Annotated in this window: 103 protein-coding genes and 1 pseudogene (1 of these 104 running past the window's edge); 63 read left to right on the forward strand and 41 right to left on the reverse strand. The window is 66.5% G+C overall.

Features of this window, described 5'->3' with window-relative positions; translation table 11 throughout:
• Positions 1–535 precede the first annotated feature (535 nt).
• From HUW43_RS14195 to HUW43_RS14225, 7 genes are all read left to right on the forward strand, one after another.
• Positions 536–2,899, forward strand: a complete 2,364-nt coding sequence (locus tag HUW43_RS14195; RefSeq protein WP_188238013.1) for a TonB-dependent receptor — start codon at positions 536–538, stop codon at positions 2,897–2,899.
• Between the two features lie 86 nt (positions 2,900–2,985).
• Complete coding sequence (locus HUW43_RS14200) at positions 2,986–4,716, forward strand: alkaline phosphatase D family protein (RefSeq protein WP_188238014.1); 1,731 nt, start codon at positions 2,986–2,988, stop codon at positions 4,714–4,716.
• 91 nt (positions 4,717–4,807) lie between these two features.
• On the forward strand, positions 4,808–5,440 hold the full coding sequence (locus tag HUW43_RS14205; protein ID WP_120218506.1) for a TetR/AcrR family transcriptional regulator: 633 nt from the start codon (positions 4,808–4,810) through the stop codon (positions 5,438–5,440).
• A 248-nt stretch (positions 5,441–5,688) separates the two neighbouring features.
• A complete protein-coding gene (locus HUW43_RS14210) occupies positions 5,689–5,964 on the forward strand; it encodes a hypothetical protein (protein ID WP_317450872.1) in 276 nt (91 codons plus the stop codon).
• A gap of 133 nt (positions 5,965–6,097) precedes the next feature.
• Positions 6,098–7,423 carry a hypothetical protein gene (locus HUW43_RS14215; protein ID WP_188238015.1) on the forward strand — a complete coding sequence of 442 codons (1,326 nt, stop codon included), beginning with the start codon at positions 6,098–6,100 and terminating at the stop codon, positions 7,421–7,423.
• Between the two features lie 166 nt (positions 7,424–7,589).
• The gene (locus HUW43_RS14220) at positions 7,590–12,305 is read left to right on the forward strand and encodes an NAD-glutamate dehydrogenase (RefSeq protein WP_188238016.1); all 4,716 of its coding nucleotides are present in this window, start codon (positions 7,590–7,592) and stop codon (positions 12,303–12,305) included.
• 49 nt (positions 12,306–12,354) lie between these two features.
• The gene (locus HUW43_RS14225) at positions 12,355–13,212 is read left to right on the forward strand and encodes a RimK family alpha-L-glutamate ligase (protein ID WP_188238017.1); all 858 of its coding nucleotides are present in this window, start codon (positions 12,355–12,357) and stop codon (positions 13,210–13,212) included.
• On the opposite strand, the gene HUW43_RS14230 is transcribed toward HUW43_RS14225, so the two are convergent.
• From HUW43_RS14230 to HUW43_RS14265, 8 genes are all read right to left on the reverse strand, one after another.
• Positions 13,197–13,451, reverse strand: a complete 255-nt coding sequence (locus HUW43_RS14230) for a ribbon-helix-helix domain-containing protein (RefSeq protein ID WP_188238018.1) — start codon at positions 13,449–13,451, stop codon at positions 13,197–13,199. The genes HUW43_RS14225 and HUW43_RS14230 overlap by 16 nt on opposite strands.
• A 157-nt stretch (positions 13,452–13,608) precedes the next feature.
• The gene (gene phbB / locus HUW43_RS14235; protein ID WP_188238019.1) at positions 13,609–14,331 is read right to left on the reverse strand and encodes an acetoacetyl-CoA reductase; all 723 of its coding nucleotides are present in this window, start codon (positions 14,329–14,331) and stop codon (positions 13,609–13,611) included.
• Positions 14,332–14,418: 87 nt separating this feature from the next.
• Positions 14,419–15,969: a DUF1963 domain-containing protein gene (locus tag HUW43_RS14240; protein ID WP_188238020.1), complete on the reverse strand. Its 1,551-nt coding sequence runs from the start codon at positions 15,967–15,969 to the stop codon at positions 14,419–14,421.
• A 50-nt stretch (positions 15,970–16,019) separates the two neighbouring features.
• A complete protein-coding gene (gene hemH, locus HUW43_RS14245; RefSeq protein ID WP_188238021.1) occupies positions 16,020–17,015 on the reverse strand; it encodes a ferrochelatase in 996 nt (331 codons plus the stop codon).
• Positions 17,012–19,300 (reverse strand): xanthine dehydrogenase family protein molybdopterin-binding subunit, encoded by a 2,289-nt coding sequence (locus tag HUW43_RS14250; RefSeq protein ID WP_188238022.1) that lies wholly within the window; start codon positions 19,298–19,300, stop codon positions 17,012–17,014. The genes hemH and HUW43_RS14250 overlap by 4 nt, the downstream gene beginning before the upstream one ends.
• Before the next feature lie 173 nt (positions 19,301–19,473).
• Positions 19,474–20,070 (reverse strand): hypothetical protein, encoded by a 597-nt coding sequence (locus tag HUW43_RS14255; protein ID WP_188238023.1) that lies wholly within the window; start codon positions 20,068–20,070, stop codon positions 19,474–19,476.
• Entirely contained in the window at positions 20,067–20,489 is a 423-nt protein-coding gene (locus tag HUW43_RS14260) for a CoA-binding protein (RefSeq protein WP_188238024.1), read from the reverse strand. Before HUW43_RS14260 ends, HUW43_RS14255 begins: the two co-directional genes overlap by 4 nt.
• Positions 20,489–21,466, reverse strand: coding sequence for an Mrp/NBP35 family ATP-binding protein (locus HUW43_RS14265; RefSeq protein ID WP_188238025.1), 978 nt, complete (start codon positions 21,464–21,466; stop codon positions 20,489–20,491). Before HUW43_RS14265 ends, HUW43_RS14260 begins: the two co-directional genes overlap by 1 nt.
• A 93-nt stretch (positions 21,467–21,559) precedes the next feature.
• Here HUW43_RS14265 and hflK point away from each other — a divergent pair, with 93 nt between their 5' ends.
• From hflK to HUW43_RS14280, 3 genes are all read left to right on the forward strand, one after another.
• The gene (gene hflK, locus HUW43_RS14270) at positions 21,560–22,720 is read left to right on the forward strand and encodes a protease modulator HflK (protein WP_188238026.1); all 1,161 of its coding nucleotides are present in this window, start codon (positions 21,560–21,562) and stop codon (positions 22,718–22,720) included.
• Positions 22,720–23,571 (forward strand): protease modulator HflC, encoded by an 852-nt coding sequence (hflC, locus tag HUW43_RS14275; protein ID WP_188238027.1) that lies wholly within the window; start codon positions 22,720–22,722, stop codon positions 23,569–23,571. Before hflK ends, hflC begins: the two co-directional genes overlap by 1 nt.
• 127 nt (positions 23,572–23,698) lie before the next feature.
• Positions 23,699–25,192, forward strand: a complete 1,494-nt coding sequence (locus HUW43_RS14280; protein ID WP_188238028.1) for a trypsin-like peptidase domain-containing protein — start codon at positions 23,699–23,701, stop codon at positions 25,190–25,192.
• 205 nt (positions 25,193–25,397) lie between these two features.
• Here the strand turns inward: HUW43_RS14280 and HUW43_RS14285 are convergent, their stop codons facing one another.
• The 4 genes from HUW43_RS14285 to HUW43_RS14300 are packed head-to-tail and all read right to left on the reverse strand — an operon-like array spanning position 25,398 to position 29,251.
• Entirely contained in the window at positions 25,398–26,438 is a 1,041-nt protein-coding gene (locus HUW43_RS14285; RefSeq protein ID WP_188238029.1) for a phosphotransferase family protein, read from the reverse strand.
• Positions 26,435–27,526, reverse strand: coding sequence for a hypothetical protein (locus HUW43_RS14290; protein WP_188238030.1), 1,092 nt, complete (start codon positions 27,524–27,526; stop codon positions 26,435–26,437). The genes HUW43_RS14285 and HUW43_RS14290 overlap by 4 nt, the downstream gene beginning before the upstream one ends.
• Positions 27,527–27,575: 49 nt before the next feature.
• Positions 27,576–28,424, reverse strand: a complete 849-nt coding sequence (locus HUW43_RS14295) for a metallophosphoesterase family protein (protein ID WP_188238031.1) — start codon at positions 28,422–28,424, stop codon at positions 27,576–27,578.
• Entirely contained in the window at positions 28,421–29,251 is an 831-nt protein-coding gene (locus HUW43_RS14300) for a diacylglycerol/lipid kinase family protein (protein ID WP_188238032.1), read from the reverse strand. The genes HUW43_RS14295 and HUW43_RS14300 overlap by 4 nt, the downstream gene beginning before the upstream one ends.
• A gap of 124 nt (positions 29,252–29,375) precedes the next feature.
• On the opposite strand from HUW43_RS14300, the gene HUW43_RS14305 reads away from it, so the two are divergent.
• Genes HUW43_RS14305 through HUW43_RS14315 form a run of 3 tightly spaced genes read left to right on the forward strand, consistent with a single transcriptional unit; the run spans position 29,376 to position 31,851 of the window.
• Positions 29,376–30,299, forward strand: a complete 924-nt coding sequence (locus HUW43_RS14305) for an alpha/beta hydrolase (RefSeq protein WP_223181554.1) — start codon at positions 29,376–29,378, stop codon at positions 30,297–30,299.
• Complete coding sequence (locus HUW43_RS14310) at positions 30,296–31,090, forward strand: nucleotidyltransferase family protein (RefSeq protein WP_188238034.1); 795 nt, start codon at positions 30,296–30,298, stop codon at positions 31,088–31,090. Before HUW43_RS14305 ends, HUW43_RS14310 begins: the two co-directional genes overlap by 4 nt.
• Complete coding sequence (locus HUW43_RS14315) at positions 31,087–31,851, forward strand: sugar phosphate nucleotidyltransferase (protein ID WP_188238035.1); 765 nt, start codon at positions 31,087–31,089, stop codon at positions 31,849–31,851. Before HUW43_RS14310 ends, HUW43_RS14315 begins: the two co-directional genes overlap by 4 nt.
• Here HUW43_RS14315 and HUW43_RS14320 read toward each other — a convergent pair.
• Genes HUW43_RS14320 through HUW43_RS14340 form a run of 5 tightly spaced genes read right to left on the reverse strand, consistent with a single transcriptional unit; the run spans position 31,839 to position 36,754 of the window.
• Positions 31,839–32,267: an HIT family protein gene (locus tag HUW43_RS14320; RefSeq protein WP_188238036.1), complete on the reverse strand. Its 429-nt coding sequence runs from the start codon at positions 32,265–32,267 to the stop codon at positions 31,839–31,841. The genes HUW43_RS14315 and HUW43_RS14320 overlap by 13 nt on opposite strands.
• Entirely contained in the window at positions 32,264–33,367 is a 1,104-nt protein-coding gene (locus HUW43_RS14325; RefSeq protein WP_188238037.1) for a CDP-alcohol phosphatidyltransferase family protein, read from the reverse strand. The genes HUW43_RS14320 and HUW43_RS14325 overlap by 4 nt, the downstream gene beginning before the upstream one ends.
• Positions 33,364–34,503 (reverse strand): hypothetical protein, encoded by a 1,140-nt coding sequence (locus tag HUW43_RS14330; RefSeq protein WP_188238038.1) that lies wholly within the window; start codon positions 34,501–34,503, stop codon positions 33,364–33,366. Before HUW43_RS14330 ends, HUW43_RS14325 begins: the two co-directional genes overlap by 4 nt.
• On the reverse strand, positions 34,503–35,213 hold the full coding sequence (locus HUW43_RS14335) for an HAD family hydrolase (RefSeq protein WP_188238039.1): 711 nt from the start codon (positions 35,211–35,213) through the stop codon (positions 34,503–34,505). The genes HUW43_RS14330 and HUW43_RS14335 overlap by 1 nt, the downstream gene beginning before the upstream one ends.
• Positions 35,210–36,754, reverse strand: coding sequence for a lipopolysaccharide biosynthesis protein (locus HUW43_RS14340; RefSeq protein WP_223181555.1), 1,545 nt, complete (start codon positions 36,752–36,754; stop codon positions 35,210–35,212). The genes HUW43_RS14335 and HUW43_RS14340 overlap by 4 nt, the downstream gene beginning before the upstream one ends.
• A gap of 294 nt (positions 36,755–37,048) precedes the next feature.
• Between HUW43_RS14340 and HUW43_RS14345 the strand changes: the two genes are divergently transcribed.
• The 3 genes from HUW43_RS14345 to zapE are packed head-to-tail and all read left to right on the forward strand — an operon-like array spanning position 37,049 to position 39,508.
• Positions 37,049–37,831 carry a succinate dehydrogenase iron-sulfur subunit gene (locus HUW43_RS14345; protein WP_188238040.1) on the forward strand — a complete coding sequence of 261 codons (783 nt, stop codon included), beginning with the start codon at positions 37,049–37,051 and terminating at the stop codon, positions 37,829–37,831.
• 52 nt (positions 37,832–37,883) lie between these two features.
• Positions 37,884–38,372, forward strand: coding sequence for a PaaI family thioesterase (locus HUW43_RS14350; RefSeq protein ID WP_188238041.1), 489 nt, complete (start codon positions 37,884–37,886; stop codon positions 38,370–38,372).
• On the forward strand, positions 38,369–39,508 hold the full coding sequence (zapE, locus tag HUW43_RS14355; protein WP_188238042.1) for a cell division protein ZapE: 1,140 nt from the start codon (positions 38,369–38,371) through the stop codon (positions 39,506–39,508). The genes HUW43_RS14350 and zapE overlap by 4 nt, the downstream gene beginning before the upstream one ends.
• Here the strand turns inward: zapE and HUW43_RS14360 are convergent.
• Positions 39,461–40,504, reverse strand: a complete 1,044-nt coding sequence (locus tag HUW43_RS14360; RefSeq protein WP_188238043.1) for a polysaccharide deacetylase family protein — start codon at positions 40,502–40,504, stop codon at positions 39,461–39,463. The genes zapE and HUW43_RS14360 overlap by 48 nt on opposite strands.
• Before the next feature lie 284 nt (positions 40,505–40,788).
• Here HUW43_RS14360 and mdh point away from each other — a divergent pair, with 284 nt between their 5' ends.
• The 8 genes from mdh (at position 40,789) to HUW43_RS14400 (ending at position 51,772) form a co-directional block, all read left to right on the forward strand.
• Positions 40,789–41,751: a malate dehydrogenase gene (gene mdh / locus HUW43_RS14365; protein WP_188238044.1), complete on the forward strand. Its 963-nt coding sequence runs from the start codon at positions 40,789–40,791 to the stop codon at positions 41,749–41,751.
• A 123-nt stretch (positions 41,752–41,874) separates the two neighbouring features.
• Positions 41,875–42,765, forward strand: coding sequence for a succinate--CoA ligase subunit alpha (gene sucD / locus HUW43_RS14370; RefSeq protein WP_188238045.1), 891 nt, complete (start codon positions 41,875–41,877; stop codon positions 42,763–42,765).
• Between the two features lie 408 nt (positions 42,766–43,173).
• Positions 43,174–45,996: a 2-oxoglutarate dehydrogenase E1 component gene (locus HUW43_RS14375; RefSeq protein WP_188238046.1), complete on the forward strand. Its 2,823-nt coding sequence runs from the start codon at positions 43,174–43,176 to the stop codon at positions 45,994–45,996.
• A gap of 20 nt (positions 45,997–46,016) precedes the next feature.
• Positions 46,017–47,234, forward strand: a complete 1,218-nt coding sequence (odhB, locus tag HUW43_RS14380) for a 2-oxoglutarate dehydrogenase complex dihydrolipoyllysine-residue succinyltransferase (protein ID WP_188238047.1) — start codon at positions 46,017–46,019, stop codon at positions 47,232–47,234.
• Positions 47,235–47,376: 142 nt separating this feature from the next.
• Complete coding sequence (lpdA, locus tag HUW43_RS14385) at positions 47,377–48,774, forward strand: dihydrolipoyl dehydrogenase (RefSeq protein ID WP_188238048.1); 1,398 nt, start codon at positions 47,377–47,379, stop codon at positions 48,772–48,774.
• A 25-nt stretch (positions 48,775–48,799) separates the two neighbouring features.
• Positions 48,800–50,137, forward strand: a complete 1,338-nt coding sequence (locus HUW43_RS14390) for an amidohydrolase (RefSeq protein ID WP_188238049.1) — start codon at positions 48,800–48,802, stop codon at positions 50,135–50,137.
• Positions 50,138–50,146: 9 nt separating this feature from the next.
• Entirely contained in the window at positions 50,147–50,776 is a 630-nt protein-coding gene (locus HUW43_RS14395; protein ID WP_223181556.1) for a trimeric intracellular cation channel family protein, read from the forward strand.
• Positions 50,777–50,866: 90 nt separating this feature from the next.
• Positions 50,867–51,772 (forward strand): alpha/beta fold hydrolase, encoded by a 906-nt coding sequence (locus HUW43_RS14400; protein WP_188238050.1) that lies wholly within the window; start codon positions 50,867–50,869, stop codon positions 51,770–51,772.
• A 60-nt stretch (positions 51,773–51,832) separates the two neighbouring features.
• On the opposite strand, the gene sppA is transcribed toward HUW43_RS14400, so the two are convergent.
• The 3 genes from sppA to proB all read right to left on the reverse strand — a co-directional run bounded on the left by sppA (position 51,833) and on the right by proB (position 55,938).
• Positions 51,833–53,812 carry a signal peptide peptidase SppA gene (gene sppA / locus HUW43_RS14405; RefSeq protein ID WP_188238051.1) on the reverse strand — a complete coding sequence of 660 codons (1,980 nt, stop codon included), beginning with the start codon at positions 53,810–53,812 and terminating at the stop codon, positions 51,833–51,835.
• 105 nt (positions 53,813–53,917) lie between these two features.
• A complete protein-coding gene (locus HUW43_RS14410; RefSeq protein ID WP_188238237.1) occupies positions 53,918–54,817 on the reverse strand; it encodes an SDR family oxidoreductase in 900 nt (299 codons plus the stop codon).
• 14 nt (positions 54,818–54,831) lie between these two features.
• Complete coding sequence (gene proB, locus HUW43_RS14415) at positions 54,832–55,938, reverse strand: glutamate 5-kinase (protein ID WP_188238052.1); 1,107 nt, start codon at positions 55,936–55,938, stop codon at positions 54,832–54,834.
• A 113-nt stretch (positions 55,939–56,051) separates the two neighbouring features.
• Here proB and HUW43_RS14420 point away from each other — a divergent pair, with 113 nt between their 5' ends.
• Entirely contained in the window at positions 56,052–56,612 is a 561-nt protein-coding gene (locus HUW43_RS14420; protein ID WP_223181557.1) for a hypothetical protein, read from the forward strand.
• Between the two features lie 31 nt (positions 56,613–56,643).
• The gene (locus HUW43_RS14425; RefSeq protein ID WP_188238054.1) at positions 56,644–57,174 is read left to right on the forward strand and encodes a GNAT family N-acetyltransferase; all 531 of its coding nucleotides are present in this window, start codon (positions 56,644–56,646) and stop codon (positions 57,172–57,174) included.
• 124 nt (positions 57,175–57,298) lie between these two features.
• Here the strand turns inward: HUW43_RS14425 and HUW43_RS14430 are convergent, their stop codons facing one another.
• Complete coding sequence (locus HUW43_RS14430; RefSeq protein ID WP_188238055.1) at positions 57,299–57,745, reverse strand: NfeD family protein; 447 nt, start codon at positions 57,743–57,745, stop codon at positions 57,299–57,301.
• 1 nt (position 57,746) lies between these two features.
• The gene (locus HUW43_RS14435; protein ID WP_188238056.1) at positions 57,747–58,661 is read right to left on the reverse strand and encodes an SPFH domain-containing protein; all 915 of its coding nucleotides are present in this window, start codon (positions 58,659–58,661) and stop codon (positions 57,747–57,749) included.
• 85 nt (positions 58,662–58,746) lie between these two features.
• On the opposite strand from HUW43_RS14435, the gene HUW43_RS14440 reads away from it, so the two are divergent.
• Both HUW43_RS14440 and HUW43_RS14445 read left to right on the forward strand, forming a co-directional pair.
• Positions 58,747–59,550, forward strand: coding sequence for an HpcH/HpaI aldolase/citrate lyase family protein (locus HUW43_RS14440; protein WP_188238057.1), 804 nt, complete (start codon positions 58,747–58,749; stop codon positions 59,548–59,550).
• Positions 59,551–59,752: 202 nt separating this feature from the next.
• Complete coding sequence (locus HUW43_RS14445; RefSeq protein ID WP_223181558.1) at positions 59,753–61,261, forward strand: M28 family peptidase; 1,509 nt, start codon at positions 59,753–59,755, stop codon at positions 61,259–61,261.
• Positions 61,262–61,374: 113 nt separating this feature from the next.
• Here HUW43_RS14445 and HUW43_RS14450 read toward each other — a convergent pair whose 3' ends face one another.
• Positions 61,375–62,748 (reverse strand): class II 3-deoxy-7-phosphoheptulonate synthase, encoded by a 1,374-nt coding sequence (locus tag HUW43_RS14450; protein ID WP_188238059.1) that lies wholly within the window; start codon positions 62,746–62,748, stop codon positions 61,375–61,377.
• Between the two features lie 251 nt (positions 62,749–62,999).
• On the opposite strand from HUW43_RS14450, the gene HUW43_RS14455 reads away from it, so the two are divergent.
• Genes HUW43_RS14455 through HUW43_RS14465 form a run of 3 tightly spaced genes read left to right on the forward strand, consistent with a single transcriptional unit; the run spans position 63,000 to position 65,143 of the window.
• On the forward strand, positions 63,000–63,692 hold the full coding sequence (locus HUW43_RS14455; RefSeq protein WP_223181559.1) for a Crp/Fnr family transcriptional regulator: 693 nt from the start codon (positions 63,000–63,002) through the stop codon (positions 63,690–63,692).
• Between the two features lie 39 nt (positions 63,693–63,731).
• Positions 63,732–64,079 (forward strand): ArsC family reductase, encoded by a 348-nt coding sequence (locus HUW43_RS14460; protein WP_223181560.1) that lies wholly within the window; start codon positions 63,732–63,734, stop codon positions 64,077–64,079.
• Positions 64,079–65,143, forward strand: a complete 1,065-nt coding sequence (locus HUW43_RS14465; protein ID WP_188238061.1) for a glycerophosphodiester phosphodiesterase — start codon at positions 64,079–64,081, stop codon at positions 65,141–65,143. Before HUW43_RS14460 ends, HUW43_RS14465 begins: the two co-directional genes overlap by 1 nt.
• 214 nt (positions 65,144–65,357) lie before the next feature.
• Here HUW43_RS14465 and HUW43_RS14470 read toward each other — a convergent pair whose 3' ends face one another.
• Genes HUW43_RS14470 through HUW43_RS14480 form a run of 3 tightly spaced genes read right to left on the reverse strand, consistent with a single transcriptional unit; the run spans position 65,358 to position 66,279 of the window.
• Positions 65,358–65,579, reverse strand: a complete 222-nt coding sequence (locus HUW43_RS14470) for a helix-turn-helix transcriptional regulator (RefSeq protein ID WP_188238062.1) — start codon at positions 65,577–65,579, stop codon at positions 65,358–65,360.
• The gene (locus HUW43_RS14475; RefSeq protein ID WP_223181561.1) at positions 65,572–66,060 is read right to left on the reverse strand and encodes a hypothetical protein; all 489 of its coding nucleotides are present in this window, start codon (positions 66,058–66,060) and stop codon (positions 65,572–65,574) included. Before HUW43_RS14475 ends, HUW43_RS14470 begins: the two co-directional genes overlap by 8 nt.
• A 3-nt stretch (positions 66,061–66,063) precedes the next feature.
• Positions 66,064–66,279, reverse strand: a complete 216-nt coding sequence (locus HUW43_RS14480) for a hypothetical protein (protein ID WP_188238063.1) — start codon at positions 66,277–66,279, stop codon at positions 66,064–66,066.
• Between the two features lie 125 nt (positions 66,280–66,404).
• Between HUW43_RS14480 and panB the strand changes: the two genes are divergently transcribed.
• The 6 genes from panB to HUW43_RS14510 all read left to right on the forward strand — a co-directional run bounded on the left by panB (position 66,405) and on the right by HUW43_RS14510 (position 71,628).
• On the forward strand, positions 66,405–67,268 hold the full coding sequence (gene panB / locus HUW43_RS14485; protein WP_188238064.1) for a 3-methyl-2-oxobutanoate hydroxymethyltransferase: 864 nt from the start codon (positions 66,405–66,407) through the stop codon (positions 67,266–67,268).
• A 101-nt stretch (positions 67,269–67,369) separates the two neighbouring features.
• Positions 67,370–68,131 carry a tetratricopeptide repeat protein gene (locus tag HUW43_RS14490; RefSeq protein ID WP_188238065.1) on the forward strand — a complete coding sequence of 254 codons (762 nt, stop codon included), beginning with the start codon at positions 67,370–67,372 and terminating at the stop codon, positions 68,129–68,131.
• A 1-nt stretch (position 68,132) separates the two neighbouring features.
• Positions 68,133–69,467: a PQQ-binding-like beta-propeller repeat protein gene (locus HUW43_RS14495; RefSeq protein ID WP_188238066.1), complete on the forward strand. Its 1,335-nt coding sequence runs from the start codon at positions 68,133–68,135 to the stop codon at positions 69,465–69,467.
• 55 nt (positions 69,468–69,522) lie between these two features.
• Entirely contained in the window at positions 69,523–70,893 is a 1,371-nt protein-coding gene (gene der, locus HUW43_RS14500) for a ribosome biogenesis GTPase Der (RefSeq protein ID WP_188238067.1), read from the forward strand.
• A complete protein-coding gene (locus tag HUW43_RS14505; RefSeq protein WP_188238068.1) occupies positions 70,883–71,107 on the forward strand; it encodes a sulfurtransferase TusA family protein in 225 nt (74 codons plus the stop codon). The genes der and HUW43_RS14505 overlap by 11 nt, the downstream gene beginning before the upstream one ends.
• 116 nt (positions 71,108–71,223) lie before the next feature.
• Positions 71,224–71,628, forward strand: a complete 405-nt coding sequence (locus HUW43_RS14510) for an Hpt domain-containing protein (RefSeq protein WP_120218562.1) — start codon at positions 71,224–71,226, stop codon at positions 71,626–71,628.
• Between the two features lie 13 nt (positions 71,629–71,641).
• Here the strand turns inward: HUW43_RS14510 and HUW43_RS14515 are convergent, their stop codons facing one another.
• Positions 71,642–72,892, reverse strand: coding sequence for a DUF418 domain-containing protein (locus HUW43_RS14515; RefSeq protein ID WP_188238069.1), 1,251 nt, complete (start codon positions 72,890–72,892; stop codon positions 71,642–71,644).
• A gap of 32 nt (positions 72,893–72,924) precedes the next feature.
• Positions 72,925–73,599, reverse strand: coding sequence for a nitroreductase family protein (locus HUW43_RS14520; RefSeq protein WP_188238070.1), 675 nt, complete (start codon positions 73,597–73,599; stop codon positions 72,925–72,927).
• Positions 73,600–73,809: 210 nt separating this feature from the next.
• On the opposite strand from HUW43_RS14520, the gene HUW43_RS14525 reads away from it, so the two are divergent.
• The gene (locus HUW43_RS14525; protein WP_188238071.1) at positions 73,810–75,246 is read left to right on the forward strand and encodes a hypothetical protein; all 1,437 of its coding nucleotides are present in this window, start codon (positions 73,810–73,812) and stop codon (positions 75,244–75,246) included.
• Between the two features lie 72 nt (positions 75,247–75,318).
• Positions 75,319–76,137, forward strand: a complete 819-nt coding sequence (locus tag HUW43_RS14530) for a Coq4 family protein (protein WP_188238072.1) — start codon at positions 75,319–75,321, stop codon at positions 76,135–76,137.
• Positions 76,138–76,141: 4 nt separating this feature from the next.
• Here HUW43_RS14530 and HUW43_RS14535 read toward each other — a convergent pair whose 3' ends face one another.
• The 3 genes from HUW43_RS14535 to HUW43_RS14545 all read right to left on the reverse strand — a co-directional run bounded on the left by HUW43_RS14535 (position 76,142) and on the right by HUW43_RS14545 (position 79,670).
• Positions 76,142–76,888: a DUF72 domain-containing protein gene (locus HUW43_RS14535; protein ID WP_188238073.1), complete on the reverse strand. Its 747-nt coding sequence runs from the start codon at positions 76,886–76,888 to the stop codon at positions 76,142–76,144.
• A gap of 155 nt (positions 76,889–77,043) precedes the next feature.
• Positions 77,044–79,287 carry a phosphoribosylformylglycinamidine synthase subunit PurL gene (gene purL, locus HUW43_RS14540; RefSeq protein WP_188238074.1) on the reverse strand — a complete coding sequence of 748 codons (2,244 nt, stop codon included), beginning with the start codon at positions 79,285–79,287 and terminating at the stop codon, positions 77,044–77,046.
• 86 nt (positions 79,288–79,373) lie between these two features.
• Entirely contained in the window at positions 79,374–79,670 is a 297-nt protein-coding gene (locus tag HUW43_RS14545) for a hypothetical protein (RefSeq protein WP_188238075.1), read from the reverse strand.
• 247 nt (positions 79,671–79,917) lie between these two features.
• Between HUW43_RS14545 and HUW43_RS14550 the strand changes: the two genes are divergently transcribed.
• The 5 genes from HUW43_RS14550 to queA all read left to right on the forward strand — a co-directional run bounded on the left by HUW43_RS14550 (position 79,918) and on the right by queA (position 83,488).
• Positions 79,918–80,181, forward strand: a complete 264-nt coding sequence (locus HUW43_RS14550) for an exodeoxyribonuclease VII small subunit (RefSeq protein WP_188238076.1) — start codon at positions 79,918–79,920, stop codon at positions 80,179–80,181.
• A 6-nt stretch (positions 80,182–80,187) separates the two neighbouring features.
• Positions 80,188–81,108 carry a polyprenyl synthetase family protein gene (locus HUW43_RS14555; protein WP_188238077.1) on the forward strand — a complete coding sequence of 307 codons (921 nt, stop codon included), beginning with the start codon at positions 80,188–80,190 and terminating at the stop codon, positions 81,106–81,108.
• Positions 81,108–81,614 (forward strand): pantetheine-phosphate adenylyltransferase, encoded by a 507-nt coding sequence (coaD, locus tag HUW43_RS14560; protein WP_188238078.1) that lies wholly within the window; start codon positions 81,108–81,110, stop codon positions 81,612–81,614. The genes HUW43_RS14555 and coaD overlap by 1 nt, the downstream gene beginning before the upstream one ends.
• A gap of 86 nt (positions 81,615–81,700) precedes the next feature.
• Positions 81,701–82,417 (forward strand): peptidylprolyl isomerase, encoded by a 717-nt coding sequence (locus HUW43_RS14565; protein WP_188238079.1) that lies wholly within the window; start codon positions 81,701–81,703, stop codon positions 82,415–82,417.
• Between the two features lie 24 nt (positions 82,418–82,441).
• On the forward strand, positions 82,442–83,488 hold the full coding sequence (gene queA, locus HUW43_RS14570) for a tRNA preQ1(34) S-adenosylmethionine ribosyltransferase-isomerase QueA (RefSeq protein WP_188238080.1): 1,047 nt from the start codon (positions 82,442–82,444) through the stop codon (positions 83,486–83,488).
• Between the two features lie 147 nt (positions 83,489–83,635).
• Here the strand turns inward: queA and HUW43_RS16040 are convergent.
• Positions 83,636–83,797 (reverse strand): annotated as a pseudogene (locus tag HUW43_RS16040) (MerR family DNA-binding transcriptional regulator); the annotation flags it as partial.
• 192 nt (positions 83,798–83,989) lie between these two features.
• Between HUW43_RS16040 and HUW43_RS14580 the strand changes: the two are divergent.
• The 3 genes from HUW43_RS14580 to tgt all read left to right on the forward strand — a co-directional run bounded on the left by HUW43_RS14580 (position 83,990) and on the right by tgt (position 87,938).
• Complete coding sequence (locus tag HUW43_RS14580; RefSeq protein ID WP_188238081.1) at positions 83,990–86,179, forward strand: EAL domain-containing protein; 2,190 nt, start codon at positions 83,990–83,992, stop codon at positions 86,177–86,179.
• A gap of 63 nt (positions 86,180–86,242) precedes the next feature.
• Positions 86,243–86,731, forward strand: coding sequence for a hemerythrin domain-containing protein (locus HUW43_RS14585; RefSeq protein ID WP_188238082.1), 489 nt, complete (start codon positions 86,243–86,245; stop codon positions 86,729–86,731).
• A 79-nt stretch (positions 86,732–86,810) separates the two neighbouring features.
• Positions 86,811–87,938 carry a tRNA guanosine(34) transglycosylase Tgt gene (tgt, locus tag HUW43_RS14590; protein ID WP_188238083.1) on the forward strand — a complete coding sequence of 376 codons (1,128 nt, stop codon included), beginning with the start codon at positions 86,811–86,813 and terminating at the stop codon, positions 87,936–87,938.
• On the opposite strand, the gene HUW43_RS14595 is transcribed toward tgt, so the two are convergent.
• The gene (locus tag HUW43_RS14595; protein WP_188238084.1) at positions 87,939–88,043 is read right to left on the reverse strand and encodes a NepR family anti-sigma factor; all 105 of its coding nucleotides are present in this window, start codon (positions 88,041–88,043) and stop codon (positions 87,939–87,941) included.
• Between the two features lie 278 nt (positions 88,044–88,321).
• Between HUW43_RS14595 and HUW43_RS14600 the strand changes: the two genes are divergently transcribed.
• The 7 genes from HUW43_RS14600 to xth all read left to right on the forward strand — a co-directional run bounded on the left by HUW43_RS14600 (position 88,322) and on the right by xth (position 95,377).
• Complete coding sequence (locus HUW43_RS14600) at positions 88,322–89,116, forward strand: response regulator (RefSeq protein WP_188238085.1); 795 nt, start codon at positions 88,322–88,324, stop codon at positions 89,114–89,116.
• A 98-nt stretch (positions 89,117–89,214) separates the two neighbouring features.
• Positions 89,215–91,932 carry a bifunctional [glutamine synthetase] adenylyltransferase/[glutamine synthetase]-adenylyl-L-tyrosine phosphorylase gene (locus HUW43_RS14605; RefSeq protein ID WP_188238086.1) on the forward strand — a complete coding sequence of 906 codons (2,718 nt, stop codon included), beginning with the start codon at positions 89,215–89,217 and terminating at the stop codon, positions 91,930–91,932.
• Positions 91,929–92,390, forward strand: coding sequence for a peroxiredoxin (locus HUW43_RS14610; RefSeq protein WP_188238087.1), 462 nt, complete (start codon positions 91,929–91,931; stop codon positions 92,388–92,390). Before HUW43_RS14605 ends, HUW43_RS14610 begins: the two co-directional genes overlap by 4 nt.
• The gene (locus tag HUW43_RS14615; RefSeq protein WP_188238088.1) at positions 92,390–93,181 is read left to right on the forward strand and encodes a ferritin-like domain-containing protein; all 792 of its coding nucleotides are present in this window, start codon (positions 92,390–92,392) and stop codon (positions 93,179–93,181) included. The genes HUW43_RS14610 and HUW43_RS14615 overlap by 1 nt, the downstream gene beginning before the upstream one ends.
• Positions 93,182–93,323: 142 nt before the next feature.
• Complete coding sequence (locus HUW43_RS14620; protein WP_223181562.1) at positions 93,324–93,998, forward strand: M23 family metallopeptidase; 675 nt, start codon at positions 93,324–93,326, stop codon at positions 93,996–93,998.
• 99 nt (positions 93,999–94,097) lie between these two features.
• Positions 94,098–94,439: an iron-sulfur cluster insertion protein ErpA gene (erpA, locus tag HUW43_RS14625; protein WP_188238240.1), complete on the forward strand. Its 342-nt coding sequence runs from the start codon at positions 94,098–94,100 to the stop codon at positions 94,437–94,439.
• A 167-nt stretch (positions 94,440–94,606) separates the two neighbouring features.
• The gene (gene xth, locus HUW43_RS14630; protein WP_188238090.1) at positions 94,607–95,377 is read left to right on the forward strand and encodes an exodeoxyribonuclease III; all 771 of its coding nucleotides are present in this window, start codon (positions 94,607–94,609) and stop codon (positions 95,375–95,377) included.
• Between the two features lie 3 nt (positions 95,378–95,380).
• Here the strand turns inward: xth and HUW43_RS14635 are convergent, their stop codons facing one another.
• Positions 95,381–96,550 carry an N-acetyltransferase gene (locus HUW43_RS14635; RefSeq protein WP_188238091.1) on the reverse strand — a complete coding sequence of 390 codons (1,170 nt, stop codon included), beginning with the start codon at positions 96,548–96,550 and terminating at the stop codon, positions 95,381–95,383.
• Between the two features lie 117 nt (positions 96,551–96,667).
• On the opposite strand from HUW43_RS14635, the gene HUW43_RS14640 reads away from it, so the two are divergent.
• Positions 96,668–97,774 (forward strand): fatty acid desaturase family protein, encoded by a 1,107-nt coding sequence (locus HUW43_RS14640; protein WP_188238092.1) that lies wholly within the window; start codon positions 96,668–96,670, stop codon positions 97,772–97,774.
• 135 nt (positions 97,775–97,909) lie between these two features.
• On the opposite strand, the gene lptG is transcribed toward HUW43_RS14640, so the two are convergent.
• Both lptG and lptF read right to left on the reverse strand, forming a co-directional pair.
• Positions 97,910–99,010, reverse strand: a complete 1,101-nt coding sequence (lptG, locus tag HUW43_RS14645; protein ID WP_188238093.1) for an LPS export ABC transporter permease LptG — start codon at positions 99,008–99,010, stop codon at positions 97,910–97,912.
• Positions 99,010–100,218 (reverse strand): LPS export ABC transporter permease LptF, encoded by a 1,209-nt coding sequence (gene lptF / locus HUW43_RS14650; protein WP_188238094.1) that lies wholly within the window; start codon positions 100,216–100,218, stop codon positions 99,010–99,012. The genes lptG and lptF overlap by 1 nt, the downstream gene beginning before the upstream one ends.
• A 132-nt stretch (positions 100,219–100,350) precedes the next feature.
• Here lptF and HUW43_RS14655 point away from each other — a divergent pair, with 132 nt between their 5' ends.
• The 5 genes from HUW43_RS14655 (at position 100,351) to HUW43_RS14675 (ending at position 105,195) form a co-directional block, all read left to right on the forward strand.
• A complete protein-coding gene (locus HUW43_RS14655) occupies positions 100,351–100,824 on the forward strand; it encodes a DUF2141 domain-containing protein (RefSeq protein WP_188238095.1) in 474 nt (157 codons plus the stop codon).
• Between the two features lie 7 nt (positions 100,825–100,831).
• A complete protein-coding gene (locus HUW43_RS14660) occupies positions 100,832–101,806 on the forward strand; it encodes a diacylglycerol/lipid kinase family protein (RefSeq protein WP_188238096.1) in 975 nt (324 codons plus the stop codon).
• A 20-nt stretch (positions 101,807–101,826) separates the two neighbouring features.
• The gene (locus HUW43_RS14665) at positions 101,827–102,813 is read left to right on the forward strand and encodes a hypothetical protein (protein ID WP_223181563.1); all 987 of its coding nucleotides are present in this window, start codon (positions 101,827–101,829) and stop codon (positions 102,811–102,813) included.
• A gap of 33 nt (positions 102,814–102,846) precedes the next feature.
• A complete protein-coding gene (locus HUW43_RS14670; RefSeq protein ID WP_188238097.1) occupies positions 102,847–102,984 on the forward strand; it encodes a hypothetical protein in 138 nt (45 codons plus the stop codon).
• A 141-nt stretch (positions 102,985–103,125) separates the two neighbouring features.
• Entirely contained in the window at positions 103,126–105,195 is a 2,070-nt protein-coding gene (locus HUW43_RS14675; RefSeq protein WP_223181564.1) for a transglycosylase domain-containing protein, read from the forward strand.
• Between the two features lie 62 nt (positions 105,196–105,257).
• On the opposite strand, the gene HUW43_RS14680 is transcribed toward HUW43_RS14675, so the two are convergent.
• Genes HUW43_RS14680 through HUW43_RS14695 form a run of 4 tightly spaced genes read right to left on the reverse strand, consistent with a single transcriptional unit; the run spans position 105,258 to position 112,094 of the window.
• Positions 105,258–106,364, reverse strand: a complete 1,107-nt coding sequence (locus HUW43_RS14680) for a DNA alkylation repair protein (protein ID WP_188238098.1) — start codon at positions 106,362–106,364, stop codon at positions 105,258–105,260.
• The gene (locus HUW43_RS14685; protein ID WP_188238099.1) at positions 106,361–107,776 is read right to left on the reverse strand and encodes an efflux transporter outer membrane subunit; all 1,416 of its coding nucleotides are present in this window, start codon (positions 107,774–107,776) and stop codon (positions 106,361–106,363) included. Before HUW43_RS14685 ends, HUW43_RS14680 begins: the two co-directional genes overlap by 4 nt.
• A complete protein-coding gene (locus HUW43_RS14690) occupies positions 107,769–110,933 on the reverse strand; it encodes an efflux RND transporter permease subunit (RefSeq protein WP_188238100.1) in 3,165 nt (1,054 codons plus the stop codon). The genes HUW43_RS14685 and HUW43_RS14690 overlap by 8 nt, the downstream gene beginning before the upstream one ends.
• A 6-nt stretch (positions 110,934–110,939) precedes the next feature.
• Positions 110,940–112,094 (reverse strand): efflux RND transporter periplasmic adaptor subunit, encoded by a 1,155-nt coding sequence (locus tag HUW43_RS14695; protein WP_188238101.1) that lies wholly within the window; start codon positions 112,092–112,094, stop codon positions 110,940–110,942.
• A 113-nt stretch (positions 112,095–112,207) separates the two neighbouring features.
• Between HUW43_RS14695 and HUW43_RS14700 the strand changes: the two genes are divergently transcribed.
• The 3 genes from HUW43_RS14700 to nusG all read left to right on the forward strand — a co-directional run.
• Entirely contained in the window at positions 112,208–112,852 is a 645-nt protein-coding gene (locus HUW43_RS14700; protein ID WP_188238102.1) for a TetR/AcrR family transcriptional regulator, read from the forward strand.
• Positions 112,853–113,256: 404 nt separating this feature from the next.
• Complete coding sequence (secE, locus tag HUW43_RS14705) at positions 113,257–113,454, forward strand: preprotein translocase subunit SecE (RefSeq protein ID WP_120219750.1); 198 nt, start codon at positions 113,257–113,259, stop codon at positions 113,452–113,454.
• Between the two features lie 34 nt (positions 113,455–113,488).
• Positions 113,489–113,753: the start of a transcription termination/antitermination protein NusG gene (gene nusG / locus HUW43_RS14710; protein ID WP_011541737.1), read on the forward strand. It continues 272 nt past the right edge of the window; 265 of the gene's 537 nt are visible here — the first part of the coding sequence; the start codon lies at positions 113,489–113,491; the stop codon falls past the right edge of the window.

The raw sequence follows: 113,753 nt of genomic DNA on the forward strand, positions 1-113,753 counted from the left end.
ATACACCATCGCCTACACCGGAAATTACACCACGAGCGCGGACGCTAACTTTTCTGAAATACCATCCTGCTCTTCCTCGCGGGCTATACCATTCCAAACCCGTCCGCCTTTCCCTGTTCGGCTGAAGGGCTTTCCCTGTTATTCGCATGGTCCTTCCCTGTTATTTAGACTCAGGGAACCCTATCCTAACCAATGGGATTTCTGTGATAATTCGGGAAATCGGAGCCGAAAACAGACGCCGAAATCAGAAATTTCCCTGTAAATTCCCTCACAACAGGGAAAATTAGGTAGAGACGGGTGATCGGACGACTGACCACACCTCCAACATTTTCACCTTGATTTCCGGCTTGTCGCCCGCCTGACGGCGCGGCGATCCTGTGCGTCTTTCGGTGGTCGCCGCCGGGAGGGCGGCGGTGCCGCGCCTGTCATCGCTTTGACCATGAACTGCCGCGCGACTGTCTCTGAACTGACGGCTCGGTGTCAGAATGCTCGACTAGCTGCCGCGCACCGAAGCTTGTCAAAGGGGTCTGTCACCATGTCGTTTTCCAGCCGCCATTTCCTTGTCGTCGGGGCCAGCCTCGCTGCGATTGCCGCCACGTCGCCGGCGATCGCCGCCGATGCGGCCGATGCGGCCGAAGCCGACACCATCGTCGTCACCGGATCGCGCGCCACTTACAATAATGCCGCGGCGACCGAGACGATGATCGCCGAGCAGCCGCCGCTCGTCTCGGTGCTGGACGTCATCGACACCTTGCCCGGCGTGCAGGTGCAGGAAGGCGATGCCTTCGGATTCGACGACTGGTCGACCACCGTCGCGGTGCGGGGTTTCCAGACCAATTTGAACCAGCAACAGGTCGGCATCACCGTCGACGGGCTGCCCAACGGCGGGTCGGGCTATGGCGGCGGGTCGAAGGCCAACCGCTTTATCGACACGATGAACCTGCGCACCGTCGAAGTGTCGCAGGGGACGGCCGACATCGGATCTTTGTCGAACGAAGCGCTCGGCGGCACGCTCAACTTCGTGACGTCGGACCCGCTGGAGGAAATGCGGCTGCGCGTGTCGGGGTCGGTCGGCGATTTCGGGGCGAGCCGCATCTATGCAAGGTTCGATACGGGTTCGATTCTGGACGGGCAGGCGCGCGCCTGGTTCTCCTATTCGCGGCAGGAAGCGACCGACTGGATCGAGGGGTCGGCGCAGAACCGGCGCGATCATTTCGCGGCGAAGTTCGTGCTCGACACGCCGGTGCGGATCACCGGCTATGCGAGCTATGACGACGCGCATGAGGATAATTACGACCAGGTCTATTCGGCCGAACAGTTCCGCCTGTTTCCTGAAACCGACGGGCTGGTCGGCGTGTGGACCGGCATCCCCTATCAGGACCAGGCCTATCGCCGCGCCTGGTCGACGCTGCGCAAGAATGTCTTTGCCTATCTGAAGGCCGAAACGACGATCGCCGATGCGCTCGACCTTCGCGCGTCGGTCTATTATCACGACATGTCGGGGCGCGGCGACTGGGTGCCGCAATATGTCGCCAATGTGATTGCCGACGGCGCGGGCAATCCCGAAAGCGAATTGTCGGGCGGGCTTAAGAAGGGCGGCGCGCCGGCGGGGCTCATCTATTTCGTCAATGCCAATGGCGTTGCGCTCAGCCCGATCGCGGGCTGCGTCGGGTTGGTGCCCTATCCCTATGGCGGCACCACCAACCCCGTCTATGATCCCGCCTGCTACGCGCCGGGCGCGATCGGCGCGCAATCCTATCGCCACACCCATTATCGCAAGGACCGCATCGGCGGCACCGCCGAAGCCGCATGGACAGCAAGTTTCGGCGGCGGCGAGAACAAGCTGCGCGGCGGCATCTGGTACGAGGATACGCGCCGCAGCGAATGGCGCGACTGGCACAATGTCGTCGATACGACGGTCGGCCCCGACTTTGATCCGGCGCCCTACTGGATCCAGTACAGCCGCAAATATCCGCAGGACACGTTCAAATGGTATGTCGAGGACAGCCTGACGTTCGGGCCGGTGACGGTCAATGTCGGCGCCAAGCAGTTCATCAACAATATCGACCGTATCGACCTGTTCGGTGAAACCCCCAATGCGCGGATCGAATCGACGTCCGACGTCCTCTTTTCGGGCGGCATCCAGATCGAACCGATGGCGGGGCTCAACCTGTTCGGCGGTTATGCCGAGAATTTCAAGGCGCTGAGCGATGCGGTGCTGGAGTTCAGCAACGCGGACTTTTCCGAACTCCAGCCCGAAACGGCGGAAAATTGGGAAGCGGGCGTGCGTTACCAGAGCCGCTCGTTCAACGCGTCGGCGACCTGGTTCAAGAGCAAGTTTTCGAACCAGGTGATCTTCGTGTCCAACTCGACCGAAGCGGGCAACGACTATCTGGGCGAAGGCGACGGCAAATTCTTCAACGCCGGCGGCATCGATTCGCAGGGTTTCGAGCTGCTTGCCAACGTCCGTCCGGCGCCGGGACTGAACCTTTATGCCGCCTATACCTATATCGACGCCAAGTATCGCGGCACCGGCAACGCGGTGCTTGACGCGGAACAGGGGGTCACGCCGGGCAACCGCGTCGCGGGCATTCCCAAGGATATGTGGGTTCTGTCGGGCCATTATGAAACCGGACCCTTTCGTATCGGCCTGACCGGCAAATATACCGGCGACCGTTTCGTCAACGCCGACAACAGCTGGGAAGCGAAGCATTATTTCCTGACCGACTTCAGCATCGGGATGCGCGGCGAAGCGCTGACCGACTGGCTTCGGGCGCTCGACTTCAGCCTGACGATCAACAATCTGACCGACGAGGATTATCTGGGCGGCATTTCGGGAAATGCCGCGTGGATCGGCGCGCCGCGATCGATGATCTTCACCGTGACCGCCGATTTCTGATCGGGCGTGGCGGCGGGCGGAGCCGATTCGGCGTCGCCCGCCTGCCGCGGCGATCGGCAGGCCTGAAGGACAGGGACGATCAGCGCATGACCAGCCACTTTCACCGCGCCGAAATCGCGCGCCGCGCGCTCCTTTCCGGCATGGCGGGCGGCGCGACGCTGTTCGCGCTGCCGGACGGACTGCTGGCCCATGCCGCGCCCGCCAACCCGACCTTTCGCCACGGGGTCGCGAGCGGCGACCCCGACGCGGCCAGCGTCGTCCTGTGGACACATGTGACGACGGCGGACCGCGCCGAGGTCATGTGGGAATTGAGCGCGACGCCCGATTTCGCCGACGTCTTGCAAGCGGGCGCGGTGACGACCGATTCCGGGCGCGACCACACGGTCAAGCTGCTCGTGCGCGGTCTCGCCGCCGGCACCGTCTATTATTACCGCTTCCGGCTGGGCGAAGCGCTGTCGCCTGTGGGCCGGGCGCGGACGTTGCCCGAAGGGCGGCTCGACCGATTGGGGATCGCGCTTGCCTCCTGCTCCAATTTCGCCTTCGGCTTTTTCAACGCCTATGATGCGATCGCGCGCGACCCCGCCGTCGACTACGTGCTCCACACCGGCGACTATATCTATGAATATGGCGGCGACGGCAGCTGGGGCGATGCGGTCGCGCGCAGTATCGCTCGCGCCCATGCGCCGCCGCATGAGGTCCTCTCGCTTGCCGACTATCGGATGCGCCACGCGCAGTACAAGACCGACGCCGGGGCGCAGGCGATGCACGCGAACCATACGCTGCTGGCGTGCTGGGACGATCATGAGAGCACGAACAACCCGTGGACCGGCGGCGCGCAGAATCATCAGGCGGCGACGGAGGGCGACTGGGCAGCGCGCCGCGCGGCGTCGATGCGCGCCTATTATGAATGGATGCCGGTGCGCGAGCCCGAATGGCTCGCGCAGCCGGGGCGCACGCGCGCGGACTTCTGGCGCGCCTATCGCTTCGGCGACCTTGCGCTGCTCCACACGCTCGAAACGCGCCACAGCGCGCGGGCGCAGCAGATCGAATATGCCGATCATGCCGCCACAATCACCGACGCCGAAACGGCCGGGCGCTTTCGCCGCAAAGTGCTCGGCGCGCCGGGCCGCGCGATGCTTTCGGCCGAACTCGAAGCCGATCTGGAGGCGGCGCTGGCGCAGTCGGTGGCCGAAGCGCAGCCGTGGCGGATCATCGGGTCGCCGATGGTGATCGCGCGCGTCGAGGTGCCCGATGTCGCCAGGCTCGGCATCCTGCCCGACCCGTTCGCCAAGCTGGCCGCCGCCGCGCCCGCCGAGCGCGCCAGGCTCGCCGCCGACCCCGTGGTCGCGCTCGCGTGGAAGGGGCGCTTTAACCTGCCCGACTATACCGATGCGTGGGGCGGCTACCCCTGGGCGCGCGAACGGCTTTATGCCTTGTCGCGGCGCGCGGGGGCGGGCGATCTCCTATTCCTGTCGGGGGACAGCCACAGCTTCTGGGCCAATTGCCTGGCCGATGCGGCGGGGCGCCCGGCGGGGATCGAGTTCGGGACCGCGGGCATCTCCTCGCCCGGCGATTTTGTCGAAAGCGGTTTCGGCGACGTCACCTCGCGCGCGCTCGACGCGGCCTATGCCGCGCATATTCCGGAGGTGGCGTGGACCGACAACATGCACCAGGGCTATGTGCGCGTCGAACTTACCCGCGACGGCGGCGTCGCCACTTTCATTGCCGTCGATACGGTGCTTTCGCCCGATTATCGCACCTCGGTGCTGAAGCGCGTGCCGTTCGTGCGCGACGGCGGGCAGGTCCGGTTGGCGTAAGGCGCCCATCGGGCCGCCGATCGACCCGCGGCGCGGCTGAACCGGCGCCCCGCTGGACTTTTCGTGACGGCTATATTATATACCAGTCGTTATGAAAGTTGACACTGGCGCCAGCGCTGATTCGCAAGCCGTCCCGCACAAGGGGCGTCCGCGCGAGTTTTGCGTCGATGCGGCGCTGGCCGCGGCGCTGCGAGTCTTCTGGTCGAAAGGCTATGAAGGCGCGTCGATGGCCGACCTCACCGAAGCGATGGGGATCACCAAGCCGAGCCTCTACGCCGCCTTCGGCAATAAGGAAGCGCTCTTCAACAAGGCGCTCGACCTGTATGAGCGCGAAAAGCTCGACTATATGCAGGCTGCACTCGCCGCGCCGACTGCGCGCGGGGTCGCCGAGCGGCTGATGCGCGGGGCGCTCGACATGTATACCTGCCCCGAAAACCCCAACGGCTGCCTGGGCGTGATCGCTTCGGTCGCGTGCGGGGCAGAGGCCGAGTGCATCCGCCAGGCCGTGCTCGAACGCGGCGCGGCGGCAAAGCGCGCCATGCTCGATCGGCTGGTGCGCGCGAAGGAAGAGGGGGATTTTCCCGAAGATACCGACCCCGAGGGGCTCGCCGCTTTTCTGATGGCGGTGAACCAGGGCATGTCGGTGCAGGCGGGTGCCGGCGCGACGCGCGCCGAGCTGGAACGGCTGGTCGAAACCAGCCTCAAACTGTGGCCGGGGCGCTGAGCAGGGCATTTGTTCGCCGAAAGCGGCCGTCCGTGTTTCGGATAAGGGCGCTGAAAGAATTATTTTTACTGTCCGGTACAGAATGCGCTTGACGCGCCGCAACACGGATTATATACCAATCAGTATACAAAAATAGGGCTCTCCCCCTGGAGCGGCCGTCGCGTGACGGGTCACGCGGCGGCCGGATCCATCGACAGCAGGAATACATCCCGGGAGCGGGCTCGACCCGGACGGGCGCCGACGGCACGGTGCTGCGCGCGCTGGAGGAGACCGAGGCGGCGCTGTCCTCCTATGCGCGTTCGCTCGAACAACGCCAGTCGCTGCGCGCGGCGCGCGACCAGGCCGAACGCGCCGCGCGGATCGTCCGCGCCAAGCGGGCAGAGGGCGCGTCGGACTCGCTCGAATGGCTGGATGCCGAGCGGACCTTTGCCGAAACCGAGGCGGTGCTTGCGGTGCAGGACGCGCAGATTTCGCGGCGACAGATCGCATTGTTCCGCGCGCTTGGCGGCGGCTGGTCGAGTTAGGCCGGGACGGTGAAATCCCGGCCTTTGCCGGGATGACGAACAGAGGGCGCCGACCCTGTTCCGCCATCGTTTACGCCGCTTTTACCAGTCCCGGTGCATAGGATTCGCCGATATTTGTGGCTGGGGATAATTGATGGACAGCATGCGCGGACTGCTTTCGGGCAGCCACGGCCAGGACGACGAGGCAGTCGAGGCGCCCGCGGCTGTCGGCGTCGACGAACGGCGGATGCAGGTGCGCGCCTATAATTACTGGGCCTCGCTCCTGGCCGACCGCGCCTATCCGTCGGTCGAGGATCTCGACCTTGAAAGCGCCGATTTCGGTCCGCATGCGGTGCTGCTCGATTTCACCCAGGGCATCGAAAACCCCGGTATCGCCTTTCTGGGCGAGCGGCTGCGCGACGAGTCGCAGATCGACGAGAATGTCCATTACATCAGTCAGATACCTGGCCGATCGTTGCTGTCGCGGCTGACCGACCATTATCTGCAGATCATCGCCAACCGCGCGCCGATCGGCTTCGAGGCCGAGTTCGAGAGCGATCGCGGCGTGACGATCATGTATCGCGGCATTTTGCTGCCCCTGTCGTCCGACGACGATACCATCGATTTCATCATGGGCGTGATCAACTGGAAGGAAGTCGCTCCTGCCGAACAGGAAGCCGAGTTGCAGCTGTCGGTCGAACAGGCGCTGCGTAGCGCCGCGCCGCTGACCGCGCCGGTGCCGGTGTGGGCCGATGGCCCCGACTCGCTGCACTTCGACGAGGATTTCGGCGCCGATGCCGCGCCGGGCTTTGCCGTGCTGGGCGGCGACGCCGACCGCGCCGACGACGCCGCCCATGAGTCCGCCGATCCCGGTCCTGAAGCCGAGCTGGCCGACTGGCTGGCGCTGGCGCGCGAGACCGCCGAGCGGGCGATCGCCGCCGACAGCCGCAGCCGCAGCGCGCTGTATCGGGCGGTCGGCAAGGCGTGGGACTTCGCGCTCGCTGCCGAAGAACAGCCCGAAGCTTTTGCCGCGCTGCTCGACGATGCGGGGCTAAAAACACAGCCGCGCGCGCCGATGACGCCGGTGGTCAAGCTGGTCTTTGGCGCCGCCTATGACAAGACACGGCTGGCCGAATATGCCTGTGCATTGGCCCATGCGAAGGACGAAGGTATCGCGCGCGGCGAACTTGCCGCCTATCTCGACCGTTATCCCGGCGGGCTCAAGGGGCTGGTCAAGGATGCGCGCGGGCGGCGCAGGCCGGTCAAGGCGAAAGTATCGGCCGACGCGCGGCTTGAAAGCTTGCGCAGTGCACAGCCCGCGGTGATTCTGGAACATGACGCGGGCGATGCCGAATTCGTGCTGCTCATCGCGCGCGCGATGCCGGGCGGTCATGTCGGCATCGTCGCCAAGGCGGCCGACGACCCGGCGCTGGTGGCGAAACTTGCCGGAAAGGCGATCGCGATCACCGCTGGCGGCTGACCCGGCGTCGCGCAACAGACAACCTGAAAGTTGAAATATTTTTACGCGAGCGCGCGAACGAGGCCTTGAGCCGCGCGCGCCACAGGCGCATAGGGGGCGGCAGCGAACGGACCCCTGCCGATCGTCGGCAGGGTCCCCCCTTTTTTGGTTCGGGATGCTGCACCTTATGCCCAAGATTCTGTCCGACACGCCGGAAACGGACACGCCGACCACCCCCGTCAAAATCCCCGCAAAAATCGCTGCCGCCTATCTGGACGCGCTCGAAGGCAGCGCGCTTCCCGGCGAGGGCGACGACATGAACCGCGCGGCGCTCGCCGAGGCGAGCCAGTTCGCCGCGCGCGCGGCGCTCGATCGCGCCCCCGGGACGCCGTCCCTGCTGCTCGAACCGATCGCCGCCGACGGGCCGGACCGCCGGATGCGGCTTGCCATCATCAACGACGACATGCCTTTTCTTGTCGATTCGACGTCACAGGTCGTCGCGGCGCAGGGGCTGGTCGTCCATCGCATCCTTCACCCCGTCATCGCGGTCAAACGCGATGCGAAGGGCCATTTGCAGGAAGCCGGAGCGGGCGACATACGCGAGTCGGTCATCTATATCGAGCTGGAACGCGGCGACGCGCGCGCGCGGCGGCGTCTGCTCGACGCGATCGAGGCGGCGCTGCGCGACGTGCGCGCGGCGGTGCGCGACTGGCGCGCGATGCGCGCTGCGATGCTGGCCGACGCCGCGATGCGCCTTGAGGGCGAGGGCGCCGAACTGCTGCGTTGGTTCGAGAGCGGATTCATGACGCAGCTCGGCCATGAATGGCGCACCCGCGACGGCCGGATGCACGAACCGTTGGGGATCAGCGAGAGTGCCGACAGCGAGCTGCTGTCGCCCGCGGCGCTCGACGCCGCCTTCGCCTGGTTCGATGGCCAGCTGCATTCGGGCGGTGCGCCCGCGCCGCTGCTGATCAAGTCGAACCGCCTTTCGGCCGTGCATCGCCGCGTTCTGCTTGACCTCATCATCGTCCCCGAAATCAAGGGCCAGACGGTCGAGCGGCTGTCGATCCATGCAGGGCTGTGGACCAGCCAGGCGCTGTCGACGCCGCCCGCGAAGGTGCCGGTGCTGCGCGCGCAGCTCGACGCGCTGATGACGAAATTCGGTTTCGATCCCGCGGGCCATGCGGGCAAGGCGCTCGCGCACGCGCTGACTGCGCTGCCGCATGACCTGCTCATCGCTTTCGATTCGGCGTCGCTCGAAGAGCTTGTGCTCACGTCGATGTCGATCACCGACCGGCCACGACCGAAACTGGTGACGGTGCGCAGCGCGCTCGGCCGCCATCTCTTCGCCTTCGTCTGGTTGCCGCGCGACGAGATTTCGACCGGCCGCCGCATCGCGGTCGAGGCGATGCTGGTCCGCGAAGCGAAGGCGGGCGTGATCGGCTGGACGATGGTGCTTGAGGATGGCGGTGCGGCGCTGCTCCGCTACACGCTCGACCTGCGCAGCGGCGGCGTCGTTCCCGACACCGACGCGCTCAACGCGCAGCTCGAACAGATGGTCCGCGGCTGGCAGCCGGAGGTCGAGGCGGCGCTTGCGCGGCGCGGCGATCCGGGGCGTGCCGCGGCGCTCGCGGTGCGCTTTGCGCCTGCCTTTCCGCCCAATTATCGCAACCTCTACAATCCCGAAGAGGCGGCGCGCGACATCTCGCGGCTGCGCGATCTCGATGCCGCGAACCCGCGCAGCGTCCGCCTGGCGAAAAAGAGCCTCGACGGCGACGACCGGCTGCGGCTCAAAGTCTATAGCGCGGTCGGTCCGCTCGCGCTGTCCGACGTCGTGCCGGCGCTCGAACATTTCGGATTCGAAGTGCTGGAGGAAATCCCGACCGCGCTCGGCGCGTTGCGCGCGCCGGGCGGCGAGGACGAGGACCGGCCGATCGTGATTCACGACTTCACGCTGCGTCTGCCCGCCAATGTCGAGGAAAAGGCATTGCTTCCCTTCGCTGCGACGATCGAAGGCGCGATTGCCGCGGTGCTCGACGGTCGTGCTGAAAATGATGCGTTCAACCAGCTCGTCCTTACCAACCAGACCGATCCGGTCGCGATCGTCTGGCTGCGCGCCTGGTTTCGCTACCTGCGGCAGGGCGGGTCGGCCTATGGCATGGACACGGTGGTCAGTGCGCTGCGCCACGCCCCGCAACTGACGGCGGCGCTGATCGAGCGCTTCCGCGCGCTCCACGATCCCAAGGCGCACGACGCCGCGCGCGCCGCCGCGCTCGATGCCGAGATCCAGGCGGGCTTCGCGGGCATCAAGTCGATCGACGAGGATCGCATCCTTCGACTGTTCCACGCGGTGATCGGCGCGACGCTGCGCACCAACGCCTTTGCGCCCGCCGCCGAAGAGGCGCTGGCGTTCAAGATCGACAGCGCGCAAATCCCCGGCCTTCCCAAGCCGCTGCCGTGGCGCGAGGTCTGGGTCTATTCGCCGCGCGTCGAGGGCGTTCACCTGCGCGCCGGCCCGGTCGCGCGCGGCGGGCTGCGCTGGTCCGACCGCCGCGACGACTTCCGCACCGAAATCCTGGGGCTGATGAAGGCGCAGCGCGTCAAGAATGCCGTCATCGTGCCGACCGGCGCGAAGGGCGGTTTCTATCCCAAGGCGCTGCCCGACGTGTCGCTCGACCGCGATGCCTGGTTCGCCGAAGGCACCGAATGCTATCGCATCTTCATTCGCTCCTTGCTGTCGATCACCGACAATCTGGTCGCGGGCAAGGTCGTGCATCCCGAACATGTCGTGATCCGCGACGGCGACGACCCCTATTTCGTCGTTGCCGCCGACAAGGGCACGGCAACCTTTTCCGACGTCGCCAATGCGCTGGCGATGGAACGCGGCTTCTGGCTGGGCGATGCCTTCGCGAGCGGCGGATCGAAGGGCTATGACCACAAGGCGATGGGCATCACCGCCAAGGGGGCGTGGATTTCGGTGCAGCGGCACTTCGCCGAAATGGGCATCGATGTGCAGAGCGATACGATCCGCGTCGTCGGCTGCGGCGACATGTCGGGCGACGTGTTCGGCAATGGCATGCTGCTCAGCAAGGCGATCAAATTGTGCGCGGCCTTCGACCACCGCCACATCTTCCTCGACCCCGATCCCGATCCGGCGAAAAGCTGGAAGGAACGCGAGCGGATGTTCAACCTGCCGCGATCGAGCTGGGACGATTATGACAAGAAACTGATCTCGAAGGGCGGCGGCGTCTTTCCGCGCAGCCAGAAGAGCATCCCGCTGAGCCCCGAAGTCCAGGCATTGCTCGGCGTGTCGGCGAGCGAAATCGACCCGAATTCGCTGATCTCGGCGATCCTGAAGGCGCCGGTCGACCTCTTGTGGTTCGGCGGCATCGGCACCTATGTTAAGGCCGCGAGCCAGAATAACGCCGAAGTCGGCGATCCCGCGAACGACGCGCTGCGCGTCGACGCCGAGGATCTGCGCGTGAAGGTCGTGGGCGAAGGCGCGAACCTCGGCGTCACGCAGGCGGCTCGCATCGCCTTTTCGACGAAGGGCGGGCGGATCAACACCGACTTCATCGACAATAGCGCGGGCGTCGATTGTTCGGATAATGAGGTCAATATCAAGATCGCGCTCAATCGCGAGATGGCCGAAGGGCGATTGTCGCAGGACGACCGCGACGCGCTGTTGCTGCGCATGACCGACGATGTTTCGGCGCTCGTTCTCGAAGATAATCGCCTCCAGGCGCTCGCGCTGTCGATCGCCGAAAAGGGCGGATCGGCCGCGGTGCCGTCGCTGGTGCGGATCATGGAGACGTTCGAGGCGTCGGGGCGGCTCGACCGCAAGGTCGAAGGGCTCGCCGCGAACGACGAACTGCTGCGCCGCGCCGCCGAAGGACGCGGGCTGACGCGCCCCGAACTCGCGGTGCTGCTGTCGACGGCCAAGCTGGCCTTGCAGGATGCGATCGAAGCGAGCGACCTGCCCGACGATCCCGCACTGGCAAGCGACCTTGCCGCGGCCTTTCCCCAAGAGATGCAGCGCGATTTCGCGGGCGCGATCGCCGACCATCAGCTCCGCCGCGAAATCATCGCGACCAAGGTGGCGAACCGCATCGTCAACCGCATGGGCATCGTCCACCCCTTCGAGCTGGTCGAAGAGGAAGGCTGCGCGCTCGGCGACGTCGCGGCGGCATTCGTCGCGGTCGAACGGCTGCTGGGGATGCCCGCGATCTGGAGCGAGCTTGACGCGGCAAAGATCGACGAGGGCATCCGCCTGTCGCTCTTTTCGCAGGCGGCGGCGGCAATGGCGTCGCAAATGGCCGACCTGCTGCGCGTGACGCAGTCGCTGTCGCGCCCCGGTCCGGTCGTCGCGCGGCTTGAGCCGGGGGTCGACCGTCTGAACGCCAGCGTCGACGGGCTGCTCAGCCCGTCGGTGCGGCGCCAGTGGGAGATGCTGACGCAGCAGTTGCTCGACGCCGGCGCGCCTGAGGCGCTGACCGCGGCGGTGGTGCGGCTGTTCAAGACCGACGGCGCGATCGGCATCGTCGACCTGGCCGAACGGTGCGGCGACGATGAGGTCGCGGTGACGCACGCCTTCACCCATCTGGGCGAGGCGCTGGGGCTCGACTGGGCGCAGACGCTGGCGGCGCATATGAGCCCCGCCGACCCGTGGGAACGGTTGCTGGTCAACAGCCTGGCGCGCGATTTCCAGCAGATGCGGCTGGGCTTCCTTGGCGGGCTGCCGAAGGGCGATCTCGACGCGGCGGTGACCAAATGGCTCGCCGACCATGCGCCGCGGGTCGAACAGTTCCGCGCGACGGTCGACCGCGCGCGGATGATGCCCAACCCCAATGGCGCGATGCTGTCGCATATCGCGGGGCAGGCGCGGGGGCTTTTGGCGCGGTAAAAGGACAGGCCCTCCCCGGAAGGGGCGGGGCTTCAGGAAAGCTCCCTCGATGCCCTATCAGCCCCGCGTCGCGATTCTGGTTCCGGCGCCCGACTATGCGGAGAAATGGCAGCCCGCCTTTGCGCGCAAGGCGGCGGCGCTGACCGCCGCCGGTTTTGCCGTCGAGCATCGCGTGTGGACCGATCCGGGCGACCTGGCGGGGCATGATCTGATCATGCCGCTCTTCGCCTGGGGTTATCAGCGCGATGTCGCGGCTTGGTATGGCCTGCTCGACCGTCTTGCGGCCGGGGCAGCGCCGGTGGTCAATCCGGTGCCGGTGCTGCGCTGGAACAGCGACAAGGCCTATCTTGCCGATCTTGCGGCAAAGGGCGTTGCCGTGGTGCCGACGGTCGAGGCGGCGGCGCTCGATGCCGCCGCGCTGGCCGATGCGCGCAAGCTGCTCGGCGTCGATGAGGTCGTGATAAAGCCCGCGATTTCGGGCGGCGCCGATGGCACGCACCGGATCGCGCCGGGTGCGCCGATTCCCGTCGAAGCGCTGGGCCAGCGCCGCCTCGTCCAGCCCTTGATGCCGGGGATCCTGACCGAGGGCGAGTTTTCCCTCTTCTTCTTCGGCGGCCGCTTCAGCCACGCGATCGTCAAGCGCCCCGCGGCGGGCGACTTTCGCGTGCAGGAACAGTTCGGCGGGCGCGAGACGGCGTGGGAGGCCAATGACGCGGCGCGCACGCTCGCCGCGATGGCACTGGCCGCCGTTTCGATGCCACCCGTCTATGCGCGTGTCGATATGGTCAGCGACGCGGCGGGGCGCCTGCATGTGATGGAGCTTGAACTGATCGAGCCGTCGCTGTTCCTTCATCACGCGCCCGACAAGGGCGCGGCGTTCGCGCAGGCGGTTTACGCCGCGCTCTGATCGCCGCGGCGATGCCACAGCCACTGCCGGATCGCCGAGGTCAGGTTCGGCGGATCGCCCGCTTCCATGCGTTCGACGTCGATGCGCGCGACGAGCGCGTTGACGGGCAGCGCCTGACGCGCGGCTTCGGCTTCGAGCGCGGCCCAGAAGACGGGTTCGAGGCTGATCGAGGTGGGGTGGCCGGCGATGGTCACCGAGCGTTTGACGGGAGGGTGGTAGGCGGCGGCTTTATCGGCCATTTGAATATCCGTTCGCATCGAGCCAAGTCGCGATGCCCCCTCAGCCTGGCGGCTGCCAATGCGTATCTCGACTTCGACCAAAGGGCGAGGTTGGTCCTGAGCACCTGCCAGGGCCGTCGAAGGGCTGGACGCGAACGCGAGGAGCGACACCCCTCGCCTAATACATGTGTTGGCCGCCGTTGATGCTCATCGTCGATCCCGTGATGAACCCCGCATCCTCGCTGCACAGAAACGCCACACCGCGCGCGATCTCGTCGGCCTGGCCCAAACGCCCGACGGGAATCTTCGCGACGATTTTTTCGAGCACCTGCGGCGGAACCGCGGCGACCATATCGGTGTCGATATAACCCGGCGCGATCGCGTTTACCGTCACGCCCTTCTTGGCGCCTTCCTGCGCCAGCGCCTTGGTGAAACCGTGAATGCCCGATTTGGCGGCGGCATAATTGACCTGGCCATATTGGCCCGCCTGCCCGTTGATCGAACCGATGTTGACGATGCGTCCCCAGCCACGCTCGACCATGCCGGGGAAACAGGCTTTCGCCATGTTGAAGCACCCGCCGAGGTTGATGCGCATCACATCGTGCCAGTCGTCATAGCTCATCCGGGCGAGGGTGCCGTCGCGGGTGATGCCGGCGTTGTTGACGACGATGTCGATCGGGCCGACTTCGGCCGCGACCCGCGCGCAGCCGTCGAGGCACGCCTGATGGTCGCCGACATCCCATTTATAGGTCCTGATCCCGGTGCGTTCGGTAAAGGCGCGCGCCTTTTCGTCATTACCGGCATAGTTGGCGACCACGGTGACGCCCTGTTCCTGAAGCTTCAGCGAAATGGCTTCGCCGATCCCGCGGCTGCCGCCGGTGACGATTGCTATGCGTGCCATCGATCATCTCTCCCACAGATTTGAACCGATGATTAGGGCGCGGCGACGCGCGCTGCAAGTTGACCGGAACGTCAATCGCAAAGCTATTCAGCGAACTAGCTGCGCGCGCGCTTTCGCAAAATCGCCGATCGCCAGATCCGCCCCGGCAATCGTGACAAGCAGCGTTCGGTCGTCGCCGAAACGGCGGCTCATCAGCCCGCTTGTCGGCAGCGCGAGCAGGATGGGTTCGCCGTCGCGTTCGCCGCCCACACTTGCCATTTCGCGCATGGCGAGGCGCTGCCACAGCGGCTCGAAATAGGCGCGGGCGGGCGCCGACAGATTGGCGGGATCGGCGCACCAGGCATGTTTCGCGCGGTCGAACAGCATCGTCCGATAATCGCGGACCCAAAGATCGGCGTCGGCGCGGTGCGTGGTCAGCGGCAGCGTCTCCAGCTCGAAGGTTTCGCTGCCATCGGCGGACGTCTTGCGTGCGATCGTCGCCCACGGGATTGCGTGGAGCGCCGCCATCACCGCGGTGGCATCGCCCGGCGAAAAGGGATCGCGCACCGCGCTGTCGTGGATGATGCCGACGATCTCGGCCGCGCGCTCGCGCGCCTCGCGGTTGATCGCGACGCAGCGCTCGATCGCGTCGGCCGAAGCGGCGCCGCAGTCGGCCGCGGGTTCGGTCAAAAGCCGGCCCAGACGCGATTCGAGAATCGCCGCCATCGCGGTCAGGCTGCCCCAGTCGAAGGGATGGAAAGCGGGATCGGCGATGTCATAGCCGTGGGTGTCGAGGCCGTCCGCCATGCCGCTGGGAAGCGGGTCGGCGGCGTTCGCTTCGACCAGGTCGACCGGCCATTGCGGAAAGGCGCGCACGGCAAATGAAGCAAGGTCGCCCCCGGCAAGGTCGCCATAGGGACCGAACCACCCCTCGCCCAGGTTAAGCGCATAGGGTGGCGCGAGCGGCGCTCCGGGCTCGCCGACATGGAGGACCCGCACATCGGGCCGGTGGCGATGGATGAAGATGGCAAGCGCGCCGTGGCGCGGCCCCAGCCCGCCCCACAGGTTGCGCGGCAGGTCGGCGCAGCCGATCTGGGCCAGGAAATCGGCGGGCTGGCCGTCGATCAAAGGCCAGGCCATGCCCGTCGCCAGCCGCGGGCGTCCGCCGAGCCAGCTGTTCGTCGAAATGGCATCGCGCGGCGGAATCTGCGGAACGAGGTGCAGCGTCACCGCCGCGGCGCCTGCATCGACGAATGCCTCGGCCGCGACCTTTTCGACCTCTGCCCTTATTGTTTGCGATGCGGCTTCGGTCGCGATCGGCTCGGCGATCCCCTCGACGGGGGTTTCCGCTGCAAAGGCCCTGTCGAGCATCGGCTCGCGCGGCGGCTCTAGCGGCGCCTTGCCGCTGACCCGGGCGAGGCGCGACGGCGCGATTTCGATTTCGGCGACTTCGGGCGCCCTGCGCGGCAGTTTGAGCCGGTGCGTTTCGCGCGGCGCCCGCAGCGCGGGCGGCGATGTGACGGGGCGGCGCGCACGCCAGATCGCAAGGGCAAGCGCAATGCCCAACAGCATCGCGGCTGCGAGCATCAGGGCGGCCAGCTCGACCTCGTTCATCGCATCACTCCACAGACGGGCGCCGCCGCGCCGGATCGGCGCCACGATGGAGCATTTTAACCGGTTGCCCTAAACAGTTGGTAAGCGGCCGTGCATCAGATCCAGCCCGCCAGCTCGCGCCGCACGAGCGCTTCGAGCATCGCCATGCCGGGCGCGTCGGCGTTGAGGCAGGGGAGATAGGCGAAGTGCCGACCGCCCGCGGCCATGAACTGTTCCCTGCCGCGGATCGCCAGCTCTTCGAGCGTTTCGAGGCAATCGGCGGCAAAGCCGGGCGCGAAGATGGCGACGCCCTTTCCTGCCTTTGCCAAGGCTTCGAGCCGGACGTCGGTCGCAGGCTCGAGCCATTTGGCGCGGCCGAAGCGCGACTGGAAGGCGACCTCGACCGGGCGACCGAGCGCCTCCGAGAGCAGCCGCGCCGTCTTTTGGCACTGGCAATGATAGGGGTCGCCGAGATGGAGCGTGCGCTCTGGCATCCCGTGAAAGCTGGCAAGCAGTATGTCGGGCACGAAATCGAGCGTTGCCAGCCCCGCCTCGACCGATGCTTTGAGCGCGTCCAGATAGGAGGGATCGTCGGCATAGGGGGGCAGGAACCGCAGCGCGGGCTGCCAGCGCAGCGTCTTCAGATGGTCGGCGGCGGCATCGATCACCGTCGCGGTCGTCGCGGCGCAATATTGCGGATAGAGCGGGGCGATCAGGATGCGGCGACACCCCGCCGCGGTCAGCGCGTCGATCGCGCGGCCGATCGCCGGTTCGCCGTAACGCATCGCATAAGCGACCTCGACGCCGCTGCCGAGCGCGGTTTGCAGCGCCGCCGCCTGCGCGCGGGTGATCGCGGCGAGCGGCGAGCCGTCGTCGGTCCATATCTGCGCATAAGCATGCGCCGACTTGTTCGGCCGCGTTCTCAGGATGATGCCGCGCAGCACCGGCTGCCACAGGATCGGCGGGATTTCGACGACGCGCCGGTCGGACAGGAACTGAGCCAGATAGCGGCGCACCGACGGCGGATCGGGCGCGTCGGGGGTGCCGAGGTTGACGATCAGGACGCCGACGCGCGGGGCGACGACAGGCGGATGATCGGACGGCGGGGTCATAGCGGTTGCGCCGAAAGGGGAATGCGACGGATGCGGCGGCCGGTCGCGGCGAACATCGCATTGGCGATCGCGGGGGCGACGACGGGCACGGCGATTTCGCCGAGGCCGCCGGGTTCGCGGTCGCTGTCGACGAATTCGACGAGGATTTCGGGCGTCTGCGACAGGCGCGGCAGGCCGAGCTGGCCGAGCTTGCGGGCGGTCGCGAGCCCGTCCGCATAGTCGGTCGTCGTGCCGACCGCGGCGGCAAGGCCGAAGATCAGCCCGCCCTCGATCTGCTGGCGCGCGATCGCCGGATTGACGAGGCGCCCCGCATCGACGACCGCGACCAGCTGTTCGACCTGAAGCCCCCGGTCGCTCTGCCGCGCGGTGGCCATCAGCGCGATGTGACTGCCGCGCATGCTGTGGCAGGCAAGGCCTTGCGCGCTGCCAGGCAAACCGCCTTCCCAGCCGCCGAGGCTGGTCGCGGTGAGCAGGCAGCGCGCGAGAAGCGGTGCGTCGCCGAGCATCGCCATGCGGTAGGATAGCGGGTCCGACCCTGCGCGCGCCGCCAGTTCGTCGACGAAGCATTCGGTGAAAAAGGCGGTATAGCTGTCGGCATTGCCGCGCCAGCGCCCCGTGGGCAGGCCGATGTCGGCGGGGCAATGATCGACCGCGTGGTGCGGAATGGCGTAGCGCGTTGCGGCACCCTCGACAGCGGCGGCGTCTGCACGGCCGACGGCGGCGCGCTGTGCGACGTCGGCGGGCAGATTGTCAAACAGCCGCGCGCGCACCTCATGGTTGGTCGAAGGGACGGCGATGCGCGTGACGAGCGCGTCGATCCCGCCCGCGGCGTTGAGCGTCGCGGTCAGCCTGGCACGCGCCGGCGCGCGCGGCGGCAGGCGCATGATCTCTTCGGCGCGCGACCAGGCGAGCTGGACGGGGCGCTGGATTTCAAGCGCGATGATCGCCGCCTGCACCGCGACGCTATGATCGAGGCAGGCGTCGAACGAGCCGCCCGCCATCATCGGGAAGAGGGTGACGTCGGCGGCGGGTAATCCGGTGGCGCGCGCGACCGCGTCGCGGCACTGCGTCGGCGCCTGCGTCGCGACCCACAGCCGCAGCCCGCTTCCGTCGGGTGCGGCGGTCGCGCTGCGCGTTTCGATGGGGGCGTGGAGCGCGGGGGCGACGGAATATTCGGCGGCGATGCGCGTGCGTCCCTCCATCGCTTCGGCGACGTCGCCTTTGCCGTGGATGCGATAGCCATCGGCCTTCAGCGCGGCCTTCAGCGCCTTGTCGATGCGATCGGTCGAAATCGGCGCGCCCTGGGTCTCGAACACCGGTGCGAAACGATCGAGCGCGCGGTTTGCCGCCCACCAGTTGCGCGCCACCGCCGCGACCCAGCGGTCGTGGGTCACGACATGAAGCAGCCCGGGTGCGGCGAACCCCGCCTTACGGTCGATAGTTTTCAGCCGCGTCGCGCCGAGCGGGCCTTGCCGGATCGCGGCGAACACCATGTCGGGCAGGCGGATGTCGGCGGCATAATTTGCCGAACCGTCGACCTTTGCGGGCAGGTCGAGCCGCGTCAGTTCCTTGCCATAGAGCGGATCGGCGGCCGACGCGCGGTAGACGGGCTGGGCGGGCGGTTCGAGCATCGCGGCGGCGGCGGCGACCTCGGCAAAGCGCAACCGCTTCTGGCCATGGAGGACAAAGCCGTCCTGCGTGTCGCAGTCCTGCCAGTCGGCGTCCCAGCGATCGGCCGCGGCCATCATCAGCAGCGCGCGCGCCTGCGCCGCCGCGGCGCGGCACGGTTCCTCGAACATCCGCACCGATGACGAATTGGCGGTCAGCATCACGGCATTGCGCACCGCCCATTCGCGGCGCACCCAGCTGCGCACGTCGGCGACGAAATCGGGCACGCCGGCGCGCGGGGTAAAGACGGCGCTGTCCTCGTCGACCAGCAGCGTATTGGCGTAAAGCGGGCTGATCGGCGCGCTTTCGACCGCGATCGTGCGCCAGTCGGCGCCGAGTTCGTCGGCCATGATCTGCGGCAACAGCGTCGTGACGCCCTGGCCCATTTCGCACTGCGGGACGATCGCGCTGATATGCCCGTCGTCGCCGATTTTCAGAAAGGCGTTGAAGACATGTTCGCCGGGCGCGGCGGTCAGGTTCGGCTGGTAATCGCGCGGCCACAGGCCCCACGCGATCGCAAGGCCGCCCGCGGCGGTCGCGCCGACGAGCATCTGGCGGCGGCTGACCTGCGGCAGCCGCGATTTGCGCTTTCCAACCGTGTCGCGAATGCCCGCCATCGCCGACGCTGATAAGCGGGGCGATGCGGCGAGGCAAAGGCTTTTGGTGGGGTCACGGGCTGACTCGCTTGCCGTTCGCGCTGAGCTTGCCCAAGGGCTGATCCTTTCTTTTGCGGCGTCGAAAGGAAGAACGGTGCCTCGACAAGCTCCGCACAAACGGGGTTGGAAGTCGGCTACCAGCCCCAGGGTGCAGGCGGTGGGCTGATCGGCTGGCCGTAATCGAAGGTCACGCGAAAGTCCCGGCCTTCGCGGCTCAACCCATAGGTGAAGCCGTCGGTCGTCGTTTCGATCGACCAGATATTGCTGTTCGACACGCTACGTCCGGTGCGGGTGAAGAGCGCAATCGATTCGGCATCGACGGGAAAGGTTTGGCGCGTCGTGGTGCCGGGTTCGGCCGTGTCGCCGCCGTACATCGTCAGTTCGTCCGCGCTGCCATCGGCGTGGCGGTGATCGTGCTTGAGCCGGAGCCCGGTAGGCGTCCGCGTGACGATCCAGGTGCGCGAGCGGTTCCAGCCGCCGTCGGGGCCGAGCCCGGCAATATGGAAGGGGATTTCGATCCGGTCAGCGGTGCAGCGGCGGACGTGCATCACCATCGCCTTGCCGCGCATGTCGGCGTCGATGTCCTGATCGCTTGCCAGCCTGCCGGCATAGGCTTGCCCGCAGCGCGCGGCGAGCGCAGCGAAAAAGGCATCCTGCGGATCGGTCGCGGCGGGGGTGGTCGCGCAGCCGGTGAGTAGCGCGACGGCGGCGATGGCAAGGATCAGCTTCATTTCAACAAGCCGAGCCGCGGGATCTCGACCTTGGGACAGCGGTTCATCACCACCACGAGTCCGGCTGCGTCGGCGCGCTTTGCCGCGACCTCGTCGACGACGCCGATCTGCATCCACACCGCCTTTGCGCCGTGGACGATCGCCTCGTCGACCGCGGCGCCCGCGTCGTCGCTGTTGCGAAATATGTCGACGATTTCGGCGGGCGGCTCGACATCGGCGAGCGTCGCGACGACCGGCGCGCCGTGGATCGTCTTGCCCGCGTGGCCGGGGTTGACCGCGATCACATCGTGACCCTGCGCGATCAGGAAGGCGAGCACGCCGTTCGACGGACGCGCGGGGTCGGGCGAGGCGCCGACCACCGCGATACGGCGCGGCTGGCCCAGAAGCTCGCGGATTTCGCCTTCGTCGTTGATCGCCATCATTTGCCCTTTCGTGCGTTCAGCCAGTCGGCGACCTTTGCCGCTATCGCGTGGAATGGTTCGCCCGCGGGATCGGTTCCCGCCGCCGGCGGCACCCCGCCGTCGCTCGCGAGACGGATGCCCATCGACAAGGGCACGCGGCCGAGGAAATCGTGACCCATCGCCGTCGCCGCCGCCTCTGCACCGCCGCTGCCGAACGGGTCGCTGACCTCGCCGCAATGCGGGCAGGCGTAACCCGCCATATTCTCGACCAGCCCGATGATCGGCACCCCGGCCTGCTGAAACAGGCTGATCGCGCGCGTCGCATCCATCAGCGCCAGGTCCTGAGGGGTCGAGACGATCACCGCCCCCGCGGGCTTGTGTTTCTGGATCATTGTCAGCTGGACGTCGCCGGTCCCCGGCGGCAGGTCGACGACGAGTGTGTCGACGTCGCCCCAGCTTGCATCGACCAGCTGTTCGAGCGCGCGCCCCGCCATCGGGCCGCGCCACGCGATCGCCTGCCCCGGCTGCGCGATCTGGCCGGTCGACAGCATCGGCACGCCATAGGCGCTTTGGACGGGGGCGAGTTTCGACCCGCGCGCTTCGGGTTTCACATGCTCGCTGTCCATCAATCTGGGTTGCGAAGGCCCATAGATGTCGGCATCGACCAGCCCGATCCTGATCCCCAGCCGTCGCAGCGCGACCGCGAGGTTCGCGGCGAGCGTCGATTTGCCGACGCCGCCCTTGCCGCTGCCGACCGCGATGATCGTCATCGCCTTTTTTTCGGCGGTCATCGCGACGCGGACCTCGTTCACGCCGGGCTGTTCGAGCAGGCCTGCGCGCAGCCTGTCCTCCAGCGGTTTGCGATCGTCGGGGGCAAGCCCGGTCACGTCGAGGACGATCGCGAGCGTGCCCGTATCGTCGAGGAAGCGAAGGCCTGAGGTCCGGCCGCCGCTGAGGTCGTCGGCAATGCTGGCGAGGAGGGCGGTGTCGGTCATGTCTGCGCCGAAATAGGGAAGCGAGCGCGCTTTGCCAGCCATTTTCGCGCGCACCCCCTGTTAATCGCGCTCGCCGCCCCTATAAAAGCAAATATGAACGACCAGATTGAAGGCAGCATGGGGCGCCGCACCCTTTGGGGATTGCGGCAGTTTTTCGATTCGATCAGCCTGATGGCCAACAGCCCGTGGGGCAGCGGTCCCGGCAAGGGCGAGGATGACGAAGGCAAGGGCAGCGGCGACGGCAAGCGTCCGGGTCCGCGCAATCCCTGGATCACGCCCGACCCCGCCGACCAGCGCCGCGGCGCGAAGCCGCGCGGCCCCTCGGCGCTCGACGAGCTGCTGCGCAAGGGGCGCGGCGGCTTCGGCGGCGGCGGTTCGGGCGGCGGCTTCGATCTTGCCGATTCGGGGCGCATCTGGAAATGGGCGATCGTCGCGGTTCTTGCGCTGTGGCTCTTCTTTTCTTCCTTTCATATCGTGCCGCCGGAAAAGGAAGGCGTGGTCACCCGGCTTGGCAGCTATGCGCGCACCGTCGGTCCCGGCGTCAAACTGACCTGGCCCGCGCCGATCGAACGCATCCGCATGGAGGACGTCCGTGCAATCCGCACGATGGCGATCGGATCGCCCAACGCGACCGACGAGAATTTCGTGCTGACGCGCGACCAGAGCATCGTCGATCTGGCCTATGAGGTTCGCTGGTCGGTGCGCAGCCCGGAACTGTTTTTCTTCCAGCTCGCCAATCCCGAAGACACGATCCGCGAGGTCGCCGAAAGCGCGATGCGCGCAACGGTCGCCAATTTCGATCTGGTGCAGGCGATCGGTCCCGGCCGCGTCGAGATCGAGGCGCAGGTGCAGCGGCGGATGCAGGCGCTGCTCGACGAATATCGCGCGGGCGTGACGATCCAGGGCATCGCGATACGCCAGGCCGACCCGCCGAGTCAGGTCGACGAAGCGTTCAAGGAAGTCACCGCGGCGCGGCAGGAGCGCGAAGCGGCGATCAACCTGGCCCGCGCCTATCAGCAGCAGGTGCTTGAGCGCGCGCGGGGCGACACCGCGGCGTTCGACCAGATTTACGAACAATATCGACTGGCGCCGGACGTGACGCGCCAGCGGCTTTATTATGAAACGATGGAGGCCGTGTTGTCGAACGTCGACAAGACGATTGTCGAAGCGCGCGGGGTGACGCCCTATCTGCCGCTCAATGAGGTGCAGAAACGGCTGCGCGCGCCCGAAGCCGCGACAAAGGGAGGCGAGTGATGTTTTCCTCGCTTTTCCGAAATCCCGTGCGCCTGCTGGTCGGCGTTGTTGCGCTGCTGGTGCTGCTGTCGATGACAGTGTCGATCGTGCCTGAGGACCGGCAGGCTGTCGTGCTGCGCGTGGGCGAAGTCTATGGCACCAAGAACGCCTATAAGCCCGGCGAGCAATTCGGCCGGTCGGGTGCGGGGCTGCTTTTCACCCTGCCCTTTGCCGATACGGTGCAGCTGATCGACAAGCGCATCCTGGGCATCAACATGGAACGCCAGCAGGTGCTCTCGACCGACCAGCAGCGGTTGCAGGTCGATGCCTTTGCCCGCTTTCGCATCACCAACCCGGTGCGCATGTACACCGCGATCCGCACCGAGGAACGGCTGCAGCAACAGCTCGCGACGATCCTGGGTTCGTCGCTGCGCAACGAGCTTGGCAAGCGGACCTTTGCCACCTTGTTGTCGGCCGAGCGCGGCGCGGTGATGGACAATATCCAGGTCGCGCTCAATCGCGAGGCGCAGAAATATGGCGCCGAGATCATCGACGTCAGGATCAAGCGCGCCGACCTGCCCGAAGGCGCGACGCTCGAAGCCGCGTATAACCGGATGCGCACCGCGCGGCAGCAGGAAGCGATTTCGATCCGCGCCGAGGGGCAGAAGGAAGCGCAGATCATCCGCGGCAGCGCCGACGGCGAAGCGGCGCGCATCTATGCCGCCAGCTTTGGCAAGGATCCCGAATTTTACGATTTCTATCGCGCGATGCAGAGCTATCGACAGACCTTCCTCGGCGAGAATAACGAGGGCGGAACGTCGATCATCCTGTCGCCCGACAATGAATATCTGAAACGGTTCAGCGGCGGTTGATTGCGGCCCCGGCGCCGATGAACGGAACTTGTCGCGCTTGTTCATGTTCAATTGGCGTTCAGCCGCCCCGCCGCAGAGACCGGCGGCCGGGGTTAAGAGTTTACCTAGACGAAGAGGATTTCCGATCGTGCGTTACGTATATGGCATCACTTCGGCCTTGCTGGCGGGTGGCACCGCGCTGGCGCTGGTCACCCAGTCGCCCGTCGGCGCGCAGGTCGCGCAGAACGAACAGAGCGAGATGGCCCGTGTCGTTCCGCGCGCCGGCGCGCCCGACAGCTTTGCCGACCTCGTCGAACAATTGCAGCCCGCGGTCGTCAATATCTCGACGCGGCAGGAGGTGACGCTCGGCGTCCGGCTCAACCCCTTTGCGGGCACGCGCGAGCCGATCACGCAGGAGCAGCAGGGCGGCGGATCGGGTTTCCTCATTTCGTCGGACGGCTATATTGTCACCAACAATCATGTGATTTCGGGCGGACCGCGCGGCGAGGCGGTGAACGAGGTCACCGTTACGCTCACCAACCAGCGCGAATATAAGGCCAAGATCGTCGGCCGCGACGCGGCGTCGGACCTTGCATTGCTCAAGATCGACGCATCGGGCCTGCCCTTTGTCAAATTCGCCCAGGGCAGCCCGGCGCGCGTCGGCGACTGGGTGGTCGCGATCGGCAACCCGCTCGGCCTCGGCTCGACGGTGACCGCGGGGATCATCTCGGCGGTGCAGCGCAACATCGGCCAGGGCGGCGCCTATGACCGCTATATCCAGACCGATACCGCGATCAACCGCGGCAATTCGGGCGGTCCGCTGTTCGACCTGCAAGGCAATGTCGTCGGCATCAACAATATGCTGATTTCGCCTGTCGGCGCGAACATCGGCGTCAATTTCGCGATTCCCGCCGAAGCGGCGATCCCGGTGATCGAGGCGCTGCGCGCGGGCGAGCGGCCGCAGCGCGGCTATCTGGGCATCGGCATCGTTCCGGTGACCGAGGATATGGCGGCCGCGCTTGGCCTGCCCAAGGACCGCGGCGAGTTCGTGCAGCGCGTCGAACCCGGCGAAGCAGGCGAAAAGGCCGGGCTGAAGCGCGGCGACGTGGTGCTGAAGGTCAACGGCCGGGATGTGACGCCGCAGCAGACCTTGTCCTATATCGTCGCCAACACCAAGCCGGGCACGCGCATCCCGCTCGAGGTCATTCGCGACGGGCGAACGATGACGCTTAACGCCGTCGTCGGCACGCGCCCACCCGAAGAGCAGCTCGCCGCGGACAATTTCGACCCCGAAGAGGAACAGACGATGCCGGAGGATCCCTCCGGCGCGGCAGACGAGACGATCCAGAACAGCCTGGGCATGGCGGTGCAGCCGCTGACCCCGGCGATCGCGCGCGCCGTGGGCATCGACCCCGACAGCAAGGGACTGGTGATCGGCGCCGTCGCGGGCAGCAGCGATGCGGGCCGCAAGGGGCTGCGTCGCGGCGACGCGATCCTGAGCGCCAACCGCACGCCGGTCACTTCGGCAGAGGCGCTGGCGAAGGTCATCGGCGACGCAAAGAAGGCGGGCCGCGATGCGGTGCTGCTCGAAATCCTGCGTCGCGGCGGACCGTCGGCCTTTATCGCGATCCGCATCAAATAAGCGGCGGCGGACACGCCGCACCCGATCGGGGCGCTGCCGCGGCAGCGCCCCTTTTCTTTGGCGATCGTATCTTTTGCAAACATGGTGAGCGCCGCGACTGCGGAGGAGCGCGGTTGTGGGGCCGGGTTAAGCTGAGGCGCAGCCATTTAGCCGTCGTCATCCCGGCCGTCGCCGGGAAGGCGTTTTTATCGAAAGACATTGGCGGTTAAAGCAGGTCGAGACTGCCGAGATCGAGCGCCTGGCGCGCCGGGCGCTCGGCCATCAGCGCGAACATTTCGTCGCCGCGCGGCGTGCGTTCGACGCTCATCGAGGCAAAGACCGCCATAAAATAACCGCTGAGCGCGCCGACGCGATAGTCGGTCCACAGCGCGTCGGGATCCGGCGCAATCCCGCGTCGGCGCAGCGCCGCGATCCACCGGTCGAACGCCGGCCGGTCGGCGGCGGCGCGCTCGGCCGGATCGGCGATGCCGGTGCCGACGAGATAGGCCAGGTCAGCGGCACCGCTTCCGCGCCCCAGCGTCTGCCAGTCGACGAGCCAGCAGGCATCGCCGTGCGGCGCGAACAGGATATTGTCGATCCTCAGGTCGCCGTGAACGATAGTCCGCGCCGCGGGTTCGCGCGCCAGATAGCGGTCGAGTCGCGCCACGATCCCGGCGCCGAGGTCCAGCACCGCAGGCGCGAGCCGCGCCGCATAGCGTTCGCGAAATCCCGCATAAAGCTGCGGAAAGAGCGCGCGGACCACATCGCCATTATCGCGTGCGAGCCAGGGCAGCGTGCCCAGCCGCGGGTCGTTCCAGAGCAGCGCGTGCAGCGCCGCCGCCGCGTCGATACAGGGGGTAAGCCCGGCGGCGTCGATGCCCGCGAGCTGATCGCCCTGCCGGGCGGGCGCCAGGTCGGCGAGGATGAGGATGAAATCGACATCATTGCCCGCGATTTCGGCATGGTAGCAATGCGGCGCCGCGACACCGCTGTCCGCCGCGAATTCGCGATACCAGCTGACTTCCTTGACATAGGTGCCGGTCAGCCGCGCGATATGGCGGCTCGCTTCGTCGTGGCTCGGACATTTGGCGATGACGCTCGTCGGGCCGCGCACACCGTCCGCCCAGTCGAGCGTCAGTCGAAAGCTGTCGCACATCTGCCCCGTGCCGACCTTCGCAGCGGTAAAGCCCCGGAGCTGGCCGGGATGCCCCAGCACCGCGCCGAGCCAGTCGGGCGTCATCGCGCCGGGCGCGGTCGGAATGCTCAAGGTGCGGGGTCCATCGGCCCCGACAGGCCGGTCGGCGCGTGCGGCCCGACGAACAATTGTTCGAGCACGCCGATGCCGCGGTGGAGCGTGCCGCCGTCGGCGAGGTCGGCGGTGACGAACGCCTGGATGTGCATCGCCAGCGGGTTGGCCCAGCCGCGCTCCTCGGCCGTCAGCGCGTCGTGCGCAACGACGACGTCCGGGCCATGATCCAGCCCATGTCCCCAGACGGGGTGCGTATAGCCGAGCCCGCTCATCGCGAACACGGGGCCGGTCGGGGTCAATGTCAGTCGCCGGTCGCCGCCGAGGTCGGCCGACAGGCCGGCGATGCGCCGCGTTCCGGGCTGCCAGGTGATTGCAAAGCGCGCGGCGTCGAAATGCGTCTCGGTGCCCTTGTCGGTCACGATGACGGCACGGCGGTTCCACGGCGCGCCCGCGGCATCGTCGTTGCTATGGAAGAACAGCGCGCGGTCGGCAAAATTGCACGGCGTCCACAGCCAGAAGAATTGCGCGAAATTGCCTTCGGGCGGCGGCTGCGGCTCGCTTGCGCCGACCGGCCTGACGCCCCAGCTGCGGTCGCGTGTGCCCGTCCAGCCATCGGTGACATCGACGCGCCGGTCGCCGACCGACAGCCAGCCCGACCAGCGGCCGCTCTGCGTCATGCGCGTATAGTCCATGAACAGGCGCGTCCCGTTGCGGCGCGTGAAGCGCGGTTCCTCGATCGGGAAATGGCGTCCCGCGAAGCGCAGTTCGCCCGCGAGCAGCCCGTCGTTCGGCGCGATGCGCAGCGTCACCGTTTCGAGCGGTGCGTCGATTGCAATTGCGACCGGCCCGACCGACAGGTCGAGCCGTTCGCCGCCCGACCGGCGGCTGGTGCGCAGGATATGCTGGACGTCATCGACGATGACCGAAAAGCTGGCGTCGACGATCCCCAGCTGCGGATAAAAGCCCATCGCGGCGGCGAAAAAGACCGACCCGTCGGGCGCATAGCCGTTGAAGAAATAGCGGTCGTAGAAATTGCGGTCGGTGCCCGCGAACGCGATCGGCTCGGCGCGCTGGTGCAGCGGGAAATCGTCGCCCTTGGTCAGCATCGTTCCTCATCCCGTTTTTTGTTGCAACCTAACGGGACAGGCGCGTGCGTCAATGCACCGGCGGATCGACGGGCGGGACGGCGCGGACGGGCGCGACGGGGTCGCCGGGATCGCGCGGTGGCAGCGCGTCGGCCGGGATGTCGCTAATCTGCATGTCGCGGGTCGGCACGTCGGCCAGATTGCGCACGCGCACCGACAGCGCCTGGTCCCTGACCAGCAGGTCGTTGAAGCTCGGCGGGGTCGATCGGATGCGCTGCGACAGCGTCCCGGCGCCGATCATGCGGATCGGCCCGCTCGCGGTCGGTTTCACCAGATCGAAAGCGTCATGGACGTGGCCGGTCAGCACCGCTGTCACCTTGCGTTCCGCCAGTGCCGCCAGCGCGCGTTCGCCGCCGCGGGTCAGGGCGCGCCCTTTCGTTCCCGCCTCGACCAGCGGATGATGCGCGGTGACGAGCACCATGGTGCCGGGGGCCAGCGCGTCGATGGCCGCGAGCGTGCGGGTCAGCGCCTTGGCGGTCACCCGTCCTTTCGACCAGTCGAGCCGCCACTGCGCGCGCGCGGTCGTCTTGAGCGGCACGATCGCCAGGCCGGGCAGGTCGATTTCGCGTTCGACGAGCCGCTCGATGCGGCGGATGCGGCGATAGGGATAAAAGAAGCGCGCGACGGGATTGAAATAGGGCAGGTCGTGGTTGCCGACCTCGACCGTCACGGGCACGTCGAGCGTTTCGATCCAGTCGCACGCCGCGGCAAACTCGCGCGCGCGCGCCCGCATCGTGAGGTCGCCGGTGATGAGGACCGCGTCGGGGCGTTCGGCGCGGACGCAATCGGTAAACCAGTCGAGCGCCGCGGGGTCTTCGAGCCCGAAATGCAGGTCGCTGATATGAAAGAGCCGCGTCATGCCGTCGCGATGAAATCGACCGCGCTCGTGCCGAGCGCAAAGCGCGCGGGCGATTCCGTTTCCCTAAGTTCGCCGTCATATTCGAGGCTGATCGGCGCTTCGCTTTCGAGGATGATCGTGTCGCCGGTCGCGACGTGCTCGCTCGGCCCGTCGCGAAAATCGCCACCGAGCCAGGCGAGGCCGTGGTGGAGCACATCGGCGGGGCCTTCGGCGACGATGCCGTCGGCGCGAATGCCGCGCGCGGTCGGGGTCAGGATGATCGCGGGCCAGTCGCGATCCTGACCCGCGATGCGCACACCGGGCGCGTTCAACATGGCGTCCAGCGCGTCGGGCGCCTCGCGGCTCGCCTCGATCAGCCCGTCCCGCCGCATCGTTTCGCGCACTTCGGCCCAGCGCGTCGCGGGACCGGCAACGATCGTGATGAAGGCATCGCCGTCTTTTGAACGGACCACCGGCACCGGGCGCCGACAGCCTTTGCCCCGCAGCACGTCCGCCAATATGTCGCGCGCCTTGCGGTCGCCGTGGAGCGCCTTGGACAGGAGGTTGAGCGTGCCGCCGGGCAGCGGCAGGATCGCGCCGTCCCACCCCGCCGCGTTGCGTGCCGCCGCGTTGATCGTGCCGTCGCCAGTCCAGACGATCAAAAGGTCGATTTGCCGCCGGGCCAGTTCGGCGGCATCGGGAATCGCATCGTCGGGCAGCGCAAAGGTCGCCGCGAGCGGGGCGCCCCGTTCGCGGCAGACCGCCTCGATCGCATCAAGCATCGCGCGGTCGTGGCTGCCGCTCTGGCTGTTGCAGACGAGGGCGGGACGGGAAAAGGGGCTGGTCATCGCCTGTTCCTACGCGCGAGCGGGCAAAAGGTCGCGCGCCGCGCCAATGTTCCGCGCTTGTGACGCGCCGCGCGGCGCTGTAGGGCGCGGCGGGATGGCGACGCGGCTTTGCAAGGGACGGCGATTGATCAAGATCCTTTTCGTGCTGCTGCTGCTCGTGCTGCTGTTCGGCGGCGGCGCCAGGATGATCGTCGCGGGCGGCGCGAAATCGCTCAATCTGGCCGACCGGCTGCTGGGACAGGGCGATGGGGCGCGGCGGCTGATCGCCGACCAGCCCTATGGGCGCGGGCCGCGCCAGTCGCTCGACATCTGGGTGCCCGACAGCCTGCGCGAAGGCGACCGCTTGCCCGTCGTGGTCTTTTTTTATGGCGGCGGCTGGAACAGCGGCGAACGGGGCGATTATGGCTTCGCGGGACGCGCGCTCGCACGGCAGGGCTTTGTCGTCGTCATCCCCGACTACCGGCTGGTGCCGAAGGCGCATTGGCCCGATTTTCTGGAGGACAGCGCCGCGGCGGTCGCGTGGACGCATGAACATATTGCAAAGCTGGGCGGCGATCCCGACCGCATCGCACTGATGGGGCATTCGGCGGGCGCCTATAATGCCGCGATGCTCGCGCTCGACGCGCAATGGCTGCGCGCGGCAAAGAGCGATCCGTCGATCGTCCGCGGCGTCGCGGGGCTGGCCGGGCCTTATGACTTCCTGCCGCTCGAAAAGGGCGGCCGCGCCGAAAAGGCGATGGGCAAGGTTCGGCCGATCGAACGGACGCAGCCGATCCGCTTCGCGCGCGGCGACGCGCCGCCGCTGTGGCTTGCGAGCGGCGACGAGGACGATGTGGTGCGCCCGCGCAACAGCCAGAATCTCGCCGCCGCGATCGAGCGCGCGGGCGGGTCGGCGACGCTGCGCATCTATCCCGGCATCGGCCACACCGGGATCGTCATGGCGCTCGCCGCGCCGTTCCAGAGCCGCGGGCCGGTGCTCGACGAAGCGAGCGATTTCCTGCGCGGGGTGACCGCGCGCCGTATCGCGCCGGTGGACGCCGCGCGATGAACGGCCCGATCGCGGCGATCGTGCTTGCGGGCAGCCGTCCCGGCCCCGACCCGCTGCTGAGCGGCACGGGCGTATCGACCAAGGCGCTGCTGCCCGTCGCGGGGCGGCCGATGCTCGCCCATGTCGTGACCGCGCTGCGTGCCGCGCCCGACGTGGGGGCGATCACCATATTGGCGCAGGACAGCGCTGCGCTTGCCGCCGAACCCGGCCTCGCCGGCATCGCCGACCTGCATTTTGCCGATTCGGGACAGGGGATCAGCAGTTCGCTCGCCGCCGCCTTGCCGCCCGGCGACGATCCGCTGCTCGTCACCACCGCCGACAATGTGCTGCTCACCCCGGCGATGATCGCCGAGTTTCTGCGCGGCGCGGCGGACAGCGACGTCGCCGTCGCGATGGTCGAACGTGACGTGCTGCTGGCGCGCTATCCCGAATCGCGGCGCACCTGGCTCAAGTTCCGTGGCGGCTGGTGGTCGGGCGCAAATCTCTTTCGCCTGCGCGGACGGCGGGTATTGCCGCTGCTCGACTTGTGGGGGCGGATCGAGCGCGACCGCAAGAAGGGGCTGAAGATCGTCGCGGCGTTCGGGCCGTGGCTGCTGCTCGGCGCGCTGCTGCGTCTCTTCACGGTCCAGCAGGGCGTCGCGCGGGCGGGGCGGCGCTTTGGCCTTGCGGCAAAGGTCGTGCCGATGTCCCAGCCTGAAGCGTGCATCGACGCCGACAAGCCCGCCGACATCGAACTGATCGAAGCGATATTTGCCGCGCGGGGCGAAGCCGTTATAGGGCGGCGGCCATGACCATCGCCAAAGCCATCATCCTGTCGGCCGGACAGGGCTCGCGTCTGCTGCCGCTGACCCGCGACATCCCCAAATGCCTGATCGAACTGGGCGGCCGCAGCCTGATCAGCTGGCAGGTTGCGGCGCTCGTCGCGAACGGGATCAAGGACATTGTCGTCGTCACGGGTTTCCGCACGGAGCGCGTCGAGGACCATGCGCTCCAGCTTTATCGTGACACGGGCGCGCGCATCCGCACCCTGTTCAATCCCTTCTTTCAGGTCGCCGACAATCTGGGCACCTGCTGGATCGCGCGCGAGGAGATGGACCGCGATTTCATCATCCTCAATGGCGATACGATCGTTTCGGACGAAATCGTGGCAAAGCTGATCGAGGGTGCGAAGGAACCGATCACCGTCACCGTCGACGTCAAAACCGACTATGACGACGACGATATGAAGGTGAACCGTGATGCCGAGGGGCGGCTGCACCAGATCGGCAAAAGGTTGCTGCCGCCCGACACCAATGCCGAATCGATCGGGATGCTGGCGTTCGTCGGCGACGGCCCGTCGATCTTTCGCAACCAGGTCGATCAGATGATGCGCACGCCCGACGGGGTCGAGCGCTGGTATCTGCGCGCGATTGACATCATCGCCAGGGGCAACCGTGTCGGCACGGTGTCGATCGAAGGGCTGGAATGGCAGGAAGTCGACTTCCCGCAGGATGTCGAGGCCGCTGCGGCGCTGACCGAAAAATGGGCCAAAGAAGGCCGCTACGCGAAATAGGGTTTGAGCCAGTCGGCAAGCGCCGCGATCTGGCTGTCGTCGAGCTTTACCGCTTGCGCCAGATCGGGCTGACCCGGCCAGCCCGCGTCGGGGACGGTCAATCCCGCGCCGCTGCGTTCGCCGTCATAACGGGGCAGGACGTGGAAATGAACGTGCGGGTCGACCATCATCAGCATCAGATAATTGATCTTGGCATAGCCGACGGCTTGGCCCAGCGCCTTTTCGATGGCGGCGGTAGCGACCTTGAGTTCGGCGTGCGCTTCGCCGGGAAGGTCGCCGAATGCCGTCGCGTCCGATTTCGCCGCGAGCACCAGCGCGCCCAGCGTGGGTTGCGCGGGGCGAAGCAGCACCACCCAATGCCCATAGTCGGCGATCAAAGTCGCGGGGTGGCCGAATTTTTCGATCGTGGCGTTCATGCGTCCTCCATCCAGCTGACGATCGCTTTGCCCGCGCGCCGTGCCGCATAGGCCTGCACCAGCTGCACGGCATGGACGAGCAGCGAGATGACCGTCCACCATGCCACCGCGATCAGCCCGATGTCGGGGCGCCCGGCGAGGGTGGCGAAAAAAAGGATCGCGAAATTGGGGTTGCGCCGCGCGGTGATCAGGCGGAACTGGCTGTCGAACCGGCGCCAGACATGGATGTCCATGCCGAAATCCTTGATGAACAATCCCTCGATCACGCGCTGGAGGATATAGCCCGCAACGATGGCAATCATCACGATCAGGAAGGTCTGATCGGGCAGCGCCAGGCCCCAGGCGCCCAGGCCGACGCCCCAGAAATACCACCAGAAAGGCGGGTGAATGAGGTCGACGCCATGGTCGGCGACATTGCCCCATTTCGACGAAGTGATCGTGCAGCGCGCGAGCTTTCCGTCGACCGTGTCAAGCACCATAAAGATGAAAGCCGCGAGCATTCCCGTCCAATAATGGCCGTAAGCGAAGAGCCAGGTCGCATAGATGCACAGCGCCGCGCCGATCGCGGTCACCATGTTCGGCGTCATGCCGATGCTGGCCGCCCCGCGCGTCAGCCACAGGGCGAGTTCGGGCCACAGATATTTGGTGAGCGCGTCGGTCACGCCCTTGTAGGCGCCGAAATAGCTTTTCCGTTCGATCGCGCGCCGCGTTTCGGGGGTCAGCGGCTGGATGAAGGGACAGTCGAGCTTGCGGAGCTGCCGGTTATAGATTTGCGGATTGCCCTGATAGTCGATGATCGACAGCGCGTCACGGTTGGCGGCAATGTCGCGCGGCGTCATGCCGCCGACCAGATGCGCCATCACCAGCGCGTCGCCGTCCATCACCACCGTGCCGGGACGCGCGGCGACATGACGCAGCCACACGGGATCGAAGACATAGGCCAGATTGACGTAAAGCCGCGCGCCCGATGGCCCCGCCGTCTCCGGCAGCCCTTCGGCGCGCGCCAGCCGGCGCAGGCGTTCGGCATTGGTCATGCCCCAGATCGGGGTCGGATTGTCGCCGATCGGCGTCAGCGCGGGGAGAGAATGATCGTCGGTCATCCGCCGCTCTTATCCTGCGCCGCGTCCTTTGCAAGGAAGTGCAGGATGGCTTTGGCGCCGCGCGCTGCCGCACCCGTGGGGTCGCCGCCGATCGATTCGGCGAGGCGCGCGCGCTGGGCACCGGCATAGATCGGATGGCGGCCGGGGGCGGCGTCGAGCGCGGCGGGCAGCTCTGCGAGGTCGTCGAGAACATCGCCAAGCGTCCAGAAGAGATAGTCGGGATCGCCCGCCCATTCGACCCGGTGGGCGTTGAGGAAAACGCACGGCCGCGGCGTCGCCAGAAACTCGTACACCTGGCTGCTGACATCGCCGAGATAAAGGTCGGCGCCGCTGGTATAGCTCATGTCGAACAGGCGTTCGGAGCCGAGGTCGATGTGGATCTTGCCCGGAACGGCAAGCCGCTCGACTTCGCCGCGCTCGGCGACGCTCGCATCGGCGAACAGGCGGACGTGCGGCGCGACGACCAGGTTGTAGCGATCCTGCGCCGCGAACCAGTCGATGATCGCGCGCCCGAACCGGTCCCACGACGACAGGTCGCGCCGGAAATGCGGTGCGTAGAGGATGGTCGGCCGGCCATTTGCGAAGATCGGCCTTCGCGACCTTTGCAGGCGGCGCATCAGGTCGAGCTTTACATAGCCGGTCACCGCATAATGGCCGGGGCGGATCGTTCCTGCCTCGATCATCCGCCTCTCGCTCTTTTCGCCCGCGACGAGCGCGAAATCGAAATGGCGATCGCGCGCATCGAAGGTGATCGCGCGGTCGCCGGCGCCGTGCGGCGTGAAGATAAGGCGCGTCCGGCGCGGCAGGAAATGGCGGATGGCTGTCGTCGTCCGTTCGGGAACGACGATCGCATCGAAACGGCGGAGGAAGGAGATCGCGCCCATCAGGGTCGGCAGGCGCGGATTGCGGAACAGGCCGCGCGCGCGAAGCCAGCGCGCGATGCCCTTTTGGCCAAGCAGCGTGATTTGCGGCGCGAATCCCGGATAGGCGAGCATGACCTGCTGCACGACGGGCAGATGATCTTCGCTCGCCACCGCGACCTCGACCGGCTGACCCGTCGCGGCCATTTCGGCGGCAATGGGCAGCGCGTGGAACAGGTGGTGCGGCTCGCCGATGAAGAGGAAGAGGATGCGCATCAACGAACCTTTGTTGACGCCGCTGCGGCGGCATCCTCGAAATCGGCGACCCGCCAGCCATGTTTGGCGGCGAGATGGCCGACCTTGTCGCCGCGCCCGACGAGCCATGCCTCGCGCGCCAGCGCAAAGGTCGGTGCGTCGCTGACATGGTCCGAATAGGCGCGGATATGGGCGCCTTCGCACCCGTTGGCGGCAAGCCATTCGGCGACGCGCCGCGCCTTTTCGGCGCCATAGCAATTGCGTCCGTCGAGCGCGGGCAACCAGTTTCCGGCGGCGTCACGGCGATGGCGCGACGCAACGATGGCATCGAAGCCGAGCGCGTCGGCGATCGCGCGCGCGTAAAACTCGGGCGCCGCGGTCGCCATCAGCAGCCGGAAACCTTCGGCGCGGTCGCGCGCGATGCAGGCGGCGGCGCCCGGCGGCACGTCGCGCGGCACGCGCCACGCCGCAAACTGCGTCGCGAGCCGCTCGGCGCGTGCCTGCGCGATGGTGCGACCAATCATCAGGCGGATCGCCGCGGGCTTGAACCGGTCGCGGTTATACAGGCCGAGTGCGTGGCCGATCATCAGCGCCGCGAGCGCGGGGAGCAGCAGCAACCGCCACGGTGCGTCGCGCCGCGCCGCCCACAGCAGGAACAGCGTAAAGGTCGGGGTGCGCAGCACGGTGCGGTCGAGGTCATAGACCGCGATGCGGAGCGGGGTGTCGGTCATCGGTCGTCGGGTCCGATCAGGCGAAGGCGGCGCGCGGTCTTGCCGAGCGAGGCCCGGTCGGCGAACGGCAGGGCAAAGCGCAGCGCCAGCCAGATCGCGGCGGCGGCGATGACCAGCAGCAAGGGCAGCGCGACCGCGTCGGGCAGCAGGTCGGCGAGCATCGCGGCAACCCCGGCGACGATCGTGATGCCGATCCCGCGTAGCGCCACCGCCGGAAACTGCGCATCGAAGGGATGCAGCCGCTCGACCGCGGCGAGTTGCAGCGTCGGGATCGCGGCCATCACGGCCAGCCCGATCGCGGTCGCCAGCGTCACGCCGGTCAGCGGGTCGATATGGCCGAACATCAGCCATCCGGCGGCAACGGCGACGGCAACCCCGAGGATGCTGGCGGTGAGCTGATGGCGAAAGGCGGCCACGACCTGCAGCACCGGCGCCGAGATGCCCAGCACCGCCTCGGCCGCGCGCGCGAAGAGCAGGATGACGAGCGCCGCCTGCGCCGCCTGCGCCTGGTCGCCGAACAGGCTGAGCAGCGAGGCGCTGCCCGCGGCGAGCACGGCGGCGAGCGGCAGCGCGATCGCCGCGATCAGCCGCGTCGCATAGGCATAGATGTCGGCGACCTGGCGCCGGTCGCGGCGCTCGGCGCTCGCGGCGAGCGGCGCCATCACATAGGTGAAGGCGATGCGCACCAGCTGCACGACGCTCGACAGCTTGCGCGCGATGGTGAAGAGGCCCGCCGCCGCCGCGCCCGCCGCGCCGGGGAGCAGCATGTTGAGGATCAGCGCGGGCGCGTCGCCGAACAGCCGGGTGATGACGTTCGACGGCAGGATCGACAGCCCCGCCCAGAAAGTGTCGCGCGATGTCTGTCCGGCCCATGGACCGCGCCAGAGATCGGCAAAGCTATACTGGCTTGCGAGCAGGCGGACCGACAGCGCGGCGGTGATGCCAAGCGAGCAGAGGTGCGCGACGAACAGGCCCTTGAGACCGAGGCCGCCGGCAAAGAAGAGGCCCGCGAAGGCGAGACGCAGCAATTGTTCCCACACGATACGCAGCCGGATTTCGGCGCCGAACACCATGCGCGCGCGCAACGCCGACGTCGCAATTTCGACAAAAGCCCAGAGCGGCAGCGCCCAGACGAAAATCCTGATCGCCGGGATGACAAGATCGCGATCCTGTGCCGCGACATTCAGCAGCGGCCCCAGTTCGGCAGCGAATATCGAAATCAGCGCGGCGACGAGGATGCACGGCCCGACGCCGAAAATCATCGCGGTGCGCAGCGCCGCCGCCGCCTCGGCGTCGCTTGCCGATTGCGGCACGGTGCGCTGCATCGCGCTGGTCATGCCAAGGTCGAAGATGTTTTCAATAAGGTTCACCGCGGCCCACAGCACGGCGTAAAGGCCATAGCCCGCAAGGCCGAACATCAGGACATAGAGGGGCTGTGCGATGATTTCGACCACCGCGCCCAACCGCGCGAGCACCGTCGTGCCGAGTCCGCGCGCGACGCTGCGGCTGGTGACGGCAGGGTGATCGGCAGCTTCGCTCATCCCTGCCGCACCTAGCCTTAGTTGGCGGGTGAATAAAGCGATCTTCCCTTGCCCTTGATGGGGGCGGCAGCGCGCCCCGGATCAGGTGCCGGGCGCCGCGGAGGGGTGGGGTCTCGGCCCGCCGCGACGGTGCAGGGACCACCATCACCGCGATCCGATTTCGCCTGATCGCCTTGCGATAAGGCCGCCTATGCTTCCTCCACAAAAGGGGGAGGGCATTTCGCGTCATCACCCCCTTGTCGGCGCCGTCAATCGGGTCTAGTCGATCCCGCGACTGCATGATTGGAGCCCGACATGGCCGAATTCCGCCTTCCCAAGAACAGCCGTCCGCAAAAGGGCGGCAAGGTCCACACGGCCGAAGGCGCCGCCAACGTCAAAAGATTCAAAGTCTATCGCTATGACCCCGACAAGGGGCAGAACCCGCATTTCGATACGTTCGAGATCGACACCGACAAATGCGGCCCGATGGTGCTCGACGCGCTCATCAAGATGAAGAGCGAGCAGGATGCGACGCTGACGTTCCGCCGCTCGTGCCGCGAGGGCATTTGCGGCAGCTGTTCGATGAACATGAACGGCAAGAACGGCCTCGCCTGCACCACCGCGATCGACGATCTGAAGGGCGACATCACAATCACCCCGCTGCCGTCGATGGACGTCATCAAGGATCTGGTTCCCGACTTCACCCATTTCTATGCGCAATATGCTTCGATCGAACCCTGGCTGAAGACCAAGACGACGACGCCGAGCGGCAAGGAGCGGCTGCAATCGCCCGCCGATCGCGAAAAGCTCGACGGGCTGTACGAGTGCATCCTGTGCGCCTGCTGCTCGACGAGTTGCCCCAGCTATTGGTGGAACAGCGACAAGTTCCTTGGCCCCGCGATCCTGCTCCAGGCCTATCGCTGGCTCGCCGACAGCCGCGACGAGATGACCGGCGAGCGGCTTGACGAGCTGGAAGATCCCTTCCGCCTCTATCGCTGTCACACGATCATGAACTGCGCCAACGCCTGCCCCAAGGGGTTGAGCCCCGCGCGCGCGATCGCCGAGATCAAGAAGCTCGAGGCCGAGCGGCAGCTTTGATGTTGGCGGTTGCCAGCGGTCGGTGCCGTTTCGCCTTTGCGAAAGGCGAAATGTGAACGACGGCATCGAGGAACCGAAGCGCCGCGACCATTTCAGCGCCGAGGAACTGGACGGCGGCTGGGTCAGCTGGAATCTGAAAGACCCGACGCGCTTCAACGCCTTTATCGAACCGCTGACCGTGCGGGTCGAGGCGCCGACACCCGACGGACGCCCGCGCGCGCGGGTGCGCATGATCCCCGAACGCAAGCACAGCAATCTGGGCGACAATGTTCATGGCGCGGTGACGCTCGCGCTCGTCGATATCGCGCTGTTCGCGGCTTCGCACCAGTTCGCCTCGCTCAACGCGGGTCATTCGGTGACGCTCGATCTGTCGACGCAATTCGTTGGTGCGGGGCGCGTCGGCGAAGCTTTGGATGCGGTGGTCGAACTGGTGCGCGAGACGGGGCGGCTGATTTTCCTGCGCGGCCTCGTCGTGCAGGGCGCGGATGACAGCCATATTGTGCTGAGCTTTGCCGGGACGATCCGCAAGGCCAGCAAATGACCACCGTGCTTGCGGCCTATGACGCGCTCGTCGCGGCGGGCGAGCTTCGCCCCGATCCCGAACAGCGCGCGGCCGCCGCGCGGCTCGATCGCTTGCAGGCGGAGCTGGAGGCGGTGCCCAGGCGCGGCAGCCTGCTCTGGCGCCTCGCCGGTCGCAAGCCCGAGGCGCTGCGCGGCGTCTATTTGTGGGGCGCGGTCGGGCGCGGCAAATCGATGCTGATGGACCTGTTCTACGACCAGCTGGCGATCGAACGGAAACGGCGCGTCCATTTCCACGCCTTCATGCTCGACGTCCACGCCCGGATGCGCGAGGTCAGGAAAAGCGAGAGCGGCGATCCCATCCCGCTCGTCGCCGAGGCGCTGGCGGAGAATGTCCGCTGCCTCGCCTTCGACGAGATGGTGGTGAACAACAGCGCCGACGCGATGATCCTCTCGCGGCTGTTCACCGCGCTGATCGACCGGGGGGTGACGATGGTGGCGACGTCGAACCGGCCGCCGAAGGATCTCTACAAGGATGGGCTCAACCGCGAACATTTCCTGCCCTTCATCGCGCTCGTCGAGGATCGGCTCGACGTAATGGGGCTCAACGGCCCGACCGATTATCGGCGCGACCGGCTCGGCGACGGGGCGCGCTGGTTCGTGCCCGCCGACGATGCGGCCAGCGCGGCGCTGTCGGCGGCCTTTTTCCGCCTCACCGATTATCCGCCCGAAGACCGCGCACACGTTCCTTCGCTCGACCTTGATGTCGGCGGCGGCCGGACGCTGCATGTGCCGAAGGCGCTGAAGGGTGTTGCGGTCTTTTCGTTCAAGCGCCTGTGCGGCGAGGCGCGCGGCGCCGCCGATTACCTTGCGGTGGCGCGGCATTTTCACACCGTGATCATCGTCGGCATCCCGCGCATGGGGCCGGAAAATCGCAACGAGGCGGCGCGCTTCGTGACGGTGATCGACGCGCTCTATGAATATAAGGTCAAGCTGCTGGCCAGCGCGGAGGCGATGCCCGATGCGCTATATGTCGCGGGCGACGGCGCGTTCGAGTTCGAGCGCACCGCGAGCCGCCTCGCCGAAATGCAGTCCGACGACTATCTTGCGCTAGGCCATGGCGAGCAGGATGCCCCCGGCGATCTTTCCCCAGCGTGACGTGTTGGCGGTGACATAGGCGAGGCTGCGGACATAGCGCACCTCGTGGGCAAGATGGCCCGCCGCCTGCTGGGCGGTGCGGCGCAATGTCCGCATGGGGCGCGGTTCGGGTGGCCTGATCGATCCCGGCCGCGCGGGCGGCGGGGGCAGGTCGGCGAAACCGCCGCTGGTCACGCGGCCGTCGTCGGCGACCGCCTGGCACAGCGCCTCCATCCGCGCGATCGCCAGCCGGTTGGCAACGGCGCGGTCGCGGCTCAACAGCTCGAAACTGTGGCTGAAGGCCGAAAACTGGATCGCACCGCTGTCGGCCGCGTGGCCGAGCGCATCGCGCATTTCTTCCTCGGACATGGCGCACAGCTGTGCCGGCCGAAAGCTGTCGGCGCGGTCCATCAGCCCGCTGACCGGCACTTCGCACACGCCATGGTGCATCCGCATCCCGATATTGCCGCGGTCGAGCGCGATGTCACAGCCATGGCCGACATAGGCGCCGTTGAAACTGCTGTCATAGGCGAAGCCCAGCGCGGCGAGCGCGCGCAGCGTATCGTCATTGGCGCCGAAATTGCCCGCGCGAAAGGCGACGGGGTCGGGCGCACCGGCGCGCACCAGCATGTCCGCCGCCAGCCCGATCAGCTTTTTCTGCGCGGCAAGCGGAAAGTCGCCGATGTTGCGCCCGGTCAGCCGCCCGACCGGATTGAAGCGGGCAAAGGCGAGCCATTCGGTGTGGATGTGGAGCTGGACCTCGTGCCCGCGCGCGACGATCGGCGCGACGATGTCGCGGACGATCGACGGCCCATAGACGAGCGCAGGCATCGGATCGACGAAAAACACGCCCTTGAGGCCGTATCTGTCGAGCATGTCCATCTGGAAATGGATGCCGAAATCGCCGTCGCGACAGCGGCCGAGGATCGAGCTTTCAAAATTGGCGCGCGCGTCATCGCCCCGCTGATACAGGCCTGCCGACAATTCGGTGTCAAAGCTGATGATCGCGCGCGTCATCGCTCGCGCGTAACAAAGCGGGGATAAGGGAGGGTTAATTCGTCGCTGCGGGATAGGTGGGCCACAGTGGCCCATGCGATCGGCAAACCCTTTGGCGCATTGATAAAAGATATTGCGAACTATTAGCAAAAAAAGGCGGGAAATCGAGCTTTTCCCGGTTGTTTCGTCGGAGGAATCGGCGTAGGGGCGTCGCCAGTCTTGGGACCGGCAGCGGAGCTTTGGCCCGTGCTCCCGCCGGTCTGTGAACCAATGCCGGGCTTGCCAGGAAGGGAGTGCCGCGCGCCATGGGACGCAAGAAGATCGCTTTGATCGGAGCCGGGAATATCGGCGGAACGCTGGCGCTGCTCGCCGCGCAGAAGGAACTCGGCGACATTGTCCTGTTCGACGTTGTCGAAGGCGTGCCGCAGGGCAAGGCGCTCGACCTGTCGCAGGTCGGCCCGATCGCGGGCTTCGATGCCAGGATCACCGGCTCGAACGACTATGCGGACATTGCGGGCGCTGACGTCATCATCGTCACCGCCGGGGTCGCGCGCAAGCCGGGCATGAGCCGCGACGATCTGCTTGGCATCAACCTGAAGGTCATGAAGGCGGTCGGCGAAGGCATCAAGGCCAACGCCCCCGACGCCTTTGTCATCTGCATCACCAATCCGCTCGACGCGATGGTGTGGGCGCTGCGCGAGTTTTCGGGCCTGCCGCACAACAAGGTCGTCGGCATGGCCGGCGTGCTCGACTCGGCGCGCTTCAGCCACTTCATCGCTGACGAATTCGACGTGTCGGTAAAGGATGTGAACACCTTCGTCCTCGGCGGCCACGGCGACACGATGGTGCCGGTGGTGCGCTACTCGACCGTCAACGGCATTCCGGTCCCCGATCTTGTCAGGATGGGCCTGTCGAATCAGGACAGGATCGACGCGATCGTCAAGCGCACCCGCGGCGGCGGCGGCGAGATCGTCGCGCTGCTCGGCACCGGCTCGGCCTTCTACGCCCCGGCCGCGAGCGGCATCGCGATGGCCGAAGCCTATCTGGGCGACCAGAAGCGCATCCTGCCCTGCGCCGCCTATGTCGACGGCCAGTATGGCGTCGATGGCCTGTATGTCGGCGTGCCGGTGCTGATCGGCGCGAACGGAGTCGAGAAGATCGTCGAGATCGAACTCGACGATGCCGACAAGGCGGGTCTTCAGGTCTCGGTCGATGCGGTCAGGGAATTGCTCGAGGCGTGCAGGAAGCTTGATCCCAGCCTTGCATAAGTTGCCGCGCCACCGCGACGGCGGCGGGCCATCACCGGCGCTCAAAAAATGGGGTCGCCGGTGGGTCCATATCTGGAGATGGGCCCCCGCCTTCGCGGGGGCGCGAGAAACGGAACGAAACCAATGAGCATCCTGATCGACAAGAATACCAAGGTCATCACGCAGGGCATGACCGGCGCCACCGGCACCTTTCACACCGAACAGGCGCTTGCTTACGGCACGCAGATGGTCGGCGGCGTGACGCCCGGCAAGGGCGGCACGACGCACATCGGCCTGCCGATGTTCAACACCGTCGACGAAGCGAAACATGCGACGGGCGCGACCGCGTCGGTCATCTATGTGCCGCCGCCGTTCGCCGCCGATTCGATCCTCGAGGCGATCGACGCCGAAATCCCGCTGATCGTCTGCATCACCGAGGGCATCCCGGTGCTCGACATGGTCAAGGTGAAGCGCGCGCTGTCGGGTTCGAAGTCGCGGCTGATCGGACCGAACTGCCCCGGCGTGCTGACCCCCGACGAATGCAAGATCGGCATCATGCCCGGCAACATCTTCAAAAAGGGCAGCGTCGGCGTCGTCTCGCGATCGGGCACGCTGACCTATGAAGCGGTGTTCCAGACCTCGAACGTCGGGCTGGGTCAGACGACTGCGGTCGGCATCGGCGGCGATCCGGTCAACGGCACCAACTTCATCGACGTGCTCGAACTTTTCCTTGCCGATGACGAAACCAAGTCGATCATCATGATCGGCGAGATCGGCGGCGACGCCGAGGAGCAGGCGGCGCAGTTCCTGATCGACGAAGCCAGGCGCGGGCGCAAGAAGCCGATGGCGGGCTTTATCGCGGGCCGCACGGCGCCTCCGGGCCGCCGCATGGGCCATGCCGGGGCGATCGTGTCGGGCGGTAAGGGCGACGCCGAAAGCAAGATTGCGGCGATGGAGGCTGCGGGCATCAAGGTGTCGGCAAGCCCGTCGGAACTCGGCACGACGCTGGCCGAAGTGCTGAAAGAGCGCGTTTGATTATGGAGCGGCCTGCTGATTCATGTGTCCCCGCGACGGCGGGGGCACACGGAAAGGCAGGGCTGAAGATGGTCCGGCCCGGCGATGTTTAATCATGGCCTGCGGAAAAAGGGGGCCATCGATAACGGTGTGACGCGCGATCTGCCGCAGCGTGCATGGCAGCATCGCGAGGGCGTGATCGAAGGGTTTGCGAAGGAATAAGCTGTAAGCGGCTGGCGTGGTTTGAAGTTTTCGGGAGCATTCACGACGCCCGGCAGTTTTTGGCGCGGATGAAAAAATGGAACCGGGCGTGGAAGATCGGCCGCATCGAGGAACGCAATCCCGATTGCGCCGATTTGTTGGAAACGCTTGTTTGTAACCCCAGGAAATGCGCCCCTGCCTTTGCGGGGGCGCTGCGAGTGTGAGATTATGAACCTCGAGAAACAAAGCTTCGACATCGACGAGCCGCAGGCCGGTCCCAGCTGGGCGCCGAAAAACTGGCCGCTGATCGACAGCGACGATTTGACCGCCGCGCTCGACCCGCAGCAGATGCAGGTCGCGGTGAAGGCGGCGGCAGCGAAAGCGGGTGCGCCGCTGTCGAACGCCGAGGTCGAGCGCGCGGCGAATGATTCGATCCGCGCGATGATGCTGATCCGCACCTATCGCGTGCGCGGCCACCTTGCCGCGACGCTCGATCCGCTGGGACTCAGCCAGCGCGAGCTGCCCGCAGACCTGACCCCCGAATATCATGGTTTCGTCGGCGCCGATCTCGACCGGCCGATCTGGCTCGGCGGCGCGCTGGGGTTGGAAAAGGCGACGGTGCGCGAGATCGTCGCGATTTTGCAAGCCAATTATTGCGGCCATGTCGGCCTTGAATATATGCACATCTCCGACGTCGAGGAGCGCCGCTTCCTGCAGGAGCGGATGGAGGGCGCCGACAAGAGCGTCGAGTTCACGAGGGAAGGCAAGCAGGCGATCCTCAGGAAGGTGATCGAGGCCGAGGAGTGGGAGAAGTTCCTCGCGCGCAAATATGTCGGCACCAAGCGTTTCGGTCTCGACGGCGGCGAAGCGATGATCCCGGCGATGGAAGCGATCATCAAATATGGCGGCCAATATGGCGTCAAGGAAATCGTCTATGGCATGGCGCACCGCGGGCGGCTCAACATGCTCGCGAACGTCATGGCCAAGCCCTATCAGGTGATCTTCCACGAATTTGCCGGCGGCAGCGCCAACCCCGACGACATCGGCGGGTCGGGCGACGTCAAATATCACCTTGGCACCTCGACCGACCGCGAGTTCGACGGCATTTCGGTGCATATGTCGCTCGTCCCCAACCCCTCGCACCTTGAGGCGGTCGATCCCGTCGTGCTTGGCAAGGTGCGGGCGCAGCAGGTCGTGCGCGACGACCTCGTCAAGCATGAACAGGTGCTGCCCGTGCTCATCCACGGCGACGCGGCCTTTGCGGGGCAGGGAATCGTCTGGGAATGCCTCGGCTTTTCCGGTATTCGGGGCTATAATACCGGCGGTTGCATCCATTTTATCGTCAATAACCAGATCGGTTTTACAACCAGCCCGCAATTTGCCAGATCGTCCCCCTATCCGTCCGACGTCGCCAAGGGCGTGCAGGCGCCGATCCTGCACGTCAACGGCGACGATCCCGAAGCGGTGACCTTTGCGTGCAAGCTGGCGATCGATTTCCGCCAGCAGTTCAAGCGCGACGTCGTGATCGACATGTGGTGCTATCGCCGCTTCGGCCATAATGAGGGCGACGAGCCTTCGTTCACCCAGCCGCTGATGTACGAACGCATCCGCAAGCATCCGCCGGTGTCGCAGCTCTGCGCCGCAAAGCTCGAAGCCGAAGGCGTGATCGACGCGGGCTGGGCCGATGCGCGCCGCGCCGAATTCGTCGCGCGGCTTGAAAGCGATTTCGAGGCGGCGAAAAGCTACAAGCCGAACAAGGCCGACTGGTTCGCGGGCCGCTGGTCGGGGCTGTATGCGCCCACCGACCCCGAAAATGCGCGCCGCAACATCGCGACCGGGGTGACCGAAAAGCTGTTCGATTCGATCGGCCGCACGCTGACGACGATCCCCGCCGATGTCGAGGTCCACAAGACGCTGCGCCGCGTGATCGACGCGCGCGCCGCGATGTTCGCCGACAAGGAGGATGGCGAGGTGTTCGACTGGGCGACGGCCGAAAGCCTCGCCTTTGGCACCCTGCTCAGCGAAGGCTATCAGGTGCGCCTGTCGGGGCAGGATTCGGGGCGCGGCACCTTCAGCCAGCGCCACGCCGTCTGGGTCGACCAGAAGAGCGAAGAAAAATATGTGCCGCTGACCACCGTGCCGCACGGCCGGTTCGAGGTGCTCGACAGCCCGCTGTCCGAATATGGCGTGCTCGGCTTTGAATATGGCTATGCGATGGCCGATCCGAAGAGCCTTGTTCTGTGGGAAGCGCAGTTCGGCGACTTCGCCAACGGCGCGCAGATCATGATCGACCAGTTTGTCGCCGCGGGCGAGGCCAAATGGCTGCGCGCCAACGGGCTGGTGATGCTGCTCCCCCACGGTTATGAAGGGCAGGGACCGGAACACAGCTCGGCGCGCCTTGAACGCTTCCTGCAACTGTGCGCGGGCGACAATATCCAGGTGTGCAATATTTCGACCCCGTCGAATTATTTCCACGTCCTGCGCCGCCAGATGCTGCGCTCGTTCCGCAAGCCGCTGATCATCATGACGCCCAAGTCGCTGCTGCGGCACAGGCTGGCGGTGTCGCGGCGCAGCGACTTCATCGGCGACGCGCATTTCCGCCGCATCATGTCGGATCGCACTCCGCCCGCCGATGCCGACATCAAGCGCGTCGTGCTCTGTTCGGGCAAGGTCGGTTACGATCTGATGGAAGCGCGCGATGCCGCGGGGCTGACCGACACGACGGTGATCCGCATCGAGCAGCTCTATCCCTTCCCCGGCGAGGCGCTGGCCATTCGGTTGAAGCGGATGCCGAAGCTGGAAGATGTCGTCTGGGCGCAGGAAGAGCCGCGCAACAACGGCGCCTGGTTCTTCGTGGGCGAACTGATCGAGGAAGCGCTGGCCGAGGCGGGCAAGAAAGGCATGCGTCCGCGCTATGCCGGCCGCGCCTCCGCCGCCTCGCCCGCGACGGGGCTGATGAGCCGCCACCAGACCGAACAGTCGGCGCTCGTCGCCGACGCGCTCGGCCTGTCTGTTCGCGCCGAGATCCGCCGTACCAAGAATAAAGCCTAAGCCCCAAGGAACCGTAACTGATGAGCACCGAAGTCAAAGTCCCCACGCTGGGCGAAAGCGTTACCGAAGCGACGATCGGCGAATGGCTGAAACAGCCCGGCGAAGCGGTCGCGCTCGACGAACCGATCGCCAGCCTTGAAACCGACAAGGTCGCGGTCGAAGTGCCCTCGCCGGTCGCGGGTGTGATGGGGCAGCAGCTGGCCGCGGTTGGTGATACGGTGAACGTCGGCGCGGTGATCGCGACGGTCGAAGCGAGCGGCGCGGCCGCGGCACCGACCCCCGCGAAGCCCGAAGCCGCAGCGTCGGGCCCCGCCGCCACCGCGCCCGCGACCAGCGAAGGCGTCGATACGGTCGCGACCATGTCGCCCGCGGTGCGCCGCCTCGTGCTCGAACACGGACTCGACCCGACGAAGATCAAGGGCACGGGCAAGGACGGTCGGCTGACCAAGGAAGATGTGCTTGCCGCGGCGAATGCCGCGCCCGAAACGGCACCCGCTTCGCCCGCCCCTGCGGCGCCTGCCGCCAGCGGCGCGCCCGGCCGCCAGGAAGAGCGGGTCAAGATGACCCGCCTGCGGCAGACGATCGCCAAGCGACTGAAATCGGCGCAGGACACCGCGGCGATGCTGACGACCTTCAACGACGTCGACATGTCGGCGGTGATCGAGGCGCGCGCGCGGTACAAGGATCTCTTTGAAAAGAAGCATGGCGTCCGCCTCGGCTTCATGGGTTTCTTCACCAAGGCCGCGTGCCTGGCGCTGAAGGACATTCCCGCGGTCAACGGCCGGATCGATGGCGACGAGATCGTCTATAACAATTATATGGACATTTCGGTCGCGGTGAGCGGCCCCAGCGGGCTGGTCGTGCCGGTAATCCGCAACGCCGAAACGCTGAGCTTTGCCGAGATCGAAAAGACGATCGGCGATTTCGGCAAGCGCGCCAAGGAGGGCACGCTGACGATGGACGACATGGCCGGCGGCACCTTCACCATTTCCAACGGCGGCGTGTTCGGCAGTCTCATGTCGACCCCGATCATCAACCCGCCGCAGTCGGCGGTGCTCGGCCTTCACCGCATCGAAGATCGCGCGGTGGTGGTGAACGGCGAGGTTGTCGTGCGCCCGATGATGTATCTGGCGCTGAGCTATGACCATCGCCTGATCGACGGCCGCGAGGCGGTGACCTTCCTCAAGACGATCAAGGAGGCGATCGAAGATCCGACGCGGCTGTTGATCGATCTATAAAGGAGGCATCGAAACTGCCGTTCTTGATGTTTCCGGGAACCATCATGATCTGGATTGCCGCCGCGGCGATCGACCCTGTTTTCTCATATGTGCATCGGCTCCTCCCCTGACAAAGAGTGCGCTGCAAGCTTAGGTGACTATTATGGCTGATTACGACTATGACGTCCTTGTCATCGGTGCCGGTCCCGGCGGATATGTCGCGGCAATCCGCGCCGCGCAGCTGGGGCTCAAGACCGCGTGCGCCGAAGGGCGCGCGACGCTGGGCGGCACTTGCCTCAATGTCGGCTGCATCCCGTCGAAGGCGATGCTCCATGCGTCGGAGTATTTCGAGGCGGCGGCGGGCGGCGCGATGGCGGCGATGGGAATCAAGGTGAAGCCCGAACTCGACCTTGGTGCGATGCACGGCCAGCGCAAGGATGCGGTCAAGGGGCTGACCGGCGGGATCGAGTTTCTGTTCAAGAAGAACAAGATCGACTGGTTGAAGGGCTATGCCCGGTTCACGTCGGCCGACACGGTGGATGTCGCGGGCAAAAGCTATCGCGCGAAGAATATCATCATCGCGACCGGGTCGTCGGTGACGCCGCTTGCCGGTGTCGAGGTCGATAACGACAAGCAGATCATCGTCGATTCGACCGGCGCGCTCGAGCTTGCCAAGGTGCCGGGCCATATGGTCGTCATCGGCGGCGGGGTGATCGGGCTGGAACTGGGCAGCGTGTGGCGCCGCCTGGGCGCCAAGGTCACCTGCGTCGAGTTTCTCGACCAGATCCTGCCCGGCATGGACGCCGACGTGCGCAAGGAAGCGAACAAGATATTCAAGAAGCAGGGCATCGAGTTCAAGCTCAAGACCAAGGTGACGAAGGCCGAAGTGAAGGGCAAGAAGGCCGTCCTGACGCTCGAACCGGCAGCAGGCGGCGCGGCCGAAACGCTGGAAGCCGATGTCGTGCTCGTGTCGATCGGGCGCAAGCCCAACACCGACGGTCTTGCGCTCGACAAGGCGGGGCTAACCACCAACCAGCGCGGGCAGATCGAGATCGACCATGATTTCCGCACCGCGGTCAACGGCATCTGGGCGATCGGCGATGTCGTGCCGGGGCCAATGCTCGCGCATAAGGCCGAGGATGAAGGCATCGCCTGCGCCGAGAATATCGCGGGCCAGACGGGTATCGTGAACCACGACGTCATCCCGTCGGTCGTCTATACCTGGCCCGAAATCGCCGGCGTAGGCCTGACCGAGGAGCAGGCGAAGGAAAAGGGCGAGGTGAAGGTCGGCAAGTTCCCGATGCTCGCGAACAGCCGCGCCAAGACCAACCACGAACCCGACGGTTTTGTGAAAGTGATCGCCGACGCCAGGACCGACCGCGTGCTCGGCGTATGGTGCATCGCGAGCGTCGCGGGCACGATGATCGCGCAGGCGGCGCAGGCGATGGAGTTCGGCGCGACGTCCGAAGACATCGCCTATACCTGCCACGCGCACCCGACGCACAGCGAGGCGATCAAGGAAGCCGCGATGGCGGTGACGGGCAAGCCGATCCACATCTGATGCCAACATAGGGAGGGAGCGATTGATGGCGAAGTACGATCTCTGGGCAGCGGCTTCGCTGGCGCTCTCGTTCGCCGCGACGGGCGCGCAGGCGTCGCCCGACATGGGCGCGGCCCATGCGCGGCTGACCGCGCTGCTCGACAAAAATTATCCGGTGCTTGAGGCGCTATACAAGGATCTGCACCAGCATCCCGAACTGGGGATGCAGGAAGTGCGGACCGCCGGCCTGTTGGCGCGGCATCTGCGCGATGCGGGCTTTACCGTGACCGAGAAGGTCGGCGGCACCGGCGTCGTCGGCATCCTCAGAAATGGCGACGGTCCGACGATCCTTGTGCGCGCCGACATGGATGCGCTGCCGATGGAGGAGAAGACGGGGCTGGCCTGGGCGAGCAAGGCGCGCGCGACCTATGAGGGCAAGGATGTGCCCGTGATGCACGCTTGCGGCCACGACACGCATGTCGCCTATCTGGTCGGGGTCGCACAGGCGCTGAGCGCGATGCGCGACAGCTGGGCGGGGACGGTGATGCTGATCGGCCAGCCCGCCGAGGAACCATTGAGCGGCGCGCGCGCGATGCTTGATGATGGGCTGTTCACGCGCTTTCCCAAGCCCGACTTCGGCTTTGCGGCCCATGTCACCAACCTGCCCGCCGGTGTCGTCGCGATCAAGGCGGGGCCGTCCTCGTCGGCATCGGACAGCTATGCCATCACCTTTCACGGCCGCGGCGGCCACGGTTCCATGCCCGCGGCGACGATCGACCCGATCCCCATCGCCGCGCGCTTTGTCACCGACGCGCAGGTGATCATCAGCCGCGAAAAGGATCCAGCGGCGTTCGGCGTGCTGACCATCGGCGCGATCAACGCGGGCAGCGCGCCCAACATCATTCCCGACCAGGCGGAAGTAAAGGTCAACCTCCGCTCGCAGTCGCCCGAAGTGCGCAAGCTGCTCCGCGACGGCACCGCGCGCGTGGCGAGGTCGGCGGCGGCGATGGGCGGCGCGCCCGAACCGACGATCCGTTACCTCGGCGGCACGGGCGTAATGACGAATGACGAGGCAATGGCGAAAGCCGCGACCGGCGTGCTCGCACCGGCTTTTGGCAAGGGGCTGGTCTTTGCACCGGCCGACGCGACGCCCATGTCCGGAAGCGAGGATTATTCGGAGTTCGTCGATGCCGGCGTGCCGTCGCTCTTCTTCGGGATCGGCGGCTATGATCCCGCCCTGCTCGCCGCACTCAAGGCCAGGGGCGAACCCGCGCCGACCAATCATTCGCCCTTCTTCGCGCCCAAGGCCGAACCGGCGATCCGGGGCGCCGTAACGGCGATCACGCTGTCGATCATCGGCGGCGTGCGCCCGGCGGCCAAATAGGTTTCGGCCTTGTTCGCGCTCGACAATGCGCTGATCGTCCGACTGCTCGACCTCATCGGCATCGGCGTCTTTGCGCTGTCGGGCGCGCTGATGGCGGTGCGACTGCGGCAGACGCTGGTGACCGCAGCCTTTTTTGCGCTCGTCACCGGGGTCGGTGGGGGCAGCGTGCGCGACCTGTTGATCGGCGCGCCGGTCTTCTGGGTGCAGGATGGCGCCATCGCGGCCGTGTGCATCGCGATCGCGCTGATCGTCTGGGTGACGCCCGAACGCTGGTGGCAGGGGCAATTGCTGGAATGGGCCGACGCGGTGGGGCTCGCCGCCTATGCCGTATTCGGCACGGCAAAGGCGCTGGCGTGGGGGGTGCCGCCCGTCCCGGCGCTGCTGATGGGGGTCATCACCGGATGCGTCGGCGGGACGATCCGCGACATATTGGCGGGCGTGCCGTCGATCATCATGCGCCCGGAAGTCTATGTGACCGCCGCGGCGCTGGCATCGGGACTGTTCCTGCTGCTGATCTGGCTTGGCACAGGCACGCCGGTGGCGGCGATCGTCGGCGCGCTTGCGGGCTTTGCGCTGCGCGGCGCGGCGATCCACTGGTCGCTCGCGCTCCCCGCCTATCGCGGGCCCAGGGCGGGCTAGGCTTGCCTAATCGCCCGACTGGCGGCAGGTTGAGCATGTGAACAATCATGTCAGCACCGATCACCGGTGCGGTTTGGCCAGGGATAGTGCATGCAGACCGAACAGGCGGCCGTGAACGGCATCGACATCACCTATGAGGATCGCGGGCCGAAGGATGCGCCCGCCATATTGCTGGTGATGGGGCTGGGCGGACAATTGACGCTGTGGCCCGACGAGTTCGTCGCAGCACTGAATGACCGGGGTTTCCGTACGATCCGCTATGACAATCGCGACGTCGGCCTGTCGACGCGCTTCGACGCGGCGGGGGTGCCGAACCTGAAATGGATGTTCGTCAAGGCGGCTATCGGCCTGCCGGTGCGCCCCGCCTATACGCTCGCCGACATGGCCGCCGACGGCATCGGCCTGCTCGATCATCTCGGCATCGGTCGGGCGCATGTCGTCGGCGTGTCGATGGGCGGGATGATCGCGCAGCATATCGCCGCGCGCTATCCCGATCGCCTGCTGTCGCTGACCTCGATCATGTCCACCACGGGCAACCGCCGCCTGCCGCGCGCGCGCAAGGAAGCGATGCAGGCGCTCGCCAACCGGCCGATGAGCGGCGACAAGGAGGCGCTCATCGCCTATTCGGTGAACGCGGCGCGGGTGATCGGCAGCCCCGGCTATCCGCCCGACGAGGAACGGCTCCAGCGCCGCGTCCGCACCGATTTCGACCGCGGCTGGTATCCGCCGGGCTTTGCGCGCCAGATGGCGGCGATCGTCGCCGACGGTGACCGGCGGCCGATGCTGCGGACCATCAAGGCGCCGACGCTGGTGATCCATGGCGAGGACGACCCGCTCGTCCCGCTGGCGGGCGGGCGCGATACGGCGAACAATATCGCGGGGGCACGGCTGTTGACGATCCCCGGCATGGGGCATGACCTGCCGCTCGCACTTGTCGATACGCTCGCCGATGCGATCGCGGGGCATATCGGCGAAGTGGCGAAGGTCGCGGCATAAGCCGCAACCGGAAAGAAGCGGTGCCCCCGCCTTCGCGGGGACACATGAACTCGCCCGCCGCTATTTCAACAGCAGGGCCAGCGTCGCAAGAAACCCCTGCGCCTCGCGCTTGTCCGGCCGCGGCACGGCGGGCATATAGGCGCGGCAGTCGAGGCACGATGCCTGGATCGACCCCGCCCGTGCGAGCAGCGTCAGATCCTGCACCAGCCGTCGTTCGGCAAGCTGGCGGTTCATCGCCGCGATGCCGAACCAGCCGCGCGGCAGCGCAGCCGCTTCCTCGTCCCCGGCGCCCGTCCAGCTGGCGAGCATCTTGGAAAACTCGCTCGGTTCTTCCTCGAAATATCGGGCGTGGAAATCGCCCTCGACCTTGGCGAGCTTCGCCGCCGCGGCGAGCGCGTCGGAAAGGCCGCCGAACTGGTCGACAAGGCCCAGCTGGCGCGCGGTGCCGCCCGCCCACACGCGCCCTTCGGCGATCCGCAGGATCTTGTCGAGCGGCTGCTTGCGGCTTTTGGCCACCAGCCCGGTGAAGCGCGCATAGACATCCTCGACGCTCGCCTGCGCCAGCGCATTGAACTCTGCGTTCACCCCGCCCAGGATGTCGGGCTGGCCCGACAGCGGCGTCGTCGCGATGCCGTCGGCGTTGACGCCGATCTTGGCGAGCGCCCGATCAAAGCTCGGCACGATGCCGAACACGCCGATCGACCCGGTGACCGTTTCGGGTTCGGCAAAGATGCGGTCTGCGGGGGTCGAAATCCAGTAGCCGCCCGACGCCGCGACATTGGCCATCGACACGACGACGGGCAGCTTCCTGGCCTTGGCGGCGAGCAGTGCCTGGCGGATTTCCTCCGACGCCAGCACCGATCCGCCGGGCGAATCGACGCGCAGGACGATCGCCTTGACGCTGCTGTCAGTCGCGGCGTCGAGGATATGTTCGGCGATCGTCGCGCCGCCTGCAACCCCTGTCGGCGCTTCGCCATCGACGATTTCGCCGACGACGGGGACGACCGCGATCGCGCTGCCCTTTTCATCCGGCGGATTCGCGGCGACCCAGTTTTCGAGCGGGATGGCGTTAAACTCCCACGGTTTGCCGTCGTCGGTCGCGCCGCTGATCTCGGCCACGCGCCGGCCGAATGCCATGCGGCTGCCGAGCTTGTCGACCAGCCCCGCGTCAAGCGACGCCTTCGACAGGTCATTGCCCGCCGCGCGCACAGCGCCGGGGGTGTCGGCGATATAGGCGTCAAGCTTGGCCGCCGGGCGCGCTTTCTTCACATCGGCCAGCCAATTGTCCCACAGGACGCCGGCGTAGGCGAGGTTGGCCTCTTTCGCTTCGGGCGACTGGTCGCTGCGCAGAAAAGGTTCGACCGCGCTTTTGAAGGTGCCGACCCGATAGATGTTCGCCGTGACGCCGAGGCGATCCATCAGCCCCTTGTAATAGAGGCGCGATCCGCCCGGTCCCGCAATCGCGACGCCGCCGATGCCGTCGGCCCAGATTTCGCTCGCATGGGCGGCGATCTGATAGCTGTCGGTGGTATAGGCGGTGGCAAAGGCGAGCACCGGTTTTTTCTTTGCGCGCACCTTGTCGACCGCCGCGCCGATTTCGGCGAGCGACACCTGCCCGCCGCCGAGGAAGCGGTCGAGGTCGAGAACGACCGAGGTGATCCGCTTGTCCGCCGCCGCGGTTTCGAGCGCGTGGACGACATCGCGCGTGCGGATTTCCTTGATCTGCGGCCCACCCGACAGCGCCGCGAAGGGGTCGGTTTCGGCCGGCTGTTCGCTGACGACGCCGTCAAGCTCGATCAGCAGCGCACCCTCGCTGACCGGCAGACCCGCGTTGGGGCGCCCCGCGAGCAGTCCGAAAAGCGCGACGAAGAAAAGCAGCAGAAAGATGAGCGCCAGCGCATCCTTGATTCCGACGAGCAGATTCCAGACCTTGCGCGGAAAGCTGGTCGTGCCGCGCGGCCTGTCGTCCCCCGGCAGCGGGCGGCGGACGGGGATGGCCCAGGGGCCGGCGGGATCGTTGGGCGCGGTGTTGTCGGTCATCGGTCAAATCTAGGGATGCGCCTCGTCCTTGGCAATGCACGCTTCGACGGGCGGGCGTTGGGGGGGCATGGGCGGTCGAATGGCTCGACACGACCCGATTACGGGTCAAAGCCAGCCTTCGCGGCGATACCAGCGCACCGTTTCGGCGAGCGCGTCATCGGTGTCCCGTTCGGGGCGCCAGATCGTCGCAGGCGGGCGCGCGCCCTCGGTCACCACCCAGTCGGGATGCGCGATATAGCGCGCGCGGTCGGGGGTCAGCTTGGCGCGGTCGCGGCGCAGTAACCGATCGATGCGGGCGCCGGTCTTGATCAGCAGCGCCGGAGTGGTGAGCGTCGGCACATGGGCGCGGCCGACCGCACGGCCGATCGCGCGGGCGAAGCCGCGGTGCGACCAGCCGCCGGGGGTGCCGTCGTCGGGTTCATAGACCTGTCCGATGCTCGCCATGCGGTCGGCGGCGAGCGCGACGAGCAGGCGGGCGAGATCGCCCACACAGATCGCCGACATTCTGCCCCTGGGAGGCAGCAGCGCGATGCCGCGGCGGACCATGCGGAACAGGTCGAGCATTTCGGTATCGCCGGGGCCGAACACCGCTGGCGGGCGCACAATTGTCCAGTCGAGCCCGCTGTCCCGAACGACGGCCTCGGCGCGTTCCTTGGACCAGCCATAGTCGGAAAGGCCAGGTTCGCGCGCCGCGAGCGAGGAGACATGGACGAAGCGCGACACGCGGGCATCGCGCGCGGCGTCGACGACGTTCGCGGTTGCGGCGGCGTTGCCCGCCTCGAATGCGGCTCGGCTCGGTGCGTTGACGACGCCCGCAATGTGCAAGACGGCGTCGGCGCCCGCCGCCATTTCGGCAAGACTGTCGGCCCGGTCGAGCGCGCCGGCGATCCAGGTCACGCCCGCGCGATCGGGTTGCGGGCGGCGGGTGAGCGCGCGGACGTGCCAGCCCGCTTCGACCGCTTGGCGCAGCGTCGCGCCGCCAACGAAACCGGTGGCGCCGGTCATCGCCAGCACGCGCGTCACAGCAGCACCATATGGTCGCGGTGGACCATGGCGCTGCGCGGCGCATAGCCGAGCGCGGCCTCCTGCGCCTCGCGGCCAAGGCCGACGATCGCGGCGGCGTCGGCGGCGGGATATTCGGACAGGCCGCGCGCAACGATGCGCCCGTCGGGTCCGGCAATGTCGAGGATGTCGCCGCGCGCGAAGGCGCCCGACACCGCGGTCACGCCGGCGGCGAGCAGGCTTGCGCCGCCCGCCAGCGCCCTGACCGCGCCCGCGTCGATCGTCAGCTGTCCCGCGGCGGTCAATCCGCCCGCGAGCCATGCCTTGCGCGCGCTCGCCCCCTTTTCGGCGACGAACAGGCTGTGCCGCGCCGTGGTCGACAGCGGGCGGTCGATGCGGCCCGACGCGATGGCGAGATGCGCCCCCGCGGCGTTGGCGATGCGCGCGGCGGCGATTTTCGACACCATGCCGCCCGATCCCATGCCCGACGCCGATCCGGTGTCGGCCATCGCCTCGATCTTCGCGTCGATCCGGTCGATCCGGGCGATGTGGACGGCACCCGGCTGCGCCGGATTGCGGTCATAGAGGCCGTCGATGTCGGACAGAAGGATGACGCCGCGCGCCGCGGCGGCCTGCGCGACGCGCGCGGCGAGCCGGTCGTTGTCGCCAAAGCGGATTTCCTCGGTCGCGACGCTGTCATTTTCGTTAATGATCGGCACGACACCCAGGCTGAGCAGCCGATCGAGCGTCGCGGCGGCGTTGAGGTAGCGGCGGCGGTGTTCCAGGTCGCCGAGCGTCACCAGTATCTGCGCGGCGGTCAGCCCTTCGGCGCCAAGCACCTCGGCCCAGACCTGGCTGAGCGCGATCTGCCCCGTCGCGGCGGCGGCCTGCGCATCCTCGAGGCTGGCGCGGCCGCCTTTGGCCAGGGCCAGCCGCCGCGCGCCGAGTGCGATCGCGCCCGACGACACCACCGCGACCTGTTGCCCGGCGCGCGCGCGCTCCGCAATATCGGCGGCGATGCCCGCCAGCCAGTCGCGCCGCACTGCGCCATCGGGATCGACGAGCAGCGCCGACCCGATCTTGACGATCAGTCGCGGGCAGGAGGCGGGCGGAAACAGGCTCATGCCGCCGCCGATAGCGCGGCGGCGCCCCCGCGCCAATGCGAATGTCGATTGCCGTGCACAGAAGGCTGGACGCGGCGCGCGCCGCCCCATAGGTGTTGCGCGTGGAGGGGACCATGCAACCCCATATGACCGCCGCCGAGGAGCGGCATTTTGAATTGCAGCTGGCGGGGCTGGGCTCGCTGCTGGAGTTCGGCTGCGGCGGCAGCACGCTCGTCGCGGCGCGGCAGGTGCGGCGCATCGTCAGCGTCGACAGCGATCCCGCCTGGCTGGCGCGCGTGCAGGTCGAGGTGGCGCGCGAGGCGGTGGAGTTCACGCCCGTCCATGTCGACATCGGGCCGGTCGGCGAATGGGGCTATCCTGTCGATGAAAGCCGCCTGCGCGACTGGCCGCGCTATCACACGCAGGTCTGGCGCGGCATGGGGGGCAGCCCCGACGCGGTGCTGATCGACGGGCGTTTTCGCGTCGCCTGCCTGCTCCAGTCGATCATCCACTGCAAACCCGATTGCATCCTGCTGTTCCACGATTTTGCCGACCGGCCGCATTATCATGTCGTGCTGCGCCATGTGGACGTGCTTACGCGCGTGGACAGGCTGGCGGTCATGCGCGCGAAACAGCAGGTCGACGGCAAGGCGGTGCTGCACGACCTGTTCGATCATTTCCTCGTCCCCGATTGACCGCGCGCATCCGCCCGGGCACATCCCGCCGATGCCGACCATCGCCCCCGTCATCGAAACCGATCGCCTGCGCCTGCGTCCCGGACGCCTTGCCGACAAGGACAGGCACATCGCGATGTGGGCCGACGCGCGCGTCACGCGCTTCATCGGCGGCGAGCCGCGCGCGCCCGATGTCAGCTGGGGCAAGTTCCTGAGCGCGGCGGGGCTGTGGCCGGTGATGGGCTTCGGTTACTGGGTGTTCGCCGACCGCGCGAGCGACGCGTTGATCGGCATGGGCGGCCTCAGTTATTTCGGCCGCGGCATTGCCGAGCTCGAAGGGGTGCCCGAAGCGGGCTGGGCGTTCGATGCCGACCATTGGGGCGCGGGCTATGCGACCGAGGCGATGACCGCCGTGCTCGGCTGGGCCGACGCGCATCTCGGCGCATCCGATGTGCGCTGCATCATCGACCACGGCCATGAAGCGTCGGAGCGGGTCGCGGCGAAGCTGGGTTTCCGGCACGTCGGCGACAGCGACGCGCTGGGACATGTGGTGGCGATCTATAGCCGACCGCGGGGAGGGTAGCCGGGCAGTGGGGAAAGCTGCCTGCTCCCGCGAAAGGCGGCAGCCCATATCCAGTCGATGCGGGTTGGAATGGGCAGGGGAGGGCCCCCCGCCTTCGCGGGGACGCGCGATTTTATTTATCGGGCTAGGCCAGCTCCACCACCAGCACCCCGCCGTCGGCGCTGACAACGCGCACTTTGGCGCCCTCGGCGGCGTCGGGGCCGCGCACCGGCCATTCGCCGTCGCCGACCTTGGCGCGGCCGCGGCCGTCCTCGATCGCTTTCGTCACGGTAAGCACCTCGCCGACGAGGCGGCTGCCGCGCTGGTTCAGATTGGGATCGGCCGTGGTGATCGGGTTCGCCTTCAGCCAGCGGCGCCCGCCATAGAGCGCGACAAACGACAGCAGCGCAAAGATGCCGAGCTGGAGCGGGACGCTGAGCGGCACGATCCACGCGACGACACCGGTGACGACCGCCGCGGCGCCGATCCAGATGAGGAAGAAGCCCGGCGCGACAATCTCGGCCGCGGCGAGCAGCACGCCGAGCGACAGCCACGCCCAATGCGGTTCCATATTGGTGAGCCAGTCGGGCATGTCAGGCTCCCGGCTTGCGTTCAAGCGCGTCGCGGGCGAGTTCGCCGATGCCGCCCAGGGTGCCGATCAGCTGCGTTGCCTCGACCGGGAACAGGATCGTCTTGCTGTTCGGGCTGGTCGCGAACTGGCTCACCGCCTCGACATATTTCTGCGCGACGAAATAGTTGATCGCCTGTGCATTGCCGTTCGCGATCGCGTCGCTGACCATCTGCGTCGCCTTGGCTTCGGCCTCGGCTTCGCGTTCACGCGCCTCGGCGTCGCGAAAGGCGGCCTCGCGGCGGCCCTCGGCCTGCAAGATCTGACCCTGCTTCTCACCCTCGGCGCGCAGGATTTCAGAGGCGCGCAGTCCCTCCGCCTCGAGGATCGCGGCGCGCTTTTCGCGCTCGGCCTTCATCTGGCGCGCCATGGCGTTCGAAATGTCGGCGGGCGGGCGGATGTCCTTGATTTCGACGCGCGTGATCTTGACCCCCCACGGCGTTGTCGCATCGTCGACGACGTGCAGCAGGCGCGCGTTGATCTCGTCGCGCTTCGACAGCGTTTCGTCGAGATCCATCGACCCCATGACGGTGCGCAGGTTCGTCGTCGTCAGGTTCATGATCGACAGATACAGGTCGCTGACCTCATAGGCGGCCTTGGCGGCGTCGAGCACCTGGAAAAACACCACCCCGTCGACCGCGACCATCGCGTTGTCCTTGGTGATGATCTCCTGCCCTGGAATGTCGAGCACCTGTTCCATCATGTTGACCTTGCGCCCGACGCGATCGAAGATCGGCATGATGAAGTTGAGGCCCGGCTGCGCGGTGTGCGTGTAGCGGCCGAAGCGTTCGATCGTATAGGCAAAGCCCTGTCGCACGGGCGTCAACGCCCAGATCAGGAACACCAGTGCCAGAACCACCAGCGCGAGCGCGAACTCCATCGATCATCCCCTCTTGCAAAATTGCGCCTTTGCAAACCCGCCTTCCTTATTGCGGCAATGGCGCGGCTGCGCCACAGAAAAGCGCATGACCGACTTCGCTCCGCGCTCGCTGCTCTATGTTCCGGGATCGAACGCCCGCGCGCTTGAAAAGGCCGCGGGCCTGGCCGCCGACATGCTGATTATCGACCTTGAGGATGCGGTGCCTGTCGATCGCAAGGACGCGGCACGCGACGCGATGCGCGCGGCGGTGATCGCGGGCTATCCGGGCAAGCGCATCGCGGTGCGGATCAACGGCGCGGGAAGCATGCATCAGGCGGCGGACATCAATGCGCTTGCCGGACTGCCGCTCGACGCGGTGGTGCTGCCCAAGGTCGACGCCCCCGCCGACCTCGCCCCGGCGCGCGGGCTCGGTCTGCCGATGCTGGCGATGATCGAGACGCCGACCGCCATCTATGCCGCGCGCGACATCGCGTCGGACCCCGGCGTTGCGGGACTGATCGCGGGACTCAACGATCTTGCCCACGAACTGAAGCTGCCCGGCGGCACCGACCGTGGTGCGATGAGCCATGCGATTCAGGCGATCATACTTGCGGCGCGCGCGGGCGGCGTCTGGTGCTTTGACGGCGTTTACAATGCGATTGACGATGCCGCGGGTTTCGCCGCCGAAGCCGCCGAGGGGCGGCGGCTGGGTTTCGACGGCAAGACGCTGATCCACCCGTCACAGGTGAACCCATGCAACGCCGCATTCGCGCCGACGCCGCGCGAGATCGCCGCGGCCGAGGCGCTGGTCGCGGCGGCGACCGGCGGGGCACAGCGCCACGAAGGACGGATGATCGAGGATATGCACGTCGCAGCGGCGCGCGCACTGCTGGCGCGGGCGGGGCGGTGAGATCGTGGCCCCCTCCCCTTCAGTGTCGGGGTTGGGGTGGGGGTTATCGGCCCTGGCGCAAGGTCAGGGCCTCCACCCGCTGCGCCGCGGATCAGGCCCGGCGCTCGCCGCCCTCCCCTGAAGGGGATTGCGAAAGGAAGGTCGTTCGTCGTTCGACGAACCGCCTTGCCCGCCCGCAGCGGACATGCCATGCCGCGCGGCCATGAAAGTCGCTTTCTTTCGTGCCGCCGTCGCGGCCGCCGCCCTCGCCGCAACCGCCGCTCCCGCGCACGCCGCCCCCGCAACCGCCGATGCCCCCATCACCGAGGCCGACCTCGCCTCTCACATGAAAATCCTGGCCGGCGATGCGTTCGAGGGGCGTGCGCCGGGCACCGATGGCGAGGATCGCACGATTGCCTATATCGTCGGCGAATGGGCCAAGGCGGGGCTCGAAGCCGTGCCGGGCAGCGCGACGCCGTGGCTCCAGCCGGTGCCCTTTGTCGAGACGCAGGCGCTGAGCGGCTCCGCGACGTTCAAGGCGAACGGCCGCGATGTCGCGCTCGGCGATGACGGCATCGTCGTGACCGGCCGCGATGCGTCGGTGGCGCTGGCGGGTCTTCCCGCGGTCTTCGTCGGCTATGGCGTCGACGGCGCGGGTCAGGTCAACGCCGACGTCCGGGGCAAGCTTGCGATCATGCTGTTCGACAACGCCCCCTTCGGCGACAAGCTGCCGCGCTATCGCGAGCGGCGGCAGATGCTCGCCGATGCGGGGGCAAGCGCGGTGCTGGTGATCGCGACCGACGCGGTGCCGTGGGATGCGCTGCGCGAAAGCGTCGGCAGCAAATCCATGCGCCTTGCCAGCGCCGGGGCGGGCGCGCCGGTCAGCGGCTTTCTGTCGAGCGCCGCTGCCGACGCGCTGTTCAAGGCCGCGGGGCAGGATGGCGCCGCGCTGCGCGAGGCGGCAAAATCGCCCGATTACAAGGGCGCCGCCCTGCCGGTGACGGCGGACTTCACCGCAGCGTCGGCGGTCCGTTCCTTTGCCAGCCACAATGTCATTGCCAGGCTGCCCGGCGCACGGCCCGACGGCAAGGCGGTGCTCTTCCTCGGCCATTGGGATCATCTCGGCATCTGCGGGGCAGAGGGCGAGGCCGACCGCATCTGCAATGGCGCGGTCGACAATGCGAGCGGGATCGCGGTGCTGATCGAGGTCGCAAAGCGGCTGGGCGCGGGCGCGCGGCCCGATCGCGACATTTATTTCATGGCGACGACGGCGGAGGAAAAGGGTCTGCTCGGTGCGCGCTGGTTCGCCGATCATCCGGTGGTTCCGCTGTCCGACATCACGGTCGCGCTCAACGTCGACACGATCGCGATCTCGCCGCGCGGCACGCCGGTCGCGACGATCGGGCGCGGCAAGCCCGCCCATGATGCGATGGTGCGTTCGGTGGCTGCCGGGCTGGGTCGCAAGATCGACGAGGACGGCGAGGCCGACGCCTTTGTCCAGCGGCAGGATGGCTGGGCGCTGGGCGCGAAAGGCGTCACCTCGCTGATGGTCGGCGGCAGCTTTTCGGACATGAAGCTGCTCGAAGCCTTCTTGTCGGGCGATTATCACCGCGCGGGGGACAATTTTTCCGACCGGATACCGCTCGGCGGCGCGGCCGAGGATGCCGACCTGCACGTCGCGCTGGGGCGGGCTTTTGCCGATACCAGGCGGTGGCCGGGGACGGCGGAGTAAAAGGAAGCGTGTCCCCGCGAGGGCGGGAACCCATCACCGGCGTTTTCGGAATGGAGCTGCGGGAAATGGACCCCCCCTTTGGGGGGGCACATCAAATCAGGGTTGGCGGCGCTTTACGCCGCCTGCTTCGCGCGGTCCGCCATTTCCTGATTGAGCATTTCTGCCAGCAGGAAGGCGAGTTCCAGCGACTGCCCCGCATTGAGCCGCGGATCGCAATGGGTGTGATAGCGATCGGCGAGGTCCATCTGCGTCACGTCCATCGCGCCGCCGGTGCATTCGGTGACATTCTGGCCGGTCATTTCGATATGGATGCCGCCGCCATGCGTGCCCTCGGCGCGGTGGACGGCAAAGAAACCCCGCACTTCGGCCAGGATACGCTCGAACGGCCGCGTCTTGTAGCCGGTCGAGGTCTTGATGACATTGCCGTGCATCGGGTCGCACGACCAGACGACGGGATGGCCCGAATCCTTTACCGCGCGCACGAGCCTGGGCAGATGCGCCTCGATCTTGTCGTGGCCGTAACGCGTGATGAGCGTCATGCGACCCGGCACATGATGGGGGTTGAGCGTGTCGAGCAGACGCAGCAGCGCGTCGGGATCGAGGCTCGGCCCGCATTTCATGCCGATGGGATTGCCGATGCCGCGCAGAAACTCGATATGCGCCGACCCCTCGAAACGGGTGCGGTCGCCGACCCACAGGAAATGGCCCGACGTGTCGTACCAGCCGCCGGTCAGGCTGTCCTGCCGCGTCAGCGCCTGCTCATAGGGGAGCAGCAGCGCCTCGTGGCTGGTATAGAAGCTGGTGCCCTTGATCTGCGGCACCGTTTCGGGGGTCACGCCGCACGCTTCCATGAACGCGAGCGCTTCGGAAATGCGTGCTGCGGTTTCCTGATATTTTTTCGCCCACGGGCTGCGGTCCATGAAATCGTGCGTCCAGGCGTTGACCTGGTGCAGATTGGCATAGCCGCCGCCCGCGAAGGCACGCAGCAGGTTGAGCGTCGCCGCCGACTGGTTATAGGCCTTGACCATTCGCGCGGGGTCGGGCTCGCGGCCGTCGGCATCGAACGCGATGTCGTTGATGATGTCGCCGCGATAGCTTGGCAGCGACACACCGCCCACTTCCTCCATATCCGCGGAACGCGGCTTGGCGAACTGGCCCGCCATGCGGCCGAGCTTCACCACCGGCATTTTCGACGCGAAGGTCAGCACGACCGCCATCTGAAGCAGGACGCGAAAGGTGTCGCGGATGTTGTTGGGATGGAACTCGGCAAAGCTTTCGGCGCAGTCGCCGCCTTGCAGCAGAAAGGCCTTGCCCTCCGCGACGCGCGCAAGTTCGCTCGTCAATTCGCGCGCTTCGCCCGCAAAAACGAGCGGGGGATAGCCTGCAAGCTCGCGTTCGGCGGCCGCGAGCGCTTCGCCGTCGCGATAGGTGGGCAGCTGGCGGGCCTCGTGCGTGCGCCAGCTATGCGGTTGCCAGTTTTTCGTCATCTGCCTGTCATTTCATCTTCGAATCATGCGCCCCATGGCGCGAATGCCCTGCGGGTGCAATGTTTGCCGGGCGCGCGAGGCCGAAAATTAGCATTATCGTGACCTTTGCGCACCTATGCTTTTCTTAGGGCCAGGGAACTGATAGTTTATTGCAGGCTTGGCGCGGTGACGGCGCGATCCAAGGGACAGGGCTATCGATAACGTCATTCACCCAATGGCCCGATTGCGGGCCGGAATGCGAGCGATTGGCTATGGCGAGTTTCGACTCCGCGTGGTTCCTTTACGGGGCGTTGCTGCTTCTTCTGGCGACAAGTTTTGTCGTACGCATCGACTATGCGCGCATCGGGCTGGCCGCGGCGGCGCTCGTTGCGCTGCCGCTCACCCTCTTTCGCGCCTCCGATCCCGGTTACAGCCTGCTCGTGCTGGCAATCCTCGCGGTCAATATCGGCATTCTCGCGCGGCTGTGGCTGCGCGGGACGAAGGTGCGCTTCTCGCCTGAGGATGAGGAGTTGCGGCGGCGGCATTTTCCGGGGCTGGGCGCACATGCCGCGCGCGGGCTGATCGATCAGGGACACTGGATTTCGGCAAAGCGCGGCGAGGTGCTGATCCGCGAGAATCAGGCGGCGCCCAGCCTTTTCTATCTCGCCGACGGCCACGCGACGATTCTGCGCGACGGCGCCGAGGTCGGCTGCCTCGCCGATGGCGAGCTGATCGGCGAGGCGACGGTGCTCGACGGATCGCACGCGACGGGCACGGTCGTGCTTGCCAGCAATGCGCGGCTGTGGTTCGTCCCGGCGGCGGCGCTGCGCGCCTATCTTGCCGCCAATCCGGGCATTGCCGCCGAACTGCACGAGGGGTTCGCCCGCGCACTGCGCGGCAAGCTTGCGAGCGCGAACACGCGTATCGCTGACCGCACGCCGGCTTCCTCGGCATCGGCGGCTTGAGCCTCGAATCTGCAACGCGCTGCTGCTAATCACGCGTCCATGATGATTCTTTATGGCATTCCCAATTGCGACACGGTGAAAAAGGCGCGTCGCTGGCTCGACGATCACGGTCTTGCCTATCGGTTTCACGATGTCCGCAAGGACGGCCTGGACGCTGACCGGCTCCAGCGCTGGATCGACGAACTCGGCTGGGAAAAACTGCTCAACAAGGCGGGCACCAGCTTTCGCAAATTGCCCGATGCGGCAAAGGCGGGGCTGGACGCGGCGTCGGCCAGGGCGCTGATGCTCGAACAACCGGCGATGATCCGGCGGCCGGTCGTCGAGACCGCGAATGGAATCAGCGTCGGCTTTTCCGCCGACGACTGGCATGTGCGCTTTGCGGCGTGATGCGCGCGCTTGTGGCCATGCTGGCCCTGATGCTGACCGCGGGCTGCTCGGCTGATCCGGTGATGGCGGAGCCCACGCTCGACGGCAAGCCGCCCATCGTCATCGCGCATCGCGGCGCGTCGGGCGAGCGGCCCGAACATACGCTGGCGAGCTACAGGCTGGCGATCGAACAGGGCGCCGATTTCATCGAGCCCGATCTCGTGCTCACGCGCGACGGCGTGCTCGTGGCGCGTCACGAGAACGAGATTTCGGAAACCACCGATGTCGCGGATCGCCCCGAGTTTGCCGATCGCAAGGCGACGAAGACGATCGACGGGAAAGAGGTGACCGGCTGGTTCACCGAGGATTTCACGCTCGCCGAGATCAAGACGCTGCGCGCAAAGGAACGGCTGCCGCAACTGCGCGGCACCGCATTCGACGGGCGGTTCGAGGTGCCGACCTTCGAGGAGATATTGACGCTGCTCGCCGAGGCGAACCGCGGACGCAGCGTGCCGGTCGGCGTCTATCCGGAAACCAAGCATCCCAGTTATTTCGCGTCGATCGGCCTGCCGCACGACGCACCCTTGCTCGCGCTGCTTGATCGATTCGGTTATCGCGGACGCAGCGCGCCGGTGTTCATCCAGAGCTTTGAGGTCGGCAATCTGATGGACCTGCGTGCGAAGAGCGACCTGCCGCTCATCCAGCTCGTCGATGCCGTCGGCGGTCCCGCCGACCGACCCGATACGAGCTATGCCGCCATGACGTCGCCCGCGGGACTCAAAATGATCGCTGCCTATGCCGACGGCATCGGACCCAACAAGACGATGATCATCCCGCGCGGCGCTCTGGGGTCACTGGGCAAGCCGACGAACCTGGTTCGCGATGCGCACGCCGCGGGGCTCAAGGTCCATCCGTGGACGTTCCGCCGGGAGAATTATTTCCTGCCGCTCGGCAACAAGGGCGGGGTCAATCCGGCTGGCCACGGCGACCTGGGCGGCGAGATCGAGGCCTATCTTGCCACCGGCATCGACGGTCTGTTCAGCGACAATGTGCGCGAGGCGGTGGCGGTGCAGGCGGGACGTTGATTTTTCGACCGGTTGGCTTCGGCTGAATCCGGCCCTCCACTTTATCGCCGTCCCGGACTTGAAGCGGGACCGATCGCGGCGCCGACGTCATGGATACCGAATCGGGTTCGGGATAAGCAAGGTCGGCGGCCCCCGCTCCCCTTCCAGAAGCGGTCGAAAGACCGACGCGACACCTTGGGAGAGGGCGCGGGCCGGGCCGCGCGGCCGCGTCGGCTCAGCCCGGACCGTCATTCCACTGGAACACCGCTTCGAGCGGTTTTCCAAAGACGCGCGCGATGCGGAAGGCGACTTCGAGCGAGGGGGAATATTTGCCCTGCTCGATCGCGGCGATCGTCTGCCGCGTCACCCCCACGCGCTCGCCAAGTTCGGCCTGCGTCATTTCGCCGGCTAGGAAACGCAGCGTGCGAATATCGTTGTCGAAGGGCGGCTTAGCCATGCCAGCCCCGCCGGTAGCTCATCAGGACGACCACGCTGTTCACCAGTTCGGCGAGCACGATCGCGAGCAGGCCGCAATTCGCCAGCGCCACGCCGCTTTCCACAAAGGGCAGGTAAACCCCGACGACCATCATGCCGACCAGCAGGACATAATAAGCGGCGGCAGCTCCCCGCCGACGGATCGCGCGATCGCGCTCGTCGGCGCGCGCGCGCTCCGATTTCGGTGCCTGCGCCGACAGGATGATCGTGCCGACGATGACCGTGACGGCGTGCGCCACGGCGACCGATCCGAAGAGCCAGAGCATCGGCAACACCTCGCGTCCGGCGGGATGCCCGGCGAGGAGAAGCCCGAAATAGAGGCTGTAGGCGGCGGCCATTGCGATGACGTTCAGCCAGGCGGTCTTTTCGCGGAAGTTCATGGGCAGGTCTCCGGGTTCGGCGTCGGCGAGCTGCCGCGCGGATTCGAGGATCGCGGGCGACATGGTTCAACAGCCCCGGCGATCGAGGTGGAGTTGGGCGCCGACCCGCGCGAGTTCGGCAAAAACGACGATCGCGATCGTCGCGGGAATGATCATTCCCGCCGATGCCCGCACGCCCGCCGCGCTGGCGGCGAGGTGCCAGGGACAGGCGAGGAAATGCCAGCCAGAGGCGGCCGCCATCGACACCAGCGCCACCCAGTGGATGTTTTCGCGAAACATCATTTCAAACCCCATGTCAGGTGATACGAACGCTATGTTCGATATTTTTAACATTGAGTCAAGGATAATCAACATGGCCGGGCTTTGCCGCTTTCGCCTCGGCGCGTTACCAGCTAAGCCCCGGCACCATGTCAACGCTTCCCAAAACGCTCACCCTCGACACCTCCACGAGCCGCGCGAATCCGACGCCGCAGCCGATGAAGCGGCTGACCGTGCCGCGCATCCGCCAGCGCAAGGGCGGCGAGCCGATCGTGATGCTCACCGCCTATACGGTGCGCATGGCGCAGTTGCTCGACCCGCATTGCGACATGCTGCTCGTCGGCGATTCGCTCGCGCAGGTGATCTATGGCTTGCCGCACACGGTCGGGGTGACGATGGAGATGATGGCGCTGCACGGCGCCGCGGTGGTGCGTGGCAGCTATCACGCCGCGGTCATTGTCGACATGCCTTTCGGCAGCTATGAAGGCAGTCCAGAGCAGGCGTTCGACAATGCCGCGCGGCTGCTCAAGGAAACGGGCGCCGCAGCGGTGAAGGTCGAGGGCGGCAAGGTTCTCGCCCCGACGATCGAGTTTCTGACCCAGCGCGGCATCCCGGTGATGGGCCATGTCGGCCTGACGCCACAGGCGGTGAACATCCTCGGCGGCTATGGCGTGCGCGGCAAGAGCGAGGAAGAAGCCCGCTCGATCGTCGAGGATGCAGTCGCGGTGGCGCAGGCGGGCGCCTTTTCGATCGTGATCGAAGGGGTGCTCGAATCGATCGCGATCGAGATCACGAACAAGGTCGCCTGCCCGACGATCGGCATCGGCGCATCGGCGCAATGCGACGGCCAGGTGCTTGTCACCGACGACATGCTGGGCATGTTCGAGCGCGTCCCGAAGTTCGTCAAACGCTATCAGGACATGGCGGGCGTCGTCAGCGGCGCGGTGCAAAATTATGCCGACGAAGTCAGGTCCCGTTCATTCCCGACCGAGGATCAGATCTACGCCGGTTGATTGCCCCAGCGTGTCCGCAAGTGAAACGCTTGGCCTTTCCCCGTGCCGTCGCTAAGGAAGCGGGCCGGCCTCGTGCCGCCACGAAGTTTACGGAGGTTTGATTGGCCCTGAGCCCGACGAATGACGCCGCGCTGTTGCAGGAAGTCGATGAAGCCGTTCGCAAGGATCGGCTCGACACGATCATGCAGCGCTATGGCCGCTGGATCATCGGCGGCGTGCTGGCGATCCTGCTGGCCTTTGGCGGCTATCTTTACTGGAACCATCGACAGGATGTCGCGCGCGGCGAACAGGCCGAACGGCTGATTGCCGCGCTGGACAAGCTCCAGACCAACCAGCCGCGAGCCGCGGCGAGCGAACTGGAAAGGATCGCCGCCGAAGGCTCCCCCGCCTATCGCGCGGCGGCGATGATGCAGCAGGCGAATATCAAGGCCGGTGCGGGCGACCTCAAGGCCGCCGCCGCGCTGATGGCCAGGATCGTCGCCGATGCCGAGGTCGACCGGTCGCTTCGCGACCTTGCGCTCATTCGCCAGACGGCGTTCGAATATGACACGCTGAAGCCCGAGGCGGTGATCGCGCGGATGAAGCCGATCGTCGATGCCAGGGATCCCGCGTCGAGCTGGTTCGCCAGCGCCGCCGAATTGTCGGCGAGCGCCCACTATCGGCTCGGCCAGTTCGACCAGGCGGGCGCGCTCTATGGCCGGATCGCCAAATTGCCCGACCTTACCAGGTCGCTGCAATCGCGTTCGGTCCAGATGGCGGGGATGCTGGGTGTCGATGCCGTCGCCGACCGCGCCGCCGAGAGCATCGCCGCCGAGCGGAACGGCGCGGCGGCCGCCGCCCCGAAGACTGAGGAAGCCAAATAATATGCGGACTGCGCGTTTCGGACTATATGCGGCGCTGCTGGCGCTGCCGCTGGCGGGTTGCGGGGTGTTCAAGGGCGATGGCGGGCCGAGGACGCCGACGATCGGCAATCGTGTCTCGATCCTGTCGAACGACAATAGCGTCAAGGTCGATCCGGCGACGGCGGCGATTGCCGTCGTGCTGCCCGATCCGGTCGTGAACGCCGCCTGGGCGCAATCGGGCGGCAACGCGGCGAAATCCATGGGACATCCCGCGCTCGGCGCCGCGCGGACGAAGCTCTGGCAAGCGAATATCGCGGGCAGCACGAAAAAGCAGCGCCTGGCTTCGTCGCCGGTGGTCGCCGACAACCGCCTGTTCGTCGTCGATACCGACGCGGTCGTTTCGGCCTTTGCGGCCGATACGGGCGCAAGGCTGTGGAGCGTCGCGATCGGCAGCACGGGCAAGGATTTCAAGGATTCGCTGTTCGGCGGCGGCGCGAGCGTCGATGGCAATGTCGTCTATGCGACGAGCGGCGTCGGCGACGTCGCGGCGCTCAACGCGGCCGACGGGTCGGTGCTGTGGAAGGTGCGGCCCGCCGGGCCGCTGCGCGGTGCGCCGACGGTGGCGTTCGGCGGCGTCTATGTGATCAGCCAGGACAACCAGATTTTCGCGCTCAATGCCGCCGACGGCGCCGTCCAGTGGCAGGCGACGGCGTCGCTGGAGGCGGGAAGCGTCTTCGGCGCGGCATCGCCCGCGGCGGGGCAGGGCACGATCGTCGCGGGCTTCTCGTCGGGCGAGGTGCAGGCCTATCGTTACGAAAATGGCCGCGACCTGTGGGAAGATGCGCTGGCGCGCACGTCGATGGCGCTGTCGGTGTCGACGCTCACCGACGTCGATGCCGATCCGGTGATCGACCGCGGCCGCGTGTTCGCGCTCGGCCAGGGTGGCCGCATGGCAAGTTACGAGCTGGTTACCGGCCAGCGCAGCTGGGAAATCTCGATCGCCGGCATTTCGACGCCCTATGTGGTCGGCGAATGGGTCTATGCGATGACCGACGACGGCAAATTGCTGTGCGTCGCGCGGTCGAGCGGCAAAGTGCGCTGGCTCCAGCAGCTCGCGCGCTTTCGTGTAGAGACCGAGAAGAAAAAGAAGGATCCGATCCGCTGGACGGGGCCGATCCTTGCGGGCGGGCGCCTGATCGCGGTGAACAGCGAAGGCACGCTGGCGGAGTTTTCACCGGCCGACGGATCGCTGCTCGCATCGACCGAGTTCGGAACGTCGCTGTCGCAACCGCCGATCGTCGCAAACAGCACGCTCTATATCCTTGCCGACGACGGGACGATCACCGCCTGGCGTTGATGGGCCACGCTTTCCCTCTCTCCTTCAGGGGAGAGGGTCTTGTAAGGATAAACGGATGTCGCGACGTGCGACGATCGCCATTGTCGGCCGGCCCAATGTGGGGAAATCGACGCTGTTCAACCGGCTCGTCGGCAAGCGGCTCGCGCTTGTCGACGACCAGCCGGGGGTGACGCGCGACCGGCGCGAGGGCGACGGCAAGCTGCTCGGTCTCGAGTTCCGCATCGTCGACACCGCCGGGTTCGAGGATCAGGATGCGGCGACGCTGCCCGGCCGGATGCGTGTCCAGACCGAAAAGGCGGTGCGCGAGGCCGACGCCGCGCTGTTCCTGATCGACGCGCGCGCCGGAGTGACGCCGCTCGACGAGGAAATTGCGCGCTGGCTGCGCAGCGAGGACACGCCGATCATCCTCTGCGCGAACAAGGCCGAAGGCAAGCAGGGCGAGGCGGGGCTGATGGAGGCCTGGTCGCTCGGTTTCGACACCGTGCTCGCGCTCAGCGCCGAACATGGCGAGGGGTTGGTCGAACTGTTCGACGCCCTGCGCCCGGTCGTCGAGCCCTTCATGGACGCCGAGGCGGAGGCGAGCGATGATGCCGCGGATGCGGCGCCGGGCCCGATGAAGCTCGCGATCGTCGGCCGCCCCAATGCGGGCAAATCGACGCTCATCAACCGGATGATCGGCGAGGATCGGCTTATCACAGGGCCCGAAGCGGGGATCACGCGCGATTCGATCCGCGTCGATTGGCGGTGGGAAAAGGATGGCGCGGTCCACGAGATTCAGCTGTTCGACACCGCGGGGATGCGCAAGCGCGCGAAGGTGCAGGACAAGCTGGAGAAGCTTTCGGTCGCCGACGCGCTGCACGCGGTCGATTTCGCCGAGGTCGTCGTGCTGCTGCTCGATGCGACCAAGGGGCTGGAGGCGCAGGATCTGCGCATCGCCGACCGGGTGCTTCAGGAAGGGCGCGCGCTGATCGTCGCGCTCAACAAATGGGACATTGCCGAAGATCCATCGGCGCTGTTCAACGGCGTGCGCACCGCGCTCGACGACGGGCTTGCCCAGGTGAAGGGCGTGCCGGTGCTCAGCATTTCGGGCGCGACGGGCAAGGGGATCGACACGCTCGTCCGCGTCGCGTTCGAGCAGCGCGCGATCTGGACGAACCGCGTCCCGACGGCCCGGCTCAACCGCTGGTTCGAGGGCGCAGTGACCGCGAATCCGCCGCCGGCGCCGGGTGGCAAGCGCATCAAGCTGCGTTACATCACGCAGGCGCGCACGCGCCCGCCCACTTTCGTCGTCTTCGGATCGCGCACCGACGCGCTGCCCGGCAGCTATGAACGCTATCTGGTCAACGGCATGCGCAAGGAACTGGGGTTTCAGGGCGTGCCGGTGCGGCTCAATTTCCGCAATTCGCGCAATCCCTATGACGAATGACACGGCGGTGCGGCTGGTCGATGCGCGCGGGATGCGTTGTCCCTGGCCCGCGCTGCGGCTGGCGCGCGCGATGCGCGAGGTGGAGGCGGTGCTGCTGATCGCCGACGACCCCAATGCAGGCCGCGAGATCGCGGCGCTCGCTGCCGGGCATGGCTGGGCGGTGACTGACGAGAGCGCCGATGCGGGCGAGGGGCGCTGGCGCGTTCGCCGTTGACCCAAAATGGGGCGGCTTCGGCCGACTGGCGCGCGGTTCGTAACCTCTTTTTTACCGACTTTGGGGCATGGATCGGCCGGGACCACGACCGATCTGAACACCAAGGGACGAAAGCATTGGACGAAATCCTGGTCGATTGGGACGAGTTTCGCGCGACGCGCACCCAATTGGGGGCGGCTTTTGTGCGTATTCTCGGCTATTTTCGCGAGGACGGCACCAAATCGGTCGCCGCGATCGAAGAGGCAATGCGCGCGCGCGATCCGCGCGGGCTGGTTATGCCCGCGCACACGCTGAAGAGCGAAGCGCGCCAGTTCGGCGGCGAAAAGCTTGGCGCGCTTGCCGAAGACATCGAAATGTTCGCGCGCCATTGCGTCGAAAGCCAGACGAGCCCCGAGGAATATCTGCCGCGCGTGGTCGCGCTGCGCCCGCTGTTCGAACAAACGCTCGCCGCGCTCGAACGCGAAGCCAATCCGCTGGTCCAGCGCCGCCCCGCCGCTTTCGGTCGCGCCGTCGGTTATTGACGGGCGCGCCGTCTCAGCCCGGAAAGCGCTTTCGCATCGGCTGCACCTGCCAGCGCGACAGGCTGCGCCACAGCCATTCGAGCGGGCCATATTGGTAGCGATCGAGCCAGGCTTTTGACCACAGCAGCATCGCCGCCCACATGCCGAGGCAGAAAAGATAGAGCGGCAGGCGGCCGATACTGCCAAACAGCCCAAACCCATAGCCGTAAAAGATCGTCGTCATCACGATCGAGGTGACGAGATAATTGGTGAAGGCCATGCGCCCCGCCGCAGCAAGCCGCACGCGCACGGCGTTGCTTGCCGCGGTCCTGATGAGCAGCATGATGAGCGCCGCCCAGCCGATCGTCATCAGCGTGTCGAAGGGCACCGACAGCGCCATCGTCGCGCCGAACACCGACACCGCGTCATAGCCGGTGCGCATCTGATAGAGGGCGAGTCCGGCGAGCGGCGGCACCGCGACCAGGAAGCAGGCGATCGCCCATTTGCGATAGCGCGCCGCTTCCCATTCGCCGGTCAGCATATGCGATTTGAACAGCGCCATGCCGATCAGCATCAGCCCGACCGTTTCCCACAGGAACAGGCCGAGGAAGACAAGCGGGTCGCCCGCCATTTCGCCGGTGCGATGTGCGACGATGCTGGCATAGCTGCCGAGATAAAGCGCCTTCTGTTCAGCGTAGACGGGGGTGGACGGGCCCATGTCGGCGTTCATCTGTCGCAACGCCTCCTGCATGGCGGCCGCCGCATCGGGGGGCAGCGTGCCTGTCTGCGCCATTGCCATCATCGCCCAGAGGATCGCGGGCAGGCCGATGCCGATCAGGAAAAAGGGGATCGCCCAGAGCAGCAGCGCGCGCACCGACAGGTTGCGGAACAGAAAGAGGATCAGCCCGCAGATGGCATAGAGGAACAGGATGTCGCCTAACCAGATAAGGTAGAAATGCGCCAGGCCGAAGATCGCGAGCCAGAACATGCGCGAATAATGCGCACCCGCAGCGCTGCGCCCCGCCGAGGCGGCGCCGTCGATCACCAGCAGCATGCTCGCCCCGAACAGCATCGAGAACAGGCCGCGCATCTTTGAATCGACGAAAACGAAGTTGAAGAACCAGGTTGCGACATCGCTGCCGGTCGGCGGTCCCCCGGCGGCGGGGTTGCCATAGGCCGGAAAGGGCAGCGCAAAGGCGACGATGTTCATCGCGAGGATGCCCATCACCGCGACGCCGCGAATCGCGTCGAGGCTTTCGTATCGCGTCGTCATTCCCCGGTTCATCGCCTCTTTCGCCCTCCGGCTTCTGCGCAGCGTCAGAGCCAGCTGCTGATCTGTTCCAGCGGTTTTTTGCGCATCGCGTGAACGGGCACCGTCGCGTCGGCCGCCGGATGGCCCGCGACGATCAGCATCAGCGGCTTTTCGTCGGCCGGACGGCCGCAGATGTCGCGCAGAAATCCCATCGGCGACGGTGTGTGCGTCAAGGTCGCAAGCCCGGCGCCGTGGAGCGCGGTGAGCAGCAGGCCGCACGCGATGCCGACGCTTTCGGTGACGTAGTAATTCTGCCGCGCCTCGCCCGGATCGATCCCGCCGCGCCGCTGTCCGAACACGACGATCAGCCACGGCGCGATGTCGAGGAAGGCCTTGTCCTCGTCGGTGCCGAGCGGGGCGAGCGCATCGAGCCATTCCCGCCCGGCGCGGCTCGCGTAGAATTGGCGCTCCTCGGCCTCGGCGGCGAGGCGGATGCGGTGCTTGATGTCGGGCGAGGAAACCGCCGCGAAATGCCATGGCTGGTGGTTGGCGCCGCTGGGCGCGGTGCCTGCGGCGGCGATCGCGGCTTCGATCACCTCGCGCGGCACCGGCGCGTCGCTGAACATCCGGCACGTCCGCCGCGTGGCGACATGGTCGCGAAATGCCTCCGCCGCGGCGATCCGCGCGGCGTCGGTCATCGCGGGCGGCACGCTATAGGGGACCGTCGGATGCGCTTTCATGGCGCCGGTCTATCGGCGATCGGACGATCGCGCCAGCGCTGTTTGCGCGCCATCGGCCCGCGGCGACCGAGCCGCGTTGTGGGCGGGGTCCCCGATCGGGAAGGCACGGCGCCGCCGCCGGGGCGCTCGACCTCGCCTTGCCGGTGTTGCCGCGGCGATCGGCATGATAAGATCGCCCCAGCATCCGGCGGTCAGCGAAGGGGGACGGGATTGGCGATCAGGGTCACGCTCGATATGGCGCCGCCGCCGCAACCATCGCTGCCGATCGCGATCGTCGGGCGCGTCGTGACGGGGGCCTTTCTGGGCCTTGTCTCCCTCTTCGCGCTGGCTTGTTTGATCGTCATTCCCTGGTGGCTGATCGGCCTTGCGATCCCGGCCCTTGACTATGATGCCGCGCTGGCGCGCTGGGGGCACGACCGCGACAGCAGCTTCGCCGCTTTGCCCTGGGCCTGGGCGGCTGCGGCGGGGGTCGTGATCGGCCTTTACCATCTGTCGGTCCAGCGCCGCTGGCGCGCATCGCACAGCCAGCGCACGATGCGCGACATGACGCGCGCGGTCGACAAGGCCGCCGGCAGGAACAGTCGGCGTGTGCGGCGGAGCCGCTGGCTGTTCGCTGCGGCGCTGCTCTGGATTCCGGCGATCATCCTGTCGAAACCGGTCTGGGGCGCGTGGCTTGGCATGGGTGGCGACGGACGACTGCCCGATCCATGGATCGGCATCATGGTCGCGATCACCTGTCTCGGCCCCGTCCCGCTCGCGGCGCTCGCCATTTTTGCCGACGCGCGCGCGACGCCGGCGCGGCGGCAGGCCGTATCGGCGGTCGCCCGCGTGGCCATGGCCTATGGACCCTTTCTGTTGTTCGCGGCGCTGCTGGCCGCGGCGATCGCCTGGGGTGCCGCGGTCGGCGCAGGCGAAGCGGCGGGGCGGTCGTCGTGGCAGGCGGACTATGGCCCGCCGCTGGTGCTGGGCGGAATTGTCCTGCTCTATTGGCTTTCCTTCCGCACCAGCAGCGCGCTCGAAAGCCGCTATGCGCCGCGGCTCGCGGCCTGGGCGCTGCCGCGCGTCGACGAGGAAAGGCGTGGCGACCGGCGGGCGCCCGTGGTCTATCTCCGCTCCTTCGGCGACGATTTCGCCCTGGTGGTGGCAAGCGAGGAGGGCGAAGCCCGGCGCGTCACGCGCCTCGAAACACTGCTCGCCGACAATGCGCGCCGATTCGGACCCGTGATCGCGATCGGCGAGCCAGGCTATCTGCCGGTCGAGGGCGCGGCGCGCGCCTATTTCGCCGATGACGCCTGGCAGGATGCCGTGCGCTGCTGGATCGACGAGGCCGGATTCGTCCTTGTCGTCGCAGGCTATACGAGCGGTGTCAGCTGGGAGCTTGAAACCGTGATCGCACGCGGCCATGCCGCGAAGCTGATCGTCGTCTTTCCGCCCGATCCCGATCATTTTGCGGCGCGATGGGCATGGCTGCGTGAACGCGCCCATGCCAGTCGCATTGCGCGGCTGCCCGTCAGACCCGTCGCGGGGACGATGCTCGCCTGTCTCGACCGTTATGGCGAAATCCTGCTTCTGACCGCCGCCGAACCCGACGTGCGGCGATACCGCAGCGCGCTTGTGATCGCATTGGCGGAGATATTCGCGGTCTGATTTGCCGTCATATTGACATTTATGTCAGTAATGCTATCTGGGCGGCGCAAGGATTCGCTACAGAGGTTCGCCATGCCCAGCTTCCCGCTCTCCCATCCCGACCGCGTCGACGGCGGTTTTCGCCCGCTCAGGGCGTGGCGCCATTTCCGCCGGCTCATCGCCGACAAGGAAGACACCGAACAGGTGTTCCACATCATCGAATCGCTGCGTGACAAGCGCTTCGGCAAGGCGGCGGAGGCCTTTTTCGCCACCGCAGAGGGGCGCAAGCAGCTTGCCGAGCGACCCTATCTGCCCGCGATGCTCGACGACCATGACACGCTGCGCAAGCTGCCCGAAGGCAGCGTCGGGCGCGCCTATGTCGACTTCATGGAGCGCGAGGGGCTGACCGCGCAGGGGCTGGTCGACGAGTTCGACAAGTTTCGCCGCGGCCAGCCGCGCTATGACGATATGCTGGAGCTATACGGCAACCGGCTGCGCGACACGCACGACCTGTTTCACATTCTCACCGGTTACGGTCGCGACGCGCTCGGCGAACAATGCGTGCTCGCCTTTTCCTACAGCCAGACCCCGAGCTGGGGGACGCTGTTCATCGCCTGGGCCGGCGCGCGCGAAATCCGCAAGGGGTTCGGCAACCGCTATCCCATCTATGGCGCGGTGCGTGAGGGCCAGCGTATCGGCCGCGCCGCGCAGCAAATTGCGCACCAGAATATCGAGGCGCTGCTCGCCGAACCGCTCGACGCCGCGCGGCAGCGGCTGCGGATCGCGGAGCCCAGGCTTTACAAACAGGTCCACGCGATGATGCGCGCCGACGGCATCGACCCCTATGACCTGCTGGGGAAAAAGGCCGCCGAAGCGGCGTCGGCGCCCGCGCCGCTCGCGCAGGCGGCCTGACCGGTCAGTTACCGGCGCCCAGCCGCGCGATCATCGCCTGCGCCGCGGCGGGATTGCGGACCTTGGCGCCTGCGATGAAGAAGAGGAAGACGTCGCGGCCGCCCGCGGCCCAGTCGCGCGCGCGCTGTGTCCAATGGTCGAGCGCCGCCGCATCATAGCCGGTTTCGACCTCCTCGCGGCTGCGCTGGAGCCGCGCGTAGGTGAAATCGGCGGTCTGCTCGTCGATGCACGGAAACTCGTCGCTGTCGGCGTAAACGACCGCCATGTTGCGTGTCCGCAGAAGGTCGAGGAAAGCGGGATCGCGGAAGCTTTCGTGCCGCACCTCGATCGCGTGGCGTAAGCGAAGGCCGTCCCGGCTGTCGGGCAGCAGGTCGAGGAAGCCCGCAAAATCGTCGCGGTCGAACGTCTTGGTCGCCATGAACTGCCAGTGGATCGGGCCGAGCCGGTCGCCGAGGCGCGTGATGCCCTGGGCGAGAAATCGTTCGATCGAGGCGGCGCCGTCGCTGAGCCGCTTGCGGTTGGTACAAAAACGTGACGCCTTGACGCTGAACCTGAAGCCATCGGGAACCGACGCTGCCCAATTGGCGAAGCTTTCGGGTTTCTGGCTGCCATAATAGGTGCCGTTGATCTCGATGCCGGTCAGATGCCGGCCGGCATATTCAAGCTCGCGTTTCTGCGGATGTCCGGGCGGGTAGAAGGTGCCGCGCCACGGTTCATAGGTCCAGCCACCGACGCCGACGTGGATGGTCATTGGCTTATTCCCCCTGGCAATCCCGACTCCGCGCGTGCCGAGCTTGTCGAAGCACCGCTCGTTCTTCGCAATGGCTAAAGACAGAACGGCCCTTGGACAAGCTCAGGGCGAATGGTTTATGACGGATTGGCCAGCGTTTCGGGCCCCCGCGACGCTCACGCCAACGCCGCGTCGGCGCCCATCAGCTTCGGGAAAAAGCCTTCGTGCGCCGCGCGCATTTCGGCAAGCGTTACCTGGTGGTCGCTGTCGGGCAATTCAAAGACGATGCGATCCTTGATCGTGCGGCCCAGCGGGTCGACCGGCACGTCGGCACGGTTCGCGGCATCGAGGAAATCGGCAAGGCAGGTGTCGCACACGGTGACGAGATACAGGCCCTGATCCTCGCCGAAAAAGCTTTCGGCGATGCCGAAGGGCTGTTCTTCGCTGACCAGCACGCCGATGTTCGATGCGAGCGCCATTTCGGCGAGCGCGACGGCGACGCCGCCATCGGAGACGTCGTGGCAGGCGGTGATCCAGCCTTGGTTGATGCTCTTGCGGATGAAATCGCCTGTGCGCTTTTCGGCGCGCAGATCGACAGGCGGCGGCGGGCCTTCCTCGCGGCCGTGGATTTCGCGCAGCCAGATCGACTGGCCAAGATGGCCCATGCGTTCGCCGACCGCGAGGACGATGTCGCCCGTGCGCCTGAAACCGATGCCGACCGCCCTGGTCAGATCGTCGATCACGCCAACGCCGCCAATCGCGGGGGTTGGCAGGATCGCGCTGCCGCCGCCGGTCGCCTTGCTTTCATTATAGAGGCTGACATTGCCTGACACGATCGGATAGTCGAGCGCGCGGCACGCCTCTGCCATGCCCTCCAGACAGCCGACGATCTGTCCCATTATTTCGGGGCGCTGCGGATTGGCGAAATTGAGGCAGTTTGTGATCGCGAGCGGCGTCGCGCCGACCGCGGTGATGTTGCGCCAGGTTTCCGCGACCGCCTGGCGACCGCCCTCGACCGGGTCGGCATGGCAATAGCGCGGGGTGCAGTCGGTCGACATGGCGAGCGCGCGGTTCGTCCCGTGGATGCGGACGAGCGCGGCGTCGCCGCCGGTCTGCACCGTGTCGGCGCCGACCTGGCTGTCATATTGTTCCCAGATCCAGCGGCGGCTGGCGATGTCGGGGGAACCCATCAAGGTCTTGAGGTCGGCGGCGACGTCCTTCGTTTCGGGCACATCGGTCAACGGCGCCCGCTTCGGGGTCGGGACGTGCGGCCGGTCATAAAGCGGTGCGTCGTCGGCGAGCGGGGCGAGCGGAATGTCGCAGACGATCTCCCCCCCGTGTTCGAGCACCATGCGCCCGGTATCGGTGACGGTGCCGATGACCGCGAAGTCGAGCTCCCATTTTTTGAAGATCGCCTTCGCAAACTCTTCCTTGCCGGGCTTCAGGACCATGAGCATGCGTTCCTGGCTTTCCGACAGCATCATCTCATAGGCGGTCATGCCGGTTTCGCGCTGCGGCACGTCGTCCATCCTGAGGTGGATGCCGACACCGCCCTTCGACGCCATCTCGACCGACGAGCTGGTCAGCCCCGCGGCGCCCATGTCCTGGATCGCGACGATCGCGTCCGACGCCATCAGTTCGAGGCACGCTTCGATCAGCAGCTTTTCGGTAAAGGGGTCGCCGACCTGCACCGTCGGGCGCTTTTCTTCGGCATCTTCGCCGAAGTCGGCCGACGCCATCGTCGCGCCGTGGATGCCGTCGCGCCCGGTTTTCGAACCGACATAGACGATCGGATTGCCGACGCCGGATGCGGCCGAATAGAAGATCCTGTCCTGTTCGGCGACGCCGACGGTCATCGCGTTGACGAGGATATTGCCGTCATAGGCCTTGTGGAAATTGACTTCGCCGCCGACCGTCGGCACGCCGACGCAATTGCCATAGCCCCCGATGCCGTGGACGACGCCGGCGATCAGGTGGCGCATCTTCGGATGGTCGGGACGGCCAAAGCGCAGCGCGTTGAGATTGGCAACCGGTCGCGCGCCCATGGTGAAAACGTCGCGCAGGATGCCGCCGACGCCCGTGGCCGCGCCCTGATAGGGCTCGATGTAGCTTGGGTGGTTGTGGCTCTCCATCTTGAAGATGGCGGCGAGCTTCTTGCCGTCCGGCCCTTCGCCGATGTCGATGACCCCCGCATTTTCGCCGGGGCCGCAGATCACCCACGGCGCCTCGGTCGGCAGTTTCTTGAGGTGAATGCGCGAGCTTTTGTAGCTGCAATGCTCGGACCACATGACCGAGAAGATGCCGAGTTCGACGAGATTCGGTTCGCGCCCGATCGCGGCGACGATGCGCTCATATTCTTGTGGCGAAAGCCCGTGCTCGGCGACGATTTCGGGGGTGATGGCGGGCGCTGGCTGAGTCATGGCGCGCCTTTAGCGGCACGCGCGCGAAACGAACAGACCCCATATCGCCTTTTTGGGCGACCGGGGCCTGCCGTGGCAGAGCGATGTCAGCGCGAAGCGAGCCGGGTCCTGTCGGTCGCCAGCGGCTCGACCTCGCGGAGCGGGAAGCTCACCTGCTGCGACCCCACGGTGCCGCGAACGCGATGCGCGCCGACGCGCAGCACGAACGGCTTGCCGGTGCGTTCCTCGATGCCTTTGATCACGCGCGTGCCGCCGACCTGGGTGACGGTGTAGCTGTAGGTGGCGCCATCATGCTGGAAACGCTTGACCGCTTCGTCCTTGGCCAGCGCCGCGGTGGGCGCCAGCGCGAGCAGGCCGAGGGCGGGGAGGATGATGGTTTTCATGGTGCAAGTCCTTGTTGATGGAACAAAACTTGCCTTCGAGCCCCTCTCATATTGTGCGGTGCAGCATGACTCGCGCGGTGCGCCGATGCAATTGCAAAAAGCGGAATCGCGATTGCGCGACGGCAGCTCCCCCCCCCAAGCGGATGCGGCTGCAACAGGATCGGGGGCGACTGGACCCACGGCGATCATCGGGGGCAGCGACTCGCCGCCCTTGACCGAGAGGGGGCGAAGAGGCCAAAGCTGTGGCATGACGGACACCACCGAAACCGCTGCCCTTTCCGATATTGCCGCGCTGTCGTTCGAAGCCGCGATGGGCGAGCTTGAAACGATCGTCCGGCGGCTCGAAAGCGGCGACGTCAGCCTGGAGGAATCGGTCAGCCTCTATGAGCGCGGCCACGCGCTGCGCAGCCATTGCGAGGCGCGGCTTGCCGCGGCGCAGGCACGGATCGAGCAGGTCAGCCTGGCCGCCGATGGTCGGCCGGCGGGAACCACGCCTTTCGGCGAGGGCTGAGCGGTCGTGGCGTCGGCAGGCGGCGAAAATGCGCGCGGCGCCACGCTGCTCCGCGCGACCCAGGCCGAAGTCGCCGAGGGCATCGACGCGCTGTTCGACAAATGGCTTGCCGTCCCCGCCGACCCGCGCGGGCCGCTGTACGAAGCGATGCGCTATGCGGCGATTGCGGGGGGCAAAAGATTGCGTCCTCTGCTGGTGCGCGCCGCCGGCGACCTGTTCCACGTCGACCGGGCGCTGACGCTGCGCGTCGGCGCAGCGGTCGAGGCAATGCACGTCTATTCGCTGATCCACGACGATCTGCCGTGCATGGACGATGACGATATGCGCCGCGGCAAGCCCACGGTGCACCGGGCCTATGGCGAAGCGACCGCGGTGCTGGCGGGCGATTCGCTTCACGCGCTGGCCTTTGAATGGCTGTGCGACCCGGCGACGAGCGCCGATCCCTTCGTGCGCGGCGAGCTGTGCTGCGAACTCGCGCGCGCCGCGGGTCCGGGAGGAATGGCGGGCGGGCAGATGATGGATCTGGCCGCCGAAACCGCGGATTTCGACCTGCCGACGGTGACGCGGCTGCAACAGCTCAAGACAGGCGCGCTGATCGCCTTTTCGGTCGAGGCGGGGGCGATCCTGGCGCGCATCCCGGTCGAGGGCCGCCGACCGCTGCGCGGCTATGCGCGCGACATCGGCCTCGCGTTCCAGATCGCCGACGACATCATGGATGTCGAGGGCGACGAGGCGCTGGCGGGCAAGGCGCTGCACAAGGATGAAGCCGCGGGCAAGGCGACCTTTGTGACGCTGATGGGACTCGAACGTGCGCGCGACCAGGCGACATTGCTCGTCGAACAGGCGATCGCCCATCTCGGCGGCTTTGGCGAGGAAGCGGCCCTGCTTCGCGCGATCGCGCGCTATGTCGTGGAAAGGGACCGATAATGCGGGTGGGAGTTTATCCGGGGACGTTCGATCCGATCACGCTCGGCCATATGGACATCATCCGGCGCGGGGCCAAGCTGGTCGACCGGCTGGTGATCGGGGTGACGACCAACATCACCAAATCGCCGATGTTTGACGATGACGAACGCATCGCGATGGTGAAACGCGAGGTGGCGTCGATCGAGGGCGACATTCAGGTCGTCGGTTTCAACTCGCTGCTGATGGACTTTGCGACGCGCGAGGGCGCGACGGTCATCGTCCGGGGACTGCGCGCGGTCGCCGACTTTGAATATGAATATCAGATGGCGGGCATGAACCAGCAGCTTAACGACCGTATCGAAACGGTCTTCCTGATGGCCGACGTCTGCTTGCAGCCCATCGCTTCGCGGCTGGTCAAGGAAATCGCGATCTTCGGCGGCGAGATCCACAAATTCGTGACGCCTGCTGTCTGCGACGCGGTTGTCGCGCGCATCGCCGAACGCGGATTGCGTCAGGGCGAAGATTGACGCCAATCATTGAGCGTTCATATTTTTCCCGCTAGGGGAACGCCCGACGGGGCGCATGATCCGATTATCCAAGAGGCCGATCCAGCATGACATTTTTCTTCCGCCCCATGATTTTCACGGCGATGGCGTTCGGTCTGGCGACTGCGGCGGTGGCGCAGGACGCGTCGCCGCCCGCCGCGACGGGCGAGGCAGCGCCTGCGGCAGAAGCGCCCGCGGCCCCGGCGATGACGCCCGACCAATATCTGAACAACCCCGAATATATGCTCAACCTCGACCTTTCGACCGGCGGCCGGGTGGTGATCCAGCTCTATCCCCATGTCGCGCCGAACCATGTCGAGCGCGTGAAGCAGCTCGCGCGCGCCGGTTTTTATGACGGTGTCAAGTTTCACCGCGTGATCGACGGCTTTATGGCGCAGACGGGCGATCCGACCGCGACGGGGCAGGGCGGATCGCAGCTTCCCGACCTCAAGGCCGAATTCAATGCCGTTCCGCACCTGCGCGGCACGGTGTCGATGGCGCGCGCGCAGAGCGAGGACAGCGCGAACAGCCAGTTCTTCATCATGTTCCAGCCGCGCTTCTCGCTCGACCGCCGCTACACCGTCTTCGGCCGCGTGGTGTCGGGGATGCAATATGTCGACGCGATTCAGAAGGGCGAGCCGCCCGCCGTGATGTCGCGCATGGTCCAGGTGTCGGTCGCCGCCGACAACAAGCCGGTCCCGCCGGCCTCGATGCTCACCGAAGCGCAGCCCGCGGCGTCGGCTGAGGTGACCGTCGACGAGCTTAACGCGCCGATCGCGCAATAATCGCGGAAGGGCGCGCGAACCGCCATGCGCGTCGATGCCTTCGATTTCGATCTGCCCAGCGAGCGCATCGCGCTCCGCCCCGCACGCCCGCGCGATGCGGCGCGGATGCTGGTTGTCGACGGCCGCGCAATCGTCGATGCCGGGGTCCGCAACCTGCCGCAATGGCTGCGGCCCGGCGACTGCCTGGTGTTCAACGACACGCGCGTGATTCCGGCGCAGCTCGAAGGGCGTCGCGGCGACGCGAAGATTGGCGCGACCTTGCACAAGCGCATCGACCTGCGCCGCTGGCAGGCGTTTGTGCGCAACGCCAAGCGGCTGCGCGTCGGCGAGACGATCGATTTCGGTTCGGGAGTCGCCGCGCTGGCCGAGGAACGGCTGGCCGACGGCAGCTTCGTCCTCGCCTTTGCCGGCGACGAGCCGGTCGAGCTGCTGCTCGAACGCGCGGGGACGATGCCGCTGCCGCCCTATATCGCCGGCAAGCGCGGCGCCGACGAGGCCGACCGCGTCGATTACCAGACGATGTTCGCGCGCGAAGATGGCGCGGTCGCGGCGCCGACCGCGGCGCTGCATTTTACCCCCGAACTGCTTGCGGCGCTGGCGACGGCCGGGATCGCGACCGAGACGCTGACCCTCCATGTCGGCGCAGGCACCTTCCTGCCGGTCAAGGCCGACGACACCGATGATCATGTCATGCACGCCGAATGGGGGCGGATCGACGCTGCCACCGCGGCGCGGCTCAATGCGCTGCGTGCCGCGGGCGGCCGGGTGATCGCGGTCGGAACGACCAGCCTGCGGCTGCTCGAAAGCGCCGCCCGCGACGATGGCACCATCGCATCCTTTGCGGGCGACACGTCGATATTCATCACCCCTGGCTATCGTTTCAAGGCGATCGACGGGCTGATGACCAATTTCCACCTGCCGCGCTCGACGCTCTTCATGCTGGTGAGCGCGCTGATGGGGCTGGAGACGATGCAGGCGGCCTATGCCCATGCCATCGCCGCCGAATATCGTTTCTACAGCTATGGCGACGCCAGCCTTCTTTTGCCGCCTCAAAGCGACCGTTCGGCGTAGCTGGACGAGGCCCTGATACTGCGCGATCCGGCGCTGAAGCGCGGCGCGGTGCCCGCGCGGCGCGGCGAGCAGGTCGAAGGCGGGATCGTCGAGCACGGCGCCAATCTCCGCCAGCGGCATAGCGCGCTTGCGGTAAAAGAGGATTTGCTGGCGCCGCAGCTGCTCCTCTTTCCCATAATAGCGATAGCCGTTGGCGCCCACATGCGCCGGCCTGAGCAGGCCCACCGCATCATGATGATGCAGCGTCCGGGCGCTGACCCCCGCGGCTTTGGCAAGCTGCTTGACGGTTCGCACATGCTGTCTCCTCATCACCCGCCACCCTGTCGGGGATGACGCCGCTCGCGCGCGACGTGCAGCCGCTGGAGCCGGCGGATAACGGTCCACACGGCCGCAAACTTTCCTTCCTGTCGCGGTTTGGAACAAACACTTAGATATTTACTCTCTGGCAAGGGATTGTCGGCATAGCGGCCGGATTGGGCACCACACCGAAGAGTTTATCTGATGGACATGCCATCGCGGATCGCGCCTGGGGATCAAGGCGATCACCGCGCCGACGAAGGGCAGCGCGGTTTTTTTGGCCGGATCGGGTCGCGCGCAGCGCGGCCGCGCGGCGACGCCGCGGCGAACCTGCAAACGCGTGAGGCGCTGCTCCTCCTCCAGAATTACGAAGAAAGCGGGCGCGGCTGGTTCTGGTCGACGGATACTGACGGACGCCTGACATATATCACCGATCCGGTGGCGCGGACCATGGGACGTTCGGCGACGGCGCTGCTCGGCACCCCCTTTACGGATTTGTTCCTGGCCGCCGACAGCCATGGCGAGCGTCAGCGCACCTTGCCCTTTCTGCTCACGCGCCAGTCGAAGTTCGACGACCTGCCGCTCCGCGGCGCGTTCGAGGGCGATGATCGCTGGTGGGCGATATCGGGGCGGCCGCAATATGATGCCGGCGGCAAGTTCACGGGCTATCGGGGCAGCGGCACCGACATCACCGCGCAGCGCCGTTCCGCCGAGGATGCGTCGCGGCTTGCGCTCTATGATTCGCTGACCGGCCTCGCCAACCGCTTCAACATCTCGAAAAGGCTCGACGCGACGCTTGCCGCCTTTGCACAGCAGCAGCGCCCGTGCGCGATCATGCTGCTCGATCTTGATCGTTTCAAACAGGTCAACGACACGCTCGGTCACCCGGCGGGCGACGCGCTGCTCAAACAGGTGGCCGAACGGCTGCTCAAGATCGTCGGCGACAAGCAAATGGTCAGCCGCCTCGGCGGCGACGAGTTCCAGATCATCCTTCCCGACGTGGAGGATCGCGGCAAGCTGGGCGACATGGCGGCCGACATCATCGCCAGCCTGTCGCAACCCTATTCGGTGGACGGCAGCCGCTGCATCATCGGCGCTTCCGTCGGCATCGCGATCGCGCCGTTCGACGGGCAGAGCAGCGACGATCTGGTCCGCAACGCCGACCTCGCTCTCTATGCCGCCAAGGGCAATGGCCGCGGACGCTTCGCCTTTTATTCGAGCGACCTGCATCGGGCGGCCGAGGACCGCAGGGTGCTTGAGGAAGATCTGCGCGATGCGCTGGCGCGCGGGGAGATTGCGCTCGCTTACCAGCCGGTCGTCAATACCAGGACGAACATGGTCACCGGGGTCGAGGCGCTGATCCGCTGGATGCACCGCGACCGCGGCGCCATATCGCCCGCGCTGTTCATCCCGATCGCCGAAGAGGCCAACCTGATCTGGCCGCTCGGCGAATGGGTGCTGAGGAAGGCGTGCGAGGACGCCGCAAGCTGGCCTGCCGACATGCGCGTGGCAGTCAATGTTTCGCCGATCCAGTTCGCGAACCCCGAACTGCCAGCGGTCGTCGCGAAGGCACTTGCGGCGAGCGGATTGCCGCCCGACCGGCTCGAACTCGAAATCACCGAAAGCGTCTTCCTTGGCGACACCGCGGAAACGAACCGGATGTTCAACGCGCTGAAGGGGCTGGGGGTGCGGCTTGCGCTCGACGATTTCGGCACCGGTTATTCGTCGCTCGGCTACCTGCAATCGGCGCCGTTCGACAAGATCAAGATCGACCAGAGTTTCGTACGCGGCGCGACCGAAAAGGGGTCACGCAACGGCGCGATCATCGCGGCGATCGTCGCGCTGGCCGAGGCGCTCGATATGGAAACCACCGCCGAGGGCATCGAATCGCTCGATCAGCTCGAACTTGTTCGCAAGCTTAACGTCAGCCATGTTCAGGGCTATGTCTACAGCCAGCCGGTGCCGTCGGCCGACCTCGTCCGCCATGGCGAAGAAGGGACGTGGACGATCAAGCCGTCTGGCCCCGCGCGCCAGCGCAACGGCCGTTTTTCGATGTTCCGCAAAGTGTCGGCGATTCACGACAATCACCGCTATCCGGTCGTCATCCGCAACCTGTCGGCGACCGGCGCCTTCATCGAGGGCATTCTGGACGTTCCCATCGGCACGCGCTTCGTCATCGATTTCGGCGAGGGGCAGCTGGTCACCGCGACCGTGCGCCGGTCGACGAAGCATCAGCAGGGGATCGAGTTCGAACAGACGATGGTGAGCGACGGCAATGGCGGGCTTTGCACCCGCCACCGCGTCTCGCCTTATCTGATCGCGGCCGCGACGCAGCAGACGAGCGCGCTCGCGCTGCCGGCCTTCACAACGACGAGCGACTGGAAAGCCGCCTGAGACCGGAACCGCACGCGCGGCGCTTCGTTCTGTCTTCGACCCGATCAACGGACGGAGACGACGATGGCTGAAACCAAAATCTTCGCGCGGCTGAAGGCCGACCACGACCGCCACCGCGAATTGCTCGACCGCATCGACGCGACGAAAGGCGACAGCGACGCGCGCCGCACGCTGTTCGAGGCGTTCCGCGTCGAAGTGACGGCGCACGCCGCGTCGGAGGAAATGTCGCTCTATGCGACGATGCTCGCCGACCCCGACCTGCGCGACGAAGCGCAGCACAGCGTCGCCGAGCACAAGGAGATCGAGGATTTCCTGACCGAATTATATGAGATGGATTTTGGATCGAGCGGCTGGCTGACGCGCTTCCGGACGATGAAGGACCGCTATCTCCACCACATCGACGAGGAAGAGGAAGTGATGTTCCCCGCGGCGGCGAAGGGTTTGTCCGACGCGCGCAAAAAGGAACTGATCGAGATTTTCGAGAGGGAGAAACCCAGGGAAAAGGCAAAGGCCGCCGTTGAGGAGCCGTCAAGCGAACACGCGCGGGATTAGCAGGCCCGCCCGTCGTCATCCCGGCGAAGGCTGGGGGCACCCTCGACTTTCCGCGGCTTCCCGGCCATAGGCGCGCGCCATGACGACAAGATTCGCCTTTTCCATTGCCGCGACCGACGGCGCCGCGCGCGCCGGCACGATCGTCATGCAGCGTGGCGAAATCCGCACCCCGGCCTTCATGCCCGTCGGCACGGCGGCAACGGTGAAGGCGATGCGCCCGGCCGAGGTGCGCGCGGCGGGCGCCGACATCATCCTTGGCAACACCTATCATCTGATGTTGCGTCCCGGGGCCGAGCGCATGGCGCGGCTCGGCGGGCTTCACGCCTTCATGGGCTGGGACCGCCCAATCCTGACCGACAGCGGCGGTTATCAGGTGATGAGCCTGTCGGCGCTGACCAGGCAGAGCGAAGAGGGCGTCGCATTCAAGAGCCATCTCGACGGATCGCGCCACATGCTTACCCCCGAACGATCGATGGAAATCCAGCGGCTGCTCGGCAGCGACATCGTGATGGCTTTCGACGAATGCCCGCCCGCCGGGGTCGACGCCCGGCGCGCCGAGGCGAGCATGGAGCGCTCGATGCGCTGGGCCGCGCGCAGTCGCGCGGGCTTCGATGCCGGCGAGGATCACGCGGCGCGGTCGGCCTTGTTCGGCATTCAGCAGGGGTCGCTCGACGAAAAACTGCGCGCGCGCTCGGCGGCCGCGCTCATCGACATCGGCTTCGACGGCTATGCGATCGGCGGGCTCGCGGTGGGCGAGGGGCAGGAAGCGATGTTCGGGGTGCTCGACTTTGCGCCCGCCCAGTTGCCCGCGGACAAGCCGCGCTACCTAATGGGCGTCGGCAAGCCCGACGATCTGGTGGGTGCGGTCGCGCGCGGGGTCGACATGTTCGATTGCGTGCTGCCGACGCGGTCGGGACGCAATGGGCAGGCCTTTACCTGGGACGGTCCGCTCAATATCCGCAACGCGAAGTTCGCGGAGGATCGGGGGCCGCTCGATGCGTCATGCGGCTGTCCGGTGTGCACGACCTGGTCGCGCGCCTATCTGCATCATCTTGTCCGCGCTGGCGAAATGCTGGGCGCGATGCTGATGACGCAGCATAATATCCATTTCTATCAGCATCTGATGCAGGCGATGCGCGATGCCATCGCCGTCGGCGGCTTCGCTTCCTTTCAGTCCGAATTCGCCGCGCGCTATCGCCGGGTCTGATCAGTCGAGTTTGCCGAGCAGATCGAGCAGCGATTGCGGAATCGCCTCCTCGACGGTCGATTCATAGGCCCGGCGCAGAGCGCCATTGACGTCCGTCCCCTTCATGGACGGTTTTTTACCGGCGCCCTTACCGGCTGTCTCGCCACGCGGCGACCCGGTTTTAGGCGTCATTATAAATGCATCCGCTCGACATGGGGCCTTTTGCTAACGGCGCGCGCGCCAAAGAGCAATGGCGCGTTTGTTTCTTTCCCATGAAACCATTTTCGCGCTAAATCGTTCCCGCAAGTTGAAATATGTCGGATGCGCGGGGGGGATTGGGCCGTCCATCTGTCCCTGGTTCGGACAATCTGTCCGCAGCCTGCGCGGCTTTCAGGAGGTCATTTATGTCATTGGGTCAGTCGATTGCGCCGCATCTTCCCTATCTGCGACGCTATGGCCGGGCCATTTCCGGAAGCCAGCGAAACGGCGATGCGCTTGTGGCCCGAATGCTCGAAACGCTTGTCGCGCATCCCGAAGCGATCGATCCCGATGGCGATCTGCGCATCCAGCTATACCGGATGGTGCATGACAATTTCGGCCTGATGGCCGATCGGGCCGCGCCCGAGGGCGAGGCGGGGCGGAGCGACATGGCCATCGCCGACGCGCGGCTGCGCCGCATTCCCTCGCTTGCGCGGCAGGCCTTGCTGCTCACCGCGGTCGAAGGTTTCAGCGTCGAGGACACCGGCCGCATCATTGGCCGCGACGCCGACGCGGTGCGCGCGCTGATCGACGATGCGACCGACGAAATCGACCGCCAGACGCGTGCGCGCATCCTGATTATCGAGGACGAACCGATCATCGCGATGGACATTGAAATGATCGTCCGCGACCTGGGGCACGATGTCGTCGCCGTCGCAACCACACATGCCGAAGCGGTCGCCGAAGCGCAGAAGCACCAGCCGGGCCTTGTGCTCGCCGACATCCAGCTTGCCGACAATAGTTCGGGGATCGAAGCGGTGCAGGAAATCCTGTCGGATGTGAAATTGCCCGTCATCTTCATCACCGCCTTTCCCGAACGGCTGCTCACCGGGGATCGTCCCGAACCGGCCTTCCTGCTGACCAAGCCCTATCAGCCCGCGACGCTGCGCGCGGCGATCTCGCAGGTCTTGTTCTTTGACGAAAATACGGTCCCGGCCTGAGGCCGGCCGAACCGAACCAATTCGTCATTGCTTCCCTTCGCCCGCCACGACGGGGTAGGGGTTGCTACCGCATCAGCGGCGGGCGATAGCGGCTTTCGATGACAATCCCCGACCTTTCCAGCCGCCAATCGGCGCTTGACCGGCTCACGGCGCACGCGCCGTTTCTGGCGCGGCTGGCCCAGCTCAATCCCGACGATATCGCGCGCTTCCTTGCCGATGGCACCGATTCCGCGCTCGCCGCGGTGGCGCCGCCCGCGGTCGATGACGACATCATGCGCGCGCTTCGCCGGTGGCGCGGGCGGATCGCGCTGCTGCTTGCGCTCGGCGACCTGTCGGGCGAGCATGATGTGCGAACGACGACGCGCCTCTTGTCCGATTTCGCCGATCGCGCCTGCGATACCGCGCTCGCCGCGGCCTTTGCCGAGCGCATGCCCGGCGCCGAACCGCGCGGGCTGTCGGTGATCGCGCTCGGCAAGCTCGGCAGCCACGAACTCAACTATTCGTCGGACATCGACCCGATCCTGATCTTCGACCCCGAAACGCTGCCGCGCCGGTCGCGCGACGACCCTGACGAGGCGGCGGTGCGGATTGCGCGGCGGATGGTCGAGATTTTGTCGGCGCGCACCGCCGACGGCCATGTGCTGCGCGTCGACCTGCGCCTTCGCCCGCATCCCGAAGTGACGCCGATCGTGCTGCCCGAAAGCGCCGCCATCTCCTATTATGAATCCGAAGCGCTGGCGTGGGAGCAGGCGGCGTTCATCCGCAGCCGCGCCTCGGCGGGCGATCGCGCACTGGGGGGGCATTTCCTGTCGGCGATCCAGCCCTTCATCTGGCGCCGCAGCCTCGATTTCCGGCAGCTGAAGGAAATCGGCGCGATGAGCGACCGCATCCGCGACCATTTCGCGCAGGGACAGGCGTTTGGCCCCGGCTATGACCTGAAGCGCGGCCGCGGCGGCATCCGCGAGATCGAGTTTTTTGCGCAGGTCCACCAGCTTATCTATGGCGGTCGCGATCTGTCGCTGCGCGCGCCCGCAACGGTCGATGCGCTCGCGGCGCTCGCCGCGGCGGGACGGATCGAGAGCGATGTCGCGGCGCGGCTTTCGGACCATTATGCGACGCTCCGCCGCATCGAGCACCGGCTCCAGATGGTCGAGGATCAGCAGACGCATTGCTTGCCGATACAGGCGGCGGCGCTGGACGGCGTTGCGCGCCTCGACGGGTTGGCCGACGGCGCCGCGCTGCTCGCCGCGCTGGAACCGGTCAGCGCGGACGTTGCGGCCTGTTACGACCGGCTGGTCGTCGAACGCGCGGCGACGACTGGCCTGCCGCGCGACGATGGCGCGCTGGCGGGCCACCTGGCGGCCGCGGGGTTTGATCCGCCCGACGCGGCGCTTCGCACGATTGCCGAGTGGCGCGGCGGCAAGCTGCGCGCGCTGCGCAGCCCGGCGGCGCTCGAGGCGCTGGAAACGGTGCTGCCCGAACTCGTCCGCGCGATTGGCGCCGCGCCCGATCCGCAGGCGACGTTGATGCGTTTCGACAAGCTCGTCGCGGGACTGCCGAGCGCGGTGGGCTTTTTTCACCTGCTCGCGGCGCAGCCCCAACTCGCGAAGATCGCGACGCGCATCCTCTCGCTCGCGCCAACGCTCGCCGACGCGCTCGGCGCGCGCGTCGAGCTGATCGAGGGGCTGATCGACAAGCGGGCGTTCGAGGCGCCCGCGACCAAGGCCGACCTGCTCGCCGAATGGGCGCCGGGACTGGCAGGGCTCGACTATGAACGCTTGCTCGACCGCGTGCGCGATCGCGTTGGCGAGCGGCGCTTTGCCTATGGGGTCCAGCTGATCGCCGGGGCGAACGACCCGCTCGCCATCGCCTGCGGCTATTCGGAACTGGCCGAAGCGGCGTTGCAAGTGCTTGCCGACGCGACCGTCGCCGAATTTGTCGAGGCGCACGGGCGGGTGCCGGGGAGCGAGCTGGTCGTGCTCGCGCTTGGGCGGCTCGGCGGGCGTGCGCTCACCCACGCCTCCGACCTCGACCTTATCTATCTTTTCACGGGCGATCATCTCGCCGAATCGGACGGGCCGCGCCCGCTGGGCGCGACGACCTATTACAACCGCCTTGCACAGCGTGTGACCGCGGCGATGTCGGTGCCGACCGCGGCGGGCAAGCTATATGACGTCGACACGCGCCTCCGTCCGCAAGGCGCGCAGGGGCCGCTCGTCGTCACGCTCGACAGCTTTGCGCGCTACCAGCGCGAGGAGGCGTGGACGTGGGAGCATATGGCGTTGCTGCGCGCGCGGCCGGTTTACGGATCGGACGCGGCGCGCGCCGAGCTGCAACGCATTATCGACGATCTGCTCGCCCAGCCGCGCGACCGCGATACCGTGGCGAACGACGCGGCGGCGATGCGCGACAGGATCGCCGCGCACAAGCCGGCGCAGGGGCCGCTCGACATCAAGGGCGGTCCCGGCGGGCTCGTGGATCTGGAGTTCGCGATGCAGGTGATTCAGCTTGCGACCGGGCGCTGCCACGATCCCAATATCGGGTCGGCGCTCGCCTGCATGAAGGTCGAGGGGCTGGCGCCACCGGCCATCTGCGACGCGCACGGCCTGCTTGCGCGGATGCTTGTGATGCTGCGCCTCACCGCGCCCGACGGGGAACCCGCGACCGCCGCCGCGCGTCAGCTGGTCGCCAGCCAGTGCGGCGAGCCCGGCTGGCCGCAGCTGCTTGCCGCGCACGACGCGGCGCGGCAGGAGATTGCGACCTGGTGGGCCGCGATTCGGCCCGCCGCCCCCGCTGAGCAGGAGGAACAGCCATGATCGCGATCGGCGACCCCATACCCGATGTAAAGCTTCTGAGCGCCGACGGCGCGGCGATCGACCTTGCCGCGATGAAGGGCGCGCCGCTGGTCGTCTATTTCTATCCCAAGGCCGATACGCCGGGCTGCACCACCGAGGCGCAGGATTTCACCCGTCTCGCGCCCGATTTTGCGCATCTGAACGCGCAGCTGCTCGCTGTGTCGCGCGACGCGCCCGCAAAGCTCTGCAAGTTCCGCGACAAATATGGCCTGACCGTCCGCCTTGCGTCGGACGAGGACGGCGCCGTGTGCGAAGCCTTTGGCACCTGGGTCGAAAAGCAGAATTACGGCCGCACCTATATGGGCATCGAACGTTCGACCTTCCTCTTCGACCGCGACGGCAAGCTGGCGAAAGAATGGCGCAAGGTGCGCGTGAAGGGCCATGCCGACGCGGTGCTGGGGGCGGCGAAGGCGCTTTGATGACTACGCTTGGCGAAGCCGCGCGCGCGGTGCTGTTGACCGCCGACCCGCACGGCAAGCGCCGCGCCGCGCGCAGCCTGGCGCGCGCCTGGCGGCGCGGCGAACTTGCGCACCGCTGCGACGTGCCGATGCCCGACCGGCCCGCCTGGCCCGCGCGGCCCGAACTGCTTGCACCCGCGCAAATGCCGCGCCGCCGCAAGGGCGGGTCGGAACGCGGACGCATCGCGATGCTGCACGCGCTCGCGCATATCGAATTCGTCGCGATCGACCTCGCGATCGACCTGATCGGGCGTTTCGGCGGCGAATTTCCGCGCGGCTTCGTCGACGACTGGATCGGCGTCGCCGCCGACGAGGCGATGCACTTTGCGCTGCTCGACCGGCGGCTGCGCCAGCTCGGCAGCTTTTACGGCGACTTGCCCGCGCACGCCGGATTGTGGGAAGCGGCCGAAGCGACGCGCGACGATGCCCTCGCGCGGCTTGCGATCGTGCCGATGGTGCTGGAAGCGCGCGGGCTGGACGTCACCCCGGCGACGGTCGATCGCTTCCGCGCTGTCGGCGATGAGGCGTCGGCAAGGATTTTATCGCGCATTTACAGTGATGAAATCCGCCATGTGCGCGCGGGCACCGGCTGGTTCCGGCAAAAGTGCGACGAAATGGGATTCAACGCCGTCGAAACGTGGCAGGCGCTCGTGAAATCGCGGTTTCGGGGGGCTTTGAAGCCGCCGTTCAACGACTCGGCGCGTGCTCGCGCCGGTTTAACGCAAGAATACTACGCCGTTATTGCTTCCTAAGGATGGGGACAGCACACAGGCTTCCGCGGGGGATGAGCAATCGTCCAGAGCAAAGTTACCGGCACCAAGGCCCAGTTTCGGACTTTGGCGACATGGCAAACGCGGGGTCGTTGTTTTGACTAACATTCTACTGGCGCAAAAGTTGCATCACGTCGCAATTTTCTGTGCAGCAGCCTGTTTCGCAACGGCCACCCCGGCCGTTCACGCCGCCGAAACCAGTGCCGATGCAGGCATCGTCGTTCCCGACGAACCCGATGACGACAGCTTCGCCGCGGGCGTGCCCTCGGTCGGCGAGGACAGCGAGGCGCGCGCGATCTTTCAGGCGTGGAAACGTCTCGACACCGGGCTGACGGCCTCGATCGGCGTGGCGGTGCCCTCGCGCCGTCCGATCGACCAGATGTCGCTCTCCTCCTCTTACGGGATGCGCGTGCACCCGATCACCGGCAAGGTTGCACGCCACAATGGCATCGACATTCCGGCGCCGCACGGCACACCGATCTATGCCACTGCCGACGGCATCGTCGGCCGCGCCCAGCGCCTCGGCGGCTATGGCAATTATGTCGAAATCGAACATGGCCATGCGATACAGACGCGCTACGGCCATATGTCGTCCTTTATCGTGCGCCCCGGTCAGCAGGTGAAGAAGGGCGAAATCATCGGTTATGTCGGCTCGACGGGTCGCTCGACCGGCAACCACCTCCATTATGAAGTCCGCATCGAGGGCGCACCGGTCAACCCGATGCCCTTCGTTCGTTCGGACCAGATGGCGATCGCCGCGATCACCGGCAAGAATGTCGCGATGGGCGGACCCGAATAAGAATCCAACAAGAGCTTTCCTGGGTCGGAGAGGAGGGGCGCGCCGCGGCTGATGCCGGGGCGCCCTTTTCTTTTGGGCGCGACGCCCTATCTTGGCGCCATGGCCACGCAGATTTCCGACATCACGCTGTCGCCCGCCGCTGCGGCGCGCGTCCGCTGGATTGCCGACCGCAAGGGCGAAGCGCAGGCGGCGCTGCGCCTGTCGGTCGACGGCGGCGGTTGTTCGGGCTTCACCTATCGCTTCGGCCTCGCCGAACGCATCGACGCCGATGACATCGTCACCGAAACCGACGGGGTGAAGCTGGTCGTCGATCCGGTCAGCATCGACCTGGTGCGCGGCTGCACCGTCGATTTCGTCGATTCGCTCGGCGGATCGTCCTTCAAGGTCGAAAATCCCAACGCGGCCTCAGGCTGCGGCTGCGGGTCCAGTTTCGCGATCTAAGGCATAACCTTTCCTGTTTCGTCATGCTGAACTCGTTTCAGCTTCCAGTGCCTGCGCCCTCCCAAAAGAGCAGCATTGGCGGACAGGGTTCGGCCATCGACGCTGACACCGGTTCAGGGTGACGAAGGGGCTGTGATCGCTGTCGGCTTGCTGGCATAGGTGCGGGCATGAAAATCGCGACCTTCAATATCAACGGGATCAAGGCCCGCCTGCCGCGCCTCGTCGAATGGCTCGAGCAAACGCAGCCCGACGTCGCCTGCCTGCAGGAACTGAAATCGAGCGACGACACGATGCCGACCCAGGAGATCGAGGCGGCGGGGTACGGCTTCCTCTATCACGGGCAGAAAGGCTTTAATGGCGTCGCGATCCTCGCGAGAGGGGCGAATCCCGTCGAGGTCCAGCGCGGCCTTGCGGGCGAGGAGGCGGACGATCAGTCGCGTTATCTGGAGGCCGACGTTCACGGCATCCGCGTCGCGTCGATATATCTTCCCAACGGCAATCCGCAGCCGGGGCCGAAATTCGATTACAAGCTGCGCTGGATGGCGCGGCTGCGCGAGCGCGCGAAGGCACTGCTAGCAGCTGAAATGCCGACGATTCTTGCCGGGGATTACAACGTTATCCCGCACGACGACGATGTCTGGGATCCCCGCGCGATGGCGACCGACGCGCTGATGCAGCCCGAATCGCGCGACGCCTGGTTCCGCCTGCTTGGCGATGGTTGGACCGACGCGCTGCGCAGCCGTCATCCGGCGGGGCATGTCTGGACCTATTGGGACTATCAGGCGGGGGCGTGGCAGCGCGACCACGGGTTTCGCATCGATCATCTGCTGCTCAGCCCGGCGCTTGCCGACCGGCTGGTCGATGCGGGCGTCGACAAGGATCATCGCGGCCGCGAAAAGGCGAGCGACCACGCGCCGACCTGGGTGCGGCTGTCCTGATTTTCAGGTCAGCATCTTGTCGTAAATCTGATACACGCGGTTGACGCGGGCATTGATCGCGGCGGCGACCGCGTTCATCCCCTGATTGTCGTCGAGAACCCAGCCGATGTCGCCCTCTTCGGCGCCATAATCGCGCACCGCGTCGCGGCGGATGAACTCGATCATCATGAAGGCCAGCGTGCTCGCCATTCGGCTGTTCTGCAATTTTTTGACCACACCCATCAACGGCACACGCAGGCGCCGGCTCCTGGGTTTGCGCAGCCACCAGAGCAGCCGCGCCCAGTTAAAGGGCAGCAGCGATCCGTCCATGTCGATGAGAAGCTGGTTGATGTCGGGCAGCACGATCATGAAAGCCACCGGCTCGCCGTCGAGTTCGGCGACGCGGATCAGATCCTCGAAGACGATATCCTTCAGTTTTTTGCCGATATAGGCGATCTCGCTGTCGGTGAGCGGCACGAAACCCCAATTGTCCGACCAGGCATCGTTGAGGATGCCCATGATCAGCCGCGCTTCGGCGTCGAACTGCCGTTTGTCGACGCGGCGGATGCGGATGCGCTCGTTTTTCTCGCCCGCGGCGACGATGCGGTTCACCAGCGGCGGAAAGCCATCGGCGATGTCGACCGCGAAGTTTCGCAGCTGCTTGACCGGACGATAACCCGCGGCTTCGATCCAGCCGCGATAGAGCGGACTGTTGTGGCCCAGCATGATCGTCGGCGGCGTCTCGAACCCCTCGATCAGCAGGCCGGGTTCGTCCCAGATCGAAATCGACAACGGGCCGAGCGCGCGCGTCATGCCCTGGGCGCGCAGCCAGTCCTCGGCCGCGGCGATCAGCGCCGCGGTGCTTTCTTCATCCTCGGCCTCGATCAACCCCCAATTGCCCGTGCCCGCACCCATGCCCTGTTCCACGGGCTGTGCCAGCGCCAGTTCGTCGATATGCGCCGAAATGCGTCCGACGGTGCGGCCATTGCGACGCGCAAGGAAAAACTGCGCCTTGCCATGTTCGAACCACGGATTCTTGCCGGGGGAAAGCAGGCCATAAACCTCGCCCTTCAGCGGCGGCACCCACGCCGGATCGCCGCGATTGAGCCGGAATGCCAGCTCGACGAACTCGCGCAGGTCATTCTTGTCCTTGACCGGATGGATCGTAACCGGGCCTTGGTTGTGCGCGCTCATACTGGTTTCCTGAAAAGACGCCATTATATTTGACGCGAGGCATTAGGGCATCAAAGGCGCGCTGGCGACCCGGATTCGGCCATTTTGCTGCCACGAAACTATGGTTTTGGACCCGCTATGACGACGATCAATCCCCCCGCCGATCGGGTCGCGACCCCCTTCGCGCCATCGATGCCCAAGACGCCCAAATCGGCCATCGCGGACGATATGGCGATGATCCGCGCCGCGTCAGAGCTGACGCGCGATCTGGTGCAGCCAAGCGCGCCCATCTATTGGACCGATTTTCTCGCTTCGACCTTCATCGGCTATGCCGGCATTGCGGCGGCGATCCTCGCGCCGTCGATCGCATGGGCGCTGGTTGCCGCGGCGATTGCCGTCGTCGCGCTGTATCGCGCGGGCAGTTTCATCCACGAACTCACGCATATCCGCAAGAACGCGCTGCCGGGGTTCCGTTTCGCTTGGAACCTGCTTGTCGGCGTGCCGCTGCTGATCCCGTCCTTCATGTATGAGGGCATCCACAGCCTGCACCACAACCGCACCAAATATGGCACGGTCGAGGATCCCGAATATCTGCCGCTCGCGCTGATGAAGCCGTGGACGGTGCCGCTGTTCGTCGTAGCCGCGGCCTTTGCGCCGCTCGCGCTGGTTTTCCGCTACGCGGTGCTCACCCCGCTGTCCTTGCTGATTCCGCCGCTGCGCAAGATCGTGGTGGAACGCTATTCGGGGATGATCATCAACCCGCTGTTTCGCCGCAAGGCGCCTGATGGCGATTTCCGCCGGATGTGGGCCTGGCAGGAGGGCGGCGCCTGGGCCTGGTCGACGCTGCTGATCGCCGCGGGTGTTTTCGGCTGGGTGCCGCTGCGCGCACTCGCCATCTTCGGCGCGATTGCTGCCGCGACCCTGGTGCTCAACCAGATCCGCACGCTCGTTGCGCATCTTTGGGAAAATGACGGCGAGGTGCTGACGGTGACGGGCCAGTTCCTCGACAGCGTCAACGTCCCGCCGCCGGGCCTGCTGCCCGAGTTGTGGGCGCCGGTGGGCCTGCGCTATCACGCGCTGCATCATTTGCTGCCGGGCCTGCCTTATCATTCGCTGGCAGAGGCGCATCGCCGCCTGAAAGACGCGCTGCCGTCGGATTCGCAATATCATGGCGCGAACTATGACAGCCTGCCGAAACTGGTGGCCAATCTGGTGGCGGGTTCGGCGCGGGGCAGGGCGGCATGAGCCAGCCATCACGGTTCATCCAGCCCTGCGTGACGAGCGGATATATCCAGCATTTGTCATTCCCCCCTTCGCGGGAATGACGAGTTTTCAAGGACGGGGAATGTCCACACCCGGTCGAAGGTCGATGGTCAGAACCTATTCCTCGGTCCGGATCAAGATCATCTCGCCGATCAGCGCGAACAATATGAACGGCCCCCATGCGGCAAGGAAGGGCGAATAGGCCCCCAGATCGCCCATCGCCAGCGCGAAATTGTCGGCGACGAAATAGGCGAAGCCGAGCGCCATGCCGATGATCGCGCGCACGAACAGCTTGCCCGATCGCGCCAGGCCGAATGCCGCGACCGCGCCCAGCAGCGGCATCAAAATCGCCGACAGCGGCCCCGAAATCTTGTGCCACAGCACGCCTTTCAGCGCCTCGACCGGGCGCCCCGCGGCTTCGAGATCGTCGATCGCGGCTTTCAGTTTCAGGAAGGGCAGTTCGTCGCCATCGACCTGCGCCAGCGTGAACTGGTCGGGGCGCACATCGCGCGCTGCAATGATCGTGCCCAGCTGTGCGAGCGTCCCCGACCGGCGCTCAAAGCGCCGCGCGTTCGTCAATTCCCAGCCGCCGCCGGGCAGCGCGCGCGCGCTGTCGGCCGACAGCATCGACGACAGGACGCCGCCGGTGCGTTCATAGATGGTGACGCCGCGCAGCACGACTGCCGCGCCCGCAGTCTCGACCGTTTCGGCGTTGATCAGATCGTCGCCGTCGCGAACCCAGATGTTGCTGCGCACCCCGCTGTCGGCGGGGACGCGCCGATATTCGACCTTCTGCCACGCGCTGAGCGCCGCGGTCGAGCGCGTGACGATGCGTTCATTGAAGGCAAAGCTGATCCCGGCAACCAGCAACGCGGCGAGGAACAGCGGCGCCAGCACCTGATGCGCCGACATGCCCGCGGCCTTCATCGCGACGACCTCGCTGTTCTGGTTGAGCGTCACCATCGTCAATATCGTGCCGAGCAGCACCGAAAAGGGCAGGAAAGTCTCGATAATCTGCGGCATCCGCATCCCGACATAGCGCCACACGTCGCTGTCGTCGTTGCCCGCGACGGCCAGGATCTTGCCGCTTTCGCCGAGCAGGTCGAGTGTCTGGAGGATGAGCACGAGCGCGAAGAGGATTGCGAAGGTGCGAAACAGGAACAGCCGCCCGACATAAAGCGCCATGGTGCGCGACGGAAAGAAATGAAGCTGGTGCATCAACCCCGCCTTTGCTCGCGCTGGAACAGGCGGACGAGGTCACGGACCCATCCGGCACCCTTTGCCGCGACGCGCTCGAGCGCGCCGATCGGCTGGCCGCCCGGAACATGTGCGATCGTGTAATACATCCAGATCGCAAGCGCCGCGAAGAGGAGAAAGGGCACCCAGAGCGCGATCAGCGGATCGACCGCGCCGCGCGCGCCCAGATCCTCGGCATATTGGTTGATCTTGTGCTGGGTGACGAGCAGCACGATCGACAGAAAGACGCCGAGCGAGGAGGTCGATCGTTTCGGCGGCACCGCCAGCGCGACCGCGATCAGCGGGATCAGGAACATCGACATCACTTCGACGATGCGGAAGTGGAAATTGGCGCGCGATTCGAGCCGCGTCTGTTCGCTCTGGCTGCTGTCCTTGCCGGCGACGAACAGTTCGGGGATCGTCATTTCGCGATCGGCGCCGCCGCGCAGACGGAAGGCCTCGATCTTGGGCAGCGGGATCGGCAGGTCGTGATTGTCGAAGGTCAGCACGCGCGGAACCGCGAACCTGGGCGATTCGTGGATCAATACGCCCTGCGACAGCCGCAGGATGATGGTGTCGGGATCGTCGGTGGCCAGGAACTGCCCGCGCGACGCCGTCGCCGACACGCGCTGGCCGTCGCGCTGCTCGCCGCGCACGAAAATGCCGCGCAAGCTGCGGCCCTCGTCATAGCTTTCCTCGATGCGCAGCGTCATCCGGTCGCCCAGTCTGGTGAACTCGCCGACCTTGATCGATGCGCCGAGCGCGCCCGATCGGAGCTCGAACTGCAGGCCTTCATAGGCATAGCGTGCATAGGGCTGGATGAAGCCGACGATCGCCAGGTTGAGCGCGGCAAGGCCGACCGCATAGACATAGGGCATTCGCATCAGCCGCCCGAAACTCATGCCGACGCCTTTCAGCACGTCAAGCTCGCTCGATGTCGCAAGTCTTCGGAAAGCGAGGAGAATCCCCAGCATCAGCCCGATCGGAATGCCGAGCGAAAGATATTCGGGGATCAGGTTCGCGAGCATCCGCCACACGACGCTGACCGGCCCGCCCTCGGTCGCGACGAAATCGAACAGCCGCAGCATCTTTTCGAGCACGAGCAGCATCGCCGATAGCACAAGCGTGCCGAGCATGGGGAAAAAGATGAGCCGCGCGATGTAGCGGTCGATGGCAGGCAGCTTATTCAATCTTTCGTCGCCCCATCACCATGTTTTGGCCGCAAATGTTTTCCATATGCCGATTCAAGGGCGACAGGGACCCATGTCGGCGTGCGCCGTGCGGGCGCGGACGTGGCTATAGCCTCTGGAGGTTTTGAGGTCATGTCGAAATTTGTATCGGGTCTGATTGCCGTCGCTCTGCTGGCGGCGGGGTCCACGGCGCACGCCATGGGCCGGGTGATCCCGAACGATCTCGCCAATTGCCGCAGCGGGCCGTCGACGCTGGTCCAGATCAACGGGATCAAGGCGTCGAGCGGCAAGATTCGCGTGCAAAGCTATCGCGGAACGTCGACCGACTGGCTGGAAAAGGGCCGCTGGCTCGCGCGTATCGAGGTGCCGGCGCGCGCCGGATCGATGACGGTCTGCGTCCCCCTGCCCGAAGCGGGTGTCTACGCCATCGCCGTGCGGCACGACGTCAACGGCAATGGCAAGACCGACATCAGCAAGGATGGTGGCGGCATGTCGAACAATCCGAGCATCAACATCTTCAACCTCGGCAAGCCGAGCTACAAGAAGACGGCCTTTTCGGTCGGCGATGCGCCGCGGACCATCTCGATCACGATGAAATATATGTAAACCGCCGATGGCCAGTGTCGCGCTCCTCTCGAATCCTCGCTCGACGGGAAACCGCTCGCAATTGCCGCGGGTTCGCGAGTTTTGCGCGGCGCACCCCGACATTTTTCACTATGAGGTGGAGGACGTCGAACAGATCGGCGAGGCGATCCGCACGATCGCCATGGTGTCCCCGCGCGTCGTTGCGATCAACGGCGGCGACGGCACGGTGCAGGCGGCGTTGACCGAGCTTTATTCGGGCGGTCATTTCGGCGGTTCGCCGCCACCGGTTGCGGTGCTGCCCAATGGCAAGACCAATTTGATCGCGCTCGACCTCGGCGCCGAGGGTGACCCGATCAAGGCGCTCCAGCGCGTGCTCGATCTCGTCCAGGCGGGCGAGATCGACGACCATGTGATCGAGCGCCAGCTTATCGCGCTCGACGGCGGCGGCAACACCCGCCCGGTGCTCGGCATGTTCCTCGGCGGCGCCTATCTTGCCGACGTCATGCTTTATTGCCGCAACCGTATCTATCCGCTCGGCCTGCCCAACGGCATTTCGCATTTCCTCGCGGCGATCCTTGGGCTGTTCGCGATCGTCTTTGGCATCGGCGGCGGGCGCCTGCCGCCCAAGCCCGAACCGATGACCGTGTCGCTCGTCCGCCAGGGCGAGTTCAAGGGCAAATTTTCGCTGCTCATCGTCACGACGCTCGAAAAACTGCTGCTCAGTATCCGCACCAGCGACAGCCATGGCAGCAACGGCCATATGAAGCTGCTCGCGACCGACAGCAATGTCGGCGCGCTGTTGAGGATGCTCGGTGCGACCTGGCGTGGCACGCTCGGACAAAAGCAACTCGCCGGCGTGCACTTCCAGCAGGGCGACGAGATACGGATCGAGGGCGAGCGGTCGAACGTGATCCTCGACGGCGAGATTTTCGAGGCCAGGAGCGGCGCGCCGATCATCCTCACCTCGACGCAGCCGGTCCCCTTCCTGCGTCTCGCCGCCTGAGCGCGACACCGTCAGCAAAAATGGACGATCCGATTCCCGTTCCCATATTCCCCGGCGACGACGAGGGGGCCGACCGAGCGAAGCCGAGCCCCGACAGGATTTCGCGACTCGCTGGAACAGGCCCCTCGTCTTCTTCGCTCGCGGATGCGGAACAACTGGCGCAGCTGGTTCGCGACGAACTGTCCACCCCGGTCGATCCGCGCGTGACCGCGATGGCCGCCGCGATCGCCGAGCGCTATCCCGGCAGCGCGCGCGCGGTGCTGTTTTACGGAAGCTGTCTGCGCGAAAGCGCGCTCGACGGCCTGATGCTCGATTTCTACCTGATTGTGTCGGATTATGGCGACGCCTATCCGAAACGCTGGATGGCGGTCGCGAACCGCCTGATCCCGCCCAACGTCTTTCCTTTTGAGCACGGCGGATTGATCGCCAAATATGCGGTGCTGAGCGAAGCCGATTTCCACCGCCTGAACGGGCCGGAGACGCGCAATGTGTCGGTATGGGCGCGTTTCGCGCAACCTTCGCGGCTCGTCTGGGCGGTCGACGATACCGCTCGCGATCGTGCCGTCGCGGCGGTGGCGCGCGCCGCGCCTGCCTTGCTTGCGGCTGCGGGGCGACAGGCGGGCGAAGCGCCGCTGGACTGGTGGCGCCGCGCCTTTCGGCTCACTTACTCGGTTGAACTGCGCGCCGAGCGCAGCGACCGTGCGCAGTCGGTCGTCGATGCCGATACTGTCCGTTACGAGCGCTTCAGCGCGCCTGCTATCGCTGCGATTCCGGCCGGAGCGCGGAGCGGCGGCTGGCGGCGGCGGCGGGTCGAGGGCAAGCTCATCAGTATCGCGCGCCTTGCCAAGGCCAGCCTGACCTATGCTGGCGGGATTGATTATCTGGCGTGGAAGATCAACCGCCACGCGGGAACGAAGATCGAGATCAAGCCCTGGCAGCGACGCTGGCCGCTGATCGCCGCGCTGACGCTCGTGCCGCGGCTGTTCCGGGGCGGCGCGATCCGTTGAGCAGCCACCGTCTCCGGCCTGCGCGCCGCCTAATTGCACGACATTCGCGTTGCTAATCTGATCCAGCTCGACCGGGGCGACATCTCGCGGCTGAACCTTGGAACGGACGATCATTGTCGCCGCGACGCGACGGGCGATCCGGTATCGACCGGCGATGCCGGGGCCGGATGAAAAGGGCGCCGACGAACTCGGCCAGTCGAAGGCGCGGGCGCTCCGGCGCATCGCGCGCGACACCGGCGTAGCGCGGGCAGCTGACGCCGGACGACAAGCCATTTGCCTATGCTGTGTTGGGGCTGTAATACGGCCCCAAGCATGACCTGGTTCCGCAAATCCGAAGGCTCCGACCCCGCCCTTGCGATGACGCCCGGCGAGCCATTCGCCGACGTTCCGCCGTCATCGACGCCGCCTGCGGCCCCGCCGGTTCCCGAATCGCGGCGGCGCAAGTGGATGCGCCGGATCGCACGCGGCTTTGCCGTTTTGTGCTTGATTTTCATTCTGCTCGTCGGCTGGCTTGCGCTCACCGCGCCGCTCTCGAAATCGCTCGAACCGATCGCGCCGCCGCAGATTACCCTGCTCGCGTCCGACGGGACGCCGATCGCGCGGTCGGGGGCGATCGTCGATCGGCCGGTCAAGGTGCGCGACCTGCCCGACCATGTCACCGGCGCGTTCCTCGCGATCGAGGACCGGCGCTTCTATTCGCACTGGGGCATCGACCTGCGCAGCATCGCGCGCGCCGTGTGGAGCAACATGACCGGCGGTCCGACACAGGGTGGCAGCACCATCACCCAGCAGCTCGCCAAATTCACTTTCCTGACGCCGAAGCGCACGCTGGGGCGCAAGGCGCGCGAGGCGCTGATCGCTTTCTGGCTGGAGGCGTGGCTGACGAAGGACGAGATCCTCGAACGCTATCTGTCGAACGCCTATTTCGGCGACAACACCTATGGGCTGCGCGCCGCGTCGCTCCATTATTTCTACCGCCAGCCCGAAAATCTGACTCCGGCGCAGGCGGCGATGCTCGCGGGGCTGGTGCAGGCGCCCTCGCGCCTCGCCCCCACGCGTAATCCCGACCTTGCCGAAAAGCGCATGAAGCTGGTGCTGAACGCCATGGTCGCGACGGGCCGGATGACCGAGCGCGAGGCGCGCGCGATCCGCACCCCGCGCATCGACGTGCGCACGCGCAATACGCTGCCCACGGGCACCTATTTTGCCGACTGGGCGCTGCCCGAGGCGCGCAAATTGAGCGACGTCGGCTATTCGCGCCAGACGATCAAGACGACGCTCGACGCGCGGCTTCAGGCGATCGCGCGGCGCGTCACCAGCCGGGCGGAGCTGGGCAAGGCGCAGGTCGCGCTTGTCGCGATGCGCCCGAATGGCGAGGTCGTCGCGATGATCGGCGGCAAGGATTATGTCGCCTCGCCCTTCAACCGCGCGACGCAGGCGCGGCGCCAGCCGGGATCCACCTTCAAGCTGTTCGTCTATCTTGCTGCCTTGCGTGCCGGGTGGGAACCCGATGACATGATCGACAACCGTGCGATCGAAACGGGCGCCTATCGCCCCAAAAATGCGGGCGGCGCCTATTCGCGGCAGATCAGCCTCGAAGATGCCTTTGCATCGTCCAGCAACGTCGCCGCCGTGCGCCTGTTCGGCGAAGTCGGCAGCGACAAGGTCATCGACATGGCGCGCGATCTGGGCGTCACCGCCCCGCTGGCCGAGGGTGACCCCAGCCTTGCCCTCGGAACGTCGAGCATGACCTTGCTCGAACTCACCGCCGCCTATGCCGCCGTTGCGGCAAACAGCTATCCGGTCGAACCGCACGCCTTCAAGGCCGAGGAAAAGGGCTGGCTCGAAAATCTGGTCTGGGGGCCATCGCGCTTTGGGTCGCGTGTGCACAAGGATATGGAAAGGATGCTGCGTGCCGCGGTCAATCGGGGAACGGGCCGCGCGGCGCGGCTGCCGCAACCCAATTTCGGCAAGACGGGAACCAGCCAGGACAATCGCGACGCGCTGTTCGTCGGCTATGCGGGCGGCCTCGTTGTCGGCATCTGGATCGGCAATGATGACAACAGCCCGCTTCAGGGGATTACGGGCGGCGGCCTGCCCGCGCGCATGTGGCGCGATTTCATGGTCCAGGCGGCGGGGCAAAAGGCGTCGCCGCGGCCGCGCCGCGTCGATCCGACCGGGCCTGTCGAGCCGCAGGACAGCCCGGTCATTCCTGACGTTGACGACATTCCCATCGCCGACGGCACGCGCATCGGCATCCGGGACGGCGACGCCGTGATCTCGACGGAAATCAACGGCAGCCGCATCGACCTTCGCGTGCCGATAGAGGACCGCCAGCCCGAACCGATCGGACCCGATACCGGGGCGCCGCCGGGCAATTGATTCGGTTAATTCCGGCATTCCGGCCTGCGCCGGGATGACGATCCGGACAGCGGCGGCCGGGACTAATCGTTGCGGTCGGCCAGAAGATCGAACCACGCCTCGCCAACGCCCCGACCATTGACGATCAATTCGATCCTGTGCCGCCCCGGATGATGGCGGCGCGTCGTGAAATCGCGTATCGTCTGAGAGATCGACAGCACGGCGGTGCCGCGGCCCGCTAGCGTGAAGCTTTTGAGCTTGAACACCTTGGGCGCGCTCTTGCCGCCGGATCGCGCGTAATGGATGCGGTAATCGACCACCAGCGGCTGATCGTCGGGTGATTCGGACGCCAGCTCGGCGGCGATGGCAATCCGCTCGCCAAGGCGCACCGACGCGGGTTCGACAACAAAGCGGCGCACCGTCACCGCTGCCCCGTGTCCGACGCCGATCAGCGCAAGCGCGGCGGGATCGCCCTTTTTGATCAGCGTGCGCAGCGCGTGGCGGATGATCCACGCGGTGCGTTCGTTGTCCCGCGGCCACTGCGCCAGTCGCTCGACCAGCCAATCGGGCCGGTCTTTCGCAATGTCGTTGAGATGGTTGGCCACCGACTTGCGAACATAGATGGCGGGGTCGGCCTTCAATGCTTCGAGGATAGGCGCGGCGCGTGTGGGATCGGCCTTCAGCGCCGACACCCGCGCAGCCCACGGCAGGCGCGGCCGGGCGCCTTCGCTTGCAAGCCGCCGGACATGCTCGTCGGCGCTTGCGGTCCAGCGCTCCATCGTCGCCAGCGCGCGGTCGGGATCGGCAGCGAGGAACGGACGGATCGCGAACTCTGCCGAACCAAAGCGCGTGAGGTCGGCGAGCGCCGCCATCGAGCGGTCGAAATCGTCGAGGCCATGACGCGCCACGATTTCGGTGATCGCGATCGCCTGAAATCCGTGCGTCAATCGCGGCGCCATTGCGCGCAAAGTGTCGAGCGTAGCGCCATAGTCATCGGGCAGTGCACGGTGCAGCGCATCGGCGATATGGCGCACGCGTTCCATGATCGACAACGCGTCGAGGCCGTCCGATGCGGCGCGCACGAACATCGGCCGGTCGAAGCGCGGCGCGGCCGCCGCCCCGGCGTCGGCGATCGTCGCGATCGCTTGCGGGCCGAGCAGATTTTTGAGCAGCAGCGTCTCGCTGCTCACCGCGCCTCGCCCCCCGCGCGTTCGACCAGCCCGCCGCCGAGCGCGACATAGAGGGTGACCAGATTGTCGACCTGCGCGCGGCGCAGCTCGATCAGCGCCTGTTCGGACGCAAACAGATTGCGTTCGGCGTCGAGCACTTCGAGATAGGTCGAAACGCCTTCCCGGTACCGTTTGCGCGCGAGGTCGGCGATCTGCCGCGTCGCGAGCGTGCCGCGTTCCTGCGCCGCCACCTGCTCCGCGAGATAGCGCCGCGCTGCGAGCGCGTCGGCGACTTCGCGGAAGGCGCCTTGCACGGTCCGTTCATAGGTGGCGACGGCGATGTCCTCGCGCGCCTGGGCGACGGTCAGATTGCCTTGCCGCCGCCCGAAATCGAAGATCGGCAGGCTGATCGACGGACCGAAGCTCCAGGTCATCCCATCGTCGCCGAACAGATCGTCGAGCGCGCCCGACGCAAAGCCGAAACTGCCGGTGAGCGATATCGACGGGAAAAAGGCGGCGCGCGCTGCGCCGACATTGGCGCGCGCGGCGCGCAGCCGTTCCTCGGCCGCGACGATATCCGGGCGGGCGACAAGCAGGTCCGACGGCAGACCTGCGGTCAGCGCGGGCGCCCCGGCCTGAGCGACAAGCGGGAGCGGCGCGGGCAGGGGGGCGGTCACCGGACCGCCGGTCAGCACGGCGAGGAAATTGTCGGCCTGCGCCTTGCCGAGTTTCAGACTGGCAAGCTGCGTCTCTGCCTGCGTCAGCAGCGTTTCCGACTGGCGATAGTCGAGCGCCGAGGTGACCCCGGCGTCGAGGCGGCGCTTGGCGATGCGCAGCCCTTCCTTGCGGCTCGTCACTGTCGCTTCGGCAAGCTCGATCTGCTCCTCGGCGCCGCGCGAGGCGAAATAGGTCGAGGCAACGTCGCGGACGAGCGCAAGGCGAAAGGCGCGCTCGGCCGCCTCGGTCGCGAGATATTGGCTGCGCGCCGCTTCGGAAAGATTCTTGACGCGCCCCCAGAAATCGAGCTCGAACGAGGTGACCCCGACGCCGACCGAATAGCGGTTCGTCGTATCGGTGCCCGCGCCGGTCAGCGACGGACCGCGGGTTCGCGTCGCGTCGGCGCTGGCGCCGATGGTCGGCAGGCGATCGGCCGCCTGGATGCGATAGAGGCCGCGCGCCTCCTCGATCTGCGCCACCGCAACGGCCAGGTCGCGGTTATGGGCAACCGCCTCGGCGATCAGCGCTTCGAGCCGCGGATCGGCAAAGAAATCGCGCCAAGCGATATCGGTCGCGCGCTGGCCGGGCGTCACGTCGCCCGCGAAATCAGCGGGATAATCGGCCGCGGTCGCCAGCGGCGGCCGCTCGTGCGGTGGCGCCATGTTCACGCATCCAGCGAGCGTGGTCGCTGCGGCGAGCGCAATCAGCTTACGCATGGCCAGGCTCCTGATGATGGCCTTTCTCGGCGGGGGCGGGGGGACGCTTGCGGCTCAGCCACTTGCGCACCGACAGATAGAAGAGCGGGATGAAGAAGATGCCCAGCACCGTCGCGGCGATCATCCCGCCCATCACGCCCGTTCCCACCGCTATGCGGCTGGCTGCGCCCGCGCCGGTCGCAATGACGAGCGGCACCATGCCGAGGATGAAGGCCAGGCTGGTCATGATGATCGGCCTGAGGCGCAGCTTCACCGCCTCCATCACCGCGTCGAGCGTCGATTTGCCCTCGGCTTCCTGTTCGATCGCGAATTCGACGATCAGGATCGCATTTTTCGCGGCAAGCCCGATGATCGTGATCAGGCCGACGTTGAAATAGATATCGGCCGACAGCCCGCGGAACATCGAGAAAAGCACCGCGCCAAGCACGCCCAGCGGCACCACCAGCAGCACCGCGACCGGCACCGACCAGCTTTCATAGAGCGCCGCGAGCAGCAGAAAGACGACGACCAGCGAAAGGCCCAGTAACATGCCGATCTGCCCCGCCGACTGCTTCTCTTCATAGGATATGCCGGTCCATTCATAGGAAAATCCCGCCGGCAGTTGTTCCGCCAGCCGCTCCATCTCGGCCATCGCCTCGCCGGTCGACTGGCCCGGCGCGGGTTCGCCCGAGATCGTCATCGCCGGATAACCGTTGTAACGTTGAAGCTGCGGAGGTTCGGCCGACCATTCGGCCTTGCTGAACGAACCAAAGGGCACCATGTCGCCCGTCGCGCTGCGCACGCGCAGGTCGAGCACATCCTGCGGCGTCATCCGGTTGGCCGCGTCGGCCTGGAGCAGCACGCGCAGCACGCGGCCTTCGCGCGTGAAGTCATTGGCATAAGCGCTGCCGAAACTGATCGCGAGCGTTGCATTCACGTCTCCAATCGACAGACCCAGCGCGCGTGCCTGGATGCGGTCGATGTCGAGCTTCAGCACCGGGGCATCTTCCTGCCCCTCGGGCCGGACATTGGCGAGCAGCTTGCTCTGCATCGCGCCGCCGAGCATCTGGTTGCGCGCCGCGACCAGCGCGTCGCGCCCGTTCGCGCCGCGATCCTGCAGCTTGAAGGTAAAGCCGCTCGATGTGCCGAGTTCGGGAATCGACGGCGGGCTGAGCGAAAAGGCGAAGGCTTCCTTGATGCCCATCAACGTGCCCATCGCCTTGCCCGCGATCGCGTCGGCACTGTCGCCTTCGCCGGTGCGCTCGTCCCAGGGTTTCAGCGGGGTGAACATGATCGCATTCGCCTGCCCCTGGCCAAAGAAGCTGAAGCCGTTGACGAGGACGATGTTCGCGACCTGCGGCTGTTCGGCGAAGAAGGCCTTGACCTGTTTCGTCGCTTCGTTGGTGCGCTGCGTCGTGGCGCCGGGCGGCGCCTGGATCACGGTGATCAGATAACCCTGATCTTCCTGCGGCAGAAAGGATCCGGGCAGGCGGAAGAACAGCAGCGCGGTCACCGCGACCATCGCGACGAACACGCCAAGCCAGCGCAGCGGCGCGGCGAGCATTCTGCCCACGCTGCGCTGATAGCGGTTGGTCGTGCGCCCGAACCATTCGTTGAAGCGCGCAAAGAAGCGATCGAAGAACACGCCGACGGGCCCCGTCCGCTGCGTCTGGTCGTGCGGCTTCAGCATCGTTGCGCAGAGCGCCGGCGTCAGCGTGAGCGCGAGCAGGGCCGAGAAGGCGATCGAGATCGCCAGCGTCATCGAAAACTGGCGATAGATGCCGCCGGTCGATCCGGGGAAGAAGGCCATCGGGATGAACACCGCGATCAGCACCAGCGTGATGCCGATGATCGCGCTGGTGATCTGCCCCATCGCTTTCACCGTCGCGTCATAGGGCGACAGATGTTCCTCGTTCATGATCCGCTCGACATTCTCGATCACGACGATCGCATCGTCGACCAGAATGCCGATCGCCAGCACCATGCCGAACAGCGTCAGCAAGTTGATCGAAAAACCGAACATCCAGAGGCCGAGGCACGCGCCGGCGAGCGCGATCGGGACGACCACGGTCGGGATCACCGTCGCACGCCAGTTCTGCAGAAACAGGAACATGATGAGGAAGACGAGCACCATCGCCTCGACCAGCGTGATCACCACCTCTTCGATCGACAGCTGGATGAAGGGGGTGGTGTCATAGGGGATCGACCAGCCGATGTCGGGCGGGAAGCCTTTTTCCAGCTCTGCCATTTTCGCGCGCACGCCTTCGGCGGTCGCGAGCGCATTGGCGCCGGGGGTCAGCTGGACCGCAAGGCCCGCCATCGGCTTGCCGTTGAGTTCGGACGAAAAGAGATAGCTCGCCGAACCCAGCTCGACGCGGCCGACGTCGGCCAGCGTCACCGCCGACCCGTCGGGGTTGGCGCGCAGGATGATGCTTTCGAACTGTTCGGCTTTGGTGAAGCGGCCCTGCGTCGTGATCACGGCGTTGAGCTGCGCCCCATTGGCGATCGGCTGGTCGCCCAGCTGGCCGCCCGGCGTCTGGCTGTTCTGTTCCTGCACCGCGCCCAGCGCTTCGGCGGCGGAGAGATTGTAGGAAGCGAGCTTTTGCGGATCGAGCCAGATGCGCATCGCATATTCGGGCGCGAACGCCTGGACGTTGCCGACACCATTCACGCGCCTGAGCTCGTCGAGCACGCGCGTGTTGGCGAAATTATTGACCTCCATCGGGTCGGTGTTGCCGCTTTTCGACGTGATCGCGACGATCAGCAGAAAGCCCGAATTGGCTTCGGTCACCGAAATGCCCTGGCGTCGCACATCTTCGGGAAGGCGCTGCTCGACGCGGCGCAGGCGGTTCTGCACCTCCATCTGCGCATTGTCGATGTCGGTGCCCGCCTCGAAGGTCAGGGTGATCGACGCGGTGCCGTTGGATTCGCTGGTCGAGGCCATGTAGAGGAAGCCCTCGACGCCGTTCAGCTCCTGTTCGATGACCTGCGTGACATTCTGCTCGAGCGTGCTTGCATCGGCGCCGGGATAGGTCACGCCGATCGTCAGCGATGGCGGTGCGACCGACGGATATTGCTCGACGGGCAAGCCGCGCAGGGCGATGATCCCGGCAAGCAGGATGCCGATGGCGATGACCCAGGAAAAAATGGGCCGGTCGATGAAAAAGCGGGGGGTCATGCCGGATCAGCGCTTTGCGGGCGGCGTCGACGCCGTTCCCTTGGGCGGCGCGATGCGCACCGGCTGGCCCGGCTGCACCTTTTGCAGCCCGTCGACGATCACCCGGTCGCCGGGTTTCAGCCCGTCGAGCACCGCCCATTGGCCCGCGACCATCGCGCCGAGCTTGATCGGGCGCGGCGTCGCAACATTTTTCGCATCGAGCACCATCACGCTCGCGTTGTCGGCCGTCAGCCTGACCGCACGCTGCGGGATCAGCATCCCGTCGGCACGGTTGCCGGCAAAGATGCGCGCGCGCACGAACTGACCGGGGAGGAGCGCCGCGTTGGGGTTGGGGAACTCGGCGCGCAGCGCGGCGGTCCCCGTCGCCTCGTCGATCGACAGGTCGAGGAAGTCGAGATGGCCGACGACCGGATAGGCGCTGCCGTCCTCGAGGATAAGCTGGACTTCGACCCTTTCGAGCCGCGGCGCGCTGATCCGGCCCGATCCCATGTCGCGGCGCGTCGCCAGCAGGTCCGAGCTCGACTGGCCAAAATTGACGTAGACGCGGTCGATCTGTTCGATGGTCGTCAGCAGCGTGCCCTGCGCCGCGCTGACGAGCGCACCCTCGGTCACTTCGGCGCGGCGCGCGCGGCCTGAAATCGGCGCGGTGACCGACGCATAGCCGAGGTTGAGCCGCGCCGATTCAAGATTGGCCTGCGCCGCCTGGACATCGGCTTCGGCGGTGCGTTGCGCGGCGACGGCGGCGTCATATTCCTGCCTGCCGATCGCCTGGTCGGCGAGCAGCGGCTGATAGCGCGCAACCACCTGCCGCGCGTTCGCCGCCGTCGCCTGGGCGCGGGCCAGCTGCGCGCGCGCGGCATTGGCGTTCGCGATCAGCTGGCGCGGGTCGATACGGAAAAGCGCGGTGCCCGCGCGGACGAAACTGCCTTCGTCGAACAGGCGGCGTTCGACGATGCCGTCGACACGCGCCCGAACCTCCGACGTCCGATATGCCTGGACGCGGCCGGGTAGCTCGATCACATTGGGCACGGTCTGCGCGCGGACGGTGACGATATTCACTTCGGGCGGCGGCGGCGCGGATGGCGCTTCGGACGAGCAACTGGCCAGCAGCAGGGCAATTGCGGCGCCGATGGCGCAGCGGGGAGGAGAGACGCGACTCATGTTGACCCCTGAATATTCGCTGTTGTGCGGGATGTTTTTATAGGCGAAAGCTTGCGCCGACAGCGCTGTGTAATTCAAATTACAGTCGTGGGCAAGGGAGGAGGATCGAAAAATTGACCGAGCCGGGAACGACCTTATCTCAAAGAGATACAGGATCACCGCGCGAACGGCGGCACAATGCGATTCTGGATGCGGCAGAGGCTCTGTTCCTCGAACAGGGTTATGACCGCACCAGTCTGGCCGATATTGTCCGGCGTTCGGGTGGCTCTCTGGCGACGCTTTATGACCTTTTCGGGAACAAGCAGGGCCTGCTGCGGGCCATGGCGACGCGGTGGTCCGAGGAGACGGCGTTCTGCCCCCCCGATCCGGCGGCGACCGCGGCCATGTCGAACGTGGACATTCTTAAAAGCTATGCCTACCGGCAGAGCGATGCGATGCAATCGCCGCGCGCGATCGCACTCATGCGCATGCTGGTGTCGGAAAGCGTGCGCGACCGTGATTTTGCAGTCGGCATCTATCGCGATATCCATCTGCCCGCGATCGCCGAGTTGACCGAGCTTTTCACCCGTTGGGCGGCGGCGGGCGAGGCCGACATCGACGATCCCGAAGCCGCGGCGAAATTGTTCCTCAACATCGTATTCGGCGATTCGATGCTCAACGCGCTGGCGGGAATCGAGGAAGAATGGCTGGGCAGGGAAGAGATCGACTGGCGCCTTCGGCCGTTCATATCGCATTTCAGGATATGCCAGTTTCATTGACACGGCTGTCAATGGCCGAAAGCATTGGGCTTCCTCCCCTCGGGTAAGCGCCGTCGCCTGGCCAGTTCCCCTGCCAGCGGCGGTGTCCGCGCCTCGCCCGTCGGCGCGGCGGCGGTGCGCGAGTTGCATCTCTTTTTTTGCGCTCCGGCCGGCCGCCAGCCGGGCGGTGATGGTGCTGATGCTCTTGCTGATGCGCCGTGACTTCGCCCGCGACCATCCGCTTGCAATCGCCACGGCGCGCAAGTAAAGGCCGCTGTCATTCGGACAGATGCGCCGTTTTGCTTCCGCCTTTCGCCGACATGTTCGGGGAGGGTGGACGGACTGTTGCCCGAAGCGCGCTTGACGCGCCGGGGACGACGACCCATCTGGCCGGTAACTTTGACGCTTACGAGGACGGAACGGACATGGCGAAAGTCAAAATCGGCGAATTCGTCAATCAGGTGAAGACCGAAGCTGGCAAGATCGTCTGGCCCACCGGCCGCGAAACGGTGCAGACGACGATCCTGGTGCTGATCATGGCCACGATCCTGTCGCTTTTCTTCCTCGGCGTCGATACGGTTTTCAGTTACATCGTCAGCTGGCTGACGTCGCTCGCGCGCTAAAGCTCGCGGCTTTCACGACAGGATACGGATCATTATGGCGCGCTGGTACATCATTCACGCCTATTCGGGTTTCGAGAACAAGGTTCGCGATTCGGTGCTCGCCGAAGCCGAACGCATGGGGCTCACCGACTTTGTCGAGGCGGTCGAGGTGCCGGTCGAAACCGTGACCGAGGTCAAGCGCGGCAAGAAGGTTCAGGCCGAGCGCAAATTCTTCCCCGGTTACGTCCTCGCCAAGCTGACGATGACCGACGATGTCTATCACCTCGTCAAGAATACGCCGAAGGTCACGGGCTTTCTGG

This window comes from Sphingopyxis sp. LK2115, from assembly GCF_014595975.1.
Classification (GTDB): Bacteria; Pseudomonadota; Alphaproteobacteria; order Sphingomonadales; family Sphingomonadaceae; genus Sphingopyxis.

What these genes read in the sequence shown, in the direction of transcription:
- phbB (WP_188238019.1), bottom strand. Translation starts at nt 14,331, where the DNA reads ATGGCACGCATAGCAATCGTCACCGGCGGCAGCCGCGGGATCGGCGAA.
- HUW43_RS14410 (WP_188238237.1), bottom strand. Translation starts at nt 54,817, where the DNA reads ATGACCGGCGCCACCGGTTTCGTTGGCGGCGCGACGCTGCGCCAAGCG.
- HUW43_RS14520 (WP_188238070.1), bottom strand. Translation starts at nt 73,599, where the DNA reads ATGAAAGCGCATCCGACGGTCCCCTATAGCGTGCCGCCCGCGATGACC.
- HUW43_RS14465 (WP_188238061.1), top strand. Translation starts at nt 64,079, where the DNA reads ATGCGCGCGCTTGTGGCCATGCTGGCCCTGATGCTGACCGCGGGCTGC.
- HUW43_RS14545 (WP_188238075.1), bottom strand. Translation starts at nt 79,670, where the DNA reads ATGAAAACCATCATCCTCCCCGCCCTCGGCCTGCTCGCGCTGGCGCCC.
- HUW43_RS14665 (WP_223181563.1), top strand. Translation starts at nt 101,827, where the DNA reads ATGGACGATCCGATTCCCGTTCCCATATTCCCCGGCGACGACGAGGGG.
- odhB (WP_188238047.1), top strand. Translation starts at nt 46,017, where the DNA reads ATGAGCACCGAAGTCAAAGTCCCCACGCTGGGCGAAAGCGTTACCGAA.
- hflC (WP_188238027.1), top strand. Translation starts at nt 22,720, where the DNA reads ATGTTTTCCTCGCTTTTCCGAAATCCCGTGCGCCTGCTGGTCGGCGTT.
- HUW43_RS14440 (WP_188238057.1), top strand. Translation starts at nt 58,747, where the DNA reads ATGACCGACTTCGCTCCGCGCTCGCTGCTCTATGTTCCGGGATCGAAC.
- HUW43_RS14655 (WP_188238095.1), top strand. Translation starts at nt 100,351, where the DNA reads ATGTCGAAATTTGTATCGGGTCTGATTGCCGTCGCTCTGCTGGCGGCG.
- HUW43_RS14640 (WP_188238092.1), top strand. Translation starts at nt 96,668, where the DNA reads ATGACGACGATCAATCCCCCCGCCGATCGGGTCGCGACCCCCTTCGCG.
- der (WP_188238067.1), top strand. Translation starts at nt 69,523, where the DNA reads ATGTCGCGACGTGCGACGATCGCCATTGTCGGCCGGCCCAATGTGGGG.
- HUW43_RS14400 (WP_188238050.1), top strand. Translation starts at nt 50,867, where the DNA reads ATGCAGACCGAACAGGCGGCCGTGAACGGCATCGACATCACCTATGAG.
- HUW43_RS14220 (WP_188238016.1), top strand. Translation starts at nt 7,590, where the DNA reads ATGCCCAAGATTCTGTCCGACACGCCGGAAACGGACACGCCGACCACC.
- HUW43_RS14215 (WP_188238015.1), top strand. Translation starts at nt 6,098, where the DNA reads ATGGACAGCATGCGCGGACTGCTTTCGGGCAGCCACGGCCAGGACGAC.
- coaD (WP_188238078.1), top strand. Translation starts at nt 81,108, where the DNA reads ATGCGGGTGGGAGTTTATCCGGGGACGTTCGATCCGATCACGCTCGGC.
- HUW43_RS14200 (WP_188238014.1), top strand. Translation starts at nt 2,986, where the DNA reads ATGACCAGCCACTTTCACCGCGCCGAAATCGCGCGCCGCGCGCTCCTT.
- HUW43_RS14505 (WP_188238068.1), top strand. Translation starts at nt 70,883, where the DNA reads ATGACGAATGACACGGCGGTGCGGCTGGTCGATGCGCGCGGGATGCGT.
- tgt (WP_188238083.1), top strand. Translation starts at nt 86,811, where the DNA reads ATGACGACAAGATTCGCCTTTTCCATTGCCGCGACCGACGGCGCCGCG.
- panB (WP_188238064.1), top strand. Translation starts at nt 66,405, where the DNA reads ATGTCAACGCTTCCCAAAACGCTCACCCTCGACACCTCCACGAGCCGC.
- HUW43_RS14480 (WP_188238063.1), bottom strand. Translation starts at nt 66,279, where the DNA reads ATGATGTTTCGCGAAAACATCCACTGGGTGGCGCTGGTGTCGATGGCG.
- HUW43_RS14390 (WP_188238049.1), top strand. Translation starts at nt 48,800, where the DNA reads ATGGCGAAGTACGATCTCTGGGCAGCGGCTTCGCTGGCGCTCTCGTTC.
- HUW43_RS14565 (WP_188238079.1), top strand. Translation starts at nt 81,701, where the DNA reads ATGACATTTTTCTTCCGCCCCATGATTTTCACGGCGATGGCGTTCGGT.
- HUW43_RS14495 (WP_188238066.1), top strand. Translation starts at nt 68,133, where the DNA reads ATGCGGACTGCGCGTTTCGGACTATATGCGGCGCTGCTGGCGCTGCCG.
- HUW43_RS14430 (WP_188238055.1), bottom strand. Translation starts at nt 57,745, where the DNA reads ATGCCCGACTGGCTCACCAATATGGAACCGCATTGGGCGTGGCTGTCG.
- HUW43_RS14335 (WP_188238039.1), bottom strand. Translation starts at nt 35,213, where the DNA reads ATGACCGACACCCCGCTCCGCATCGCGGTCTATGACCTCGACCGCACC.
- HUW43_RS14660 (WP_188238096.1), top strand. Translation starts at nt 100,832, where the DNA reads ATGGCCAGTGTCGCGCTCCTCTCGAATCCTCGCTCGACGGGAAACCGC.
- erpA (WP_188238240.1), top strand. Translation starts at nt 94,098, where the DNA reads ATGGCCACGCAGATTTCCGACATCACGCTGTCGCCCGCCGCTGCGGCG.
- purL (WP_188238074.1), bottom strand. Translation starts at nt 79,287, where the DNA reads ATGACTCAGCCAGCGCCCGCCATCACCCCCGAAATCGTCGCCGAGCAC.
- HUW43_RS14255 (WP_188238023.1), bottom strand. Translation starts at nt 20,070, where the DNA reads ATGAAGCTGATCCTTGCCATCGCCGCCGTCGCGCTACTCACCGGCTGC.
- mdh (WP_188238044.1), top strand. Translation starts at nt 40,789, where the DNA reads ATGGGACGCAAGAAGATCGCTTTGATCGGAGCCGGGAATATCGGCGGA.
- HUW43_RS14320 (WP_188238036.1), bottom strand. Translation starts at nt 32,267, where the DNA reads ATGAACGCCACGATCGAAAAATTCGGCCACCCCGCGACTTTGATCGCC.
- HUW43_RS14690 (WP_188238100.1), bottom strand. Translation starts at nt 110,933, where the DNA reads ATGACCCCCCGCTTTTTCATCGACCGGCCCATTTTTTCCTGGGTCATC.
- HUW43_RS14205 (WP_120218506.1), top strand. Translation starts at nt 4,808, where the DNA reads ATGAAAGTTGACACTGGCGCCAGCGCTGATTCGCAAGCCGTCCCGCAC.
- HUW43_RS14425 (WP_188238054.1), top strand. Translation starts at nt 56,644, where the DNA reads ATGCCGACCATCGCCCCCGTCATCGAAACCGATCGCCTGCGCCTGCGT.
- HUW43_RS14460 (WP_223181560.1), top strand. Translation starts at nt 63,732, where the DNA reads ATGATGATTCTTTATGGCATTCCCAATTGCGACACGGTGAAAAAGGCG.
- HUW43_RS14315 (WP_188238035.1), top strand. Translation starts at nt 31,087, where the DNA reads ATGACCATCGCCAAAGCCATCATCCTGTCGGCCGGACAGGGCTCGCGT.
- HUW43_RS14195 (WP_188238013.1), top strand. Translation starts at nt 536, where the DNA reads ATGTCGTTTTCCAGCCGCCATTTCCTTGTCGTCGGGGCCAGCCTCGCT.
- sppA (WP_188238051.1), bottom strand. Translation starts at nt 53,812, where the DNA reads ATGACCGACAACACCGCGCCCAACGATCCCGCCGGCCCCTGGGCCATC.
- HUW43_RS14635 (WP_188238091.1), bottom strand. Translation starts at nt 96,550, where the DNA reads ATGAGCGCGCACAACCAAGGCCCGGTTACGATCCATCCGGTCAAGGAC.
- HUW43_RS14450 (WP_188238059.1), bottom strand. Translation starts at nt 62,748, where the DNA reads ATGACGAAAAACTGGCAACCGCATAGCTGGCGCACGCACGAGGCCCGC.
- HUW43_RS14375 (WP_188238046.1), top strand. Translation starts at nt 43,174, where the DNA reads ATGAACCTCGAGAAACAAAGCTTCGACATCGACGAGCCGCAGGCCGGT.
- HUW43_RS14260 (WP_188238024.1), bottom strand. Translation starts at nt 20,489, where the DNA reads ATGGCGATCAACGACGAAGGCGAAATCCGCGAGCTTCTGGGCCAGCCG.
- HUW43_RS14340 (WP_223181555.1), bottom strand. Translation starts at nt 36,754, where the DNA reads ATGAGCGAAGCTGCCGATCACCCTGCCGTCACCAGCCGCAGCGTCGCG.
- hemH (WP_188238021.1), bottom strand. Translation starts at nt 17,015, where the DNA reads ATGACCCCGCCGTCCGATCATCCGCCTGTCGTCGCCCCGCGCGTCGGC.
- HUW43_RS14475 (WP_223181561.1), bottom strand. Translation starts at nt 66,060, where the DNA reads ATGTCGCCCGCGATCCTCGAATCCGCGCGGCAGCTCGCCGACGCCGAA.
- secE (WP_120219750.1), top strand. Translation starts at nt 113,257, where the DNA reads ATGGCGAAAGTCAAAATCGGCGAATTCGTCAATCAGGTGAAGACCGAA.
- HUW43_RS14420 (WP_223181557.1), top strand. Translation starts at nt 56,052, where the DNA reads ATGCAACCCCATATGACCGCCGCCGAGGAGCGGCATTTTGAATTGCAG.
- HUW43_RS14225 (WP_188238017.1), top strand. Translation starts at nt 12,355, where the DNA reads ATGCCCTATCAGCCCCGCGTCGCGATTCTGGTTCCGGCGCCCGACTAT.
- HUW43_RS14445 (WP_223181558.1), top strand. Translation starts at nt 59,753, where the DNA reads ATGAAAGTCGCTTTCTTTCGTGCCGCCGTCGCGGCCGCCGCCCTCGCC.
- hflK (WP_188238026.1), top strand. Translation starts at nt 21,560, where the DNA reads ATGAACGACCAGATTGAAGGCAGCATGGGGCGCCGCACCCTTTGGGGA.
- HUW43_RS14580 (WP_188238081.1), top strand. Translation starts at nt 83,990, where the DNA reads ATGGACATGCCATCGCGGATCGCGCCTGGGGATCAAGGCGATCACCGC.
- HUW43_RS14250 (WP_188238022.1), bottom strand. Translation starts at nt 19,300, where the DNA reads ATGGCGGGCATTCGCGACACGGTTGGAAAGCGCAAATCGCGGCTGCCG.
- HUW43_RS14610 (WP_188238087.1), top strand. Translation starts at nt 91,929, where the DNA reads ATGATCGCGATCGGCGACCCCATACCCGATGTAAAGCTTCTGAGCGCC.
- zapE (WP_188238042.1), top strand. Translation starts at nt 38,369, where the DNA reads ATGACCACCGTGCTTGCGGCCTATGACGCGCTCGTCGCGGCGGGCGAG.
- HUW43_RS14535 (WP_188238073.1), bottom strand. Translation starts at nt 76,888, where the DNA reads ATGACCATCCACGTCGGCGTCGGTGGCTGGACCTATGAACCGTGGCGC.
- xth (WP_188238090.1), top strand. Translation starts at nt 94,607, where the DNA reads ATGAAAATCGCGACCTTCAATATCAACGGGATCAAGGCCCGCCTGCCG.
- HUW43_RS14675 (WP_223181564.1), top strand. Translation starts at nt 103,126, where the DNA reads ATGACCTGGTTCCGCAAATCCGAAGGCTCCGACCCCGCCCTTGCGATG.
- HUW43_RS14230 (WP_188238018.1), bottom strand. Translation starts at nt 13,451, where the DNA reads ATGGCCGATAAAGCCGCCGCCTACCACCCTCCCGTCAAACGCTCGGTG.
- HUW43_RS14295 (WP_188238031.1), bottom strand. Translation starts at nt 28,424, where the DNA reads ATGACGCGGCTCTTTCATATCAGCGACCTGCATTTCGGGCTCGAAGAC.
- HUW43_RS14310 (WP_188238034.1), top strand. Translation starts at nt 30,296, where the DNA reads ATGAACGGCCCGATCGCGGCGATCGTGCTTGCGGGCAGCCGTCCCGGC.
- HUW43_RS14330 (WP_188238038.1), bottom strand. Translation starts at nt 34,503, where the DNA reads ATGCGCATCCTCTTCCTCTTCATCGGCGAGCCGCACCACCTGTTCCAC.
- HUW43_RS14325 (WP_188238037.1), bottom strand. Translation starts at nt 33,367, where the DNA reads ATGACCGACGATCATTCTCTCCCCGCGCTGACGCCGATCGGCGACAAT.
- proB (WP_188238052.1), bottom strand. Translation starts at nt 55,938, where the DNA reads ATGAGCCTGTTTCCGCCCGCCTCCTGCCCGCGACTGATCGTCAAGATC.
- HUW43_RS14585 (WP_188238082.1), top strand. Translation starts at nt 86,243, where the DNA reads ATGGCTGAAACCAAAATCTTCGCGCGGCTGAAGGCCGACCACGACCGC.
- HUW43_RS14605 (WP_188238086.1), top strand. Translation starts at nt 89,215, where the DNA reads ATGACAATCCCCGACCTTTCCAGCCGCCAATCGGCGCTTGACCGGCTC.
- HUW43_RS14595 (WP_188238084.1), bottom strand. Translation starts at nt 88,043, where the DNA reads ATGAAGGGGACGGACGTCAATGGCGCTCTGCGCCGGGCCTATGAATCG.
- HUW43_RS14470 (WP_188238062.1), bottom strand. Translation starts at nt 65,579, where the DNA reads ATGGCTAAGCCGCCCTTCGACAACGATATTCGCACGCTGCGTTTCCTA.
- HUW43_RS14290 (WP_188238030.1), bottom strand. Translation starts at nt 27,526, where the DNA reads ATGCTGACCAAGGGCGACGATTTCCCGCTGCACCAGCGCGCCGAGCCG.
- HUW43_RS14345 (WP_188238040.1), top strand. Translation starts at nt 37,049, where the DNA reads ATGGCCGAATTCCGCCTTCCCAAGAACAGCCGTCCGCAAAAGGGCGGC.
- queA (WP_188238080.1), top strand. Translation starts at nt 82,442, where the DNA reads ATGCGCGTCGATGCCTTCGATTTCGATCTGCCCAGCGAGCGCATCGCG.
- HUW43_RS14530 (WP_188238072.1), top strand. Translation starts at nt 75,319, where the DNA reads ATGCCCAGCTTCCCGCTCTCCCATCCCGACCGCGTCGACGGCGGTTTT.
- HUW43_RS14515 (WP_188238069.1), bottom strand. Translation starts at nt 72,892, where the DNA reads ATGAACCGGGGAATGACGACGCGATACGAAAGCCTCGACGCGATTCGC.
- HUW43_RS14455 (WP_223181559.1), top strand. Translation starts at nt 63,000, where the DNA reads ATGGCGAGTTTCGACTCCGCGTGGTTCCTTTACGGGGCGTTGCTGCTT.
- HUW43_RS14685 (WP_188238099.1), bottom strand. Translation starts at nt 107,776, where the DNA reads ATGCGTAAGCTGATTGCGCTCGCCGCAGCGACCACGCTCGCTGGATGC.
- HUW43_RS14695 (WP_188238101.1), bottom strand. Translation starts at nt 112,094, where the DNA reads ATGAGTCGCGTCTCTCCTCCCCGCTGCGCCATCGGCGCCGCAATTGCC.
- HUW43_RS14435 (WP_188238056.1), bottom strand. Translation starts at nt 58,661, where the DNA reads ATGGAGTTCGCGCTCGCGCTGGTGGTTCTGGCACTGGTGTTCCTGATC.
- HUW43_RS14615 (WP_188238088.1), top strand. Translation starts at nt 92,390, where the DNA reads ATGACTACGCTTGGCGAAGCCGCGCGCGCGGTGCTGTTGACCGCCGAC.
- HUW43_RS14600 (WP_188238085.1), top strand. Translation starts at nt 88,322, where the DNA reads ATGTCATTGGGTCAGTCGATTGCGCCGCATCTTCCCTATCTGCGACGC.
- sucD (WP_188238045.1), top strand. Translation starts at nt 41,875, where the DNA reads ATGAGCATCCTGATCGACAAGAATACCAAGGTCATCACGCAGGGCATG.
- lpdA (WP_188238048.1), top strand. Translation starts at nt 47,377, where the DNA reads ATGGCTGATTACGACTATGACGTCCTTGTCATCGGTGCCGGTCCCGGC.
- HUW43_RS14360 (WP_188238043.1), bottom strand. Translation starts at nt 40,504, where the DNA reads ATGACGCGCGCGATCATCAGCTTTGACACCGAATTGTCGGCAGGCCTG.
- HUW43_RS14300 (WP_188238032.1), bottom strand. Translation starts at nt 29,251, where the DNA reads ATGACCAGCCCCTTTTCCCGTCCCGCCCTCGTCTGCAACAGCCAGAGC.
- HUW43_RS14265 (WP_188238025.1), bottom strand. Translation starts at nt 21,466, where the DNA reads ATGACCGACACCGCCCTCCTCGCCAGCATTGCCGACGACCTCAGCGGC.
- lptG (WP_188238093.1), bottom strand. Translation starts at nt 99,010, where the DNA reads ATGCACCAGCTTCATTTCTTTCCGTCGCGCACCATGGCGCTTTATGTC.
- HUW43_RS14550 (WP_188238076.1), top strand. Translation starts at nt 79,918, where the DNA reads ATGACGGACACCACCGAAACCGCTGCCCTTTCCGATATTGCCGCGCTG.